Source organism: Halomonas sp. DP8Y7-1 (assembly GCF_019801685.1).
Taxonomy (GTDB): Bacteria; Pseudomonadota; Gammaproteobacteria; order Pseudomonadales; family Halomonadaceae; genus Halomonas; species Halomonas litopenaei_A.
Window position 1 is genome coordinate 228,199 of record NZ_JAHVIN010000006.1, and the last position, 114,829, is coordinate 343,027.

Here is a 114,829-nt window from a genome sequence, read left to right on the forward strand (position 1 = left end):
CACGCTCTATCGCCACCTCAAGGCTCAGTTGGATATGCAGCTGCCCGACGGCGGACTGGCCCTGCTGCGCTATTACGACCCCTGCGTCTGGCAACGCCTGATGCACCTACTGACGCCAGAACAAATCACCACGCTAATGGGTCCGGTTCACTACTGGGGTATTCGGCTGAATGACCAGCGGAAGCTCTTCGATCGTCAAGGAAGACTCGCATGCTTCAACTGACAACAGAGCAGGAACGGCGACTGCGGATTCCCGATCAAGACGTCATGGTGCAAGATGCCCTGGACACTTTCCGGCAAAAACTGCCTCGCATCTACGACAAGCTTGGCCACGACACCCTGTCATTACGACTGAGCGAGGGATATGCCCTTGCTGTTGATCTCGGACTCACCAAGAAAGCCCTTGTTTTCAAGTACATGCTTTATGGTGTTAGCGCCCCCAAGCTTCGCAATGTTGCATACATGAAAGAGCACTTTCAGACAAGCAGCGATACGCCAGACCTGGTCGCCATGGATCTTTTTGCGTTATTGGCATTTCGCCCTACCTTGAATAGAGAGAGATAATACATGGCCGCACCAGCATTCCCCATTGCTGTATGGCTGGCGGAGAAGGCGGCGGAGGTGGTAACAGCCGCCGCGGTGGCAGTATATATAGCTATCGTTATCGACGATGAGACAGATCTGGAGGATCTTGAAGATTTTGGTGATATCGCCGGGCCAACCACCGAGGGAGGGACGGAGGAGAGTCAGGACCAGTCCCAAGACGCTGAGTCTATTCCTGGCTCGACAACTGATGTTGGCACGCGTACCGAAGAGTGCGAGGATTGTAACGACTGCAAGCCAAGAGACGGTTATATTCACCAGCCACTTAATCGAAACTATCATGTAGGCGGTGGTGATTGGGTCTTCTACCAGCTGTATATTGCCAATATGGGGGGAGGTCCTTTCTTCAACATGGTCGGTGGAAGAATCCAAGAATGGAGATATAACGGAGTGGATTTTGATGGATTCTGGTCCAGCTCATGCACCTTGGTGGAAGCTAAGAAGGGGTATGAGCGATTTCTTTCCATAGATGAAAATGGAATCATACGCGAAGGCAAAGTACCTTTTATGATAACCACAATAAGAAATTTCATTACTGAAGCCCAGGCCCAAGTTGATGCAATAGCCGGAAGTAAACCTCTGGCTACACTTAGGTGGTACTTCTCAGCACAATCAGTCTATCTCTACTTTCTCGATATGTTTGAGTCAAGAGATATGAAAATCGAGTGTTACTTCCTTCCATACTCAGATCTAATGCCAAATAAAAAATAATTAGGAGAACTAATGTGATGGAGCCAATACATGTAACTCTATTTTTTTATCAGTGTATAAATCAAGCAGACCCTGACAGCGTATATGAAACATGGATGAACTTAAATAATTCAACAACAGGTATAGACCCCGTCCTCAACGAATGGTTCTATCTTGCCAAGGCCACACCAAGTGAGGTTGTGTACCTAGACCTGCCAAAGGAAAAAGAGCAGATCATAACAAGCTCAATAAGAACAATGAAGCTAGATAGAACCATTCCACGCCGAAACATCAAAGGAATTACTTTTCACGCTTGGTCTCAGAAAGTTCCGGCACAAGGACCAGCAAATGAAAGAGAAGGATCACAAACTGTTTTTAGTTCTTTATCTGGCGGCACTGAACATAGACTAGCCCGCTTTAGTCTGGAAATAGAAGCGCTCAAAAATCACGAAGGGCGTCATGAAATGATAGCGTTTACAAGAATATGCACCGCAATTTCCAATGTTCAAAAGCCTATTTGGCTTAGCGCATGTCCGCTCTCATACATGAAACATAGAGTATTCCCCCATAGGCGCCATGTTGGCTGGATGGCGGTAGTGCCGGACGTTGATATTTCAGGCCAACTGCCGTTTCTTGCTTATGATGAGTACCTTCCTGATGTTGGCACACTCATCGTCACGACGGAGGAACGCTTCGATACCACCAAGCCAGAACACGTGGAAAAAAGCCAAATGACGGAGACGACGTTACTGCAGATGGGACTGCTGCCAGAACGCCAGCGCTAGTATCACCATCTGGTCACGCGCTACACCCATCGCGATGGCCTGGCCGTCATGCTGGAGTGGGACTGGCCGGGCAAGGCCGACGGTGCCCTGCCCTCCGCCCATGACGCCCGCTGTATCCGCAATCGTCTGGAAGACGGCAGTGAAGACACCCGCTTCGAGTACCACCGGGGCCTGTGGTACACCAAGGTCACCGACGCCGACGGCATCATCACCTACTACCGCTACAACTATCACAACCAGATCGAGTCGATCACTCACCCCTTCCACCCAGAGCTTGGCAGCGAGCACTGGCGCTGGGATGAACACGGTCGCCTCAGCCGCCATATCGATGGTGAAGGCCGCACCAGCCACTATCGCTACGATGACCGCGGACGGCTGATCGAGATTACCGATCCCCAGGGCCTGACCACCCGCATCGAGTATGACGCCCAAGGGCTTCCCATCAAGGTCACCGAGCCGGATGGGCGCGCACGCCAGATGCGCTTTGATGAGCGCGGTCTGCCGCTGGAGGAGATTGCCCCCAACGGGCGCACCACCACCTTTGAACACGACGAGCGTGGCCTGTTGACGGCCATGACCGACGCCGCCGGCAACACCTACCACTATGCCTGGAACGCCCATGGGCGACTGATCAGCGCATCGGACTGCTCGCGTAAAACCACCACCTTTGCCTATGACCATCGCGGCCTGTTGACCCAGCGACGTGATGCCGCAGGCCACGAGACACGCTATACCTGCGACCCGACCGGCCTGGTGCTCAGTGCCCAGCACCCCGACGGCGCCGTGGAACACTTCAGCTACAACGGTGACGGCCGCTTGACCGAGTACCAGGACCCGACCGGCCAGCGCACCCGCTACCGCTACAATGGCAAGGGCATGCCGATCGAGCGTCTCGATCCCATGGGCCAGCGCTTTCGCTACGACTACGACCGCCTGTTGAGGCTTAGCGCGCTGACCAACCATAACGGGGATCGCTGGCAGTTTGTCTATGACGGCGGCGGCAGACTGATCGAAGAAACCGGCTTCGACGGACGCACGCTGAAGTACCGCTACGACGCCGGTGGCGCGCTGATCGAGCGCGTTGATAGCGACCAGGTGATGACCTTCAAGCGCGACAACCTGGGCCGCGTGCTGGAGCGCAAGACCCGCATCGGCCAACAGGCCGAATTCATCACCCAGTATGGCTATGACCTGCTCGGGCGGCTGGCCCGGGCCGCCAATCCGAGCAGTGAGACCCGCTTCCACTTCGACCACGCCGACAACCTGATCGCCGAAGTGCAGCGTCATCAACTGCCGACCGGTGGGGAGTATGCCAGCGTCACCCGGCATACCTACGACGTCCTCGGCCACCGCGAGACCACCAGCCTGCCCAACGGCCAGACCCTGGCCTGGCTGCGCTATGGCTCCGGCCACGTGCATGCCATGAGCCTGGATCAGCAGGAACTGATCGCCTTCGAGCGTGACGACCTGCATCGGGATATTCGCCGTCGTCAGGGGGCCCAGGAGATTCACTCGGCGTATGACCCGGTCGGACGCCTGATCGAGCAGCAGATTCGCACGCCCCGCTCTCCTCAAGGCCAGCCCGCCCAGGGCCGCACGCTCACCCGTCAGTGGCACTACAGCGCCAATGGCCTGCTTAGCCAGGTGGATGACAGCCTGCGTGGCACCACTCGCTACGGCTACGATCCGCTGGGCCGACTGCGTCAAGCCAGTGCGCCAGGGCTGGAGGAAGTATTTGCCTTTGATCCGGCAGGTAATCTGATCGACCCGGCAGACACTGCAGACACCACCAAGCAGCCTACGTCTCACCCCGCCAGCCCCAACGGTGCCACCCGCTGGTGGAGCGAGCGTCGTCGTGACCATCTGGACGGCGGCACCGAAGAGTTCGTGCGCGTCGGCTATCCCGGAAGCCCCAAGCTCTCCCCGGCCATGGGCAACCTGCTCAAGCGCTATGCAGGCACCCACTACCACTACGACCCACATGGCAACCTGACCCGGCGTATCTCGCCCAATGGCGAGACCTGGCACTACCAGTACGACGCCGAACACCGACTGATCGAGGCCAGCCACTACCGCAGCGCCCCGGCGGCAGGCGATGACACCCCGCCGATACTGCGTGCCCATTACGCCTACGACGGCCTGGGACGACGTATTTGGAAGCGGGTCGAGCGGGCCGGCAGCGCCAAGCGCAACCCGTCGGAGCCTGGCTACACCACCCTAGACCACACCACCATTGAACTAACGGTGTTCACCTGGGACGGAGACCTGCTGATCGGCGAAGAACGCTTCGAAGGCCGTGCACAGACCCCTTTTGACACCGCCCTGTGGTACGTGCCGGGACGCCAGCCGTTGGAGCTAACCTCAGAGAACCCCGAGCGGCCCTACGCCCTGCCGGTGGCCCAATGCCGCTACGATCTGGTCAACCACACCATGACCCCGGTGCATCAGGCCAGCTACCTGTTCGAGCCAGAGAGCTTTATTCCCGCGGCGAAGATCGAGCGGCACTATCACGCCGTGCCGGTCACGATACGCACGGGCACCGACGACACTCTGCTGTATCACGACACCCAACCCGGCGAGCCTACCCTTTACTACCTGCAGACTGATCACCTGGGCACCCCACTGGAGCTCACCACCCAAGACGGACAGCTCGCCTGGGTCGGCCAGTACCGCGCCTGGGGCAAGCTGCGTCACACCAGCGACGGCCAGGGCAATAAAGCCCAAACCGACAACCCCTTCCGCTTCCAGGGGCAGTATCACGACGAAGAAACCGGGCTGCACTACAACCGCCATCGGTACTATGATCCAGAGATAGGTCGCTTCACCACCCAGGACCCCATCGGCCTGGCGGGAGGTGATAACCTCTACCTCTACGCCCCCAACCCGACGGGCTGGGTGGATCCGCTGGGGTTGAGTGGGTGTTGTCGATGCCTTTATCGAGGAGTTAGTGCTAATCATCCTGCTATTGATGATGCAAAACGTGGAACTGTCAGACCGGCTAACCCTAGTGCCTCATTGACCCCTGAGCAGCATGCCGAGGGAGGTATGACAGGTGACAGCCAATATGTATCCTGGACGCCCAACAAAGAATTAGCACTGCAGCATGCTAACAAAGACGGTTCGGGAGGAGTCTTATTGAGTGTTCCGCAAGGAGCTCCCACCGATGGAGAATCCTGGTCGTGGGGATGGTCTCACATTAATGACTGGGGAGAAACAGAAATGCTTCAAGAAGGTACACGTAGAAATGTAAAAGTCACTAGAGAAGGATGTTTATAATGAGCTCTGCAGAATTCGACTTCATAAGAACGTTAATAGAAGAGGTGCCGCCGTGTGAGCTTGCAACAAAAGCTAGGGAGGTTGTAAATTCTCAGTCGGCATGTCTGTTCGGAAAGAACCCTAGGAGCTCATCAGTACGTTTTGCTAGAGAGCAAGCTCTGGCTAGAAGAGAAACAACTAAAAACAAAGGTATTTATGCTTTTGGAATGAATGAGCTGATAAACGCACTAAAAAAATACAAAGACGATGATTTTGTGTCCTACTACTATGTAAAAAACAAAAATTTTGCTGGTGAAGTGTACGTTAAAGGAAGCGCACTAGTAGGCTTTCAATTTGTTGAAAGGAAATGCGAAAAATACAGCAAAGGATATGATTCGAGTATAGTGTCATGATGATTGACTCGAATTAAAATAACTGTGTCAAACAACTGAGCCGAGTCAGTCCCTGATCAAGGTTCGTCGATCCAGAGCGATCGCTGAACACGGGTCGCCTATATAACGTTGTCTAGCATCTTGAGTGGTAAACCAATGGCCTAGTGTCTGGCTTCAACTCGAAGACCTATCTGAAGTGGCCTCCCTCCCCGCATACATAGGCCGTATCCCTACAAAGCATCGAACAAAAAAGGCACCCGAAGGTGCCTTATAGAGGTGAGCCAGTGCTGTCCGCGTTGCCGCTACAGTCGATGCCTCAAGTGCGGGTGGGAGTCCGCATGGTCACGAACTCTTCTGCGCCGGTGGGGTGAATGCCAACGGTGGCATCGAACTGGGCCTTGGTCAGTCCGGCACGCACGGCGATGGCGATGCCCTGAATGACTTCACCAGCCTCTTCGCCGACCATATGGGCGCCCACCACCACGTCGCTCTTGTCATCGACGATCAGCTTCATCAGACAGCGCTCATCGCTGCCGGACAGGGTGTGCTTCATCGGACGGAAGTCGGCTGTGTAGACACGAATATCGCCGTATATCTCACGTGCCTTTTCTTCGGACAAGCCGACGGTGCCAATATTCGGGTGACAGAACACCGCTGTCGCGATGTTGTCGTAGTTCATCGGTGCCTTGGGCGCGTCCCCATAGTGGTGAGCAACCAAGTGCATGGCCTCGGCCAGGGCCACCGGGGTGAGCTCCGGCCCGCCGGTGACGTCGCCTAGCGCCAGAATGGACGGCACCGACGTCTCGAAGCGATCGTTCACCTGGATCGAGCCATTCTCGTTGAGGGCGATATCAAGACGGTCCAGTCCCAGGCCTTCCAGGTGAGGCTTACGACCGGTGGCCGACAGCACCGCATCCACTTCCAGTACATCGCCGTTGGTCAGGGTAGCCTTGATGCCGCCCTCGACCTTCTCGAGAGACTCGATGTTGGTGTTGAAGTGAAGGTTAACGCCCTTCTTGGCCATCTCGTCCCGAGTGAATTCGCGGACCTCCTGGTCAAAGCCGCGCAGGAACAGCTCCCCGCGATACACCAGATGGGCATCCGCGCCCAGGCCGTTGAAGATGCTGGCAAACTCGACGGCGATGTAGCCACCACCGAGGACCAGAAAACGCTTAGGGAAGTGGTCCAGGTCGAAGATCTGGTTGGAGTTCATGGCCAACTCACTGCCCGGGAACGGCGGCACCCATGGCCAGCCACCCACCGCCACAAGAATCTTCTCGGCGCTGATGGTTTCACCTGCGACCTCGACACGATGCTCGTCGACCACCTTGGCGCGGCCATTGATCAGGCGCACACCTGCGTTGTCGAGCAGCTTGCCGTAGATACCGTTGAGACGCTTTATCTCCCCGATCTTGTTGTCGCGAAGCGTGTTCCAGTCGAAACTGGGGGCTTCATTGAGCTCCCAGCCGAAGCCCCTTGCATCATCGAAGGCCTCATGAAAATGGGCGGCGTAGGAATACAGCTTCTTCGGTACGCAGCCTACGTTGACGCAGGTGCCACCCAGGTAGCGATCTTCAGCGACGGCCACCTTGGCTCCTGTTGCTGCTGCGGTGCGCGCCGCGCGTACACCGCCAGAGCCGGCACCAATGACAAAGAGGTCGTAGTCGTATTGTGACACTTGCGTCTCCTGAAATCCGATTCTCGTCAGCTCGCTCCAACGTCCTCGCCTACGAATAGCCAGGTTGAGGACACCGGAGAGGACAGATGGTCCGCTCGCGGCGGCAGGCTGCCATGATACCAGCGGTACGCTTACCCCGGGAGGGTGCTTGACCACCTTGGCCGACGGGGGTAAAAACATGCACCACTTTAGTCACCATTCGCACAGACGGGGAAAGAACATGAGTGATATCGACAACCTCCTTGAAAGAAACCGGGCTTGGGCTGACAAGGTCTGCCAGGATGACCCCGACTTCTTTTCTCGTCTGGCCCAGCAGCAAAGCCCCGAGTACCTGTGGATTGGCTGTTCGGATAGCCGCGTGCCGGCCAACCAGATCATCGATCTCCCTCCGGGTGAGGTGTTCGTCCACCGTAACGTTGCCAACCTGCTCTATCACAACGACATGAATGCTCTGTCGGTCGTGCAATTTGCCGTCGACGTGCTGAAGGTACGTCACATCATGATCGTGGGTCATTACAACTGCGGCGGCGTGCGTGCGGCAGTGACCGGTGGCGAGAATGGCATGGTGGACAACTGGCTGCACAGCGTACGTGAGCTGTACAGCATGCACCGCCCTCAGCTCGAGCAGCTGCCGCTGGATGAGCAGGTCGACCGTATGTGTGAATTGAACGTCCAGTCGCAGGTCAAGACGCTCTGCCGCACCAAGATCATTCAGCGTGCCTGGCAGCGCGGACAGCAGCTGTCGGTCCACGGCTGGGTCTATGGCCTCAGCGACGGCCGGGTGACGGACCTGGAGTGCAGTGTCCACGGCCTCGATCAGGTTGCCCAACTCTATCGGATCGATCGCGTCACCCCGTCGCAGGATTGATCACCCCTCCGACCAGCTACGATGTCGTCAGCTTGGTGCACTACCCCGCCTGGCCTTCGCCGAGCGGGGTTTTCTCGTGCGTCATCAGTATGAATTCGCTGTGGAAGGTCGTGCTGCCAGGAGAACCGTGAAAGACGAACTGCGACGAGTGCAACTGCTGATAGCAGGTCGTCCATAGGCGGCTCACCCATGACTAGCGCTCTCTTTCAGCGAGCATCCCGCCCACAGGGTCTTCGGTTTCCGGTATGACGCGAAGACCCAACGGGTGAACCACAAGGCACTATAAGCGGACCCTGCGTGGCTACCGTGGCCCTTCACCCTTCCTGCCTGCATGACATGCATCGTGTTCTATTCAATCCTCGCATGGGGGTTATCAGAATTTCGATTGTGTTTAAACGGCACATCTCACTATGTTGTTGGTGGACATTGACTAGGCGGCATGTGCCAATTGCGCCAAGCGTCCGACTAGCCATTACAACAACCTCAATAACAAGCAGGACCACCTTCCATGTTCAAGAAGACCCTTCTGGCCAGCGCTCTGGGCGCGGCCATGTTGACGGCTGCCCTGCCTCAGGCGGCAGTCGCTGAGACTACCCTGCGTATGGCCTATGACGCCGATCCGGTGTCATTGGACATCCACGAGCAGCTGTCTGGCGGTATCCTGCAGCTGTCACACATGGTCTTTGACCCGCTGGTGCGCTGGACCAAGGACTTCGAGTTCGAGCCTCGCCTGGCGACCGACTGGGAACAGATCGACGACACCACCATGCGCATCACCCTGCGCGAAGGCGTCACTTTCCACTCCGGTAACCCATTCACCGCGGAAGACGTCGCCTGGACCGTTGATCGCCTGAAGCAAAGCGGCGATTTCAAGGCCATCTTCGAGCCCATCGAAACCGTCAATGTCATTGACGATCATACCGTCGAGATTGTCTCCAAGCGGCCCAACCCGCTGCTCCTCAACATGGCGACCTATATCTTCCCGATGGATAGCCAGTTCTACTCTGGTGAGACAGAGGACGGCAAGGCCAAGGATGAGATCGTCAAGAACGGTAACTCCTATGCCTCGCGCAATGTGTCGGGTACCGGCCCATTCCAGGTGACCAACCGCCAGCAGGGGGTCAGGGTCGACTTCGAGCGCTTTGATGACTACTGGGACAGCGAGTCTCCGGGTAACGTCGATAACATCACGTTGACGCCGATCAGCGAGAATGCCACCCGTGTGGCCGCCCTGCTGTCCGGCGATGTCGACTTCATCGCTCCGGTGCCGCCCAACGATCTCGAGCGCATCGAGAGTGACGAAGACACCAACCTGGTGACCATGTCCGGCACTCGCATCATCCTGTTCCACATGAACCAGGACCGGGTCGAGGCGTTCCAGGACCCCCGCGTGCGCCAGGCCTTCGTCTACGCGATCAACCAGGAAGGCATCGCCGATCGCCTGATGAAAGGCTTTGCCACCCCGGCTGCCCAGTTCTCGCCTGACGGCTATTCCGGCCACAACCCGGAGCTCGAGCCGCGCTTCGACCTGGACCGGGCCAAGGAACTGATGGCCGAAGCAGGCTATGAGGACGGTTTCTCCATCACCATGATGGCGCCCAACAACCGCTACGTGAACGATGCCAAGATCGCCCAGGCGGTTGCCGCCATGCTGGCTCGCATCAACGTCACCGTGGACCTCAAGACCCTGCCCAAAGCCCAGTACTGGGGAGAGTACGACGACCGCGCCGCCGACATGATGATGATTGGCTGGCACTCGGATACCGAGGATTCCGCCAACTTCCACCAGTACCTGACCGAATGCCCCAACGCCGACACCGGGGCGGGTCAGTACAATGCGGGCAACTACTGCAACCCGGAACTCGACCAGCTCATGGTCGACGCCAACCTGGAGCTGGATCTCGAGAAGCGTGGCGAGATGCTGCAACAGCTGGAGCAGGGATTGTACGACGATGCCGCCTTCATTCCCCTGCACTGGCAGGACCTGGCCTGGGCCTCGGCCGCCAATGTCGACATCGAGCCGGTGGTCAACGTGCTGAACTTCCCCTATCTGGGTGACCTGGTCATCAACGAAGAGTAAGCCTACGGGCACCGCACCCTGGTGCCCTTCGCTCCCATTCAGTGCGCTCAGCTTCGTGACAACCTCGCGGAGCTGAGGGCCTGTACCCTGGTAACGCCAAATGATCGCATTTTTGATCAAGCGCCTTTTTCATGCGCTGCTGGTGATGTTCGTCATCAGCGTGATTGCCTTCGCCATTCAAGACAATCTGGGTGACCCGATCCAGCAGATGGTCGGACAATCGGTACCCGAGAGCGAGCGTGAAGCGCTGCGTGAGGAACTGGGCCTCAACGATCCGTTTTTCGTGCAGTATCTGCGTTTTGCTGCCAATGCCACCCAGTTTGATTTCGGCTATTCCTACGTCTATAACGAGCCGACCACCGAGGTGATCCTGCGCCACCTTCCAGCCACGCTTGAGCTGGTCTTCGCCGCCACCCTGTTGATCATCGCCCTGTCGGTTCCCATTGGGGTCTACAGCGCCATCAAGCCTCGCGCCTGGCTGTCCCGGTTCTTTATGGGGGTGTCGATCATCGGTATCTCCATCCCGGTGTTTCTCACCGCCATTGTGCTTATTCAACTGTTTGCCATTGGCGTGAGTTTCACCCCCTTTCCGGCCGACACTGGCTGGGGCGCCTGGCTTAACGGGCTAGTGTCTACCGAAGGCGGGATGCCGGCCTATGGACGTGGTGATCCTGTCCATGTGTTCGGTACCTGGAGCACCAACTTCGCTTCCCTGGAAGGCCTGACCTACCTGGTGCTGCCGGCGATTTCCCTGGCGTCGATCATGCTGCCGCTGTTCATTCGCCTGATTCGTGCAGAAATGCTGGAAGTGCTGCAGTCCGAGTACGTCAAGTTCGCCCGTGCCAAGGGAATCTCGATGCGTCGCATCTACTTCCTGCATGCGCTCAAGAACACCATGCTGCCGGTCATCACCGTTGGTGGCGTGCAGATCGGCACCTTGGTGGCCTACACCATTCTGACCGAGACGGTGTTCCAGTGGCCCGGCATGGGCCTGATGTTCCTCGATGCCATCGAGCGCTCGGACATCCCATTGATCGTGACCTACCTGATGATCGTCGGCCTGATCTTCGTGATCACCAATACTCTGGTCGATCTGGTCTACGGCCTGGTCAACCCCACCGTCAAGCTGACAGGTAAGCCCGCATGAGCACCCACAGCACTGCGACCAGCACTCGGTGGGAGCGGTTTCGCGACTCCTACCTCTTGTACAGTTTCAAACGCGATGTGATCGCCCAGGTCAGCCTGCTGGTGTTCGTCGTCATGGTCCTCGCTGCCCTGCTGGCCCCATGGCTGGCCCCGGCCAACCCCTATGACCTTGCCCAGATCGATATTCTGGCCTCAGAACTACCGCCCTTCTGGATCGATGGGGCCGACCCCCAGTATCTGATGGGTACCGACTCCCAGGGCCGCGACATGCTGTCCACCATTCTCTATGGCATGCGGGTATCGCTGGTCATTGGTTTCGGTGCGGTGGCCTTGCAGGCAGCCCTGGGCGTGTGCTTCGGGCTATTGGCCGGCTATCTGGGCGGGCGCGTCGACGCCTTCCTGATGCGCCTGGCGGATATTCAGCTGTCCTTCTCCACGCTGATGGTGGCCATCGTGGTTGGCGCCTTGTTCAAGGCGATCTTTGGCGGAGCCACCTACTCGGACTACGCCATGTGGCTGCTGGTGCTGATCATCGGCCTCGCGGAATGGCCACAATATGCGCGTACCGTGCGTGCCTCGGTGCTGGCGGAGAAGTCCAAGGAATATGTGGATGCAGCGCGGGTCATGGGCTTGCGCAGTCGACGCATCATGTTCCGCCATATCCTGCCCAACACCCTGTCACCGATCTTTGTCATCTCAACGGTCCAGGTGGCCAATGCCATCATCTCCGAAGCTGCGCTGTCCTTTCTTGGGCTTGGCATGCCCGAGACGCAGCCTTCCCTTGGCTCGCTGATCAAGTCCGGTTTCGATTACATCCAGTCGGGATCCTGGTGGATCACCCTGATCCCAGGCCTTGTACTTGTGGTGTTGGTGCTGGTCATCAACCTGCTCGGCGATTGGCTGCGCGACGTGCTCAATCCACGACTGTACAAGGGCTAGGAGGACAACCATGGCACTACTCGACGTCAATCATCTCGACGTGCGCTTCGCCCTTCGTCAGGGCGACGTCAAGGCGCTGCGCGACGTCTGCTTCAGCCTGGACCGTGGTGAACGCCTGGGCATCGTGGGGGAATCAGGTGCTGGCAAGTCCGTTGCCGCTTTCAGCCTACTGAACCTAATTGCCAAGCCCGGCTACATTGCGGGGGGCAGCATCACCTTTGACGGGCTCGAGCTGACGGGACTCAGCGACCGCCAGCTACGCAAGGTTCGTGGCCACCGGATCTCGATGATCTTTCAGGATCCGATGATGACCCTCAATCCGGTGCTGTCGATCGGCGAGCAGATGGTGGAGTGCTTGAAGGCCCACCGCCGTATCTCCAGCCGCGAGGCTCGCGCCATTTCCCTGCGCAAGCTCGAACAGGTGCAGATCCCTTCTCCAGAGAAACGACTGGATCAATATCCCCACGAACTGTCTGGGGGCATGCGTCAGCGCATCATCATTGCCATCGCCCTGCTGCTGGACCCGGACATCATCATCGCGGATGAGCCGACGACGGCACTGGATGTCACGATCCAGGCAGAGATCATGGCGCTGCTGCTCGAGCTTTGCGAAAAGCATAACGTCGGCCTGATCCTGATTACTCATGATCTGGGGGTGGTCAGCCAGGTCACGCAGCGCATGCTGGTCATGTATGCCGGGCGTGTCATTGAGCAAGGCCCGACCCGAGAAATCATCAACGACCCCCAGCATCCCTACACCCAGGGTCTGATCAATGCCTTGCCGCAAATGGCGACGCCGGGAGAACGGCTCAACCAGATTCGCGGCAGCATGCCGTCGTTGAGCCAGCTGCCGAGCGGCTGCCCGTTTCATCCACGCTGTGACTTTGCAACCCGTCAGGACGGCAGTGAGCGCAGTCGCTGCAAGACTGAGATACCGGCCTTCGTCAGCTCCGGCAACTGTCAGGTGGCCTGCCACATGGTAGCCGAGATGCAGGATGCCGAGCGCATCGAGGTCAGGGAGGAAAACTCATGAGCCAGACGACTCAAGCCGCCATGGCGCCGATGCACCAGGATGCGTCGACTCAGCGTGAGCCCGCCCCAGGCGGTGATAGCCTGCTCGAGATCCGGGGGCTGGAGAAGCGTTTCTCGCTGTCCGGTGACTTTCTTGAACAGCTCAAGTTCCGGCGAGGGCGTATTGTGCGTGAACAGCATCACGTGCATGCCATCAACGGCGTTGACCTCGATATTCGCCGCGGTGAGTCCCTGTGCGTGGTCGGCGAGTCGGGCTGCGGCAAGTCCACCGTGGCACGCACGGTCATGGGACTGCTGACACCCAGCGCCGGTGAGATTCGCTACGCCGGAGAGCGTATCGACCATCTGGATAGCAAGGCACTGCTGCCCTACCGTCAGCGCATGCAGATGATCTTCCAGAACCCCTACGCCTCGCTGAACCCGCGCATGACCATTCAGCAGACCTTGGAAGAACCCATCCGTCTGCATCATCCCGACTGGAAGCCAGCTCAGGTGGTCGAGAAGGTCCACGAGGTCATGTCATCGGTCGGCATCGCCCCGGATTGGGGTTCCCGTTATGGGCATGAGTTTTCCGGAGGCCAACGACAGCGTATTGCCATTGCTCGGGCACTGGCGGTAGATCCTGAGTTCATCGTTGCCGATGAGCCGATCTCCGCGCTGGATGTCTCGATCCAGGCTCAGGTGCTCAATCTGTTGATGGAGGCACAGCGCGAGCATCATCTCACCTATCTGTTCATTACCCACGACCTGGCAGTGGTGGAACATTTCGGCACTCGGGTGGCCGTGATGTATCTGGGCCGGGTCTGTGAGGTAGCACCTACGGCGACGCTGTTTGCTCGCCCACGCCACCCCTACACCCAGGCCCTGATGTCGGCGATTCCACGACTGGAAGACGACCGTCCCCAGCACCTGCGGTTGCAGGGGGAAGTGCCGACGCCGGTCAATCTGCCCTCGGGGTGCGTGTTCCACGGCCGCTGTCCCCATGCCAATGATCGCTGCCGTCGGGAAATCCCGACGTTGATCGCCACGGATGACGGCGGGCAAGTGGCCTGCCATGGTGTCGAGGAAGGTCGTCTTACGTGATGCCCGCCTTTTGCTATGACGTCTGTGGCAGTCGTAGTACCTCCGTTTTCGTCATGCCGGGTACGCCCGGCATGACGTTATCTGGCACAATCGTCGCATTGCTGGACAGGTGACCCTTCCATGGAAATACGTTGGCTGGAAGATTTTCTCGCCTTGGCCCGTACGCGACACTTTTCTCGCGCCGCCGAAGAGCAAAATGTGACCCAACCTACCTTCTCTCGCCGCATCAAGTTGCTGGAAGAGGAGATGGGCACGACGCTGATCAATCGCCAGACCCTGCCGCTATCACTGACGCCCGCGGGTGAGGCCTTTCTCGGCATGTGCCACGACGTGACCCGACGCGTCGACCAGACTCGTCAGAGACTGGCACAGATGGCGGAGGAGCAGGCAGGACAGCTGCGTCTCGGTGCGCCCCAGAGCCTACTTGCCCAATTCCTGCCACAATGGCTTCAGCACTGGCGCGAACCACCGCCCATACAGCCTTATCTGCGTGCCACCGCCTGGCTGGTGGGTGACTACTTCCAGGGCTTGGCCTCCGGGGAAATCGACCTGGCGTTATGCTACTGGCCGACCACGGGCAGCCCGCTGGAACTGGCCAATGAGGATACCGACTACTGCGTCATCGGGCGTGAACGCTTCATTCCCGTCAGCCTTGCCGATGACCGAGGCCAGCCCAGGTTCGCTCTCGGAGGCGGCAACGACGCGGGTAAAGGGATCGGCAAGGAATCTGGCAAGGGGCGTTCCTTGCCATTGATCGCCTATCATCCTCGAGGCATGATCGATGCGGCGATACGCGCCCACCTTGATCGACTGGGAGATTCCCCCACCCTGACAGTGCTCAACGAGAGCATTCAGAGTGGCAATATCCGAGAACTGGTCAGCCTTGGCTATGGCCTAGGGTGGTTGCCAGAACGCAGCTTGTCCCAGGCCCTCGCGAGCGGCGAGTTGGTGCCTGCAGGAGATGAGCGCTGGGTCGTGAGCTTTGATATTCGACTCTACCGACATCTCACGACACGACGTGCAGCGGTCGATACCGCGTGGCAAGTCCTGCGCGCACGGGCGCTGGTGCCCTAGTCTTCTGATGTAGCCTTCCTGATGTAGTCTTGCTGATTCCTGGCAGGTAAATGATCGTTGGGTTACTGCCAGGACTTTAGCCACAGGACACCTTGACGTGAATGTCAGCGGTCACTGCAGCGCCGCTGGCTGACTGGAGATATTCCTTTGCCCCAACCCACAGCCGACTCTGCGTCGATCAACGCCGATGGCTCGGCAAGCCTGGTACCCTCTCGTTTTCGTGCCGCTCGATGGCTATCCAACCCCCATGTACAGACGCTATTACCCCGCCTGCTGCGACCGCAACGGGTTGAGTGGCGCCAGGAATTCTTCACGCTGCCGGACGGTGATGAAGTTGAGTTGGCATGGGTGACGCCTGAACCGCCGGATGTGCAGGCCCCTCTGTTTGTGCTGTTCCATGGCCTTGAGGGAGGCATGGGTTCTCCCTATGCCCACGATCTGCTGGCGGCGGCCAGAGACCAGGGCTATCGCCCGCTGCTGATGCATTTCAGAGGCTGTGGGAGTCGACCCAACCGCCTGCCCAGGGCGTATCACAGCGGCGACACCGGGGATGCTCGGGTTTTACTGGATAGCCTATCTCGGCGCTTTCCCGGGGCGCCCAAGGTCGTTGCCGGCGTCTCCTTGGGCGGGAACATGCTACTGCGGCTATTGGCCGAACCAGAGTGTGATGCACTGGGTCTTCATGCGGCCTTGGTCATCAGCGCGCCGCTGGACCTTGCCGCATGCGCCCAACGATTGGGCGAAGGCTTCTCGCGGGTCTACGAACGCCATCTGCTCGGATCACTGAAGCGCAAGGTATTGCCTCGACTGGAGCGCGGGGAGCTTCCCCTTGTCGCGACGGCGGAACAAGTAAGAAAGCTCAAGCGCCTGCGCGACTATGACGACCTGATCACGGCACCGCTGCACGGCTTTCGTGATGCCGAGGACTACTACACCAGGGCCTCCAGCGGTCCCGTGCTGGATCGCATTCAAGTGCCGACGCTGCTGCTCCACGCCAAGGATGATCCGTTCATGCCGGCGGATCTGATCGATCGTTTTCCGCAGCGCTCCCCCATGGTCACCATGGAGCTGGCGGAGCAAGGGGGGCATGTGGGGTTCATGGCGCCCGGAGACGGCTACCGCCCCGATTACTGGTTAGGCAAGCGACTGGAACGTTATCTGCAGGAGCTGTCCCTGACCTGAAACAGCAGAAGCCCCGACCTTGGTCGGGGCTTCTGCTGGGTTGTTGCACAGCGCTTACTGCAGCTCCGGCGGGTTGCCCGGCAGGCTCCAGGTGTAGATCAGGTCAACCGCCTGGGCAGCACCGGATACCGCCTCCAGGTACAGGCTTCGCCACAGCTGATAGGTCAGCGTGAGTTCGGCGATGGGCGAGAAGATACCCACGCCATAGCCGACCTCAAGGCGATCGGTCAGGCGACCGCTGACGACCACCTGACTGGTTTCACCACTACCGGAGGTATCCAGTGACAGGTCCTGGATGCCGAAGGCCTCACCCATGGCGCCGACGGCGCCACCTGTCTTACCCAAGGTCAAGCCGATCAGTGCCGAGGTAAGCGCACCGCTGGCGTCACCGCTGTCATCAGGGGCGCGTCCGCGAAGCACGTAGGACAGAGCACGGGACTCGTCCATGGCGGGTTCGGAGAAGATCTCCAGGTCCGGCTGGCTGGCAGTCCCGGTCACCTTGAGACCTGCCACCACGCCGTCCTCGGTGGTGGCTGGATTGCGAATGGCCTCAAAGTCCAGCGTCGGCACGCTAGGCGGTCCGGCGAAGATCACCTTACCCTGGCGGATCTGCAGATCCTGGCCGTAGGCCCGGAAGCGGCCGTCGACCAGGCTGACATCCCCGAACAGCTGCAGCGGACCGGCGTTCTGACGCACTTCCAGGTCGCCGGCCAGCTCCGTCTGCAAGCCATAGGCACTTAAACGGGCGTCAGGACCCAGCAGCAGTCTGATACGGATATCGATGGCCATACCCGCTTCCGCCATGGCCTGGGCGGTGGAGGCACCCACCGGGTCTTCTTCGGCCTGACGCTCGGCCTCTCTGGCCTGCTCGTCCATTTCGCGAGTGATGATGATCTCGTCACTGCTTGGGGACACTGCCGACGGTGGCACCTCACCGACGTCGAGGCGGGCCCAGGGGATACGCACCTCACCGCGAATACGCAGGCGGGTGGGGTTGGCCGTTATCGTCAGGTCAGGAGCCAGCTTGAGCCGGCCATAGGCAGGCATTGCGGCCAGCAACGGGTCCTGGACCGCGGACAGCGCCACATTGGCTTCCCAGCTACCGCCTGGCCAGGCGGCGTTACCGGTGATGTTGAGGCGCCCTTCTTCACCATCGACATAGCCAGAGATACGTGCGCTGTCGCCGGTCAGATCGATATTGAGGCGACCATCCGTCACCGCGACAGGGATGTCTCCTCCGTGAGCCTTGAGACCCGTCAAGCTCAGCTCCCCGCTGAGATCCGGTGCCTCGCGGCTGCCCGCAATACGAATGTTGCCGGCCAAGGTGCCTTCCAATTGATCCAGTCCCGCTGCCAGGGGGCGATACGGTGACAAGCTGACGCCGTCTATCGACAGGTTGCCGTCCAGTCCACCACGACCCACGGGATCGTCGATCGTCAGGGCCAGAGTGATGTCACCGCTCTGGGCCAGGGAAAGATCGACGTTGAGATCGACGCGGGCGTCGCTGGCGTCAGCATTCAATGACAGCCGTGTGGCAGGCACCGACCAGGGCTGGCCATAGGCATCCACACCGGTCACGCTGACTTCACTGTCGAGCTGCGCATCTGCCTGCCAGCGGCTGCCGCCCGCTGACCACCCTGCCACCACACGCGCACCGGTATCGCCATCGATGGCCCAGCCTTCGGGCAGCGCCTCATTGACCAGGTCCATGGGCAGTTCGTTGATGTCGAGGGTCAGCTTGCCGGCATCTGCCGAGGCGCTGAGCGGTTCGCTGATACAGATCGCCCCACCTTGTTGGCGGGCGAGGCAGAAAGGATCGGTGCGCACAGAGCCCTGGGCCAGATTGGCATCGAAGGCCAGTGGCCCATCCAGTGCAATATCGCCCTGGGGCAAGGTAATCTCCAGCGGCGTCAGTGTTCCCCGGTAGCGGTCGCGGGCATCGTTCATGGCACCGTCCAGGGCCAGCACAAGGCGGTTGAGCGGGCCTTCGTCACTGCCGTCGACGGTGAGCTCCAGTCGATGCTGGGACAGGCGACCATCCAGATCGAGGGCGATATCCTCGAAACGCTGGCCGCCAGCGTCTACCTGGCGTGCTGACAGCCCCACATCCAGCTGGGGGTCATCGAGGCCGCGGACACGACCGGCCAGGGCGAGCTCGCCAACACGGTTTTCCTGATAGCCGACACCGCTACCCTCGATGGCGAGCTCCAGCTGTGGTGAACGAAGACTGCCTCGTGCCTGGATATTGCCAGACAGACGCCCCGACAGCCCAGGATACAGGCTGGCCATGTCGGGTAAGGCAAGCTCTGCATCCACGTTCAGGCGGGCTTCACTGACCTGGCCCTTGGCCTCAATCTGGTTGTCCCCTTGGCGGAAATCGAGGCGATCGATATCCCAGCGCATGGCACTGTTGCCGGCAAGCGCGGCCTCCAAGGACAAGGGGCGATCATCCAGCGTTCCCTGGATATCGATATCAGGAACATCGACTTCCCAACCTTCGTCCTGCTGGGTGAAGGCGACGTCCAGGGTGCCGCTCAGATTACCCTTCAAACCCTCGACAAAAGGCTCAGGATTAAGGTTGTCCAGAGCGGCCGTGGCGGTCACGGCTACGCCATCCGACCAGTCGACATTGCCCTGCGTGCTCAGCTGCCCTGCTCCCTCCAGCGCGAGTTCAAGCGGTGCCCAGGAGAAGTGTGACAGATCGCCCTGACCATCGACGGCCAGGGTGGTTCTCGGCAGATCAGGCCCCTCGGCCGCGAGGGCCAGCTTCAGCTGATATCCGGTCAGGGAGCCGTCGACGGACAGATCGATATCCTCAGCGACCCAAGGATCGACATCGGTGGCTTCGGTCTCGTCCCCTTCGGCGTCCGCCTGGGCCGGCTGCATGCCCGGCAACGGCCATTGCAGACGTGGGCTGGAAAAGGCCGCGGTGAACGGTAGCGTCGGGTCGAGGGCATCCAGGCGGGCGACCAGCTGCGTGGAGACGGGGCCAGTCGTGGTCAAATTGAGCTCCAGCTCGGCAAGACTGCCAGTGGCGGAAAGCTCGACACGCTCGCCATCAAGAGCGGGAAACAACTCGGGCAGGAACAGGTCCGCGGCAAAGCGAACCTCTAGCGGGTAGTCGCCGCTGAGCGTGGCCTTGGCCTGGAGCTCTGCATCGGCGTCCTGGGTGGCCACGGCCAGCGGCTCAATCGTGACATCCTGTCCCCGTGCCTGCAGGCTCAGGTCCAGTCGCTCTACCTGGTAGTCAAAGGCGCCATCGATTGTAGTGTCCTCCACCACCAGCTCCGGCACTTCGATGGCCAGGGGCAGAGTGACCTCGGGCAGGACAAGCCGTTCACGCTGATCCAGAGGAATGTCATCGGCCTTGGAGGCGGCACCTTCCAGCTCTGCCGCAGCGCTGCTAGGCAACGGAGAACGAACGGCGATCGCCGCATCAATGGCGTCGGCGCTTACCTTCGGACCGTCGTGCTCCGCATCGCTGAGGGCCAGCATGGCCCCAGGCGTCAATGGCAGCGTCAGGTGCAGACCCGCCAGACGCGTGGGACTGACGGACAGCGTATCGCCTTCGGCTACTGCCGCAGTGGTAAAGCTCTCCCAGGCCAGCTGCGTCCCATCCGCCAGGTGAACCGCAACGTCGCTCACCGTCAGCTCGCGAATTTCGACCGGAAATGGCAACGATAGCGGCGCCGATGGTTCGTTGGACGGCACTGGCTCCGGTTCAGGCTCGGCGACCGGATCACTCTCGCCCAGGCGCACATCGGTGCCTGACACGCGCAAGTGGTCGAGACACAGCCGACCATTGAGCAGGCAGTCCTCCGCCCACGCCAGGGACAGGGAGTCGACGCTCACCCGTACACTGCCCGCTTCCAGTCGAAAACCCTCAAGATCAAAGCTGTCGAGCAACGCTCCCTGGACCGACGAATACTCCAGCACGCCCATGCGACTGCCCTGATCCAGGGCCATCCGTGTCCCCCACGGACTCAGCACCAGGCCGACAATCAGCAGCACCAGACCTATCAGGCTGAACGGCAGCCAGATCAATAATCGTGTCAAGGCCCAGAGGGCGCGTCCTTTTCTCATTGAAGCCTCATTGCAGGGGCTGGCGCCCTCCTGTCAGGGGGCTGGCGCCGGCTGGCCTTAAAATTCTGGTCCGATGGCGAAGTGCAGGCGGAAATTATCGTCCTCGTCATCGAAGGGATGCGCGATATCAAAACGTATCGGCCCCACCGGAGAGATCCATCTCACACCCACCCCAGCGCTCTTCTTGAGGTCATTGGGCCACCACTCCGAAAACGCATCGCCAATGTCGACAAAGGTGGCACCCCACCACTTGCCGGTGATCCGGCGCTGGGCCTCGACGCTTGCGGTAAATTCGTGCTGCCCGCCTTCCAGGTCGCCGTTCTCATCTTCCGGGGACAGGGATTCGTAGCTGTAGCCACGCACGCTGGTATCGCCACCGGTAAAGAAGCGCAGTGATGGCGGGATCTTGTCGAAATCATCGGTGTTGATCGCGCCTACGCCCAGACGGCCGATAAAGCGGTTGTCGTCACCCAGCTTGCGGATCCAGGCGGTGTCACCGGTCATACGAAAGAATTCCGCGTCCGACCCCCAGGACTCATGAGAATACTGCAGCTCCAGGTTCTGGCGGTCACCCCAGGTCGGAAACTGGGGATTGCGGGTGCGCACCCGGGACCATTTCACCCCGGGGTACAACAGCAGCACCTGATCGGACTGCTCGCCCTGGGTAAAGTCCTCATAGGTGGTACGCACGTAGATCGTCTGTTCCCAGTCGTTTTCAAAGACCCAGTGGCGCCCGAAGTCCACGGTGCTCTCGAAACTCTCGGTATCCTCGATATCCTGATTACGCAGACCGTACTGCAGCCGATAGCTGTCATTGAGGGGGTCTTCCAGGGGAATGCGATAGGTACCGCTGAACTGCTGGTCGGGTGCAGACAGATAGACCTGGTTGTCCCAGCTATGGCCGTAGCGGTTGACCCACGGTTGCTCCCAGGAGAACTGAAGCCGGGGCCCTACATCCGTGGCAAAGCCGATACCCGCCTCAAACTGATGTCGATCAGCGGGGGTAACGGTGACATCCACGGGCATTGTGGGTAGCGCAGGCGGGTAGAGGGAAAGTGCGCTGGCCAAGGCTTTGCGGCTAATCCGGGGACCAGAGAACGGTGCCGGGATCTCGGCAACATCGACCGAGTACCACCAGCCATCGTGCTCCGGCAGAGCAAGACTGCCTTTCTGGCGTTCCAACCGAGGGCGAACCGTCAGCGAGCCGAACCACTCGGTCGAGCTCAGTCGGTTGTTCAGTTCAGCCACATCGCTGGCCAGGTAGGGATCACCGTAGTCAAAGGGGACCAGATTGCGCAGGCGATCTTCGACGATGTGACTGCCTTTGATGTAGACGTTGCCGAAGCGATAGCGAGGGCCGCTGTCCATGCCCAGGTAAATGCGTGCACTATCCGCCCAGGGGCGTATCTCCATACGCTCGTCAGTAAACTGCCAGTCGAAGTACCCGCGCTCGATGGTCAGCCCCTGGAGTCGGCTTTTAAGGCTGTCATAGGGAGCATGCTCGAGAATGTCGCCGAGCTCTTGCGGGTAGGCGTCGATCGCCAGTTGGAAGGGCGCATCGTCCTTCGCGTCCCCTTCCAACGTGAAGTCGATGACCTCCAGGCGCACCGGATCTCCCTTGTCGATGGTCAGGAAGACTTCCTGTGGCTCTTCATCACGATCGAAGCGCATCTCGATGGACGGCTCATAGTAGCCGTACACCCTCATGGCTTCCTGGGTCAGGCGCGCCACTTCGTTGCGCAGGCGCTCGACGCGGTACTGGCTGCCATCCAGTCCCTCGAGGTAGACCTCGACGTTGTCAGCGATTCGTCCTTCGATACCCTGGACCTCGGCATCCATGGCGAACGTCGGCAGTGCCACCAGCAGCAGCAGGCCCGGTCCCAAGGCAACAGCACCCAGTCTCCGGCGAGCGGGAGCACGATGTTCCATCATGTTGTAGCGTTCCTGACGTGGGTACTGGATCAACGCAGCGCTTCCAGTTGTGCGCTGAAGGCGAGTTGAGCTTGGCGCAGGTCGCGCAGATCGGCGGCCAGCGACGCCATATTGTCTTCCATGGCGTCGATTCGCTGTCCGATCCTGGCCTCCAGCGCCTGCTGCTCCTCGGCCACATCTTGGCGTGATTGGCGCAAGCCTTCAACGTCACGCGTCACCTCGGACAGGCGATTTTCAGCGCTTTCTACCCGTGGCAGCATCTCGCCGAGACGAGTATCCAGTCGGCTGACCACTTCATCTACCCGGGTAGTGACGGACGCCAGCCGTCCAGCAAATGACTCGCGGGCGTCGTCGAACCTGTCCATGCGCGCCTCGAGGGCACCTCTGGCGCTGTCGCCGGCCCGTTCTACCGCTGCCAGTGACGAGCGGGCCGATGCCAGGGTGTCGCTGAGAGTGGACAGCCTCTCATCTAGATCCTGCAAAGTTTCTGCGTTCACTTCCTGGCGGTCCAGCGATGCCTGTGCCTGTTCGGCAAGTGCGTTCTCCACTCCAGCAAGGCCTTCCCCTAGCCGTTGGTCGAGAGTCGCATTGGCGCTCTCCAACCCATCCAGACGGCGCTCGAACTCTGCTATCAGGTCGCCCTCCCCTTGTTCGGCCTCGAAGCGAGCGTGAACGTTGGAGAGTTCTCCGCGCAGACGGTTCAATTCCTGATCAAGCCGCTGGCCTTCCTGCCACAGCCACCAGCTACCCGCCGCCAGGCCACCTACGACCAACAGCATCAGCAGCCACAAAGGCCACAGCCTGGGCGCTGGTGCTTGCCGATAACGGGTAGCGGACACGCTTTCGCCCGGATCCGGCACGATACTGCCCGGGCGTCCGATGTCTGGGGGGTGAGCCATAGGGGTCTCCTGATCTGCATGAGGAGCTGGCGCGAACACAACCTGTAGCGATTCGAGAACCGTACGTCACGTCGCTGGCAGCCAACAGTTGGCTGATAGTGTAAGGTTTTTTACCACCATTACGCACGGCGCTGCGCGCTTCTCTGCTGGCAACATGCTATTGACGCCGCTATCGGACCCCGTGGCAAGACCTGTTCAGGAGCTATCATGTCCTTCGAATTACCCGCACTACCCTACGACAGCCATCTATTGGAGCCTCGGCTTGCCAAGAGCTGGATCGAACACCGCTACATGGGCGATCATCTCGATCATCTGCGGGTTCTCAACCGCTGGGCGGCCGTGCAAGGGCAAGTAGCGCTGTCACTTGACGACGGGCTGCGAGCGGCCAGTGAAGAGGTGCGTCATCACGCTCAGGAGGCGTGGAACCTGACCCTGTTCTGGCACTGCCTGACACCGCGCCCGGAGCCTTTGTTGGAGCCACTGGCGACGATGATTCAGCGTCAGTACGGGAGTGTCGAGGGAATGAAGGAGGCCTGCATCAGGATATTGGGCAAGGCCGGAGAGAGCGCCGCTTGGGTGTGGGTTCTGCGTCAGGACGATGCCCTTGTCATCACCACCACAGGGACAGGTGAGCCCATGACGACAGCGGGTGAACCCCTTTTGGTACTGGACGTCCTGGGCGACAGTGAGGCGCTGGAGCGGCTCTGGCCTCTGATCAATTGGCCGTTTGCCGCTCGCAACGCTCAGGATTGAGGAACACTCAACAGACGGGGTCTGCACGCCTGCCGATGCCGCGGTAGTGGAAGCCCTGCCCCGCGACATACGCGGGGTCAAAGATGTTGCGCCCGTCGAGGATAAGCTTCTCGTTCAGGCGCTGGTGCAGGAGCTGCCAATCCGGGTTCCAGTAAGCCTTCCACTCGGTCACCAGCAACAGCGCATCTACCTGCTGACAGGCGTCGAGGGGGTCTCCATAGTGCAGTGTCAGCAGCGGATGATCACCCACCGCTGCCTGCACCTCCGGCAGCGCTGCCGGGTCGTGCAGATGCACGTGTACGCCCTGGGCCCACAGGGCACGCAGCAGCGTCAGTACGGGAGCGTGATCGATCCGCGCCGTGCCGGGCTTGAAGGCGGCGCCCCAGATCGCCACACGGCGGCCTTCCAGACGACCCTGAAAATGGGTCCACAGCTTGCGGAACAACGTCTCTTTCTTGTGCTCGTTGATCTCGAGGACCTGATCGAGCAATTCAGAGTGGCGACCGCTGGCCGACTGTACATCTGCCAGCCCCACCAGATCGCGGCTGAAATTGGGACCGCCAAAACCGCAGCCAGGGTACAGGTACTCATAGCCAATACGGGGGTCTGCCCCCATGCCCTGGCGCAAGTACTCGACGTCGACACCAAGGGTGTCCGCCAGTCCGGCCATCTCGTTCATATAGCTGATCCGCGTCGCCAACATGCCGTTGATGGCCAGCTTGGTCAGCTCGGCGGCGCGCCGAGGCATGCGCTTGAACACCTCATGCCGACGGTTGAACGCCCGCATCAGTTCACGGACCTGGCGCTCTGCACGATCATCGTCGCAGCCCAGCAGCCAGCTTCTTGCCCGAGTGAAGGTGTCCCAGGCGCGGCCTTCCTCAAGGGTGTCGGGCAACGCCACCGACATGACGTCCTTATCCGGCAGCAGCGCTTCGAAACGCTCGGTATCGCCTACCGGGAAGGTAGCATTGTTGATAATCACCGCCCCGTTGGCCAACATCTCGGCCGCATCCTTGACCAGTCGTGCCGCCTCATCACGCTGGGTGGGCGACAGCGCAAGCCATAAGACGTCCACGGCGGCGTAAGGCGGCGGGTCGTCGTGATCTACCTTGAGGTGCCCGGCCTCCATGGCCGCTGTCAGATGCGCGAGCACGGATGGCTCACGAGTGAGCCATCCGCTGTCCTTCAGCTCGTCCCAGCGGCGGTCCAGAGGACGCCAGACGACATCATGACCCACCCAGGACAAGGCAGCGGCGGCGGTGGCGGCTGACAGTTCACTTCCATGTATCACCACTTTCATGGCATCAGTCCTCGGCAGCGTAGCGTTTCAACAGCTCCGTGAAGCCCTCGCCATAGCGAGCATGTCGGCGACCGTAAGCCAGAATCGCCTCAAGATAACCGAGTTGATGACCGCAGTCATACGTCGTGCCCTGCATACGGTAGGCGTCAACGCCTTCAGCGTTGCGCAGCTCCTCGATAGCGTCTGTCAGCTGAATCTCATTGCCGGCGCCCGGCTTGGTGCGGGCCAGCATCGGAAAGATCCGTCCCGGGAGCAGGTAGCGACCGATCACAGAAAGGTTGGAAGGCGCTTCTTCCACCTTGGGCTTCTCTACCAGACCATCGAGCTGGCAGGATTCGCCCGGCTGGGGCGGTTCGCCCTTGGGTGCCACAATGCCGTACTTGTAGGTCAGCTCGCGGGGGACTTCCTCGACCATCAGCTGGGAGCGCCCGGTCTGTTCAAACGCCTCGATCATGCCGGCCAGGTCGTTGCGGCTGAGACCATCGTCATCCACCAGCACGTCCGGCAGCAGCACGGCAAAGGGTTCGTCGTCGCCGATCACTGGGCGCGCGCATAGCACGGCGTGTCCCAGACCCAGCGGTTCGGGCTGGCGCACGCTGATGATATTGACGTCGGCAGGCACGATGGCCCGCAGCTCTTCGAGCAATTCGGTCTTGCCCTTGGCCTCAAGCCCGGCTTCCAGCTCGAAGTGCTTGTCAAAGTGGTTTTCAATGGCACTCTTGGTGCCATGAGTCACCAGGACGATGTCACGAATACCTGCCGCAACGGCCTCCTGGACCACGTATTGAATCACCGGGCGATCCACGATGGTGATCATTTCCTTGGGGATGGCCTTGGACGCAGGCAGGCAGCGGGTGCCAAAACCAGCGACAGGGAGAACGGCCTTGCGGATCATGGAGACTTCCTTCTTGTCGAAAACTGGAGGTTCTAGTGTCATCCATGGCGACGTGCACCATGGGACTTGGAACAGGGAATGCGTAGAATAGCGTATCAGACGAATGTGGTCCGCTGACATTGGCGGCTTGCCTTGGAGAACCTAATGAACATGTCCGATACCCCTTCCGCCAACGTTGACCACAGCGAGATCGACAAGTTCTCTGCGCTGGCGGATCGCTGGTGGGATCCCGAAGGGGAATTCAAGCCACTGCATGCCATCAATCCGCTGCGCCTGGACTTTATCGACGCCAGGGTTGGGCTGGCTGGTCGCAAGGTCATCGATGTGGGCTGTGGCGGTGGCATCCTGGCTGAGGCCATGGCACGACGCGGTGCCCGAGTCACCGGAATTGACCTCGCCGACGCCTCGCTGGAGGTCGCTCGACAGCATGCCCGGGAGCACGACGTAGATGTCGACTACCGGCTGGTCAGCGTCGAGGATCTGGCGAGCGAAGCTCCGGCAAGTGCCGATGTCGTCACCTGCCTGGAGATGCTGGAGCATGTCCCCGATCCCGAAGCGATCATCCGGGCCTGCGCCTCACTGTTGAAGCCGGGTGGGCAACTGGTGCTGTCGACGATCAATCGCAACCCCAAGTCCTACGCTTTGGCCATCCTGGGAGCGGAATATCTGCTCAAGATGGTGCCCCGCGGCACCCATGACTATGCGCGCTTCATCCGCCCATCGGAACTGGCTCGCTGGTGCCGTGACGCTGGGCTCAAGGTCTGCGAACAGACAGGGCTGGTCTACCATCCGGTAACCCGCCGCTTCTCGCTCTCTGCCGAGGATGTCTCGGTCAACTATCTGATGCATTGCCGCAAGGAGGTGGCATGAGTCAGTCATCGCCCCAGGCCCTGCTGTTTGATCTCGATGGCACCCTGGTCGATACGGCGCCTGATCTGGCGATGGCCACCAATCGACTGCGCCAACTGCATGGTCAGGAGGCGCTGCCCTACCCACGCATCCGCGCTCAAGTCTCCAATGGCGGCAGTGCCCTGGTGACCCTCGCCCTGGGACTGGAACCGTCGCATCCTGATCACGCCGCAGCACGCAAGACATTGCTCGACTTCTATGCGGAAGCTGTCGCCGACCACAGCCAGGTGTTTCCGCCCCTCGATCGCCTGTTGTTGCACTGGCGCGATCGCTCGCGTCCCTGGGGCATCGTCACCAACAAGCCGCGCCTGTACGCCGAGCCCTTGGTCGAGGCGCTGGGACTGCAGCCTGGAGCCTTGCTGTGTGCCGATGACCTACCCCACAAGAAGCCCCATCCGGAACCACTGCTCGAGGCAGCACGGCGCCTGTCAGTGGCCCCGCAAGAGTGCTGGTATCTGGGCGACCACATGCGCGACATGCAAGCCGCCAGAGCGGCCGGCATGACCGCTATCGCAGTGGGATACGGTTATATCGCAGAGGAAGACGACATTCGGCAGTGGCCAGCGGATCGCTGGTTCGACACTGCTGAGGCGGTCGTGGAAGCGCTCAGCCTGCCCTGACACAACGGCAGTGGAGAGACCGACTACGGCCACGCCGTCGTCACTACACTCAGGTCCACGCTGCCATTGCCTTGCATCTTGCACCACCTGAGGCAGCTCAAGGCAATGGCAGTAAGTCACACTCAACGCCTTGGTGGCTGAGCGTCGAAGGCCTGACCGTTGCAGCCCCTGCTATCCGGCCCCATCAGCCACAGGTAGGTAGGCATGATGTCTTCCGGTGTGCGCAGGGTCATCGGATCTTCTCCGGGATAAGCCCCTTTGCGCATGGCCGTGCGTGTCGCACCAGGGTTCAGCGTGTTGACCCTGAGCGTCCCGAGGTGCTCAATTTCTTCGGCCAGCACCTGCGAGAACCCTTCGGTGGCGAACTTTGACACCGAATAGGCTCCCCAGTAGGCCCGCCCTTTGCGACCGACGCTGGAGGAGGTAAAGATGACGGAGGCATCCTGGGACTGGGTCAGCAGCGGCAACAGGGCCTGGGTCATCCAGATCGGCCCTTGCAGGTTGACCTGCATCACCTGCTCCCAGAGCTCAGGATTGTACTGCTCGAAGGGTGTGATTTTGCCCAGAAGCCCGGCGTTGTGCAGGATGCCGTCGAGACGGCCGAACTCCTTGTTCAACGCCTCAGCCATGTCGTGATAGTCCTTGAGCGTTGCCCCCTCGAAGTTCAGCGGGAAGATCGCCGGCTGTGGTCCTCCCGACGCTTCTATCTCGTCATACACCTTTTCAAGCTTGGACGTGGTGCGACCCAGCAGAATCACGGTGGCACCATGGCGAGCGTATTCGATCGCGGCAACTCGACCAATGCCGTCTCCGGCGCCGGTTACCAGAACGATGCGATCGTTAAGCAAGTCACTGGGCGCTTGATAGTCGATCTTGCAGGCGGTCTCATGGTCACTCATGGCGATTCCTCGATCAGGCCCCGCTCTGGCGCATGTAGTCATCGGCCAGAGATGCGGCATTGCTGTCAGGATAGTCTTCCTGCACCGACTTCAGCAGCGCATGTCCCGCATCCGTATCCCCCTGGCGCGCTTTCAGCAGTCCCAGCTTGTACATCGCATCGGGAACCTTGCTGCTGTCGGGGAATCTCTCCAGCACCGTGTCAAAGGCCTTCTCGGCATCGCCAAACGACGATTGGGCCGAATGCAACTCACCCAGCCAGTAGTAGGCATTGCCGGTCAGACTGCTGTCGGGATAGCGATCCACGAAGGTATCGAAATCACTGATGGCTTGATCGAAATTGCGTGACTGGACCTTGGAGAAAGCGGCCTGATACGCCTCGCGAGCCTGGTCGCTCGCGCCGCTTCCCCGTTCCGAGGATGCATCACTGGCCGCCTCGCCCTTCGGCGCGGAAGTGTCGGCAGCGGCCGCCGAGGATGAGGCTTGCGGCGCCTGGGCAGGCAGCTCGCTGAGGCGCTGATCCAGGTCCATGTACTGCTGGCGGCTCTGCTGCTTCAGCTGATCAAGCTGATAGCGCAACTCCTCGATCTGCCCGCGCAGCTCTCTCAGCTCCCGCTGGTGCTGTTCGACCTGGTTGAACAAGGCCAGGTTACCGCTGGCTTGGGCTTGGGTGGCCGTCTGATCATAAAAGCTGTTGCTGCCTCCAAGATCCCTGACAACCGGTTGCTGGGCCAGCGCTGGTGACATGATGGCGGGTACTATGACGGACAACGGGAGCACCAAGGCTCCCGCGCCGCACAGTCCCTTAAGACTGTGTCTCATTGACTTCTCCCACGTCCGACGTCAGTGACCTTTAGTAAGCAAAGACCACGCGGCGGTTCTGTGCAAAGGCATCCTCGTTGCTACCGCGAGCCGCCGGGCGCTCTTCACCGTAGCTGACGACTTCCACCTGGGACGGATTGACGCCTTGCAGGCGCAGGTAGCGCTCGACAGATCCGGCACGACGCTCACCCAGTGCCAGGTTGTATTCGCGGGTACCACGCTCGTCGGTGTGGCCCTGCAACACGACAGAGGCATTCGGATTGCGGCTGAGGTACTGAGCGTGGGCATTGACCACTGACTCGAACTCAGGGCGAATCGCGTCGCTGTCATAGTTGAAGTAGATGGTACGCACTTCCGGGATGCGTGCATCGGACATCTGGCCGGAGCCATCGGTGCCGTAGCCGCTTACCTGGCCGCTGCCTGCGGTGCCGGTGCCGACACCGGATCCGCCCATGGTGCCGGAACCACTTCCGGCGGCGCTGCCGTCCTGGGTGCCGCCAGTGCTGGAACAGCCAGCCAGCACGGCCAGGGAAGCGGCGATTGCCAGCGAACGGGCGTAGGGCTTCAGAAACATCGTGTCACTCTCCTTGCTTGATGCATCAAAGTCGATTCGTGGGCCGAGGCTACCAACGAATCAGTTGAGGAACGGGGACCAGGACGGCTCACGCACATCACCCTGGGCGGCTGGCAGGCGGAACTGCGCACGTCCATCGGCGGTGACCGCCCCCAGCACCCCCGTACTACCCTGCTGGGTGGCGAAGATTACCATGGTGCCATTGGGCGCGATACTGGGAGATTCAGCTTGTTGTGCATCGCTAATTTCCACCAGGCGCCCACTGTCCAGATCCTGCTTCGCCACCTGATAACCATTGTTGCCACGGTGGATCAAGAACAGCGTCTTGCCGTCCGGAGACAGGCGTCCACGAGCGTTGTAGCTACCGGTGTAGGTCAGACGCTCGGCGTTGCCGCCGTTGACGCTCTGACGATAGATCTGTGGACCTCCAGAGCGGTCAGAGGTAAAGATCAGGCTGCTGCCGTCGGGGCTCCAGGCCGGTTCGGTCTCGATGCTGCTGGAGTTGGTCACACGCTGCAGGTTACGAGAACCGATATCCATCACGTAGATTTCAGGCTGGCCATCGCGGGACAGCGCCATGGCCAGACGACGGCCATCCGGGGACCAGCTCGGCGCGCTATTGAGACCTTCAAAGTCGGTCAACTTGGCCCGCTGTCCGGTAGCCAGGTTCTGAACATAGATCGCCGGACGCTCGGTCTCGAAGGATACGTACGCCAGCTTGCCGCCGTCAGGCGACCAGGCCGGTGACATGATCGGCTCATCGGATGTCAGCACCTGCTGGCTGTTGCGACCGTCGGCATCCGCCACATAAAGACCATACTGGGTGTTATCACCCACGCCTTGGGACGTGACATAGGCAATACGGGTTGAAAACGCGCCGCGAATACCGGTGATCTCTTCGAAGATCTGGTCACTGATATAGTGGGCCGCCCCACGCAGGTCGGAGCTTGAGGCCGTCACAGTCTCTCCGAGCAGACGACTTTCGCCGCTGACGTCGAGCAGTTCGTAACGCACCTTGACCTGTCCACCTTCCTGGCTGGTGCTGCCTACGACCAGATAGCGGGAGTCCAGGCTACGCCAGTCGCCATAGGTGACGTCGTCACTGCTGGAGGGCTGGTTGAACATCGCCGAGCGAGGCAGAGGCTCGAAGTAGCCGCTGCGCTCCAGATCGTCGGAGACGACCTGGGCGATGTCCTCGGGCAAGCCACCGGCCTGATCAGCGAAGGGAACCACAGCGATGGGCGTGGCGCGCTCGTTACCCCGCGTAATATCGATGGTGAGGTCTGCAGAAGCCACGGGGCCAAGCAGCCACAGCATGGCGCCTGTCACGACCGAAGCCAGTCCTTTGCTGAGCGCACGTCGATGACCACCGGATCGACGCTCTGTTCCTGCCCACCAACTCGCGTTCAATGCTCTCATCAGCGAATGTCTCCTGGTCTGAACCGCAGATTGAATTGACGATAGTCGCGTTGCACGCCGCTGGGAAGGTCCCGCAGCTCGGAAAATGGCGCGGCCGACTCCACCGCCTGAATCGCCGAATTATCAAAGGCGGCATCGCCACTGGAGCGACGGATGCTCACCGCGAACACTTCCCCGGAGGGACCAAGCCGAACTTCAACTTCTGCCGTGGTGCCATTGCCGACATTAGGCGGGATGACCCAGGCTTGCTCTACGGCACGTCGCACCAGTTGAATGAAGCCATTGGCGGCCTCGGCGCCCTGCTCGGCATTGGAGACGGCATCGGAATCGCCTTCGATAATGCGCTGCAACTGCCGCTCAGCCTCCTCCCGTGCCTGGCGCTCAGCCTCCTCCCGGGCCTTGCGTTCGGCTTCCTCTTTGGCCCTCTGCTCGGCTTCCTCTCTGGCCTTTCGCTCGGCTTCCTCGCGGGCCTGGCGCTCAGCTTCCTCGCGGGCCTGGCGCTCAGCTTCTTCTCTGGCATTTTGCTCGGCTTCCTCGCGGGCCTGGCGCTCAGCTTCTTCTCTGGCCTTTTGCTCGGCTTCCTCACGGGCCTGACGCTCGGCTTCCTCTCTGGCCTTTCGCTCGGCTTCTTCGCGGGCTTGGCGCTCGGCTTCCTCTCTTGCTTTCTGCTCGGCCTCCTCGCGGGCCTGGCGTTCGGCTTCCTGCTGACGAGCGGCCTCTTCCTGACGTCTGCGCTCGGCTTCCGCCTGGCGCTCCTGCTCGGCCTGCTCACGTGCCGCTTCACGCTCAGCCTCCTGCTGCGCCCGCTGCTGTTCGGCAGCTTCCGCTTCAGCCGCGCGACGCTCTGCTTCAGCACGTGCTTGCTCCGCCGCTTCCGCCTGGGCCTGCCGTTCCGCTTCCTGCTGCGCTGCACGCTCAGCCTCTTCCTGGGCCTTGCGTTCAGCCTCTTGCTCGGCTTGCCGCTCGGCGTCACGCTTGGCCTCTTCCTCTGCCTGACGTTCCGCCGCACGGGTACGTGCCTCCGCAGCCTGCTGCGCCTGATCCGTCCGTGTTTCGGTGCTGATCAGCGTTGCCTGCACGATAGCGTTATTGGGCGTCTCAGGCTCGCTGGTCGGCCACTTGATCACGCTCAGGATAAGCAGCCCCAGGTGCAATGCCACGGCCAGCACTGTCGGCAGGCCGTAGCCGACGTTTCCGGCGCGCTTGCTGGTCGTTCGCCGTTGTGGTTTCGCCATGAGCTCTCCTAGCCTTCCTGGGGCGGGGGCTCGGAAATCAGCCCTACGTTGGCGACGCCAGCCACCTGCAGCGTGCTCATCAGGGTCACTATCTGGCCATATGCCACATTGCGGTCACCACGCACCATCACCGGCGTGCCGGGTTTTCGCTCCAGCAGAATAATGACGCGATCACTGAGCTCATCCAGGCTGACCTGCGTCTCGTCTCCACCAAGACTGATGAAATACTGGCCTTCCTTGTCGACCGACACGATGATCGGTTCGCTGTTCTCGACATCCTCGATCGGCTCGGACGTCACCTGTGGCAAATCGACCTTCACCCCCTGGGTCAGCATGGGTGCGGTAATCATGAAGATCACCAGCAGCACCAGCATGACGTCGATGAAGGGCACGACGTTGATTTCCCCCATGGGCTTGCTGCGCCCACGGCGATTGAAGGGTCCTAGCATGGAGGGTCTCCTTCCTCAGGCCGCACTTGCGTCGGGACGGCCCTGCAGGTTGCGGTGCAGGATGGAGTGAAACTCCTCGGCAAAGTCTTCGTACTTGCCCAGCAAGCGTGACGACTCGGCAGAAAGGCGGTTGTAGAAGATAACCGCAGGAATGGCCGCAAACAGGCCCATCGCGGTAGCGACCAGCGCTTCGGCAATCCACGGTGCCACCGTGGCCAAGGTCGCTTGCTGGGCCATGGACAGCGACTGGAAGGAGCCCATGATGCCCCACACGGTACCGAACAGACCGATATAGGGACTGGCCGAGGCGACGGTGGCCAGAAAGACCAGATGAAGGTTCAAGCGCTCTTCTTCGCGGGACCAGGCCACCCGCATGCTGCGCTGAACGCCGTCAAGGATCGCCTGTGGGCTGCGCGTCTTGGGCATCAGCCGATTGAATTCACGGAAACCCGCACGAAAGATGTGCTCAGCGCCCTGGCTATCGCCTTCGGCCGGAGCATTCTTGTACAGCTCGTTGAGGTCGACGCCGGACCAGAACCGATCTTCGAACGCGCGGTGAGCCTTGCGGGCACGCCGCATGACGAAGCTGCGCTGAAACACCACGATCCAGGACAGCACGGAACCGATCATCAGCAACAGCATGACGAACTGGACCACGCCGCTGGCGTTCATGATCAAGTGGGGAATGGACATGGAGTCGTTCACGGAAATCCTCGTCTCAAATCAGTCGTTGGAAGCGTCAAGGGCCCGGTCGTCCGGGGCCATGCCAAAATGGGTCCAGGCCTGGCGGGTAACCACCCGGCCTCTGGCGGTTCGCATCATCAGACCCTGCTGAATCAGATAGGGTTCGATGACATCTTCAATGGTGTCGCGCTCTTCTCCGATGGCAGCGGACAGAGAGTCCACGCCTACCGGACCACCCTCGAACTTTTCGATCATCGCCAGCAGCAGTCGGCGGTCCATATGATCCAGTCCATGGTGGTCCACATGCAGCATGTTCAGGGCCTGGTCGGCCACGTCGGCGGTGATATGACCTCCCGCCTTCACTTCGGCAAAGTCACGCACCCGCCGCAGCAGGCGATTGGCAATTCGGGGCGTGCCCCGAGACCGCCTCGCCACCTCTCTGGCACCGGCGAGGTCGGCTTCTACCTCGAGTAAACGCGCAGAACGCGCGACGATCTCGGTCAGCTCGTCGATGGCATAGAATTCCAGGCGCTGAACAATGCCAAAGCGATCGCGTAGTGGTGAGGTTAGCCGGCCTGCCCGGGTCGTGGCGCCGACCAGGGTAAAAGGAGGCAGATCGAGCTTGATCGAGCGTGCTGCCGGCCCTTCACCAATCACGATATCCAGCTGAAAATCTTCCATCGCCGGATAGAGGATCTCTTCGACCACAGGAGAGAGCCGGTGTATCTCATCGATGAACAGCACATCGCCGGCCTTCAGGTTGGTCAGCATGGCAGCCAGATCTCCGGCTCTCTCCAGCACCGGACCAGACGTCGAGGTCAACCCAACCCCCATCTCCGTGGCGATGATGTTCGCCAGCGTCGTCTTGCCGAGACCAGGAGGACCGAATACCAAGGTATGATCCAGGCTCTCGTCCCTGGCTCTGGCCGCATGGATAAAAATCTCGAGCTGTTCGCGCACACGCGGCTGGCCGATGTAATCGGCGAGACGCTTGGGACGAATGGCATGATCCACCCGACCCTCGCCTTCCAGGGTGTCTCCGGCGATAAGGCGATCCGTTTCAATCATGTCAGCCCGCCATGCGGCGTGTCAGTGCCGCCTTGATCATGGCTTCGGTACTGCCTTCCCCTTCGAGTCCCGACAGCATGCGGCTCGCCTCCGTAGGCTTATAGCCGAGACTGACCAATGCTGCTTCCGCATCCGCCAGCAAAGACGTGGAGGACGTGGGTGCCGCAGGTTGTCCTTCCAGCGGGAGACTGTCGGGATGCTGCCAATGGGGGAAGCGGTCTCGCATCTCGATGACCAGGCGTTCAGCGGTCTTCTTGCCCACGCCAGGTAGACGTGTCAGAGCCTTCACGTCGTCCTCCATGACGCAGCGCACGAAGGCGTCCTCCTCCATGCCCGAGAGAATCGCCAATGCCAGTTTCGGCCCGATGCCGTTGACCTTGATCAGGGCCCGAAACAACGCCCGCTCCTGCTCGCGAGCAAAGGCGTACAAAAGATGAGCGTCATCGCGTACGGTCAAATGGGTGTACAACGACACCTTCTCACCACTACCGGGCAGTGCGACCAGGGTCGTCATTGAGGCTTCCATTTCGTAGCCGACCCCTCCCACATCCACCACGAGCCAGGGGGGCTGAGTCTCGAGTAATGTGCCTGTGATGCGTCCAATCATGGCGCTATAACTTCCTTGAACATTCGGTGTAGGTGACCACCAGTGTAACCGAGACCGGGGCCGGAGTTCGCTGGTGCAACGCCGTAACATGCCACCGGACTAGCCCTTGGCTGCGCCCACTATACGGCTACCCGATAGCCATCGCTAGCGTGACAAACACTGTTCGAAAATCAAGGTGTCTGCATAAAGAGACGCTCGTCTAAGGGCACGGCTCCAGCGCTATCGTCAGGGACGGTACTGCCGCCAGGATTGTCCGCGACCACCGCCGCGACGCCCGCCATAATTGCCTTCATTGACCAGTCCTCGGGACGCGTAGAGGTGCGTCAAGGCAATCGCCAATGCATCTGCAGCGTCTGCCTGAGGAGTGCCCGACAGCCCAAGGGTGGCGGTGATCATATGCTGCACCTGGGTCTTTTCTGCGCCACCGGAACCGGTCACCGCCTGCTTGATCTGTCGTGGACCATACTCGTTGACGGTAAGACCGTGGTTGGCGGCACACACAATCGCAGCCCCTCGGGCCTGTCCCAATTTCAACGCGGAGTCGGCATTTTTCGACATGAACACCTGCTCAATGGCAAAGGCGCCTGGGCGGTAGAGGCCAATCAACTCGCTGATGCCGGCGTAGACCTGGGCGAGCCGTTGCGCCAGGGCGTCGTCTTTGAGGCGAATACAGCCACTGGCCACATAGCGTGGCTGTCGCTCGCTGGCGTCAAGTACACCGTAGCCTGTCACACGTGAACCAGGGTCAATGCCCAGCACAATCATCCCTGTCTCTCCTGTGCCGCGTACTGGACACACGTGCCACGGCCGTTGTCATCGCCCGCAAGAATGGCATGGCCTTGGCCTGAATTGGTGGAAAAATCTAGCATTTATGTCCTTAGGGTCGTGGCGCTGCCATCCTTGACCAGATCAAGATAACCGCACAATGCAGACGAAAGCGTCTGAGGCTGTGCTAGCGTAATGCACACCATTCTATCGTTCCTTCAAATGACCAGCGAATCCGACACAGGAGTCAGGTATGAAAGATGTGGCCATCGTAGGCGCGGGGCCTGTTGGCATCTGCTTGGCGCGTGCACTGGCGGGCGCTGGAATGGACGTGGCGCTAATTGAGCGCGCGCGCCAGGACCAGCTCTCCACCCCCCAACCAGATGGCCGCGAGATCGCCGTCACCCGAGCGTCTGCGGGTCTGCTGGAAACGCTAGGCGTATGGCAGCGGATTCCCCAGCAGCAGGTGTATCCACTGGCGAGCGCAAGAATTTTCAATGGTGCATCGCAGTTCTCGATGAAGGTGGATCCACACGATCCCGATCATCCCCTCGGCGTGATGGTCTCCAACCATCTGATCCGCCAGGCGGCCTACGATGAGGCAAGTCGAATCGATGGCATCGAGTGGCACTTCTCTTCACTGAAGCAGATTGACACAGATGCTCAGTGCGCGCGGCTTCGTCTTGAGAATGGTGAGGAAGTGACAGCGCGGCTGGCGGTCGCCGCCGACAGCCGCTTTTCCGAGACTCGCCGTCAAATGGGGATCGCCGCACGCATGCGGGACAATGGACGCAGTATGATGGTGTGCCGCGTTCACCACGAACGCGCTCACGACCAGTCTGCCTGGGAGTGGTTTGATCACGGCCAGACACTGGCGCTACTACCCTTGACCTCTCATCTATCTTCCGCGGTAGTCACCCTGCCCAGCCGGCAGATGGCAGAACTGTCGTCACTTCCCTCAGAAGAGCTTTCCGCTGCCTTGACACAGCGCTACGCCAACCGACTGGGAGCGATGACCGTCGACGGTGAAGCGCACGTCTACCCCTTGGTCAGTACTTATGCTGAACGCTTTGTCGGCACTCGCCTGGCGTTGGTCGGCGATGCGGCGGTGGGCATGCATCCTGTCACCGCCCATGGCTTCAACTTCGGGATACATAGCCAATACCGCCTGGCCCGACGGTTGATCGACGCCTATCAGCAGGGTAAGGATATCGCCGCCCCACCTCTGCTGGTCGGCTATGAACGGGAGCACCGTCTCGCCACTTGGCCGCTGTATCAGGCGACCCAGGCCATCGTCGGGCTATATACCGATGAACGCCCCCATGCTCGCATCCTGCGACACCTTGGTTTACGAGCGGGAGAGCGACTGTCTCCTGCCCGCCATTGGCTAGCGCAGCAGCTTGCTCAGACCGCGCCCAATCGAGCAGGGCCGACTCCACTCCCTGGGCTGCCGTCACTGCCCCTGCCACCTGCGCCCTTTCCTTCCCTGTTGTTTTCAGGGGCGCCCTCTCGCCAGCAGTAAGCAGAAATGACCGCTATATAAACGCAGAACCCCCGCCATATGGCGGGGGTTCTGCGTCATTCATGCGCCAGACGGACCTGTCGAAACAAGCCCCTGGTGCAAGCGCCCAGGTGACGGCCTGGGCGGCTTGCCTCACTCGGCGCTGTCGGCCTTGGCCTTCTGACGAAGACGAATGTTCAGCTCCTTGAGCTGATCGGCGCTGACATCGCCCGGTGCGTCCGTCATCAAGCAGGCGGCACTCTGCGTCTTCGGGAAGGCAATGACTTCCCGAATGGTGCGCGCACCGGTCATCAGCATGACCAGACGGTCGAGACCGAATGCCAGGCCACCGTGGGGCGGCGCGCCATAGTGCAGGGCGTCGAGCAGGAAGCCAAACTTCTCACGGGCCTCTTCTTCACCGATCCCGAGAATCTCGAACACCACGCTCTGCATGGCCTGATCGTGAATACGAATGGAGCCGCCACCCAGCTCGGTACCGTTCAGCACCATGTCATAGGCGCGTGAAAGGGCCCCCGCCGGATTGGCCTTGAGCTCTTCCGGGCTGCAGGCTGGTGAGGTGAACGGGTGGTGCAGCGGACTCAGACGCCCGTTGTCATCCGCCTCGAACATCGGGAAGTCGACGACCCACAGCGGTGCCCAGGCCTGGGTGTAGAGATTGAGATCCTCGCCCAGCTTGACCCGCAGCGCTCCCAGTGCCTCGTTGACGATGCGCGCCTTGTCGGCGCCGAAGAAGATGATGTCGCCATCTTCCGCACCGACACGGTCAAGCAGCGTCTCGATCACGTCTTCCATGAACTTGACGATCGGCGACTGCAGACCTTCGATACCCTTCGCACGCTCGTTGACCTTGATCCAGGCCAGACCGCGCGCTCCGTAGATACCGACGAACTTGGTGTATTCGTCAATTTCCTTGCGTGACAGCTTGGCACCGCCACTCACCTTGAGCGCTGCCACACGACCGTCTTCGGCGTTGGCAGGACCAGAGAAGACCTTGAAGTCGACGTCTTTCATCAGATCGTCGACATCGGTCAGCTCGAGCGGAATACGCAGATCAGGCTTGTCGGAGCCGAAGCGATGCATCGCCTCATGCCAGGTCATCTGCGGGAAGTCGCCAAGTTCGACATCCAGCACATCCTTGAACAGGCCCTGGATCATGGATTCGGTAATACCCATGATGTCGGACTCGTCGACAAAGGAAGCCTCGAGGTCGATCTGAGTGAATTCAGGCTGACGATCCGCCCGCAGGTCCTCGTCGCGGAAACACTTGGCAATCTGGTAGTAACGATCGAAGCCCGCCACCATCAACAGCTGCTTGAACAGCTGTGGGGACTGCGGCAACGCAAAGAAGTTGCCAGCATGGGTACGGCTAGGCACCAGGTAGTCGCGGGCACCCTCAGGGGTGGCGCGGGTCAGTACCGGGGTCTCGATATCCAGAAAGCCTTCGCCTTCGAGGAAGGCGCGTACGCTGTGGGAGATGCGAGAACGCAGACGCAGCTTCTCGATCATCTCAGGGCGACGCAGATCAATGTAGCGGTGCTTGAGGCGAATTTCCTCACCGACCTTGCCATGCTCGTCCAGCTGAAACGGCGGCGTTGCGGCGGTGTTGAGCACCTCTACTTCTTTGGCCAGCACCTCGATCAGGCCTGTCGGCATGTTCGGGTTCTGGGTGCCCTCGGGACGCATGCGCACACGGCCCTGAATGCGCAGCACGTACTCGCTGCGGGCGCGGTCGGCATTGGCGAAGGCCTCGGCAGTGTCAGGGTCGACCACAACCTGGGCGATACCATCACGATCGCGAAGGTCTAGGAAGATCACCCCACCGTGGTCACGGCGGCGATGCACCCAGCCGCACAGGCTGACCGTCTGGTCTACCAGGGTTTCGTTGAGCTGGCCGCAATAATGGCTGCGCATGTTGATTCCTGTCATGTTGCGTGAAGGTTGGACGGATCGAGACTCAGGCGGCGGCGCCGTCTCCGGAGGACGAGCTACCGGAGCCACTGCTGCCACTCGAGGCACCACTGTCGCCCGCCAAGTTTTTCTTGCTGCCGCCGGTCTTGAAATCGGTTTCGTACCAGCCACCGCCGGCAAGACGAAAGCCTGCGGCAGATACCAGACGATTCAGCTCGGGGGCTTCACAGGCTGGACAATCGCTCAAGGGAGCGGCGCTCATTCGCTGCAGCTTCTCGAGACGGTGGCCACAGGCCTTGCACTGATATTCGTAGATGGGCATGGTTTGAGGTCTCCGTTCGCATCAACCCTAAAAGTAGGAACAGAGACGCCACAGCGGCACATCTTCCGCAGCTCTCTGTCCCGACATGCGATATAGGGCCGGCCAAAAGCAATTCCAAGCCCAGATCAAGGGGCCGTATTATAGCGCGCTGAACCCCATGAGGCACAGCCCTGTGCGATCAAACCGCTCAAACTCGGCCATGCTACCCCCAATGACAAGAGGAGCCGTGATGAAAGCCGTTCTACTCGATGCCGACAGCCTGGGCGACGACATTGACCTGACCCCCCTGCGCGAGCAGCTCGACAGCCTGGACGTCCACCCCACCAGCACCACCGCCGAGGCCCGCGCGCGCCTCGACGGTGCTGATGTTGCGATCGTCAACAAGGTCGTGCTGGACGCCGATACGCTGAACGCCCTGCCCTCGCTGAAGCATATCTGCGTGCTGGCAACGGGCACCAACAACATCGATATGGAGGTCGCCCGGCAACGCGGCATTCGGGTCGACAACGTCAGCGCCTATGGTACCGCCAGCGTCGCCCAGCACACCCTGATGCTGATCCTGGCGCTGGCCACTCGCCTGCCACAGTACACCAGCGATGTTGCTGAAGGACGCTGGGGTGAGAGTCCCTTCTTCTGCATGATGGGGCATCCCACGGTACAGCTCGAAGGAAAGCATCTGGTGCTGGTCGGCCAGGGGGAGCTTGGGTCTCGCGTCGCCTCTCTGGCCGAGGCCTTCGGCATGCGGGTGACGTTCAGTGCACGTCCAGGTAATGAAGCCAACGACCATCGCCCCGCCCTGGCCGAACTGTTGCCGGAGGCCGATGTGGTCAGCCTGCACTGTCCACTGACCGAACACAGCCGCCACCTGATCAACGCTGACAACCTTGCACGCATGAAGGCCGGCGCGCTGCTGGTGAATTGCGCCCGCGGTGGTGTCATCGACGAGGAAGCCGCACTGGCGGCGCTGCGTGATGGCCGTCTGGCCGGCCTGGCCGTGGATGTCTTGCCGGTAGAGCCACCCCGCGATGGTCATGCGCTGATTGACGCGCTCAACGAGACGCCGCGGCTCAATCTACTGGTGACGCCGCACAGTGCGTGGATCACCCCGGAAGCGCGACAGAACATCGTACGGCTGACCGCGGAGAACTTGCGAAACGCCTGACGACCTAGCGTCGTGTCTTCGTGCCCTTGTCTAACGTTGATGTTATTCGAGGGCACCTCAATAAGGTGTTTGCCTATGCAGATAACGGTATAAACACGAATCTACCGTTGACTGCGCTTGCACACACCGGCCTTCACTCCGATACTTCGCGCTAACGCCGTATCACCAGGCGCAGGCACTTTTCGTACAAGCCCTAAGCCCATACCGTCATCGGACACCCTATGTTGTATAACTACGGGTCGATCAACCTCGACCATGTCTACCGCGTCTCTCATCTGGTGCGTCCTGGAGAAACCCTTGCCAGCCACGAACACCGTGTCGGCCTTGGCGGCAAGGGCGCCAATCAATCATTGGCCCTTGCCAAAGCGGGAGGCCAGGTCCAGCACTGGGGCTGCCTCAACGCACAGGATGGCTGGGCTCGCGAGTTACTGCAGGATGCCGGCGTCGACGTTACTGGCGTCAAGCAGGTACCAGGCCCTTCCGGACACGCCATCATTCAGGTGGACGACAGCGCGGAGAATGCCATTCTGCTCTTCCCCGGCGCCAATCATCACTTCAAGGCGGAGGATATCGCCGAACTGATGAAGGCTTGCTCAGCCGGTGATTGGCTGTTGCTGCAAAATGAGTGCAGCGTACTCGCCGACAGCATCCAGCTGGCACATCAGCGCGGCGTCCAGATCGCCTTCAACCCTGCGCCGATGAGCGATGACGTCAAGCGTCTGCCGCTGCATCTGGTCGATCTGCTGTTCGTCAATCGCGGCGAAGCCGCCTGGCTCGCTGAATGTGAGGATGACGCCTCTGCCGAGGCCTTGCTGGACGCCCTGGCGCAACAGCTTCCAACAACGGCAGTGGTGTTGACTCTGGGAGCCGAAGGCGCCTGGTACCAGCACGGCGATCAGCGGTACTTTCAGCCCGCCAGCAGCGTCAAGGCCGTCGACACTACAGCAGCCGGCGACACCTTCATCGGCTACTATCTGGCCGCCATGCAGGAGCAGGCAAGCGTTGCCGAGTGCCTGGCCCTCGCTTCCACCGCAGCCGCCTTGGGTGTTCAACGCCAAGGCGCTGCCACCAGCGTTCCCGCGCGCCATGAAGTGGACAGCGCCCTTTCATCCGGTCAGCACCAGATCCGCTGAGCCATTCTTCTTCAGCGTAGGCGTGGCACCACGCCACGCCTGCTGCACAGGAGCTATCGTGAAGTATCCGATCATCTTTGATACCGATCCTGGCGTTGATGACGCTCAGGCCATCGCCATCGCCCTGCGTCATCCCGACATTGACCTGCTGGGCATGACCACCACCTTTGGCAATGTCGATATCGATACCGCCACCCACAATGCGCTGTTGCTCGGTGAGTTGGCGGGCCAGCCCGTCCCAGTGGCCCAGGGCTCGGCATGCCCAATGGTCAAGCCGCGACACCCGGCACCGAAACATATTCACGGCGATAATGGGCTTGGCAACATTCCGCTGCCACCCGTCACCGGCCAGGCGGAGTCACGCAACGCGGCTCAATTCATCGTGGATACGGTGCGTGCACGTCCAGGTGAGGTGTCACTTGTCGCCGTGGGCCCCCTGGGCAATCTGGCCGCAGCACTTCAGCTGGCGCCAGAGATTGTCACTCTGGTTCGCCAAGTGGTCGTCATGGGCGGCTCCATCCGCGAAGGGGGCAATGTCACTCCGGTGGCGGAGGCCAACATCTTCAATGACGCCCACGCCGCGCAAAAGGTACTGACCGCGGGCTGGCCGCTGACCCTGGTGGGACTCGACGTCACCCATCGCTGTATCCTCACCCCCGAGCACATGTCCCGCATTGAAGCTGCCCAGGGGAATCTCGGTCGCGTCCTCGCCGGCAGCTATGACTTCTACCGCGCCTTCTACCGTGATGCCCTGGGCATCGACGGCTGCTGCCCTCACGACAGTGTGGCATTGGCCTGGCTGGTACGCCCGGAGCTGTTCAAGACCACCCGGGGCCACCTCAGCGTGGTGACCGAGGGCGCTGCGGAGGGCCAGACCATTCTTGCCGCGGAGGGTCGCCAGTTCATCGAGCCTCGCTGGTCCGGCACTCCTCTTGCGCAGGTGTGTCTCGAGGTAGACGGCGCTGCGGTCAGCCAATGGATCGCAGATACGCTCGGCTAACCCACCACGCCCGCTGGCGTCGACGCATCTTGCACTAGCTCGTTGCCCCGTTGATCTAGCAAGGGGCAACTCCGCATGGTGCCCAAGCAAAGGGGGCGGCCACCGACCGCTCGGTGACCGCCCCCTGTCGCTGTCGCCTTCTCGTCAGCCCGTCGTGAATGCCTCGGGCATCGACGAGAGTCTCACCTCTTGACGCGTCACTCGGGTCACCGTGGCCTGGGGCGGACCCTGCTCCAGCCACTCAGCGACCTGCTCGACCTCATGGCGAGGGCCGCACAGCAGTACCTCCACGCTGCCGTCAGGTTGATTATGCGCGTGCCCAACCAGCCCATGCGCCTGGGCCTGCTGCTGAGTCGACCAGCGAAAACTCACGCCTTGTACCTGCCCTTCGACAACGGCCTCCAGGCACATCATGTCACTCTCCATATTGTCCTCCCGCGCCTGATCGTGCTGCTTGGCGGTGGCTGCATGGCCTGTGCCGCTCACTTCATCCTCGGACATCCCATCGACGCGCTCAAGCGTGTCGACCTCTTGCTGACGCTGTTGCGCCTCCTGTTCGAATTCACGCTGCTCTTCAGCGCTCCACTGGGCCTTCACGCTTTGCTGATCCATCAACTCCTGCTTGACCAGCACGGCACTGTTGCGAGGAATAATCGGCTTGTGGCGGGCGACCAGGTGCACCTTGGTAAAGGCGGCGCCGAACAGCAGGATCAAGGAGGAGTAGTAGACCCACAGCAACACCACCACCACAGAGCCCGCTGCGCCGTAAGTCGATGCAGTGGCGTTGTAGGCAAGGTACAGCGCAATACCTGAGCGGCCTACCGAGAACAGCAATGCGGTGACCACGGCCCCGACAATGACATCACGCCAGCGCAACACCACGTCCGGCAAGACCTTGAAGATGGTGGCGAACAAGGCGGCAATGACCCCCACCGACACGGCAAACTCAATGCCCCTGGTCAGTAGACTGACATAGGGTAGAAGGTCATCAGCGGCCTTCAACGCCGCCCTCACAAAGACCCCAAGACCTACCGAAACCAACAGAATGAAGCCGATCGCGAGCACGATGGTCAACGACAGCATCCGGTTCTTCACGAAGATCCAGGCACTGTTACTGGTAGGACGGGCCGCTACTCCCCAGATGGTGTTCAGTGAAAACTGCATCTGACCGAACACGGTGGTGGCACCAACGATCAAGGCGCCAAAGCCCAGCAAGGTCGGCAACAGCCCGGACTCCTGAATCCGCGACTGGGCCACGGCCTGTTCGATGGCAGAGGCGGCGTCGGGTCCCATGGTGCCCTGCAGCTGGGCAAATATCTGTCCCTGGGCCGCCTCTTCACCGAGCACTACCCCAATCACCGTCACTGCAATGATCACCGTGGGGGCCAGGGAGAACAGCGTGTAAAACGCCAGGGACCCTGCATAGCTGAAAGCATTGCGCTCTAGCCAGAGCGCCACGGACCGCCGCAGTACTCCCCACCAGAAGGCGAAGAATGGAATGATCATAACGTTCCCTCGTCATTTTCTTTGCTGTCAGCATACCGAAGAGCGCGAGACAACGCAGAACCGATGTTCAACACCCTGTCTCAAGCAGGGGTTTGCGCGACCTGCCCCACCCCACCATAATGGCGGCGTCTGCGATACAGGAGTCGTTCATGCCCCCCGTCCCGGCCAGCACATCGTCCCAGGCCAGCTTCGACTGCCTTGTCTTTATTGGCCGCTTTCAGCCGCCGCACCTGGGCCATCTCGCTGTGATCCGGGCGGCGCTGAAGCAGGCGCGCCAGGTGATCGTCCTGGTAGGGTCTGCCTGGCAGGCGCGATCTCTACGCAACCCCTGGCGCTTCGACGAGCGCCGCCAGATGTTACGTAGCGCCTTCGACGACGAGGACAACGCCCGACTCGAAATCGTGCCGTTGCTCGACGCACTGTACAACGACGACGTCTGGGTCCACGACGTACAGCGCAAGGTGCGTGATCTGGCGCACCCCGAAAGCGCGAGACTGCCGCGAATCGGTCTGATCGGCGCAAGCAGAGGACAGTCAAGCTACTACCTGTCGCTGTTTCCCCAGTGGGAGTCCGTCAGCGTGCCGCTGGTAGAAGCGATCTCTGCCAGCCAGATTCGTGAGCGGCTGTTCCGCTCACAGGGCTCCGCAGTGGAATATCTCTCCACTAACGCCAGCCATGACCTTCCACCCGGTGTGGTTGAGCACGTCCATGAGTTCATGGACAGCAAACCCTACCGCCAGTTGGGAGAGGAACAACAGCTACTTGATCAATATCGCGCAGCCTGGGCCCAGGCGCCCTATCCGCCGATCTTTGTCACCGTATGCGCCGTAGTGGTGCAGTCGGGTCATGTGCTGTTGGCAAGGCGCACCTCGGCCCCGGGCAAGGGCTTGTATGCCCTGCCAGGGGGGTTTATCAGCGCCCAGGAGCGTTTGATGGATGCTTGTCTGCGAGAGTTGCGGGAGCGCATCCGCTTGAAAGTGCCGGAGCCGGTGCTGAAGGGATCACTGAGGGGACAACGCCTGTTCGACGAGCCCCATCGCAGCTGGCGTGGCAGGACCCTGGCCGAGGCCTTCTATTTTGCGCTGCGCCCTGACCAGAACCTTCCTCGGATCAAACCCGTCAAGGGCGGAGATCATGCTCGCTGGGTACCGTTGGCCGAACTGGAGCCGGAGAGTCTGTTCGAAGATCACTTCTTCATCATTCAGAACTTTCTTGGCCTGCCTGCCGACCGGCGCTCCTGACCACGAGCGCCACCTCACCCACCACCGAGGCCTGGCCAGCATCAGGCCTCCAGGAAGTCCCGTGGCAGCTTCATCATCTGACGCCACAGCTTCTCGACGCCCGGCTTGTGCACCAGTGAACAGCGGTACAGGCGAATCTCCAGCGGGACATCCCATTTCTCACCGCCAGCCCTGACCACGGTGCCGTTTTTCAGCTCCTGGCGCAGGCAGAAATCGGGAATCCATGCCATCCCTACCCCCTGCATCACCATAGCCTTCAAGCCCTCGGCCATCGCCGTCTCGTATACGGTGCGCAAGCGCAGCCGCAAGGGGTCATTCTTCAGCAGCATACGCACGCTGCGGCCAAGGAAGGCACCCTGGGTATAGGCCAGATAGGGCAGCGACGCATCGCCGTCAAGCGAGAAGCGTGGCTCGCCATTGGCGTCCGGCTGACACACCGGAATCATCTTGACGCTGCCGATCGAGAACGATGGGAAGACCTCCCCATCCAACTGCATGCTGGCATAGGGATCATAGTAGGCCAGCATCAAGTCGCAATTGCCTTCGCGCAGAACGTGAATGGCCTCCCCCACGTTCATCGCAACCAGGCGGGTGGGCAGCTCACCCAACCCCTTCTGCAGCCGGGAAATCCACTGCGGAAAGAAGCTCAGGGCCAGAGAGTGCGCGGCCACCACATCGAGCGCCTCATTGGCCATGGCCAGACCACGCAGGTGGCCCAACGACTCATTGAGCTGCTCGACGATGTTGCGCGCCGTGACCAGAAACAGCTGCCCCTGGGGGGTCAGGTCGATCGGCGTGGTAGAGCGGTCTACCAGTGTGACCCCTACCGCCTGCTCAAGAGAGCGAATCCTGCGACTGAAAGCGGGCTGCGTGACGTGGCGTTGACGCGCTGAGGCCGAGAAGCTCCGAGTGTTGGACAGGGCAACGAAGTCCTCGAGCCATTTCGTTTCTAGATTCACCGGTACTCCTTGAACTGTTGCCCCGTCCAACGTCGCCCTCTTCGACTAACGCTCTCGAGAGGGCAAATGGCTGTGATGGATGCCAAAGCGGCTCAATGTACCCGAAACCAGGCCCATGCCCAAGCATCGTCCCGGACTTTGTGTCGAGACCGCCGCACTTTCACCGCTGCCGTACCCTGAAGCCGTGCCTTTAAGCCATGCCTTGCTGCAACAAAACCGGACCCTACTGCACCGGCGCCAACAGATACGCGGCACGGGACACCAGCTTGCGCCACAGAGGACGTGCACGCATCTCCTCGAGCGTCACCTCACGGCAATTGGCGAAGTCCTGTTGCAGCATGGCTTCCACTTCACTGGCGAACCCGCGGTGAGGGACCAGTGCGGTAATCTCGAAATTCAGCCTGAAGGATCGATTATCGAGATTCACGGTGCCCACACTGGCGGCTTCGTCATCGATCAACATCACTTTCTGATGCAAAAAACCGGGTTGATAGCGGAACACTCGAATACCGGCCTTGATCATGTCCGGCAGAAAGGCAAAGGCCGACAGGAACACCAGCAGATGATCCGGACGCTCCGGCATCATGATACGTACATCGACGCCGCGCATGGCCGCCAGTCGTAGCGCCCCCTGCACCCCCTCGTCCGGCACGAAATAGGGGCTGGTCACCCACAGCCGATGATGCGCGCTGTGAATCTGATGCTGCACCATGAGGCTGGCCGTCTCCTGAGGATCGGCAGGACCAGAGGGCACGATCACCACCTGACGGTCACTGTCGTCAGTGGCGTCGTGATGATCGACAGCCGGCGCCCACGACAGGCTGAGCATGGTCCCCGTGGCCCAGTGCCAATCTTCCCAAAAGGCCTCCTGAAGACCCAGCACGCTGGGGCCGGTCAACTTGAGATGGGTATCTCGCCAGGCTCCGTGTCGCGGATTTTCTCCGAGGTACTCGACGCCGACATTGAGCCCTCCGAGCCAGCCCTCGCGGCCGTCCACCACCAGAATCTTGCGGTGATTGCGGAAATTCAGCTGGAACCGGTGACGCCAGCCTCGCGATGAATGGAAGGCGCTGACGTTGATCCCAGCGTCGCGCAAGTCCCGCAGGTAACCCTCGCTTAATTGGCGACTACCGATCTCGTCATACAGGAAGTAGACCCGTACCTGACGCTCGGCGGCACGCATCAGGTGCTGCTGCAGGCGTCGCCCAAGGGCATCATCTCGCACAATGAAAAACTGGATGAGGATGTAGGAGCGAGCGGCATCGATACCCGCGAACAGGCTATCGAAGGTTTGCTCACCATCTATCAGTAGTTCGGTGCGGTTGCCGCTGGTCAACGGCATCATGGCCAGCTTCTCGACCGCCTTGACATCGGCATGGCTTGAACTGACCAGATAGGAGTCGAACCGATCTCGGTAGCGCAGCAGCACGCGTCTCAGCAAGGTGTCGCGCTGCCCACGAGCGGATACGTAGCCGTAAAAGCGTGGACGCCCAAATACCCAGTAGGCGGGCAAGGCCAGATAGGGCATCGTCAGCAGCGAGATGATCCAGGCAATCGCGCCCTGGGAGGTACGGCTCGACATCAGCGCCATGACAGCGGAAATGGCGCCGCCGACATGTATCAAAAAGATGGCCACACCAATCAACCATGAGGTCATCGCGGGTCTCCGTCCATGTGACAAGGCACCGTATTGCATCCTCGTGCCGGCACCAGCATACCGGTAACGACGACGGCCCCGCCAGGTGGCGGAGCCGTCGTATCTCGTCAGCGCATGAGCCGCGCATCGCCAGAGGCGACGTTGGGATCACGCCACTGCCTCCCCGGCCGTCGTAGCGGCAGGGTCACACCGCTTCGGCGATGATTTCCTTCCACTTGGCCGGGCCGGTCTGATGCACCGACGTACCCTGGCTGTCCACGGCCACGGTCACTGGCATGTCTTCCACTTCAAACTCGTAGATGGCTTCCATGCCAAGGTCTTCAAAGCCCACCACGCGGGATGCCTTGATCGCCTGGGACACCAGGTAAGCGGCGCCGCCAACGGCCATCAGGTACACCGCCTGATTATCGCGAATGGCATCGATCGCAAGCTGTCCCCGCTCGGCCTTGCCGACCATGCCCAGCAGGCCAGTCTGCTCAAGCATGGTGCGGGTGAACTTGTCCATGCGGGTCGCGGTTGTCGGTCCTGCAGGTCCGACGACCTCATCACCCACCGGATCCACCGGCCCGACGTAGTAGATGAAGCGCCCCTTCAGATCCACGGGCAGGCTTTCGCCCTTGGCCAGCATATCGACCATGCGCTTGTGAGCCGCATCGCGCCCGGTCAACAGCTTGCCGTTCAGCAGCAACGTATCACCCGGCTGCCAGCTCTGGACGTCCTCGGCGGTCACCTCATCGAGATTCACGCGCTTGACGTTGGCACCCGCCTCGCGCGTGATCTCGGGCCAGTCCTCAAGCTTGGGCGCCTTCAGCGCAGCAGGCCCGGAACCATCCAGGGTGAAATGGGCATGACGAGTGGCGGCGCAGTTGGGGATGATCGCCACCGGCTTGTTGGCTGCGTGGGTCGGGTAATCCTTGACCTTGATGTCCAGCACCGTGGTCAGTCCACCCAGACCTTGGGCGCCGATACCACTCTTGTTGACCTTGTCGAACAACTCCAGACGCAGCTCCTCGGCGCGGCTGGATGCTCCGCGGGCCTGAAGATCCTGAATATCGATCGGATCCAGCAGCGCTTCCTTGGCAAGCTCCATGGCCTTTTCAGCGGTCCCACCGATACCAATACCCAGCATGCCCGGCGGGCACCAGCCAGCCCCCATCTTGGGCAACTGCTCCATTACCCAGTCCACCACGGAATCGGACGGGTTGAGCATGGCGAACTTGGACTTGGCCTCGCTGCCGCCGCCCTTGGCCGCGACGTGGACTTCTACCTTGTCACCCGGCACCAGCTTGTGGTGGATGACCGCGGGGGTGTTGTCCTTGGTGTTCTGGCGCTTGCCATCAGGATCAGCCAGAACCGAGGCGCGCAGCACGTTGTCAGGAAAGTTGTAGGCACGACGCACGCCCTCGTTGATCATGTCGTCGAGGCTCATGTCCGCTTCGAAGCGGACATTCATGCCGACGTGGACGAACACGGTCACGATCCCGGTGTCCTGGCAGATCGGGCGGTGCCCCGTGGCACACATGCGCGAGTTGATCAGGATCTGGGCGATGGCATCCTTCGCTGCCGGGTTCTCCTCACGCTCGTAGGCGGCCGCCATGGCGTCGATGAAGTCCTTCGGGTGATAGTAGGAGATGTACTGGAGGGCATCGGCGACACTCGTGATGAGGTCGTCCTGGCGAATCACGGTCATGGCAGACTCCTTGGCTGGGTCGGTACGCCCGCTCTCTTGGCCACGCGGAGGCAGCACGGCAGGCTTGCGAGGGGCGCTAGTGTAGCGCAATGCGCTGCGCTAGGCAGCCACTCCCCGACCCAGACTGGCGTGAATGACGGTTCAGCGCTGGCAGCGCGGGCAGTGATACAGCCGACGCGAGGCCATGCTGATGCGCTCTATCTCGCCGCCGCAGGCGTGGCATGGCTTGCCATCCCGCTCGAACACCGCAAACCGCCACCCCCGCCGCGTGGCTCCCTGCTGCCGGACCAGGGACACCCACTCAGCGCGGTTGGTCACGCCCGCCTGCCGGTAGGCCTGCTGCGTGATGTCAAGGATCGTGCGCGCCAGTCGCTGGCGCTCTTGAGCCGACAGATCCCGGGGGCGCCGCCCCGGAGCGACGCCGGCGAAGAACAGGATCTCTGAGCGAAGATAGTTGCCGATACCGGCCAGCAGCCCCTGGTCAAGCAGACTATTTCCCAGCGCCCGACCGCGCCACTGCGGGGCGTCGAGACGCTCTTCGATATCCTCAGGACTGACCTGGTGGGTGAGCAGATCTGGCCCCAATCGGCTAAGAAACGGGTGATCGGCTAGTGCATCGTGCTGCCACAGGGAGACATCAGATGCACTATAGAGACTGGCGGCGTGCTGCCCTGCGGCCAGCGATACCCTTAGCGAACGCCGGGTGGACGGGGGGCGATCACGCCGGTGCAGCTTCCACACACCGTACAATTGGTTGTGTGAATACAGCGTTCGTTGATCGTCAAAGTGAATCAGCAGCGCCTTGCCCCAGCAGTCCACCGAGGACACCTTGCGCCCTATCAGCGACGACGCCTGTGGCTTTAGTTCGGCGAAGGAAAACCATACATGATCGAGCCGGCGACCTTGCAATTGCTGTCCCAACCGGTCGGCGACGCGTCGAATCTCGGGACCTTCTGGCATTCTGCCTCCTGTCGGACACCGGGGGCGGCAACCATTGGCCATCAAGCGAAGCGTGAGGGGCGCTACCTGCCAACGGCAGGCGATAGCGTCGCCTCAACCCTCGCCATCATGCCGGCTCCGCAGGCTGGGACCTACATCGCCCCCAGGGCAAGCTGACGTTCGCGCAACTCGTGCAAGCGATCGCGCAAACGCGCAGCCTCCTCGAATTCGAGGTTGGCGGCGGCCTCGCTCATGGCGTCCTCGACCCGCGTCATTTCCTTGCGCAATTCATCCCCCGACAGGCTGGACACGTCGTAGGTGGCTTCCGGCTCGGCCACCTTGCGATCCTTGCCCCGCCCCTTGCTCTTGCGGCTACCGGGAGCCTGGGCAGCCTCCAGAATATCAGCCACGGAGCGCGTGACCGTCTGGGGCGTGATGCCGTGCTCCTCGTTGTGGGCCATCTGCTTGGCGCGACGACGCTCGGTCTCGTCAATGGTCTTGCGCATCGAGTCAGTGATGCGATCGCCATAGAGGATGGCCTTGCCGTTGGCGTTACGCGCGGCTCGTCCGACCGTCTGAATCAGCGAACGCTCGGCACGCAGGAAGCCTTCCTTGTCCGCATCCAGAATGGCAACCAGAGACACCTCTGGTATGTCGAGGCCTTCTCGCAGCAGGTTGATGCCCACCAGCACATCGAACTTGCCCAGTCGCAGATCACGAATGATCTCGACCCGTTCGACCGTATCGATGTCGGAATGCAGATAGCGAACCTTGACGTCATGTTCGTCCAGATACTCCGTCAGATCTTCTGCCATGCGCTTGGTCAGGGTCGTGACCAGCACCCTTTCACCGACGCCGGTACGCAACCGAATTTCGGACAGCAGATCATCCACCTGGGTCGACGCCGGCCTGACCTCGATCTGTGGATCCAGCAGTCCGGTGGGTCGCACCACCTGCTCGACGATCTGTCCGGCGTGTTCGGCCTCGTAAGGGCCGGGCGTTGCGGACACGAAGATCGTCTGAGGGCAGATCCGCTCCCACTCCTCGAAGGTCATGGGACGGTTGTCCAACGCCGAGGGCAGTCGGAAGCCATACTCCACCAGGGTTTCCTTGCGCGAGCGGTCACCCCGATACATGCCTCCTACCTGGGGCACGCTCACGTGGGACTCATCAATGAACAGCAGTGCATCGGACGGCAGATAGTCGAAGAAGGTGGGCGGCGGCTCACCGGGATTCCTTCCAGACAGGTAGCGGGAATAGTTCTCGATGCCGTTGCAGTAGCCCAACTCAAGCATCATCTCGATATCGTAGAGCGTGCGCTGCTCCAGACGCTGAGCCTCGACCAGTCGATCTTCCTTACGCAGGAAGGCCAGACGCTCCACCAGCTCTTCCTTGATCCGGTCCACCGCCGCCAGGATGGTTTCCCTGGGGGTCACGTAGTGGCTCTTGGGATAGATGGTCATGCGCGGGACCTTGCCACGCACTTCGCCGGTCAACGGATCAAACAGGCTGATCGAGTCGATCTCGTCATCGAACAGCTCGACCCGGACCGCCTCGTCTTCGGCATCCGCCGGGAAGATATCGATGACATCGCCTCTGACCCGGTAGGTACCGCGCTTGAAGTCCATGTCGTTACGGGTGTACTGAAGTTCCGCCAGACGCCGCAGAAACCCCCGCTGGTCGATCAACTCGCCACGAGTGAAGTGCAGGCGCATCTTCAGGTACTGATCCGGGTCCCCAAGGCCATAAATCGCCGAGACCGAGACGACGATCAACGCATCACGGCGCTCCAGCAGTGCCTTGGTGGCGGACAGACGCATCTGCTCGATATGGTCGTTGATCGAGGCGTCCTTCTCGATGAAGGTGTCCGACGATGGCACGTAGGCTTCAGGCTGATAATAGTCGTAGTAGGAGACGAAATACTCGACCGCGTTATCGGGGAAAAACGCCTTGAACTCGCCATAAAGCTGGGCGGCCAACGTCTTGTTGGGTGCCATGACGATCGTCGGCCGCTGGAGCCGCTCGACGATATTGGCCATGGTGAAGGTCTTGCCTGAGCCGGTAACCCCCAGCAGGGTCTGGTGGGCCAGGCCTGCATCGAGACCACCGACCAACCCGGAGATGGCGTTGGGCTGGTCGCCGGCGGGCTTGAACTTGGATGAAAGACGGAACGACTTGCTCATCGTGACTCCTGCAGAGGGATATTCATCAGGTCGGGGCGAAGCGACCATCCTTCAAGCCCCACCACCATCGCCAAGTCTCCGACACTAGCTACACACCATCGCTGCCATGACCAACGTGCCGTAAAGCGGTACACCGAAAGCCAGGGTGCGGCGGAAGCCAGGCAATAGCGGCGCCCTGACGCGCTCACTCTGCCAGGGTGCGCGTGGTGATCTCGACCGTGGAGCTGGTCATCAGCCGATGAATGGGACACTTGTGGCTGATTTCTTCCAGCCGTGCCTGCATCTGAGCGTCGGCAATTCCGTGAAACGTCATCGCCACATCGAGCCGGTAGATCCCCTTGCGTTCATCACGCTCATCGCGGGTGACCACCACGCTGACCCCCTCCAGGGGCCATTCCTTGCGGCGAGCGTACATCTGGGCGGTGATAGCCTTGCAAGCGCCTAACGACAGGTCGAAGTAGTCGTGTGGGTCCGGTGCCAGGCCGTCTCCGCCATAGGGCACTGGCACGTCGACCAGAATGTCGTCGAAGCTCTCGATGGAAACGCGCTGCCTCAGTTTGCCGTCTTTCTCGGTGGTGACATGGATGGTCATCACTTCACCTCGATGCCGAGCTTGAGGCGCTTGATCGCCTCAATCAGTGCCTCTCGACGCGCTCTCCCCTCCACCTCGGCCCCGTGCCGACCGACTTCTACGCTGTCGACACCATCGAGCATCATCAGCGCGGTGGTGATCTGGTTGACCTGCTCGGCGCTATCTACGCCCTTAAACTCAAGAGAATATTGAGCCATCGAATATCACTTCCTGAACGCTGTGGACGAACCCGAAAGCTTAGCATGGGCAGCCATGACTGACAGCGGCGCAATCGTCCGGCCTCGACCGTTCGAGTACAGGAAGGGACAAGACGGCGTCCCGACAGGCGGCGGTCGCGTGCTTGCAAAACGCTGGGTCCGCCCTCACATTGCACGCATGCGCATAACATGCATGATGCTCACATGCTGCGCCCACTTCTTACCGCCGGACAGGACGGTCTCATGACGGATTGGATCACCGCGCTAGGCGGTCATATCAGCGGCCCGGATCAGGTCGAGTTTACTACCCCCGACGCGCCTCGACAGGCCCTCGACGGCACCGTGGTCACACCGCTGGTGCACCTGAGTGCTCTGGACATCACCGGCGCCGATGCCAGCGCTTTTCTGCAAGGGCAGACCAGTGCCCAGGTCCAGCATGCCAACGGCGACTTCGCGCCATTGACCTGCTTCTGCACGCCCAAGGGACGCATGCTCGCCAATGGCCAGCTCATGCAGGTGGCGCCGGACCACTATCGCCTGCTGATGCATCGCAGCCTGATCGCCCCAATGGCCAACCATCTTGGCAAGTTTGCCGCCTTCTACAAGGTATCCCTCCAGCAACGGGATGATCTGGCCATGATCGGCCTGATCGGGCAGGAGGCCGCCGCGCTGGCAGAGGTCGACTGTGACCTTAAAGCGCCAGCCGTATGGCATCAGGCCACCCAGGACACCTTGATGATACTGGCGCACCCGGGCCAACGGGATCGCTACGTCATCATGCTTCAGGAGGAAGATGCCAGGTCCCTGCTCGAGCGCTTGGCGCAGCAATGCAGCATTGTCGGCAATGACGTCTGGCGACTGTCGGATATTCAGGCGGGGCTGCATTTCATTGACGCCAACCAGCAGGACAGCTTCTTGCCCCAGATGCTCAACTGGGAGGGGCTGGCCGGCATCAGCTTCAAGAAAGGCTGCTACACCGGACAGGAGGTCGTCGCCCGAGCGCACTTCCGTGGCCAGGTAAAGAAGCGTCTCTACCGGGCCCAGCTTGAAGGCACTCAATTACCGGCTGCAGGCTCCGACGTGCTGGATGCAGAAGGAAAGCGACAGGGTGAGGTCATCGCAAGCGCCTTGGACGCCTACGCACAGGTAGAGGTGTTGGCCGTCCTCAACACCAAGGCGGAGGAGATGGCGCTTGAGGCCGAGGGCCAGAAGTGCAAGTTGCTGCATTTGCCCTATGCGGTGGAACGGCTTGATCCGGAGACGCTGGTCTAGGTCTCAGAACGATACAGCGAGGCTGCCATCACCCAGGTGGCAGCCGAAACAACCTGCGGGCGTTACCGCTGCTGCAGTCTGCCACCCGCTCGATGGTCTGCCGTCGCAGCTCGGCTACGCAGTCGCATACCTGGGCCACCCTGGCAGGCTCGTTGCGCTGCCCCTGATGGCCGCATAGCGGCATGTCTGGACTGTCGCTCTCCAGCAGGAAACCGTCATCAGGTAGCGAGACGACGGCCCGCCTTAGCCTCGCCGCGCGCGGATAGGTCACCGCTCCCCCCAGGCCCAGCACGAAACCCAGGTCCAGGAACCGGCTCGCCTGCTGCGCGGACCCGGAAAAGGCATGAATGACGCCACCGGCCGGCAGCGCCAGCTGACGCAGCCGCTTGGCCACCTCGTCATTGGCCCGCACGCAATGCACCACCACCGGCAAGTCGCGTTCCTTGGCCAGCGCCAGCTGGGCATCGAACAGTCGCCACTGCTGCTCGAGAGTATCGCCGAAGCGGGCATCGATACCGCATTCACCCACGGCGACACACTCGGGATGCTGATCCAGGGCCCGTGCCAGCGCCGCCAGATCGTCGTCACCACCACTCAGGTGATGATGGGCAAGAAACACCGGGTGTAACCCCAGGCAGACATGCACACGATCGTGATGGCTCTGCTGCAGGGTTGCCTGCCATCCTTGGCGATGGGTGCCCGCCACCACCAGTTGATCGACGCCGGCGTGACGCGCCCTGGCCAGGACAGCGTCACGATCGGGATCAAATGCCGCGTTGTCCAGATGACAATGGGCGTCGATCAACATGTCAGTGCTCGCGGGTCTCGCGGAATCGAATGTCCGGCCAGCGCTCCTGGGTCATCTGCAGGTTGACCCGGGTCGGCGCGATATAGGTGAGATAACCACCGCCATCGATGGCCAGGTTGGCACTGGCCTTGCGCTTGAATTCCTCAAGCATCTTGGCATCGTCGCAGTAGACCCAGCGCGCAGTATTGACGTTCACGCCCTCGTAGATGCAATCGACCTTGTACTCTTCCTTCAGGCGATGGGCGACCACATCGAACTGCAAGGTACCCACCGCGCCAAGGATCAGGTCATTGTTGTCCACCGGCATGAACACCTGGGTCGCCCCCTCTTCCGACAGCTGCTGCAGGCCTTTCTGCAGGGCCTTCATCTTCAGCGGATCCTTCAACCGCACGCGCTTGAACAGCTCCGGTGCGAAGTGCGGAATCCCGGTGAAGCGCATATCCTCACCTTGCGTGAAGGTATCGCCGATCTGAATCGTGCCGTGGTTGTGCAGACCGATGATGTCACCCGGCCAGGCCTCTTCCACATGCGCACGGTCTGCCGCCATGAAGGTCAGGGCGTCGGCAATCTTGACGTCCTTCTTGATACGCACGTGGCGCATCTTCATGTTCTTCTCGTACTTGCCCGAGCATACCCGCAGGAAGGCAATGCGATCGCGGTGGTTGGGATCCATGTTGGCCTGGATCTTGAACACGAACCCAGTGAACCGCTCGTCTTCCGCGGGCACCTCTCGCACATCGGTCTCCCGCGATTGGGGCGGCGGCGCGTACTCGACAAAGCCATCGAGCATCTCGCGCACACCAAAATTACCCATCGCCGTACCAAAGTACACCGGCGTCAGCTCCCCACGGCGGTACGCCTCAAGGTCGAACGTATGAGAAGCACCGCGCACCAGCTCTACCTCCATGCGCAGTTCTTCAGCCACATCTTCCCCGAGCACGGCGTCGACCTCGGGGCTGTCCAATCCCTCGATGCGCTTGTCATCGGGGATTCGGTTGCCCTGCCCCTGGGTGTAGAGGTGAATGACATCATTGTAGAGGTGATAGACGCCCTTGAACTGGCGCCCCATCCCGATCGGCCAGGTCATGGGCGCGCATTGGATGTTCAGCACGGTCTCGACCTCGTCCATTACCTCGATGGGGTCACGGATATCGCGGTCCATCTTGTTGACGAAGGTCAGGATCGGGGTGGTACGCAGGCGGCAGACCTCCATCAGCTTGATGGTGCGATCCTCGACCCCCTTGGCGCCATCGATGACCATCAGGGCAGAGTCCACCGCGGTCAGGGTGCGATAGGTATCTTCAGAGAAGTCTTCGTGCCCGGGGGTGTCGAGCAGGTTGACCATGCGTCCGCCATAGGGGAACTGCATGACCGAGGTCGTCACCGAGATCCCCCGCTCCTGCTCCATTTTCATCCAGTCCGAGGTGGCATGACGATCATCACGCTTGCTCTTCACCGACCCCGCCATCTGGATGGCATTTCCGAACAGCAGCATTTTTTCGGTGATGGTGGTCTTACCCGCATCCGGGTGACTGATGATGGCAAAGGTACGCCGAAGCCCGGTTTCCTGGGCCTGCTTGGGGTTGGACATGAAGACTTACGCCTGCTTGCTCGTCGAGTGGGGACACGGGCACTTTGGCGCCGTGTGCAAAGTCGCCATGATACCGCGACGAGGCCCCTGCCTGCATCCACCCAGACAGGACATCCGCTGTGGTTGCCTCCTCAGCCTGGGCCCGGGACGACCTGCTGACCCGGCTCACCGTCGATGAAACCCAACGGCTCAGTCCCGTTTCTCTGAATGTTTCCTCCGAAACGTCGATAAGCCTGAATGTAAGCGATGAGTGCAGGCACTTTTCAGACGAGCCCTAGGCCAGACTCTCCTCTATATGCTCCGCCAGATAGTCAATAAACACGCGTACCTTGGGTGGTAGCCCACTACGACTGGGAAACACCGCGTGAAATTCCAGCGTCGGGCCACGCCAGGACGGCAGTACGGCCTCCAGGGCCCCTTCCGCGAGGTGGGGCCTGGCCATCAGCGAGGTCCCAAAATAGATCCCATGCCCCCCAAGAGCAGTGTTCAGCGCCGACAGCGGTTCATTGGAGACCAGCGCAGGCCTTAGCTGCACACGCAGGGCTTCATGCTCCGGCTGCCATAGCTGCCACACCACCCGCTCTCTCTCGGGATTGGGCGACTGGGCAAGCGTTACGTGGTTGACCAGTTCGTCCGGGTGACTAGGCCGTCCATGACGGTCCAGGTACGTGGGGCTTGCGTAGAGCCGCATCACTGCTTCACCCAGTTTGCGAAAGCGATAGCCCCCCTGCTCCACCGGCCCCACATGAAGCGCGATATCCGTTCCCTCGGCAAGCAGGTCCACCGCGGTATCGTTCAGGGTCAGTTGCAGGCGGATATCTGGATACTGCTGCAGAAAACCGCCCAACAGCGGCGCCAGGTACTGAGAACCAAAGGTGTAGAGCGACGCCACCTTCAGCACACCACTCGGGGTCGACTGCAGCTGGCCCACGGCCAGCTGTGCATCTTCGACTTCCCGCCGCATGGCCACACAGTGTTGATAGAACACCGCGCCGGCCTCGGTCAGGTGCATACGCCGGGTGGTGCGCTCCAGCAGCCGTATACCCAGATTGCGTTCCAGCTCCCTCAACTTGCGACTCAAGGTGCTGGAGGGTATTCCCAGCCGCTCAGAGGCTTGCCCGAAGCTTCCTAGATCCACGATGCAGGCGAACCACAGCATGCTGTTGGCATTCGGGTAGGTCATGACGCTCGCTTCCTTGTTCCATGGACACCCACGATTAGAGCCGATCCTGGCTATCGTCACCTTGCTCAGCGCCAGCAAAACCGTCGCTCAGCTGACGCCTTGTCTCCTGCGGGGCTCTCTTAAGGGCTCTCTTAAGGGCTCTCTTGAGGGCCATCTCAGGCACGACTCCAGCCACTATCCCATCGACGACATTATTTTCTCCAATATCCGCGTTTTTCTCGTGGTCGGGGCTACCTACAGTGGAGTCAGCCGTGATGCCAAGAGAGGAAACAATAATGCCAACCGCAGAGACTCGCCTCACACTGACCGTACGCCGGATTCGCCAGCTCACCCCCACCATCAAAGCCTTCGAGCTGGTATCCCCTGACGGCCAGACGCTGCCAACCTTCACTCCCGGCGCACACCTGAAAGTAGAGGTCCAGCTAGCTGACGGCAGCCGGGATGAGCGTGCCTACTCCCTGGTCAATAGCCAGGACCCCACCTCTCACTACGAGATTGCCGTGCAGCTGGAGCCAGAAAGCCGCGGTGGTTCCGCCTACATGCATGGTTTGAAGGAAGGTGTCACTGTTGGCGCATCCTGTCCACGCAACGACTTCCCTCTGGCACAGGATGGCACGCACCACGTCCTGATCGCCGGCGGCATCGGTATCACCCCCATACTCTCGATGGCCGCACAGTTGCAGGCACAGGGCGCTTCTTATGAGATGCATGTCGGCGCTCGAGCGCCGGGGCTTATGGCCTATCGAGCACATATCGAAAGCCTGTGCGGTCAGCATGCTCACCTGTGCTTCGACGGTGGAGATCCGAGCAAAGGCCTGCAGCTCGCTACCCTGATGGGTCCCCCAGCCCCCGGCAAGCACGTCTATGTCTGTGGCCCTCGCGGGCTGATCGACGCCGTCATTGCAACGGCCAAGGCCAACGGTTGGGAAGCGGAACAGGTGCATTTTGAACTGTTTGCGAGTACCGCACAGCAGACAGGTGACACCGGCTTCCAGGTTGAACTGACCGAATCCGGCATGACCCTCGAGGTGCCGCCCGACAAGACCATTCTCGAAGTGATGATCGCCGCCGGCCTGGACCCCTTGTACGACTGCAATCGCGGTGAGTGCGGGGTCTGCGCGGTGGACGTCATCGACGGCACCCCAGAGCACCGCGACTACTGCCTGAGCGAAGAAGACCACGAGTCAAATAGTTCCATGTGCATCTGCGTATCGCGATCCACGACCCCCAGTCTGTCACTCAAAGCGTAACCCCCTTGATCCATTGATAGCCCCATCGAGTAGATACCACCGAACAACACGACCGAATAACACGACCGAATAACAAGAGAGGAGAAACACCATGGCTCAATTCATTCACAATGCCTGGTACGTCGCCGCCTGGAGCGAAGAAGTGCAGCGCAAGCTACTGCCACGCACCATTCTCAATGAACCCGTGGTCATGTATCGCCGCGAGAACGGCGAACCCGCCGCCCTTCTCGACAGCTGCCCTCACAAGCTGGCGCCACTATCGTTGGGCGAGTTGAAAGGCGACGAGGTCGAATGTGGTTACCACGGCATGATGTTCGACTGCACAGGCAAGTGTTCGCGCATCCCTGGACAGCCCAATATTCCGCCCAGCGCCAAGGTGCGAGCCTTCCCGGTCGTGGAACGTTACAACGCCGTATGGATCTGGATGGGTGAACCAGAGCTTGCCGACCCCTCGCAGATTGTGGAGGTGCCCCACTACGGTGAAGACGGCTGGGGACTGGTGGATGGCCAGTATCTGCACTTCAAGTCGAACTATCTGAACATCACCGACAACCTGGTGGATCCAGCCCATACGACCTATGTGCACAAGCGCACCATCGGTGGTGCCAGCGCCAGCGACGTCAGCGTCAAGGTAGAACAGGGCGACAGCCACGTACTGGCCTACCGCTGGATCAAGGATGAGCCGCCGGTACCGCTGTTTGAAAAGATGGGTAACTTCAAGGGGAATACCGACCGCTGGCAGTACTATTACCTGCACATGCCGTCGGTGTCCTACGTCGATTTCGGCGGCATCGATACCGGCGTAGAACCTACCGAGGACAACAAGGACAAGGGACTACGCTCCTACAGCTTCAATTTCCTGACGCCTGAAACCGACTCGACCACCCACTACTTCTGGCTGCACGTGCGCAACTATCACCCCACCAACGAGGACGTCGATCGCGACGTGGAGCACTTGATGACCCTGACCTTCAACGAGGATCTCGACATTCTTGAGGAAATTCAGAAGGAACAGGATCGCACCGGCATTCGCGAGCGAGTCCGTCTGGGTATCGACAACGCCCCTGCCAGGATCCGCAAGATGGTCGAGCGCCGGGTCGCGGCAGAACAACCCACCGACTCTGCCTGATCCTTCATCGCTGCCATGGCGCCCGCTCACGGGCGCGTGCACCCACCAGCGCCACCCGGGAGCCTCGTCTGCCGGGTGGCGCCGGCCGTTAGCGCCTGCACGCAAGCCTCTTTCGGAAGCCTCCCTTGGACGCCACCGACTAACGGTACTGTCATCGCCACGGGCACCAGACACCGTAGTGACATATCTCTGCGATCAGTTTGTCACGCGCCGACACGACACTATTTCCCGTCGTCAGCGCTCGGTTTGACCCACTCCACGCTATCCAGGCCACGCTATCCACGCCTGGCTGCACGTCCAATCAGTGAGCAGCACAGAGGGGACAAAACAGAAGGGCTCTGAGCAGCAACGCTTAAGACGGGTTGCCGCCTCAGGTCGCCACCCTGATACGCAACCGATTGCCCACGCCAGGCACCTGATCTGGGAAGTCGACAACGTCTCTTGATAGTCCCTATCGGTAGTTTCTCTCGATAGCCCCTATCAATAGCCCCTGTCGAAAGCCCCCTGTCGATAGCCCCCTGTCGATAGCCCCTGTCGCGACCTTTGCCCGCTGACGACAGCATCCCCCGGACCGTATGACAAGGAGAGCCCCATGTTTACCACACGACGCCAGTTTCTCGGCCTAGGCCTCAAGGCCGGCGCGGGACTAGGATTGATGACCGCGGCACCAGGCATTGTGCTAGCCGAGGCACGCCGCCCCCTGCTGACCTCAGGGGTGATGACCGGCGATGTTACCCAGGACCGCGCCATTCTCTGGTCCCGTGTAGACCGTCCCGCCCAGATGCTGGTGGAGATCGCGGACAACCCGACATTTGCCAACGCCCGCACGTTACAGGGTCCTACCGCCCTGCCCACCAGTGGCCTGACCACGAAGCTGGATATCACCGGGCTGGGCGACATGGAAGAAGTGCATTACCGCGTGCGCTACGCAGCGCTCGGCGATGCCCGAGCCCTGAGCGAGCCCACAGTGGGCCGATTGGTCATGCCAGGCCAGCGCGCACGCTCGGTGCGCTTCGTGTGGTCCGGGGATACCGTCGGTCAAGGCTGGGGCATCGATGAGTCACGGGGCGGCATGCGCATCTACGACACCATGCTCAAGCAGTCTCCGGACTTCTTCCTGCACTCCGGGGACACTATCTACGCCGACGGCCCGCTCGAGGAAACGGTCAATCTGGAAGACGGTAGCGTCTGGCGCAATCGCATGACCGAAGCCAAGAGCAAGGTTGCCGAGACCCTGGAAGAGTACCGCGGCCAGTATGTCTACAACCTGCTGGATGACAACCTCAAGCGCTTCAATGCACGGGTGCCGATGTTTGCCCAATGGGATGATCACGAGACGGTAAACAACTGGTACCCCGGGGAAATCCTTGATGATCCCCGCTACAGCGAAAAGAACGTCTCCCTGCTGGCGGCACGAGCGCGTCGTGCCTTCCTGGAACACATGCCGATTCGTCAGCGGCCAGAAGCCCCGGAGATGATCCGCCGGCGTTTCCACTATGGGCCAGAGCTCGAGATGTTCATGCTCGACATGCGCACCCATCGCGCCGCCAACAGCACCAATCAGCAGGCCGCCACGGACCCGGCATCGGCCTTGATGGGGCAGCGCCAGGTGGATGAGCTGATCGAGGCACTGAAGGCATCGACGGCCACCTGGAAGATCATTGCCTCGGACATGCCAGTCGGCCTGGTGGTCGGTGATGGCGACAACTTTGAAGCGGTCGCCAACGCAGATGATGGGTTGCCGTCCGGCCGTGAGCATGAGATTGCGCGTTTGCTCAAGGCCATCGCCGACCACCGCATTACCAATGTGGTCTGGCTGACCGCCGACGTGCACTATACCGCCGCTCACCATTACGCACCGGAGCGCGCCAGCTTCAAGCACTTCACCCCGTTCTGGGAGTTCGTCAGCGGACCGCTTCACGCAGGCACCTTTGGTCCCAACACACTGGACGGCACCTTCGGGCCGCAAGTGGTGTTCCAGAAGGCCCCCGCCGATGGTCGCGTCAACCTGCCGCCAAGCGAGGGGTACCAGTTCTTCGGCCAGGTCGACCTGGACGGTGACAGCCTGGCCCTGACCGTTACCCTCAAGGACGTGGAAGGCGCCACCCTGCATCAGCAAGTCCTGACACCTGAGACGGCATAAGCCGCTGGATCAACCCACCTTTCAGGCGCGCAGAGCAGGCGCCTGATGAGACTGCGGGCAGGTGATGCTGGAATCGATTACCTGCCCGCTTGCTGGACGTGCACCTGCCGTCTGCTTTTCCCAGCACGCCCCTATCCCAGGACGTCCCTTTCCCAGAACGAGCCTATCGGATGCCGATGATCGCTGACCTGTCGGGCATCAAGCATCAAGGTTCCTGTGGCTGATCTGGCGATGGCTGCCCTGGCGATCTGTGGCGGCGGGCATAGAGCCACTCTCTGAGGTGCTCAAGGTAGCTGAGCAGCACTGGAATCACCGCCAGTACCAGCAAGGTCGACACCCCAAGGCCAAAGGCGATCGTGACCGCCATGGGAATCAGGAACTGGGCCTGAAGCGATGTCTCGAACAGCAGTGGCGTCAAGCCGCCGATGGTCGTCAGTGAGGTCAGGAAGACCGCGCGAACCCGCTGCACCACCGCCTCGTTCAACGCCGCGTCGATGCCAAGCCCTTTTTCTCGCTGAATGCGATAGAACGCGACCAGAATGATGGCGTTGTTGACGACAATGCCGGACAGTCCAAACAGGCCGAAGATCGACAGGATCGTCAGGTCGAGCCCCATGAACCAGTGACCGAGCAGCGCACCGGTCAGCGCCAGCGGAATCGTTGCCATCACGATCAGGGGCAGGCTCCAGGACGCGAACACCCAGGTCAGCACCACGTACATGAGGCCAAGACCGATGATCAGCCCGGTCTGCATGTCCGCAAAGGTCTCCCGCTGGTCCGCGGCCAAGCCCTCGTAGCTGTAGCGCAGGTGGTAGCGTTCAGACAGCGCCGGGAGCACCGACGCCTCAAGCGCCGCAATCACTTCCTCGGTGTTGGTGACTTCGCTGTCGAGATCGGCCCCTACCTCGATGGCCAACTGACCATCCGCATGCCTCAGCGCCTCGAAACCCTGCCGGTGCTTCAGCGTCATGACCTGGTCCAGGGGCACCAGACGTCCATCATCAACCCGAATCATCAGCCGCGGTAGCGTTGCCAGGTGATCACGCTGCCGCTTCGGCAACAGCACCCTGACTTCGATTTCATCGGCACCGTCCTGATAGGTCTGAACCAGCACCCCGTCGAAGGCAGCCCGCAGCTGATCCCCCAGCTCCCGTGTCGAAAGGCCCAAGGCCTGGCCATAGTCGTTGACGGAGTAGATCAGCTGCTCGCGCCCCCAGGGCATGTCATCCTCGGGCTCCAGCACGCCGGGTATCTGTTCCAGGCTCAGCGCCAGCGACTCGGCCGCGCGCTTGAGCTCCTCGGCAGATTCACCGGTCAGGCGAACGTTGACGTCCTTGCCGGGCGGACCACTGGTCTGCTCGACGATGGTCAGGGTATCCAGCCCAGGACGTTCTGTCAGCCGTTCACGCCAGGCACGAATGAAGGCCAGGTTGCGCACATCCCGCTGATCCGATGGCACAAGCTCCACCAGGATGCTGCCGACGTTATCCCCCGTACGACCGCTACCGTCCACCGCGAGGGTGCTGCCGATGCGCACTACGGCGTGTTTGACCAGATCCCCGCCGAGCGCTTGCTCGGTGTCGTCGAGGGCGTCGACCATGTCCTCCAGATATTCCTCCACCTGATCCCTGGCGGTACCCGTCACAAAGCTGAGGTTGGCATACAGCACACTGGGTTCCGGGGCGGGAAAGAAGTTGAAGGCGAGGCGTCCCCCTGCCAGCAGACCAATGGTGAGTATCACCAGGGCGATGGCGGCAGAGAGGGTCACGGCCCGATGGCGCAGCGTCGTCTGGGAGAAGCGCCGAAACGGCCCCTCTCGAAAACGGTCGAAGCCACGATCGAACCGAGCCCTAAGGCGGTTAAGCCACCCCCCGCCAGCCTTCTCGGCAGTCACGCCAAAGGCATTTCGAAGATGGGCCGGGAGCACCACGAAACACTCCAGCAGCGAGGCCACCAGAACGCAGATCATGACCACCGGGATATCGCGCAGGATATTGCCGATGATGCCCCCCACCATCAGCAGTGGCATGAAGGCTGCGACGGTGGTCAGGGACGAGGCCACCACCGGCCACAGCATGCGGTTAGCGGCTCCCGATGAGGCCAGGCGCGCGGGTTCACCGGCCCGGAAGTGGGCATCAGCGTCCTCACCGACGACGATGGCATCATCCACGATCACCCCCAGCGCCATGATCAACGCAAACAGTGACATCATGTTGACGGATCCACCGATCAGCCAGAACACGGCCATGGCGCCAAGAAACGCCGTCGGAATGCCAATGGCGACCCACAGGGCCACCCTGGCGGGAAGAAATAGATAGAGCAGGCCCAGGACCAGTACCAGGCCGCCCAGACCATTGTTGATCAACAGCCCAATACGTTCGGAGAGAAACTGCCAGCTCTCATCGTAGACATCCAGCTTGATGCTCTGGGGCAGATTGGGCCGAGTGGTGTCCAGCCACTGCTGCAGCGTGGTGGCGGCCTCCAGCGAGTTGCCGCTCTCGGAGCGCTGCAGCACCAGCTCGATCGCAGGTCGCCCTGCATACTGCATGGCCATCTGCCGGGGACGATCTTCCTGACGGATAAAGGCGATATCTCCCAGTGCCAGGCGCACGCGTTGTCCGCCACGCACCGCGATATCGGCAAACTCCTGGGCATCACGGCGCTGCTGCACCGCACGTAATTCCCGCTCGCCGTCCTGGCTGCCGAGAAGTCCCGCCGGCAGGTCAACGGACATGCCATCAAGGCGCTGGGCCACCTCCGGCAGCGTCAAGTCAAGCTGCCCTAGACGCTCCACAGGCACCTGCACACTGATCTGCTGCTCAGGCATGCCATCGAGGACCACCCGATCGATACCCGCCGCCAGCAGCTCGTCCTCGAAGCGCCTTGCCAGGCTCCGCAGCGCCTGCGCATCCACGTCGCCAGACACCAGCAGGCGGGCGACCGGTTCATACTCCTTGGCCCGGGCCACACGCGGCTCTTCTGCGGCACTCGGCAAGTTATCGAAGCCATCGACCTGCTCGCGTACATCGTCCAGCGCCAGCACCGGGTCGGTCCCCTCGTAGAACTCCAGGGTGATGCTCGACACCCCCTGGGCGGAGGTCGACGTCATCCGCTTGAGTCCATCAAGGTTGCGCAGCCGCTGTTCTAGCGGGATCGTGATGCCCTGCTCGACGTCCTCGGCCGAGGCACCGGTGTAGACCGTCTGTACCGACACGATGTCCAGGGCAAAGTCCGGAAAGAACTGGATGTTCATCCGGCTCAGCCCAAGCACCCCACCCATCAGCATGACCACCATCACCAGGTTGGCGGCGACCCGATGACGTGTGAAGAAACCGATGACACCCGAGGACCGTGGGTCGTTGCTCACGGCGCGTCCTCCTCGATGGATGCGGTGTCGGCGACCGTGGCCGTGTCGGTGGTACTCTGCTCCTGTGACGGAGTCTGGGTCTGAGATGGACGCTGGTCTGGCGGCTGGGAGGTTGATTCGGACTCACGGGAAGACAGATCCGTCACCCGCAGCCCTTCGATGGCATTGGGCAGGTGAGTCGTGGCCAAGCGTTGCCCATCGGCCAGGCCCTCACCGCTGATGATCATCCAGGAGCCACCGCCTGGCCCCGGCGCTTCACCGTGCCTGGTCACGCTGATGGGGACCAGGCGGCCTTGCTCGATCACATAGACACGGTCCGCCCCATACACGGCGCTGAACGGGATCAAGGCGCTGTCAGCAACCGCCGGACGCTCGACGAACAGCGACACCAATGCCCCAGGACGCAGACGTGGCGTCGACGGCAGCGCCTCGAAGATGGCTTCGGTACCGGCAGGATCTCCCTGACCGGACAAGGCCCTTAGCCGATAGCGCCCCCCTTCGTCGTCGAAGGCGTAGACGTCGACGCCCTGGTCGAGACCTGTCATCAACTCCGCCTGCACACCACGGGGCACCCTCGCCCTCACCTCGAGGCCAGCAAGGGGTATCAATTCCAGCAACGGGTCTCCATCGCGGACACGGTCCCCAGGGGCAATCTGGACCTGACTGACTATCCCCGCAAAGGGTGCCTGGACCCTGGCCCGCCTGGCGTCTCGTCGCGCCTCTGACAAGGCAGCCTGTGCCTGGCGTCGCTGTGCTTCCAGGCTGGCAAGCCTAGCCGGATGACCGTCAAGCTCGCCTTGACGACTCACCAGAGTGACCTGAGCGCGGGCAATGTCATTTTCATCGGCGTCCAGCTCAGCACGGGAGGCCAGGTTTCGGTTGACCAGGGATCGCATGCGTTCAAGCTGGCTTCTGGCATTGTTCAGCAGCTCCTGCTCCCGAGCCAGCGCCTTGCCGTCGCTGTCGAAGCGAACCTGCTCGGCCTCCACCTCCGCGTCCAGTCGCGCCACCTCAGACTCCGCCCGCGCCACCACCGGGTCGATATCCTCGTCAGCCAGCGCCACCAGCAGATCACCCTCGGCCACGTGTTCGCCCTCGCGCACAGGGCGCTCGGCAATATGCCCATCCAGGGAAGCCATCAGCTCGACCCGGTCGGGCGCGACCACTTCCCCATACAGCGCCAGTCTGGGCGTGTGGCGCCCCAGAGAAAGCGTCATTGCCGATACTGGCCATTCCCGCTCTGCAACCGTCACCGGCGGCGGCGTCGGCCGGGTCGCCTTGAGCAGCAGAAATCCTCCGATCCCGAGCCCTAGAATCAACAGCGGTAACAGTCGCTTCAACATGTACATCCAGTCCCTTGTTCTAGCATCAACGGCCGCTGGCTTGGCCAAGCGTGAGTTCCGTCGATGTCCGCACCAGCGCGATGTCTGCGCTACCGAAAATCCTGCAAGCGCTGTCATGGCGTTGCCGACATTGCGCTACCAGTGGTGTTGCGCCTGCCCAGGCCTGCGACGCGGCCTCAGCGCTGGCTGCCACATCAGCTTGCCACTGTTGCTCAGCTGGGCTGACAACGCAATCGCCAGGCTCCAAAGCTCTTGATCTGGGCAAGCAAGCTCGCGACATACGACGGTCCATTGCGCGATGCGGTATCATGCCGCCACTTAATGAGGGAGACATCATGCAAGCCGCACTTCCGCTACCCCTATCGACGCCAAACCGCAATCTGGTTCGCCTGACCTTCGTGCGGGGAATCACCTGGACCGGCTTCCTGGTGGCCATCATCGTGGGTATCGAGCTGCTGGACTTCGCCCTGGATGTCCCTGCCGTCATCGCCGTGATTGTGGCCATGGGCGTCATCAACATCGCCACCTGGTGGCGACTCGGCCGCCCGCGGGATGTCAGCCACCACGAGTATCTACTCCACCTGCTGCTGGACGTCGCCGGCCTGACGCTGTTGTTCTATTTCACTGGTGGGGCCACCAATCCCTTTATCACCTACTATCTCGTGCCGGTAACCATCGCCGCCGCCACCTTGCCCTGGCGTCATGCCTGGATTCTGGCCATCACTGCCATGGCCTGCTATAGCGCGCTGATGGTGGTCTATCACCCCGTACCGCAGCTGGGCTCTCACTATGCCTCGAGCGTGAACCTGCACGTGCTCGGCATGTGGCTCAATTTCTTCCTGTCTGCCGGTCTGGTCACCTTCTTCATCTACAAGATGGCCCACGCACTGCGCCATCGTGAGCAGGCCCTGGCCCGAACTCGGGAGGCCGCGCTGCGCTCCGAACAGGTGCTGGCCGTGGCAACACAGGCCGCCGGCACCGCCCACGAGCTGGGTACCCCACTGTCGACCATGGCGGTCGTGCTGTCCGAATTGAAGAGTGAACATGCCGACCATCCACGCCTGGTGGAGGATATTGACCTGCTGCGCCAGCAGGTCGATACCTGCAAGGCCCGCCTGCGCCATCTCGTCGACAGCGCCGACCTGCAACGCAAGGATGAGCCCAAACGACTCGATGCCAGGACCTGGCTTGAAGGGGTGATCGATCGCTGGCGTGTCCTGCGGCCGGATGTCACCCATGAAGTCAGTGTCTCGCGACGCCGGGGACAACCGATGATTGCCGTCGATACCACCCTGGACCAGGCGCTGACCAACCTGCTGAACAATGCGGCTGATGCACGACCGGACGACATCGCGATCCAGCTCGACTGGACGGCGGATCAGGTCGTCATCGACATTCGCGACCACGGTCCGGGCATTCCCATGTCGATTGCCGATCAGCTGGGCGACACCTTCGTCTCTACCAAGAGCAAGGGACTTGGTATTGGACTCTTTCTTACCCATGCCACCATCAATCGCTTCGGCGGTGGCGTCAGTCTGTATAATCACCCCGAAGGCGGCACCTTGACCGAGGTGTCACTGCCCCGCGTCAGCTGAGTCTCCCCGATAGAGGACATCATGCAAGACACCGCACACAGGCTACTGATCATTGATGATGATGACGTCTTCTGCCACGTCCTCGAACGCGCCATGCAGCGCCGAGGACATGACGTCAAGGTGGCGCTGGACGCCACCCAGGCGCTGGAACTGGCCCGCAGTCATCAGCCCGACGTCGCCACCCTGGACCTGAAACTCGACCAGGAGTCCGGGCTGAAACTGCTGCCCGAACTGCTGGAGGTCGTTCCCCAGTGTCGCGTCGTGGTACTGACCGGCTACTCCAGCATCGCGACGGCGGTGGAGGCGATCAAGCTGGGTGCCGTCAACTACCTGTGCAAGCCGGTAGACGCCGACGAGGTGCTGGCCGCGCTAGAGCAGCGTGAAGGCAACCCCGAGACGGAAGTGGCGGACAACCCTCCCTCGATCAACCGGCTTACCTGGGAGCATATTCAAAAGGTTCTGCAGGAGCACGATGGCAATATCTCAGCCACCGCCAGAGCGCTAGGCATGCACCGCAGAACCCTGCAACGCAAGCTGCAGAAGCGCCCGGTCAGGCGCTGACGCGCTGGTGCGACGTGTCAGACGCCGGTCGACTGTCGGCGTCTGACCCATGTGGCGTCGCCGCGATGACTACTGTGCTGTCCAGCCCAGGTCGATATTCCAACTGGCACCGGTAACCGCGCCAGCCGCATCCGAGGCCAGGTACGCTACCAGAGAAGCGACCTCGCTGGGCTCGATCAACCGCTTCACCGCAGCGTTCTTGAGCATGATTTGCTCGATGACCTGCTGTTCTTCCATGCCATGCAGCTTGGCCTGATCGCTGATCTGGTTATCCACCAACGGTGTCTTCACATAGGCAGGACACAGCGCATTGGCCGTAATCCCCTGCGCGCCGCCTTCCAATGCAGCGGTCTTGGTCAACCCGATCATGCCGTGCTTGGCGCTGATATAGGCCGACTTACCGGGCGACGCCACCTGAGCGTGCACCGAGGCAATGTTGATGATCCGCCCCCAGCCATTGTCACGCATCGACGGCCACACGGCCTGGGTCAGCAGGAAGGGGGCGGTCAGCATGAGATCGATGATCCGGCGCCACTGCTCTTCGGGAAAATCGACAATCGGTGCGACATGCTGAATGCCCGCATTGTTGACCAGAATATCCACGCGACCGAAACGTGCCAGCGCCTCATCCACTGCACCGCGACACGCCTCGCCCTGGGTCAGGTCAGCCTGATAGAAGGCGGCGCCCTCGGCCTCTGCAGTCTGGCGCCCTTCCGGGTTGAAGTCGACGGCCAGCACCTCATGTCCCTGGGCTCGTAGCTCGGCCACTACCGCGGCTCCGATGCCACTGCTGGTGCCGGTCACCAGTGCGACCCTGGTCGGGGAATTGGCACTCATCTCTCTCTCCTTGCGCGAGGCGTCTGCAGGTTATCGCCCGTACGGTTCGCCACTAACGGCGCCGTACATTAGGGCACCAGCATAGATAGTGCTGCAGTGCAGCGCCAGCCATCCCATAGTCGAAACAAGGGATCGTTCAGCCTGGGGAAGCTTCCGTCATGACGCGGTCCATCAGCCGCTGAGCCAGGCGACAGGCCTCGCCCATATCATCGACATCGTCCAGATCCGACAGCAACTCACATCGCCACAGCCAGCTGTCGCCTAGCGCCTCCCGATAAAATGCGAACTCACCACGTGGCAGGGTCACATACCATGGAGAACGGGACGTCTCATCGGTGGGAACGCTGGCGGGACGGTCGGCCGGGCCTGGCGCCTGCGACACATCTCTGACCAGCGCAAGGGACAGATGACATGGCGTCAGCCAGGCGCCCAGCAGCCAGCCTGGATGACCGGGACAGACCCCGAAACACAGCGCATCGACCTTCAACCCCCGGCGCGAGCCCGCGCATACGTCCAATGCCTGCTGGTGGGCAACGCGATAGGCGTCCGCCAGGGCCTCGAGACGACGGTATTGTTCGCGGGTCAGGGCGCTCATGATGTTTCCTCTACTGACGCGGCACGGGGTGCGAGATATCGGCGTGAGATCGTGGCGATGGTAGACTCTACACCATTGTCCCCTGCAAGGAGTGCCCCATGAACCTCGAGGAGCGCCTGGCCGTTACCATCGAGATCGCGAAAGCCGCGGGTCAGATGATCGCTGACGCCCGCGACAATGACGATCTACAGCACCACTACAAGGACGGACAGGAGCTGGTCACGGATACCGACGTCGCCGTCGACACCATGATCAGCCAGCGACTGGAGTCGGCTTTCCCCGGCGAAGAGCGCCTGAGCGAGGAACTCTCGCCCGATAAGGATGCCTTGGAGCAAGGTGGCGACCTGTGGGTGGTCGACCCCATTGATGGCACCGTCAATTTTGCCCACGGGCTGTGTCATGTGGCGGTGTCGATTGCCTACGTCAAGGATGGGGTCACCCAACTCGGCGTGGTGCATGCCCCGTTCCTGGGAGAGACCTACACCGCCGTTCGCGGCAAGGGTGCCTGGTGCAACGACCAGCCGATCAAGGCGAGCCAGGCGAAGAGCCTGGACGCCAGCCTGGTCGGTACCGGTTTTCCCTATCGGCGTGACAGCCGTCCCCCGCTGATGCGTCGACTCGGCGCGGTGCTTCATCGCTGCCGCGACATCCGCCGCAATGGCTCCGCCGCGCTGGACCTGTGTGACGTGGCTCGCGGTCGGCTGGATGCCTATTACGAAACCGTATCCCCCTGGGATTTCGCCGCCGGTTGGCTGATTGCCGCCGAGGCTGGCGCTACCACCGGACACCTCTACCCCTGTCCTGGTGGTCTGCCGGAGGACCTGTACGGTGAAAACCTGCTGGTCAGCGCACCGAGTATCCACGCCGAATTGGCCGATCTACTGCGCCGTGCCGACGCCGGCGAGCTGCGTGAGGACAGCGCCGACCAGGCGTGATAGCGATGGCCGATAGGGAGAGATATGTTCCACCTATTGGCCTTCGACAGCACAATCCGTCACAATGCGCGCCACTTTCTTCGTCGACCTGCTCGCTTCGCTGTGCTGTTCTCACCAACGACCAACCGATAGGGCTGAACCAACGCCTTTGAAGGTCGTCTTCGAAGCGACTTCACGCGGGTCACAGATACCACTCGTCAATGCATTGCGTATGCAAGGAGATGTCATGTTTGTTGTTATTTTCGGTCGTCCTGGATGCCCCTTCTGCGTGCGCGCCAAGGAGCTTGCCAACACCCTGAGCGATGCCGGCAGCATCGAAGGCTACCGCTACGTCGATATCCATGAAGAAGGCATCACTAAAGCCGACATGGAAAAGACCATTGGCAAGCCTGTGACCACCGTGCCGCAGATTTTCGTGGACCAGACCCACGTCGGTGGTTTCACGGAATTCGATCAGTACGTCCGTGACAACGCCATGTTGCCTGCCTGACCACCACCGAGAGTCGGCTGGACACCTGGCCAGGCACCACCGTGAACGGCTACGCGGTAAAGACACCGCGGTAGGCGGCGATCGAAACGCCTGATGTGCTGAACGACGCGAAGGACGCGTGGAAGACATCTGAAAGACACGTGAAAAAACACGTCGAGAAAGCTCTTGGTAAAAGCACGGCGAGGGATCCATCGGACCCCTCGCCGTTTTTTTATGCGCAGGCTTTTATGCTCAAGCGAGCAAAAACGACGTCATCCAAGATCCAAGCAGACAAACGTTCTCGCGTCGTTGAATGGTCCTGACGACGCCACGCCTATACTCATGGCACAGGTATCGGGCAGGCAAGGAACGGCAATGACAGAGCAGCAGCGCCTCGTTCAGCAACTCAGGCTGGACTACATTCACCAGCATCCGGATGTCAGTGCCTTGCGCCTGTGGCCAGTGGATGCGCCGATCGAGAGCTTTACCTTGGTGACCTTGAGCCAGTCGCCATGGAACCTCGCGTCACTGCTGCCGATGCTGGAAGCCCATGACTACCGCCCGCTGCACCGCTATGCCCTGCCCGAGCGAGGCCTGCTGGCCTGCTTGCTAGGGGGGCTTGGCGATGGCCCGCGTATCATCATCGTGGAGCTGCAGACCACCCGCCTCTCGCGAGCGCCTCGGGACGCGCTGCTCTCGCTGGTCAAGCAGGGCCACCCTTCGGCCCTGCCCCTTCCCGGCGCTTGCCGCCCCTGGCCCATGCCTGACTGGTCGCTGTATGAACGCCTGCATGCAGCCCACCCGTTGGCTGCCTGGCTGTCAGTGATGGGCCCCAGGGTCCATCACGTGACGCTGGACTGCCAGCACTTGGGCCGTCCCCTGTCACAGCTGGATAACGCGGTGCGCCAGCAAGGACTTGCCCTCGGCGACGACGATGACCTCCCGTTGCCGATGTCGGCCATGGTCGATCATCGCTTCTACCCTACCTGTTCACGCCGACTGGCCTTCGCCCATGGTGATGAGCATCGGGTGCAGCTGGGTGGACTGCTGCTGCTGGAAAAACAGGCCAGTGCCGGCCAGGAGCGCACCGCCGACGTGATGCTGCCACCCCACAGTCGCTGCGAAATCCTCTAGCGCACATAGCGTCAACGCCTGCGCGCTCATCCAAGACTACACGCACTCGGCCTGGCGTACCGGCTGTCAGCTCGGGGTCGACTCAGCCTCAAGATCCAATTCCAGCTGCTGCGGTTCGTGGCGTGGATCGACCTCGGCGAAATGCGGTGTCTCCATGACCGGCTGAGCCACGAAGGGCTCCTGCTCCACGTGGCGATCTCGTTCACCATGCAGTCGCACCATCACAAACATCGCCAGCGAAAACGCCGCCATGCCCAGGAACAGCCACAGGCCATCAGGGCCTGCCGCCTGCATCACCAGCGACGCACTGAAGGGGCCAATGACCGAGCCGATGCCGTACCACATCATCAGCTTGGCGTTGGCGGCTACCACTTCTTCCGGCTCCAGCCAGTCGTTGGTGTGGGCAAGGCTCAATGAATACAGCGTATGCAACATGGCGGTATGACCACAGGCGATCGCCAGCAACCACCAGAAGCTGCCGCCCGCCACTACCGAAATCAGCGCCCCGGTGACGGTCATGACGATGGCCATCCACAGGATGACGCGCCGCCTGTCCAGCCGATCCGATACGCGACCTAGGCCCCACTGGGCCACCAGCGCCACCAGTGTGGTCACCGCCATAAATTTGGCGGTCTGGGCCGTTGTCAGACCGATTTCCTGTCCATAGTAGGGGGTCATGGCAAAGAAGGCCTGGACCATGAGACCGCCAGTGAAGGCGCCGACCAGCCCGACCGGAGCACGACGATAGAGCGTCTTCAGCTTGATCTTGCGAGGGGTAATATCGCCATGGCGGCTGGGCCCGTGGATACGATGAATCGATAGCGGCACCAGGGACAGGGCAAACAGCATACCGACCACCGAGAACAATACTGGCCCGGCCGGGTCGGCGATGTTCAGCATCCATTGCCCACCCGCCAGTGAGGTCGTCGAGATCACCATGTACCAGCCGAGTACCTTGCCCCGATTGTCATTGCTGGACTCACCCGATACCCATGATTCCATCACCATCAGCAGGCCCGCGGTGGCACCACCGCCAATCAGCCGCCACACCAGCCAAGCCCAGGGATTTACCCATAAACCATGCAGCATGGCCGTGACTGCCAGGGAGGCGGCGCAGGCCGCAAACACGCGAATATGGCCGACGCTGCGGATGCGCTTCTCGAGCCAATAGCTTCCCGCCACGAACCCCAGCGAAAAGCTCGACATCAATAGGCCTGCCATCTGCGAAGGAAACCCTTCCAGTGACATCCTGACCCCCAGCAAGGTCATAATCAGGCCGTGACCTAGCAGAAAGCACATCTCACACAGAAAAAGCACAGGTAGCGTGGCGGGCAGCGCGCGCAAGGGGAACCTCCGTGGGTATGGGACGTGGACGATCGACCTGTCTGTCGTCCGCTCTGCGTGGGTGGGCTACAGGGACAGGACAGGGACGATACGGGGGCAACGGCGCCGCATTGTACCGATCCGTTGAGAGGAGACCATCCCTCGCAGGAGGTTCATCCACAAAATCTGTGGATAAGGCTGTGCATCAAGGCGTTTGAATGGCCCAGGGGCCCGGCCACAGGGGGGGCATGCTCAAGATGGTCACAAAATCGACAACCCCTTGAAGCACTTCAACGAAAGCGGCCCGGCAAGAGCCGGGCCGCGATAATGCGTGTTCAAGCTGACACGTCAATCAGTCGAATATCATCTCCGGTACGTGCTCTGGAACGATCAGCTTGCCGGCGGTCTTCTCCTTGATCTCCTCGACGCTCACACCAGGCGCGCGCTCCTTGAGGATAAAGGCGCCGTCATCGATCTCGAGATAGGCAAGATCAGTCAGCACCCTTTTGATGCAACCCGCACCGGTCAGGGGCAAGGTGCACGACTCCAGCAATTTCGACGATCCATCCTTGGAGGCGTGGGTCATGGTGCAGATGATGTTCTCTGCCCCGGCCACCAGGTCCATGGCCCCGCCCATGCCCTTGATCAACTTGCCGGGCACCATCCACGAGGCAATGTTTCCGTTCTGGTCTACCTCAAAGGCGCCCAGTACGGTCAGGTCAACGTGACCGCCGCGAATCATGGCGAAAGATTCTGCAGACGAGAAAATGGCCGCACCAGGGCGCGCCGTCACGGTCTGCTTACCCGCATTGATCATGTCCGGATCGACCTCTTCTTCCGTCGGGAAGCGGCCCATGCCGAGGAGCCCGTTCTCGGACTGCAGCATGACGTCCATGCCTTCCGGCACATAGTTGGCGACCAGGGTGGGAATACCGATGCCCAGGTTCACGTAGAAACCGTCTTCGAGTTCACGGGCGACACGCTGTGCCATCTGTTCACGAGTAAGTGCCATCTTGATGCCTCTTGTCTATGTCATGGAGCTGGTTGCCCGTTGGCGCTTGTCTTGGCAAGCACCCTCAACGGGTCTGAATCTAGCGGCCTGTCAGCCCTGATGCACCGTGCGCTTCTCGATGCGCTTCTCGAAGGTGCCTTGGATCAGGCGGTCCACATAGATACCCGGCGTATGAATTTCGGCCGGATCCAGCTCGCCAGGCTCGACGATCTCTTCCACTTCGACCACGGTGATCTTGCCTGCGGTGGCCGCCATCGGGTTGAAGTTCTGGGCAGTCTTGCGATACACGACATTGCCGTAGCGATCCGCCTTCCAGCCCTTGACGATGGCAAAGTCGCCGACAATCGCTTCCTCAAGAATGTAGTGACGTCCATTGAACTCGCGGACTTCCTTGCCCTCGCCGATAGGTGTCCCGTACCCAGTGGCGGTATAGAACGCGGGAATCCCGGCGCCACCAGCGCGCATCTTCTCCGCCAGGGTGCCCTGCGGGGTCAGCTGCACATCGATTTCACCGTCAAGCATCTGACGTTCAAACAGCGCGTTCTCACCCACATAGGACGCCAGAATCTTGCTGATCTGACGATCTTCCAGCAGCACACCAAGGCCGAAGCCATCCACGCCGCAGTTGTTGGATACGACGGTAAGGTCCTTGACCCCGCGACGCTTGATCTCGGCAATCAGATTTTCAGGGATACCACAGAGGCCGAAGCCTCCGGCCAGTACCGTCATTCCGCTTTCGATGCCGTCCATCGCCTCTTCATAGGAATACACGCGCTTGTCGAATCCGGCCATGTGGGCGCCTCGTCTGTCGATGATCAGTGAAGGAAATGCCTGGCAGCCGTCAATGGGCAGCAGGACACTGCTACAAGGTAGCACTGATGGCAGTGTTGCCCGGGATAATATATTTGTTAAGTTTGTTTTATTTATTGATTGTTTTACCATCCTTATAAATTTGACCTTGGTAGCACGCCATGACCGTGAAGCAACTCCGCGCCTTTCTCGCCGTCGCAAGGACGCTGAGTTTCACCCAGGCCTGCGAGCAGCTGCACCTGTCTCAGCCTGCCCTTAGCCTGGCCATCAAGGGGCTTGAAGACAGCCTGGGCGGGCGCCTGCTGATCCGCACCACCCGTAGCGTGCGACTGACACCGGAAGGCGAGTCGCTGGTGCCCCTGGCCAAGCGCCTGCTGGTGGAGTGGGATAACACTGAGGACGCCTTGCGCCAGCGCTTTACCTTGCAATTGGGTCGCCTCTCGCTGGCGGCCATGCCCGCCTTTGCGGGCAATCTGCTGGCGCCGTCCCTGGCGGTCTTTCACCGCCGTCACCCACGTATCAACGTGACCGTGCACGATGTGGTCAACGAGCAGGTCATCGACATGGTCCGCCAACGCCAGGTCGAGATGGGCATTGCCTTTGAGCCGGAAGCCACAGGCAGCCTGCACTTTACCCCGCTGTTCAGCGATCGCTTCATCGCGGTGCTGCCCCCCCGCTCTCCCTTGGTACAGCACTCATCGTTGTCCTGGGACACCCTGATGAACTGGGACTTTGTTGCCCTTCAGCGTCCCTCCATGGTCAGGCGCCTGCTGGAACAACAGCTGGGCAGCCGCCATGGCGCGCTCAAGGTCGCCTTCGAGACCCATCAGCTGGCAAGTGTGGGGCGCATGGTCGCCAACGGGCTTGGGGTCAGTGCCGTGCCAGCACTGTGCATGTCGCAGATGCAAGAAGCCGGAGCCGTCTGTCGGCCACTCTCCGACCCGGCGATCGAGCGCAGGGTCGGTATCGTGACCTGGAATCCCCATGAACTGTCTGTCGCCGCCCGCGCCATGGTCGATATCCTGGAGGGTGCCACGCCGCCCCCACAGCTACCTTCCCGTGCAGCGCAGCAAGAGGCGCAACAGTGAGTGGCCAACGCCGAGGATGCGCCTTCGGCTGGGCAGCCAGCGGCATATCCATTAGGATTGGCGAGCTCCCCGCTGCCCCCCTGCAGCGAACCAAGCGACACAATTCTGAGATGAGGTATGTAACTTGATGTCTAGCCTCAAGGGACTGGTCAGCATTCTGCTGCTCGTGGCCAACACCCTGTTCTGGACCCTGCCCCTGGTGTGCTTGACCCTGCTCAAGCTGATCACCCCAGGACGCCATCTGCAGCGTCGTGTGCTGGGCGGCCTAAACGCGATCGCTCTGAACTGGATAGGCTTCAACCTGTGGTGGATACGCCACTGGGTACGCCCTGACGTCAGGATAACGGTGCCTGACGATCTGTCTCCGGAGTCCTGGTACCTGATCCTGTCGAATCACCGCAGCTGGACCGATATCTTCCTGTTGATGATGGCGATGCATCGCAAGGTTCCCATGCCTCGCTTTTTCCTTAAACAGCAGCTGATCTGGATTCCGGTAGTCGGCATGGCCTGGTGGGCCCTAGAATTTCCCTTTATGCGGCGCTACAGCAAGGAACAGCTGGCGGCCAATCCGGCCCTGGCGGAACGTGACCGCAAGGCCACCGAGCGCATGTGCGAGCGTGCGCGGGATGTCCCCATCGCCATCATCAACTTTGTCGAGGGTACCCGCTTTACGCCGGCCAAGCGTGATGCGCGCCAGAGTCCGTTCACCCATCTGCTGCGGCCAAAGGCGGGGGGCATCGCGCAGGTGCTGGCGCTGCTGGGAGATCGCCTGGATGCGATCCTCGACGTCACGATCGACTACCAGTCGAGCGCGCCGAGTTTCTGGCGCTTTTTGTGTGGCAAGGAAAAGGCCATTCGGCTTGATGCGCGTCGCCTGGACGTCGCTGACTGGATGCTGGATGGCCGCTACCACGACGACCCGATCTACAAGGAACGCTTCCATTCATGGCTCAATGCCCTTTGGCAAGACAAGGACGCTTCGCTCGCCTCGCACCGCTGGTGATCGCCGGCATGGCGCTGCTGATCACCGGGTGCGCTGGTTCCGGTGCCAACAGCGGTCCCAGCGCGAGATCCAGCCATGTGGCGAGCGCCTCCATCGCAGGAGACTGGATCAGCGTTCAACGCGGCGACACCCTCGGCACGATCGCCCGCAGGGCTGGCATTCCGCTGCTGCGTCTTCAGCGCTTTAACCCGGGTGTCGATTCTCGTCACCTGGCGGTGGGGCAACGCCTGCTGGTGCCGTCACGACAGGAACGCGCGCCCTCCGGCGGCCCCTACCGTTATCAGGTGAGGCCCGGCGATACCTACAGCGCCGTCGCCAGACGCTTCGGCACGACCACGGCGCGCATTCAAAGCGCGAACCCCGGTGTCCGCGCTACTGATCTCAAGGTCGGGCAACTGATTCAGGTTCCACTGCGCGCCAGCAGCGCATCGTCCAGCCGTGCGACCGCTGCGTCGAGCGCGCCTTCCAGCAGCGCCCGCCTGCCGGACCCTGGCCCGGTGACATCGCGGGCACGTGGCTGGCCATGGCCGCTGGACGACTATCGTGTAGTACGCCGCTACGGCAATGACAGTCGCGGCAGGCTGCAGCCGATGCTGCTGGCCACCGACGAGGGTGCCAATGCCAAGGCGGTCGCCGATGGGGAAGTCAGTTTCGCTGACAGCATGCGCCAGCTTGGCAAGGTGGTCATCGTGCACCATGCCGATAACCTGCAGAGCGTCTATGCGCTGTGCGGCGACATTGTGGTATCCAAGGGCGATCAGGTCACCCGCGGTACGCCGCTGTGCTCGGTCGGCAAGCACTCGTCGACCGGCCGCTATGACCTGCTGTTCGATATGCGCCATGGGGGCAAACCCATCGATCCTGGCACCATCCTGCGTTAAACGCCTCGGCCGTCGCCCTCTGCCGTCGCTCTCACCCCCAGAGCGACGGCTCACCCCTTGGCCCTGCGCCGCGTCTTTCCGTCGATTCTCTCTGCAGCGGCTTTTTCCTGCTCGCGCCACCCGCTCCGTCCGCCTGTAGTAACAGGCTATTCACGTGGCTGACCCAGAGCTGTCATGGACGCATTGCATGCTCGTCCTCGAGCGGGCCAAGTGGGGCCCGACGGGCACGAGGAACGCCATGCGCATCTGTCTGGTCAGCGAAACCTGGTCTCCCGACATCAACGGAGTCGCCCACACACTCGGACGTATCAGCCGGGAGCTGCTTGCCCTCGGCGTCACCTTGCAGCTGGTGCGCCCGGAGCCGGTCGATGCCAGCGCCGCCAAGGCGGAGGGCATGGAGCACGAGCTACGTGTGCGCGGGATGTCGATGCCACGCTACAAGGAAGTTCGAATTGGCTGGGCCAGCGTCGGCACGCTGAAGCGCCTGTGGCAGACGACCAAGCCAGATGCCATCTATGTGGCCACCGAAGGCCCGCTAGGCTGGTCGGCCTTGCGTGCCGCCGAGAAACTGGACATACCAGTGGTCAGTGGATGGCACACCAACTTCGACCACTATTGCCAGGATTACGGTGTGCCCTGGCTAGCTCCGCTGGTCCGCCAGCGCCTGCGCCACTTCCACAACCGCTGCGCCGCCACGCTGGTGCCGACACATCAGCAGGCGCGTGAACTGGCGACGGCAGGATTCGAGCGCGTGTCTGTGATGGCGCGTGGTATCGAAGGTGACCGCTTCACTCCTGACAAGCGGAGCCAGGAGCTCCGGGACTCCTGGGGAGTCGGTCAGCACCAGCCGGTAGCCCTGTACGTCGGTCGGTTGGCGCCAGAAAAGAACCTCGATCTGCTCAGAGACACCTTCCTCGACATGCTGGAGGCTCGTCCTGACATGCGCCTGGTCGTGGTGGGCGATGGTCCTGGACGAGCGAGCCTCGAGAAGGCGCTGCCTGACGCCATCTTCACGGGGTTCATCGACTCAGCCCAGATGCAGACACACTACGCCAGCGCCGACATCTTCGTCTTTCCCTCCCTGTCGGAAACCTGGGGCAACGTAATACTCGAGGCCATGGCCAGCGGGCTCGCCGTCGTCGCCTTTCGCCATGCCGCAGGAGCAGAGCTGATCAGCACCGATCACGATGGAGTCAGTATCCCGCCGGGAGATAACCAGACCTTCCGCCAAGAGGCTGTGGCGCTATGCCAACAGCAGGCCCGCTACGCGCGGCTGGGCAGAGCGGCTCGGGAACGAGCACTGGCCTACCGCTGGCCCACTATCGCTCAGACCTTCCTGGACGCCCACGAACACGCACGCCATGCACGCGGACAGCTCTCGAACCCTGCCGAAGCCTGAGAGTGGCATGACCCACGCCACGCCGGGCCGGGCGCTGATTGATGTAACGGAGAGGAGACACGAGATGACCAACAAGATTCCTCAGTGGTTCGACCGACTCGACATGCTCGAGTGGCAGCTCTGCCAGCGCACCGCCGGATTCAGCATCTATCGGCCCTGGCTGTCTACCCTGAAAATCGCCAGCAAGCTTGGCGATTGGCCGGTGTGGGTGGCGCTGATCATCGCCCTACCGGCCTTGCATGGCCGTGATATCGGACTGCGCTTGATGTTCGAATACATCGCTACTGCGCTTGTCGCCATCGCGGTCTACAAGCTGCTGAAGACGCGCCTGTGTCGTGAGCGTCCCTTCATTACCTTCGGCGGCAGCATCCAATGCAACGAGCCCGCCAGAGACCGCTACAGCTTTCCCAGCGGGCATACCATGCACGCCGTGATGTTCTGCACCCTTGCAGCAGTACATAGTCCCGCCCTGTTGCCTTGGCTATTGCCTCTGGCCGGGTTGATTGCCATCTCCCGGGTTGGCCTGGGGTTGCACTACTACAGCGATGTCGTCGCCGGTGCCGCGCTGGGATATGCCATGGCGTTGGTCAGCCTGGGGCTCTCGACCACCTCCGTGCTGATGGTAGCAACCACGTCGTGAACCGAATGCGGACCCTGTACTGCCTGCCAGCGGGTCCGCCCTAATCTGACACAGCGCCCAGCGCTTTCACAGCGTCCCTTCCTAAGAGCCACAGCTTTTCATATCAAGAGCCTGGCCCTCATGCCATGGCCCTGCAGGGCTGTTATGCTGACGCCATGCCCAACCCTGATGCCCATCACATTCTTACGTCGCCCCCGCTGGAGTATGTCTCACGCTTTCTGCCGAGCGACGTCGCCGCTGACACCCTCGAAGGACTGCTGAGGGACCTGGATTGGCAGCGCCCCGCTATCCGCCTCTACGGCAAGACCCATCTAATCCCGCGCCAGCAGGTATGGATGGGCGACCACGCTTATCGCTTCTCCGGCAACGACTTTCTGCCATGCCCCTGGCACCCGCTGGTCGCTGATCTGCGGGACCGGCTGAATGCTCAGCTTCCTCCCGCAACGCCTCTCTTCAACAGCGTACTGATCAACCGCTATCGTAGCGGAGACGATCGCATGGGCTGGCACTGCGACAATGAGCGAGAGCTTGGCCCCCTGCCCGTCATCGCCTCCATTAGCCTCGGCGCCAGCCGACCCATGCGCTTTCGCTGGAAGGACCGTCGATCACCGGCGTTCAATGTCTGGCTCGACCATGGCAGCCTGCTGTGGATGGGACCTGGCTGTCAGGAGCAGCTGGAGCATGCGCTGCTGCCCCGCAGCAGCGTCGGCCAGCGGGTCAACTTGACCTTTCGCCATCTCGACACGGCCTCCTGACACGTCACAGCTGACGTAGAGGCCGGACAACGAAGGCGCACCGAGATCGCAATAGTGTCGTGCTGACACAAAAAACGGCGCCGATGGGCGCCGTTTCGTAGAGATGCTTGCGTTCAGCTGAGGCTTTGTGGCTGTTGCAGCCGAATGTCAAACTAAAGATAACGGTATAACATTCACTACGCTGACAGCTCAGGCCTGCAGTGACGAACGCTCGCTGGCGGCCTATCCCCGATAGTAGCCAGGCGTGATGACCGGCATCCGTGTCACCGTCATCGGCAGCCGCTTGCCACGCACCTCGGCGTAGACCGTGGTGCCCAACTCCGCGTGGTCGAGCGTGACGTAGCCCATGGCCACGGGCTTGCCCACGCTGGGCCCAAAGCCTCCGGAGGTCACGCTGCCCAAGAGCTGGTTGTCTTCACTGTACAGCTCGGCACCCTCACGCACCGGCGCCCGGCCCTCGGCCAGTAGCCCGACCCGCTTGCGCTGATGGTCCTTGACCTCAATCTGATGCAGCACCATGTCCGCCCCCGGAAAACCGCCGGCACGCTCGCCACCGCGACGCCTTGGCTTGCCGATCGCCCAGATCAACCCTGCCTCGACCGGAGTCGTGGTGGTATCGATATCGTGACCGTACAGGCAAAGCCCCGCTTCCAGGCGCAACGAGTCCCGCGCGCCGAGACCGATCGCCTCGACCTCATCTTCTGCCAGCAGCTTGCGGGCAAGCGCATCCGTCTGTTCTGCCGGCACAGAAATCTCGAAGCCGTCCTCGCCGGTGTAACCGCTGCGACTCACCCACACAGGAATACCATCGATGTCGAACCGGCCATGCTGCATGAACACCATGTCACAAGCCGCCGGGCACAGGCGCTGCATGACACTGGCAGCCTTTGGGCCCTGAAGGGCGAGCAGGCCACGGTCTATCACTTCAATCTCATGATCCGGCAGCCCGCGGCGAAGGTGCGCAATATCCTGCTCCCGGCAAGCCGCATTCACCACCAGATAGAGATGGTCCCCGGCATTGACCGTCATCAAGTCATCGAGAATGCCACCCTCCTCGCTGGTGAACAGACCATAGCGCTGCATGCCTTCCGGCAGTCCCACCAGGTCCGCCGGTACCAGCGATTCCAGGGCGACCAATGCGTCATCGCCGCGAATCAGGATCTGTGCCATGTGCGACACGTCGAACAGGCCACAGGCGGCCCGAGTGTGCTCATGCTCCTTCTTCACCCCCAGGGGGTACTGAACAGGCATGTCATAGCCAGCGAAGGGCACCATCTTGGCCCCCAGCTCGCGGTGAAGGGCATTCAGCGGTGTGGTCTTGAGGTCACTCATGGCGTCTCATCTCGTGGTTCATGAAAGAACCCCCGAACGACAGGAGGTGCCCTTGAGGCACCTCCTGCCGACGGCCTGGGTTCAGGACTTGTGATGGTCGAGGTCTTCGCCCGGCAGGATGTCCTTGCCGTCGAAGTAGTCTTTGGTCAGCTTGAACACCACCGGCGACAACAGGGCCAGGGCAATCAAGTTGGGAATCGCCATCATGGCGTTGAAGGTGTCTGCCATCAGCCAGATGAAGCCAAGCTGCGCCAGTGCACCTACCGGAATGGCAGCCACGAACAGAATGCGATACAGCATGATGGAGCGCGTGCCGAACAGGAACTGGAAGCACTTCTCGCCGTAGAAGGACCAGCCCAGAATCGTGGTGAAGGCAAACACCGCCAGGGCAATGGAGACGATGATGTCACCCCATCCACCAGGCAAGGCGTTTTCAAAGGACATCGCGGTCAGCGAGGCACCCTGTTCACCGGTTTCCCAGATGGGGGCGGTCAAGATGACCAACGCCGTCACGGTGCACACCATGATGGTGTCGATAAAGGTACCCAGCATGGCGATCAGGCCCTGACGCACCGGATTCTTGGTTTGCGCCGCGGCGTGAGCAATGGGGGCACTACCGAGGCCCGCCTCGTTGGAGAAGATACCGCGTGCCACACCAAAACGAATGGCCGCCATCACCGCTGCACCAGCAAAGCCACCCACTGCTGCATGGGGGTTGAAGGCGTAATAGAAGATGTCGGAGAAGGCGTTACCAATCTGGTCGGCATTCACGGACAGCGCGCAGACGCCGGCAATGATGTAGGCGATGCCCATGACCGGCACCAGCTTGCCCGCCACCTTGGCGATGCGCTTGATCCCCCCCAGGATAACGGCACCCGCCAGCACCATGATCACCAGACCGGTGACCCAGTGCGGGATACCAAAGCTGGAATCCAGCGCATCGGCGACGGAGTTCGACTGCACCGTGTTACCGATACCAAAGGCGGCCACGGCGCCGAAGAAGGCGAAAGCGCCACCCAGCCACAGCCATTTGCGGCCAAGACCGTTCTTGATGTAGTACATCGGCCCGCCGATGTGGAAGCCGTTCTCGTCAGTCTCGCGATAACGCACCGCCAGCACGGCCTCGGCAAACTTGGTGGCCATACCGACCAGTGCGGTGATCCACATCCAGAACACCGCGCCTGGACCACCAAGCGCAATCGCCGTCGCCACGCCGGCGATATTACCGGTACCGATCGTCGCGGACAGCGCCGTCATCAGGGCGTTGAAGGGAGAAATTTCCCCCTCGTCCTGGGAGGACGCCTTGCTGTCTCGTCCCCCCCACATCAACTTGAAGCCCATACCCAGCTTGCGAATAGGCATGATCTTCAGACCGATCTGCAGATAGATGCCTACCCCCAGCAGCAGGACCAGCATGACTGGCCCCCACACCACGCCATTAATGGCGGAGAAGATGTTGTTGAGTGCGTCCACGGAAGTCTCCCTTTGACTCGGCACTTGTTATTATGCGCCACGTATTGATGCGCTACCCGCTGCTGCCCTGCCGCATTCCGATAAAACTCTATCGAAACAACGGATCTGCCAGCGGATTAGGTAGCACGGACCCGCCTAAGATAGCGGATATTGCTACACGCGCACCAGTCACGCTGTTTCACGCAAGCCTCTGTTCGCAAACGCTGGCCCAAGCTGCATAAGACAGGCCCGTCGACACCGGCATAAGCCAACCACCGAATAAAGACCTACGCCGACGATGTGCTGCGTTTCGGGCTCGCGACACCTCCATCAAAGTTTCTTATTGGAAACTTTTGACACCATATCCAAGACAGCGCTTCCTGGCAAACATTGCCCGCAGCACAGGGCGCAGGCCTCCGTTCTGTAATATCAGCATAGTCCCCTGGCATGTCTGCTGCCCACCGCCCGCCTGACCCGCCACCCTCAAGCGCCAAGCAGCCCCGGCCAGCGCTACGTCGGGTGAGGAAGAGGCGTGACCTGCCAGCGAATGGCATCACGAACTTTCCCGCCGGGCTGGACGCGACGAGCGCTTCGATCCACCCTATGTCGTGAGGATACGTCAACCGACTCGGTATTCTCTTGTCATGGACTCGCCAAATGCCTTGAATGGCGTTAGCATGCGCGAAACCGGAAAACCTTTTTCGTATAGGAAATCGAGATGAGCTCAATCCCCGCCAACCTGCGCTACGTCGACAGCCACGAATGGATTCAGGACAACGGCGACGGAACTGTCACCATCGGTATTACCGACCACGCGCAGGAGTCCCTGGGCGACGTGGTGTTCGTTGACCTGCCTGACGTCGGCAGCAGCCTGTCCAAAGGTGACGAGTTTGGCGTCATCGAATCGGTCAAGGCGGCTTCCGACCTGTACGCGCCGGTGGACGGCGAGGTCATCGAGGTCAACGAATCTCTGGAAGACTCGCCGGAGACCGTTAACGAAGCTCCCTACGAAGATGGCTGGATCATGAAGGTGCGCCTGGACGACAAGAGCGCTCTTGACGATCTGCTGGATGCAGAGGCTTATCAGGCAGTGGTCGACGCCGAAGGCTGATCCGGCTTGGTGGCGAGCCACGCCACCACCACCGGGGCCTACCAGGGCCCCGGTTACCGCCCAGGAAGAGCTGAGGGCTGAGGGCTGAGGGTACAGGTTAGAGGGAAAGCAGCAGATAGCGCCCTCCCCGACCCCACTGCCGTATCGCTGAGGACGTTGGCAGCCTGTGACGCACAGGCGCATCAGCTCAGGCACTTCTGTCATCTTTTCTAACGCTTCACTCACACTGGATCTCGTCGATCCACCACATTCAAGGTGTTCCATGGCTTTCGATACACGTCGCCTGGCCGAACTGGCCGATCATGATGCCTTTCTTCGTCGTCACAACGGTCCCGGCTCCGCTGACAGAGCCAAGATGCTTGCAGCGCTTGACGTCGATAGCATGGATGCCCTGATCGACAAGACAGTCCCCGCGAATATCCGTCTGGGTCGTGAGCTCGACCTGGACCCGCCCAAGGCCGAGGCCGAGGCACTTGACTATCTGTACCGGCTGGCGCGCCAGAACAAGGTGGCAAAGAGCTACATCGGTCAGGGCTACTACGACACTCACCTGCCCGCCGTCATTCAACGCAACGTGCTGGAAAACCCAGGCTGGTACACCGCCTACACCCCTTACCAACCAGAAATTTCCCAGGGCCGCCTGGAAGGCCTGCTGAACTTCCAGCAGATGGTCATGGACCTGACCGGCATGGAGCTGGCCAATGCCTCCCTGCTGGATGAAGCTACCGCCGCCGCCGAAGCCATGGCGCTGTGTCGTCGCTCCAACAAGAAGGCCAAGACCAACGCCTTCTTCGTCGCCGACGACGTCTTCCCTCAGACCCTGGACGTGCTCAAGACCCGGGCCTCGTGGTTCGGCTACGACATCGTTACCGCTCCGGCAGCAGAGCTCGGCCAGCACGATGTGTTCGGCGCGCTACTGCAATACCCGGGCAACGACGGCCGCGTGCATGACCTGGCGCCGCTGATCGCCGAGGCCAAGGACCGCGGCATCATGACCTGCGTGGCCACCGACCTGATGGCCCTGGTACTGCTCAAGGAGCCTGGTGCGATGGGTGCCGACATCGTGGTCGGTTCCAGCCAGCGCTTTGGTGTCCCCATGGGCTTCGGTGGGCCTCACGCCGCCTTCTTCGCCACCACCGACAAGCTCAAGCGCTCGATCCCCGGGCGTATCATCGGTGTGTCAAAGGATGCCCGCGGCAACACCGCGCTGCGCATGGCGATGCAGACCCGCGAACAGCATATTCGCCGCGAGAAGGCCACCTCGAACATCTGTACGGCCCAGGCGCTGCTGGCCAATATCGCCGGCTTCTATGCGGTGTACCACGGTGCAGAGGGACTGCGCACCATTGCCGGCCGTATTCATCGCCTGACCACCATTCTGGCCACGGGCCTGGAACAGAAAGGCGTCTCCCTCGCCAACGACAGCTACTTTGACACGCTTCGCCTGACCGGCGTTGATCGTGGCAAGATCCTGGGTCGCGCCATGACCCACGAGGTCAACCTGCGCTACTTCGACAACGGCGACGTCGGCGTCAGCCTGGACGAGACCACCACCGCCCACGACCTGGACGTGCTGTTCGACGTCCTGCTGGGCGAAGAACACGGACTTGGCGTGCGCGAACTGGACGATGGCGTGCTCGACAGCAAGGCCAGCGGCATCCCCAGCGCCTGCCGCCGCGAGAGTCGCTTCCTCGAGCACCCGACGTTCCAGCGCTATCGCAGCGAAACCGAGATGCTGCGCTACCTGAAGCGCCTCGAAAACAAGGATTTGTCGCTGGCCCACGCCATGATTCCGCTGGGCTCCTGCACCATGAAGCTCAACGCGACCACCGAGATGATGCCGATCACCTGGCCGGAGTTCGCCCGCATCCACCCCTTCGCGCCGAAGGACCAGGTAGCGGGCTATCGCCAGATGATCGACGAGCTGTCGGCCTTCCTGGTCGAAATCACTGGCTACGACCACATTTCCATGCAGCCTAACTCAGGCGCACAGGGCGAATACGCAGGGCTGGTGGCCATCCGTCGCTACCAGGCGGCGCAGGGCGAAGGCCATCGTGACGTCTGCCTGATCCCAAGCTCTGCCCATGGCACCAACCCCGCTTCCGCTGCCATGTGCAGCATGAAGGTCGTGGTGGTGGAATGCGACGAGCGCGGCAACATCGACCTTGCCGATCTCAAGGCCAAGGCTGAGCAGCACGCCGACACCCTGTCCGCCATCATGCTGACCTACCCGTCGACCCACGGAGTGTTCGAGCAGGGAGTGCGCGACGCCTGCGATATCGTTCACGCCAATGGTGGCCAGGTCTATATCGACGGAGCCAACATGAATGCTCAGGTGGGTCTCGCCCGTCCGGGCGACTTTGGCGGCGACGTCAGCCACCTCAATCTGCACAAGACCTTCTGCATTCCCCACGGCGGCGGCGGCCCCGGCATGGGCCCCATCGGGGTCAAGGCGCACCTCGCCCCCCATGTCGCCAATCACAGCGTCACCCCCCTCGACGGCGTCGAGGCGGACTCAGGCGCGGTATCGGCAGCGGCCTTTGGCTCCGCATCGATCCTGCCGATCTCCTGGGCCTACATCAAGATGATGGGCGCACGGGGCCTGCGCGAGGCCACCGAACTGGCGATCCTCGGCGCGAACTACATCGCCCAGCGCCTCGACGGACACTATCCGGTGCTCTATAAGGGCGAAAGCGGCACAGTGGCACACGAGTGCATCATCGACATTCGTCCGCTCAAGGCGGCCTCCGGCATCAGCGAGGAAGACATTGCCAAGCGCCTGATGGACTATGGCTTCCATGCACCGACAATGTCGTTCCCGGTGGCAGGCACCCTGATGATCGAGCCAACCGAGTCCGAGTCTCTTTACGAGCTCGACCGCTTCTGTGACGCCATGATCGGCATTCGTGAGGAAATCGCTCGGGTCGAGAAGGGTGAATGGGCGCTCGACGACAACCCGCTGGTGCATGCGCCGCATACCATGGCGGACCTGATGGACCCCGACTGGAGCCGCGGCTACTCCAGGGAAATCGGGGCCTTCCCGTCCGAGGCGGTCAAGGGGGCCAAGTACTGGCCCGCCGCCAACCGGGTGGACAACGTGCTGGGCGATCGACAGCTGATCTGCTCCTGCCCGAGCATCGACGAGTATCGCGACTAAGCGGACCTCGCTAGACCACGAACCCCGCCAGTTGGCGGGGTTCGTGCGTTGAAGCTAGCCTTCCAGCGCTCGCCCATCAGGATGACCGAAGCGTTCCAGGTGGCGCTGCTCACGGAAGGCTTCCAGTAAATGGTGGTAACGACTCGGCACCTGAGCACCGCGACGACTCACCAGATAGAGCGTCTCATCCAACGGCTGGCTGAGCGTCATTTCGCGCACCTGGCGCTGCCACGGCGACGTCTCAAGCACCAGCCGAGACACCACGCTGAAACCCAGCCCTCGAGCCACCGCATCCAGCACCATGCCTACCTCGTTGGTGAAGCCCTGGCGGGGAAAGTGGCTCATCGAGCGAAAGTCATCGGGAAAATTGGCTCGCAGCAGGCTCACCGCCTTGTCCAGGCCGTCGGTATAGCTGATGAAGCCCAGTCCGAGAAGATCGTTGAGGGTGGTACCGGTAAAGTCTGCCGGCACCACAAGGCTCAGGGGTTCGTCGTGCCATGGCTCGCAGACCAGGTCCGGATGCCGGGTTGCCTCCGTCACGATCCCAAGGTCATGTCGCCCGGCCAGTACATCGGCCAGGATCTCCTGATGAAAGGCAAAGCAGTAGGAGACGGTAAGCCCGGGATGGCGCTGCTGCTGGCCGAGAATAAACGGATACAGCATCAGGCCGATGCTGCCCGGCGACGCCAGCCGGCACTCACCGCTGTCCAGGCTCTCGTCGTCGAGAGAATGTCGGAACTGCTCGTGCTCCGAAAACAGCTTCACCGCGTAGTCGTAGACACGGCGCCCTGCCTCGGTCAGCCGGAAACGTCGCCCCTGGCGCTCCAGCAGCGGCTTGTCCAGGTACCGCTCAAGCTTACGAATATGCTGACTGACCCCAGGCTGGGTCATCTCGAGACGCTGAGCGGTACGGGTAAAACTACCGGTTTCCACCAGCGTGATGAAGGTACGAAAATACAGGGCATTGAACATGGAATGACGCCAGGATGATTCGCCGGCGTCCTGGGCCATCAGGCGACGGGGCCAGGCACAATCCGGGTGACGCGGCATAGTCTACCACTTCCACCCGGGGGCCGCAGCGGTGCGCCTGAACGCACGGCCGTGATAGCATCACACCATGATCAAGAGTTCGATGTCAGCCACAGCACCTTCCACCACAGCACAAGAGTCACTTTCCATGCATGACCCCATCGCCGCACGTGCCGACGCCATTCATGATGCCCTGCTGGACATGGAGCGTGAGGCCAGTGCCGACGACTTGTTTCCCCTCGGGTATCTGATTCCGCAGATCCCCCTGGTGGTGGACCAGCTTGACTACAACCCCAGCGAGGTAAGCAGCGACGACTTCGACGCCGTCTTCCATGAATGGCTGGATGGCGCCTTTGCCCAGGATGGCATGAGCGACGCGGACCAAACAGCCGTGCGCGAACTCTTCAACCAGGCGTGCGACAAGGCACCGATGCCTTGAATCGCCTCTGACAAGGAAGCCCAAAAATGGCCGAGACCATTTCCACCACGATTTCCCCTGAGGGCAGCCTCGAAATCCTGTCCCAGCATGAAGTCAACCGCCTCCGCGACAGCTCTCAAACCGGGCTGCATGAAATGTTGCGTCGCTGCACGCTGGCGGTACTGAATTCCGGCAACCCCATGGATGACGGCCTGGCACTGCTGGAAACCTACCCCAACTTTGACATTGAGCTGCTCCAGCAAGACCGCGGCGTGCGCCTCAAGCTGACCGACGCCCCCGCCGAAGCCTTTGTCGACGGCCGCATGATCCGCGGCATCCGCGAGCACATCTCCAGCGTGCTGCGGGATATCGTCTACGTCTACAACGAGATCCAGAACCAGTCGCGCTTCGACCTGTCCACGGGAGAAGGCACCACCAACGCCGTCTTCCACATTCTGCGCAAGGCCGGCACGCTCAAGCCGAGCCGCGACCCCAGCTTGGTCGTCTGCTGGGGGGGGCATTCCATCTCTCGAGAGGAATACGAATACACCAAGGACGTGGGATACCACCTCGGCCTGCGTGACCTGGACATCTGCACCGGTTGCGGTCCCGGTGCCATGAAAGGCCCCATGAAGGGGGCCAACGTTGCCCACGCCAAGCAGCGGCGCTATCCAGGACGCTACCTCGGCGTGTCCGAGCCCGGCATCATTGCTGCCGAAGCGCCCAATCCCATCGTCAACGAGCTGGTGGTGATGCCGGACATCGAGAAGCGCCTCGAAGCCTTCGTCCGCCTGGGCCACGGCATCATTGTCTTCCCCGGCGGCGTGGGCACGGCGGAAGAGATTCTGTATCTGCTCGGCATCCTGCTGCATCCCGACAATGTCGACATGGAGCTGCCGGTGGTCTTCACCGGGCCGGCGAGTGCCGCGGAGTACTTTCAGCGTATCGATGAGTTTCTGGTCTATACCTTGGGTGAGTCCGTGCGCGAGCTCTACCAAATCATCATCGACGACCCCACCCAGGTCGCCCGCACCATGCGCGCCAACATCGACAAGGTCACGGAGTATCGGCGCGCCCGTCAGGATGCCTTCTACTACAACTGGCGCCTGACCATTGCCCGAAACTTCCAGGAGCCGTTCGTCCCCACCCACGAGGCCATGGCCGGGCTCGAGCTCAATCGTGAACTGCCCAAGCATGAGTTGGCCGCCAACCTGCGCCGCGCGTTCTCGGGCATCGTGGCCGGTAACGTCAAGGAGCAAGGGATTCGCGCCATCGAAGCACACGGCCCCTTCCGCTTGCACGCCGAAGCGGACCTGATGGAGAAGCTGGACGCCCTGCTGACCTCCTTCGTTGCCCAAGGACGCATGAAGCTGGCCGGCGACTACGTGCCGTGCTACACCCTTGGAGGTAGATCCGGCTGACGGATATCGCCTTCTTGGCAGGTAAAAAAACGCCCTGGATCCATGATCCAGGGCGTTTTGTCATCGCGTCGGCCGCGCCAGGACCTCGCCCTGGCTGGCGTCAGCTGAACTCAGCTCAATCTCGCTTGGAAAACACCAGTACTACAGCATGCAACAAAAGGCCTGCGGTCGCTCCCTGGGATAACGTGATGACGCCCAAGGCCACGCCGCCCACCACCAGCTTGTAGATCACCATGGCGACCAGCGCCACGACCATGCAGCCAAGCAGCGTGAACAACATGCGCAGAAAGCGAGAGCGCCCGGCGCCATCGAGCAGGCGCCACTGAAACAGGGAAGCCAGGGCGAGCACACCCAGCACGATGTAGACCAGCGTCTCGCGGGTCGCCAGGCCGGCCATTTGATAACGTGGCAGGGTCAGCGCCAATACCAGCATCAGACCCACCATCAGGCTGAGGCGAGCAGGGCTCGCGATTGCCCGTGCCATCATGCCACCTTGAGATCTTGGCGAGAAATCCAGCCCTCGACCCAGGGCAAGGCTTCATCGTCAGCCATGAAGGTTTCCATGGCGTCGATCTCCAGTCGGTCATCAAGGCGGGTCGCGCCTTGCTCCTCGAGCAGCTGATCCAGACGGCGGCCGGCACCACAGAAGGTGTCGCCGTAGGAGCTGTCACCCAGGGCGATCAGTCCATAGCGCAGGTGGCCCAGCCCCGGGCTCTTGTCCTGCAATTCGCGTACGAAACTGACGAAATTGCCGGGGAAATCACCGCTACCTGTCGTCGACACGCAGAACAGGGCGAGGTCCGGCGCATCGTCGGTGACATCAGCCAGAGAGGGATTTTCGAGAACCGAGACGTCGTACCCGGCCTCCTCGAACAGCGGCTTGACCTGCTCCGCCACGTCGAGTGCACCACCATACATGGTGCCAACCAGTATCTTGAGTGTAGGCATGTAAAGGAATTACCTGAGAATTCTGGTCGGATTCTAGCATGCTGGCCGAGACCGACGCATCCCCGGCGACCTGCAATCTGCCCGGCAAGGCGCTACCATGGCAGGCGCAAGCCAGACGCCTCCCCAGACAGCGAGACCTCTATGCAAGACACCTTCGAGACATGGATCACCCCCATCATGATCGGCGGACTCATGCTGTTCATGTGCTTCATCATCTGGGATCTGGCCAAGCAATCCAAGGCGGGGCGCTTTGGCACCCTGATGCTGTTCATCGTACTCGGGGCCGGAATGCTCGGCTATGTGGCCAAGGTGGCGATCACCTGGTACCTCGAAAGCCACGGCGTCTAGACCCTCCAAGGTCGGTCTATCCCCCTGCTGCGCCCCGCCCAGGTCCACGCCAGCAGGTGGTGGAGCGCCATGTGCCATATCTCCCATCAGCATCCATACGGCCCTCAGCGTGCGAACCACTTGCACGGACCACTCAATCAGCACAGCGCAGCCATTCAGCACAGCCGATCCGCACAGCGCAGCCATTCAGCACAGAATTGTCTGCCGCCAGGCCCTCTCCCACCAACAAAGACATACGCGGCTGGGTGCCCTGCCCACGCGGCGCTCTCCCATCGAGTTGAACCAGAACCTCAACTCGAGTCGTCTTTCTCCTCGCCTCTGTGTGATATCGATCAAATCATGACGCACCATCGCGCACTTATCCTGTATACACACGCGACATTGTCGTGAATACACTAGCCTAGAGCCAGGTAGGCAACAGCAACCGCCTCGCCATCAGGATCAGGAGCAGCGCCCACGCCCTGCCCCTACGTCTGGCCAACAGTTCGTCCCGGCCGATCTTGTTGGCACAACAACAACGATGACAATGGCCGAGAACATGCACACTCCTCCCAAGACACTGTTTGATTTCCACGGGCGTCCAGGCCTGGCCAAGGCGCTTCCCATCTCGTTACAGCACGTGCTGGCAATGATTGCGGGAGTCATCACTCCTCCGCTTATCGTGGCGGGCGTGGTGGGGGTGAGCCCTGCCGAGAAACTGCAGCTCATCCAGGTCGCTATCCTGGCCTCCGGCGCTTGTACCCTGTTCCACCTGTACGGACTCTGGAAGTTTGGCGCTCGCCTGCCGGCCATATTCGGTGTCGGCTTTGCCTACGTTCCGACGCTGATCGCCGTTGGCAGCCAATATGGCATCGAAGGTATTCTCGGCGCCCAACTTATCGGCGGCATTACCATGGTGATAGTGGGCTACTTCATACAGTTCATTCGTCACCTGTTTCCACCGGTCGTGGCGGGCACCGTGGTACTGGTCATCGGCCTGTCGCTGTATGACATCGCGATCCGCTACATTGCAGGAAGCGGCAACGTCAATGCAGAGGGTTTCGGGAATCTCTCCAACTGGGGGCTCGGACTGCTGACCTTGATTGCCGTGCTACTAGCATCACAGTTTGGTCGCGGGATCATCAAGCTGTCCGCCATCATCATCGGCATGCTGGTGGGATATCTGGCTGCCATCCCGCTGGGCATGATCGACCTTAGCCCGATCCATAACGCGCCCTGGCTGGCAGTGCCCAAGGCCATGCCTTTTGCCATGGAGTTTCACTCTGCTGCGATCATCTCCATGGTGGTCATCTGTGTGATCAACTCAGTGCAGACCATTGGGGATCTATCTGCGACCAGCGTCGCCGGCATGAACCGGGAGCTCTCCACCAGGGAGCTTACCGGAGGCCTTCTCGGCAATGGCCTGACAACCACCATCAGCACCCTTTTCGGTGCCCTGCCGACCTCCACCTACAGCCAGAACGTCGGGATTGTCGCCATTACCAAGGTGGTCAGCCGCACGGTTTTCTTGCTTGCCGGCATTATCGTCCTGGTGGCGGGGTTCAGTCCTAAATTCAGCGCCCTGATGACGACCATCCCCTACCCTGTCATCGGCGGCGCCACCATCACGGTCTTTGGCATGATCACCGTGACCGGCATTCAGCTGTTGATCAAAGACGAGATGACGGCCCGCAACATGACCATCGTTGGCCTGTCACTGGCACTGAGCCTTGGCATCGCCTCGGAGCCAGCCGCCATCGAGCAATTCCCGGAAACCTTCAAGAATGTCGTGAGCGGTGCGCCCATCGTCATCGCGGCCCTCAGCGCCTTTCTGCTCAACCTGCTGCTGCCGCGCAAGACGCTGGCCGAAGAAGCCGCCGAGAGAGACGAGCCACCGACGACAGCGACACCCAGCGCGGCGGCCACCGGCTCTGACAACGGCTAAGCGGTCGACAACCCGCATCGGGCTACCGACATGACCAGCCCATCGATACAGCGGGACCAGCACCAAAAAAAGCGCCGCCTGGTATCAGGCGGCGCTTCAGCTTTACAGCGGATCATTCCTCGTCATCTGGATGACCTACCTGGCTCTTTAATTTCTGGCCAGGCCGGAAGGTCACCACACGCCGCGCCGAGATGGGGATCTCTTCCCCGGTCTTGGGGTTACGGCCAGGACGTTCGCGCTTATCGCGCAGATCAAAGTTGCCGAACCCCGACAACTTGACCTGCTCATTCTCTCGCAGACAGGCACGGATCTCTTCGAAGAAGGCTTCCACCATGGTTTTCGCCTCCCGCTTGGACAGGCCAAGTTCCGTGTGCAGATGCTCGGCCAGTTCTGCCTTGGTCAACGCTCCCATGTCGTCATCCTCATGGTGATGGTCACGCCAACCGTCCGCGCCCGTCAGGCTAAAGCGTCAAGCACGCAGCTCAGCATTGACTCCCTGCCGAGCCGTTGCCACGATGGCATCGACCAACTGATTGATTTCTTCGTCATTTAGCGTGCGCGATGGATGCTGCCAGGTCAAGCCCAAGGCCACACTCTTACGACCTTCGGCTACACCTTTGCCCTGATAGACGTCGAAAAGCGCCAGATCCGTCAACCATTCACCCGCCTCGGCCCTGACCCTGTCGAGCAGTGCCTGTACCGGTTGGTCCTCATCGATGACGAAGGCCAAGTCACGCCGCACCTCGGGGTAGCGCGACAGCGGTGCGAAGGCCGGGATACGGCCCTGGCTGAGTGCATCCAGGCGAACCTCGAACAACACGGCGTCAGTCTTGAGGCCCAGCTTGCCCTTGACCGCGGGGTGCAGCGTGCCAATCCAGCCGGCTTCTTCACCGCGATGCAGGATCCGCGCGCACTGCCCCGGGTGGAGCGAGGGATGCTCGCCTGGTTCGAAACGCCAGGCGTCGGCGTCACCGCTGACCTCCAACAGACTTTCCAGATCTCCCTTGAGATCAAAGAAGTCGACCTTGTCACGGCCACCGGTCCAACCTTCGGGCAGACGCGAACCGCAAACGACAGCGCCTAGCATCGGCACCTGTTCCAGGTCATCGAGCTCACCCCGGAAGACCAGGCCGCTCTCGAACAGGCGCACACGGGTCTGCTGGCGATTGAGGTTGTGTTCCAGCGCCCTCACCAGCCCCGGAAACAGACTGGCACGCATCACCGACAGGTCCGCGGAGATGGGGTTGGCGAGAACCGGCGATACCGCTTCAGGCAGCAAGGTCCGCTGCAGCTCAGGCGCGACAAAACTATAGGTAATCGCTTCCTGGTAGCCACGGGCCGTCATCTGCCTGCGCAATCTGCCCAGCGGGCTTTGCGCCTCATGGTCAGCCTTCAAGCCCAGGCGTACTGCGGGACGGCGTACCGGCAGACGATTGTAGCCATGGATGCGGGCCACTTCCTCGATCAGGTCTTCCTCGATCGTGATATCAAAGCGCCAACTCGGCACCTTGACCGTCCAACCACGATCATGGGCGTCAACCGCCATGCCGAGCCGCTCAAGGATTTCGCTGACCTCAGCGTCGTCCAGGCGCTTTGACAGTGCCTTCGCCAACCGCTCAGCGCGGAGCGTGACGTCTCGCTGACCGGGCAGATGAGCGTCATCCGCCTGCTCGTTGAGCGGGCCCGGCTCGCCGCCACAGATCTCGACCAGCAGCGCAGTCGCACGTTCCACGGCACGTCGCGTCAGCTCGGGGTCAACGCCCCGTTCGAAACGATGGGACGCGTCAGTGTGAAGCCCGTAGGAGCGCGCCTGGCCTGCGACCGCCAGAGGAGTAAAGAACGCGCCTTCCAGGAAGATATCTCGCGTCTCGGCCCCCACACCGGAGTGCTCGCCGCCCATGACGCCCGCCAAGGCCAGAGGGCCCTTGTCGTCAGCAATGATCAGGGTGCTCGGATCGAGGGACACGGTCTGGCCGTCAAGCAGCACCAGCTCCTCACCCTGGCGCGCCAGGCGCACCACGACGGCACCCTCAAGATTGGCACGATCAAAGGCATGTAACGGCTGCCCCAACTCGAGCATGACATAGTTGGTGACATCAACGGCGGGGTCGATCGCACGCACGCCGCTGCGGCGCAGACGCTCAATCATCCACATTGGCGTCGGACGGCTGATGTCGACACCCTTGATCAGGCGACCGATATAACGCGGGCAACGCTGAGCATCCTCGACGCGTACCGGGAAGGTCTCGTCGTGACGTGCAGCAACCGGGTCAATGGTTGGCTCAGTCAGGCCGAGACGATTCAGCACGCCCACTTCCCGAGCCAGACCCTGCACGCTCAAGCAGTCGCCACGGTTGGGTGTCAGGTCCACTTCAATGGTGTGATCATCCAGCGCGAGGTACTCACGTAGGGCCATCCCCACCGGTGCGTCTTCGGGGAGCACCAGGATGCCTTCGGAAGTGCCTTCCTCAAGGCCCAGCTCCGATGCGGAGCAGATCATGCCGCGAGATTCGACACCACGCAGCTTGGCCTTCTTGATCTTGAAATCGCCGGGTAGCACGGCGCCGACGCGAGCAAAGGGAATCCGCTGTCCCACCGCCACATTCGGGGCGCCACACACCACTTGAACCGGCTCACCGCTGCCATCGTCAACCTGGCAGACGTTCAGCTTGTCAGCGTCGGGATGCTGGACCTTGTCGGTCACCTGTGCCACCACGACGTCGCTGAATGACGCCGCAACGGGCTCGACGGCATCTACCTCGAGCCCCGCCATGGTGATCTGGTCGGCCAGCCCCTGGGTAGACAGCTGAGGGGAAACCCACTCCCTCAGCCACTGTTCAGATACTTTCATGAGGACTCCTTGACGTCCTGTTCACGTAGTCAATGTTCTTCGCAGGGCCGCTGTGCGGGCCTCTGATCAATGGAACTGGCGCAGGAAGCGCAGATCGTTCTCGAAGAACAGGCGCAGGTCATTGACGCCGTAGCGCAACATCGCCAGGCGCTCGGCCCCCATGCCGAAGGCAAAGCCTGTGTAGCGTTCGGGGTCGATACCACCGTGGCGGAACACCTCCGGATGCACCATGCCGCAGCCCATCACCTCCAGCCAGCCGGTGTGGGAGCAGACCCTACAGCCTTCTCCGGCGCACATCACACAGGCAATGTCGACCTCGGCAGACGGCTCGGTGAACGGGAAGTAGGACGGACGGAAGCGCACGGACAGGTCGTCACGCTCGAAGAACGCCTGCAGGAAGTCTTCGATGGTGCCCTTGAGGTCCGCAAAGCTGACGTCTTCCTCGATCAGCAGGCCTTCGACCTGGTGGAACATTGGCGTGTGAGTCAGATCCGAGTCGCTGCGATACACCCGGCCCGGGCACACGATGCGGATCGGGGGTTCCTCCGCCTTCATGGTGCGCACCTGTACGGGAGAGGTGTGCGTTCTCAGCAGTCGCGTGGCGTCGAAATAGAAGGTGTCGGCCATGCCGCGGGCTGGATGGTGGGCAGGAATGTTCAGCGCTTCGAAGTTGTGGTGGTCATCTTCAAGCTCAGGCCCTACCGCCACATCGTAGCCAATCCGCTTGAACAGTCCCTCGATCCGCTCCAGCGTTCGAGTCACCGGGTGCAAGCCACCAGCGGGCTGGCCGCGACCGGGCAGCGTGACGTCAAGACGCTCCGCAGCGAGCCTGGCATCCAGTTCTGCCTTGGCCAGGGTGTCACGACGTGCCTCAAGCTCCTTGGCCAGCTCCTGCTTGGCCTGGTTGATGCGTTCACCTGCGGCCGGACGCTCTTCCGGCGGCAGCTTGCCAAGCCCCTTGAGCAGCGCCGTCAGCTCGCCTTTCTTGCCCAGATACCTGACACGAATATCGTCTAGCCCGGCCATGCCCTCGGCGGACTGGATGGCGTCGCGAGCTTGTTGAACCAGATCGGGAAGGTGGTCCATACGTTGAGCTCCGGTAGCGTTGATCTTTCTTTAGTGGAGAGTAGCGATGATAAAAGGGTCGCCAAAAAAACAGGGGAAGAGCGGCTGCTCTTCCCCTGGGGCGATCATGCACTGACCCTCCTTCAAGAGGGTCAGGTCATCCATCGAACGCGCTTACTGGGCAGCCTTGGCCTTTTCCACGATGGCAGCAAATGCCGCCTTCTCGTGAACAGCCAGGTCAGCCAGGACCTTACGGTCGATTTCGATGCCAGCCTTCTTCAGACCGCCAACAAAGCGGCTGTAGGACAGACCGTGCTGACGAGCACCAGCGTTGATACGCTGGATCCACAGGGCACGGAACTGACGCTTACGCTGACGACGGTCGCGATAGGCGTACTGACCGGCCTTGATGACGGCCTGCTTGGCTACGCGGAAAACACGCGAACGGGCACCGTAGTAACCCTTGGCCTGCTTCATGATCTTCTTGTGACGACGACGGGCGACGACACCACGCTTGACACGAGTCATAGCACTCTCCTGACGTTAAAGGGGGTTCACCAAGGATTAGACGTACGGCAGCATGCGACGCACGAGTGCCTTGTCGGCATCGTGGATCTGCTGCATGCCGCGCAGCTGACGCTTACGCTTGGTGGACTTCTTGGTCAGAATGTGACTACGGAAGGACTGCTTGTGCTTGAAGCCGTTAGCAGTCTTCTTGAAGCGCTTGGCAGCGCCACTGTTGCTCTTGATCTTCGGCATGAGAATAACTCCGCTCGAGTTTCTTTAGAAAATTCGGGGCCAATGGCCAGCTCTGGAGCTGGCCATTCGTTGGACGGGCCGTCGAATCACTTCTTCTTGGGGGCAATGATCATGATCATCTGGCGGCCTTCCATCTTGGGGAAGGACTCCACGGTACCGATCTCTTCGAGATCGGCCGCGATCCGCTCCATCAGCTTGCGGCCGATGTCCTGGTGCGCCATTTCACGCCCGCGGAAACGCAGGGTGACCTTGCCCTTGTCGCCACCTTCGAGGAACCGGATCAGATTCTTCATCTTGACCTGGTAGTCACCCTCGTCGGTGCCAGGCCGGAACTTGACTTCCTTGACCTGGATCTGCTTCTGCTTCTTCTTCTGAGCAGCTTTCTGCTTCTTCTGCTCGAAGACGAACTTGCCGTAATCCATGATCTTACAGACGATGGGATCGGCATTTGAAATCTGCACGAGGTCAAGGCCTTCAGCCTCGGCGCGCTCAAGAGCATCGCGGGTATCCACGATACCAAGCTGTTCGCCGTCAGCAGCGATCAGGCGGACCTGATCTTCGGTGATACGCTCGTTCATTGGCGGACGCTTGTCCTGGGGGCGTCCTCTGGGGTTGCTTCGCTTGATGGTTCCGTCTCCACTATAGCTTTGGAAGGTGCGAGAGCTGGGAAGGTGCGTGCCTTTACGAGCTTCGCACGAGGGGGCGGCCCATGCCGCCTACCCGTTAGTACCGCTCGGCCTGAACTCGCTCGATGAAGGCATCCACCGTCATGGTGCCTAGATTTTCGCCGCTGCGCGTACGCACAGCCACCGAGTCGGCCTCTACTTCCTTATCTCCGACCACCAGGAGATAGGGTACCTTCTGCAACGTATGCTCGCGAATTTTAAAGCCGATCTTCTCGTTCCTCAAGTCCGACTTGACGCGTAAACCGATTTTTTGCAGACGAGAGGTCAAAGCTTCGGCATATTCCTTCTGCGCGTCGGTGATAATCATCACCACCGCCTGCTCAGGAGCCAGCCACAAAGGCATGGCACCGGCATAGTGCTCGATCAGGATGCCGATGAAGCGCTCCATGGAGCCGACAATGGCACGGTGCAGCATGACGGGTGGCTTACGCTCGCCCTCTTCTGTCACGTACTGGGCACCCAGGCGAGTCGGCATCATGAAGTCGACCTGCATGGTCCCGACCTGCCATTCGCGGCCCAGGCAGTCCTTCATATGGTACTCGATCTTGGGACCATAGAAGGCACCTTCGCCAGGCAGTTCCTGCCATTCGACGTCGCAGGCCTCAAGCGCACCGCGCAGTGCGTTCTCGGCACGATCCCACGTCTCGTCATCACCGATACGCTTCTCAGGGCGCAGCGCGATCTTGATCGCGATGTCTTCGAAGCCGAAGTCACTGTAGACCTTCAGTGCCTGACGGTGGAAGCTGGTCACTTCAGGCTGGACCTGCTCTTCGGTACAGAAGATGTGCCCGTCGTCCTGGGTGAACGCACGCACGCGCATGATGCCGTGCAGCGCACCAGAGGGCTCGTTACGATGACACCCGCCAAACTCGCCAAAGCGCACCGGCAGTTCGCGGTAGCTGCGCAGTCCGGAATTGAAGACCTGAACATGCCCCGGGCAGTTCATCGGCTTCAGCGCGTATTCACGCTTCTCGGACTCGGTGAAGAACATGCCGTCGGCGTAGTTGTCCCAGTGGCCAGACTTCTTCCACAGCGACACGTCCATGATCTGCGGGCAGCGGATCTCCTGATAGCCGCCCTCCTTGTAGACACCGCGCATGTACTGCTCGACACGCTGCCACAGCGTCCACCCATTGGGGTGCCAGAACACCATGCCCGGAGCTTCTTCCTGCATGTGAAACAGGTCAAGACGACGCGCCAGCTTGCGATGGTCACGCTTCTCGGCCTCTTCCAGCCGGTGCAGATAGGCCTTGAGCTGCTTCTTGTCGCCCCAGGCGGTGCCGTAGATACGGGTCAACATGGCGTTGTCCGCATTGCCGCGCCAGTAGGCGCCCGCCAGCTTGGTCAGCTTGAACGCCTTCAGGTGACGGGTGTTGGGCACGTGAGGCCCGCGGCACATGTCGGTGTATTCCTGATGCCGGTACAGCCGGATGGTATCGCCCTCGGGAATGCCGCGAACGATTTCCTGCTTGTAGGGCTCGTCACGATGCAGGAACTCGAGCATCGCCTTATCGCGATCCACGTACTCGCGGACCACATCGTATTCTTCATCGATCAGCTGCTTCATGCGCTTCTCGATGGTCTCGAGGTCTTCCGGGGTGATCGACTGGCCGAAATCGATGTCGTAATAGAAGCCGTCGGTGATCACCGGGCCGATGGCCATCTTGGCCTCGGGATAGAGCTGCTTGACCGCGTGCCCGATCAGGTGGGCGCAGGAATGCCGGATGATCTCCAACCCTTCCTCGTCTCTTGCGGTCAGGATCGCCACCTCGGCGTCCGTCTCGATCAGGTCCGCGGCGTCCACCAATACGCCGTCGATCTTGCCAGCCACGCAGGCCTTGGCAAGTCCCGGGCCGATGCTTTCGGCCAACTCCATGACGCTAAGGGGGGAATCAAAGGTTCTCTGACTGCCGTCAGGCAGTGTCACGATGGGCATGCAAGCTGTCCTTGTGCGCAGTGGTGATCCATACCAGGGATCACGTGTCGCCAAAATGGATTCAATGGATGAAACAGCGACATAGCCTACCAGAAGCAGCGTCGTCGATGCCACGCTCTACCTTCGCGGCGGGCGAATGTCGCAACAATCTTGCGCGACCAAACGCAGCGAGGCGCCCGAAGGCGCCTCGCTGATGTCGTCGCGCTCGATCAGATGATCGAGACAGACTCGGTCAGGGCAAACTTACTGCCATTCACCCAGCTCGACACGACGGTTTTCCGCACGACCTGCATCAGTGTCGTTGGTAGCGATCGGCTGCTCTTCACCGTAGCCGATAGCACGCATGCGGTTCGGCTGCACGCCCTGGCTGGCCAGGAAGCGAGCAACAGAAGCGGCACGCTCCTGAGACAGCTGCTTGTTGTAGGTGTCGGAACCGACGCTGTCAGTGTGGCCTTCGATGCGCACGCCGACGTTCGGGTTGGCACGCAGACGCTCAGCGATGCCGACCAGTACCTGCTCAGCCTGAGCTGTCAGGGTGGCGGAGTCGAACTCGAAGTTCACGTCACGCAGGACCAGGTCCTTTTCGCAGCCCAGGGAGTTGACCTGGACGCCAGCCGGAGTACCCGGGCACTGGTCCTGGAAGTCCGGCACGCCGTCGTTGTCGGAATCCAGCGGGCAGCCCACGGCGTCAACCGCGACACCGGCCGGAGTACCCGGGCACTGGTCGTTGGCGTCATAAACGCCGTCACCGTCGGAATCCTTCGGAGCGTCCATCGGCTCTTTGTTCGGCTCAGCACACAGCAGAGCGCCAGCCACGGTGCCGACAGTAGCGCCAACAGCTGCGCCGGTTTCTTCGTCGTCGTCGCTGGTGGTGCCGTAGCCGATGCCGCCGCCGATCAGGCCGCCAGCAATACCACACACCATCGGGTGCTGGTACCACGGCTTAGCGTCGCTCATGCCGGAGGAAGACTGTGAAGCGGAGCTGGCGCAGCCAGAGAGGCCGACAACCAGAGCAGAACCGAGCAGCAAGCCAGTCGTTGATTTTTTCATTTAAGACTCCTTCTTCTTTCTGACACTCAATGCTGAATACGGGTAACCCTGTTCTTCAGCGGGTCCAATGTTGTGCCGATCGAGAAACAGGATAGGTACCCTACTTCCTCATAGGCAAGAAAAGCATGAAATATCGCGACTAGCCAGTCTGATAGCCTTCGATATCTCAACGTCTTCCGCCGACGGCCCATCGTGCAAGAAATGCGCTGCACGACCAATCCCTTGCAGGCGACATCATGACGTATCGCTTCTGTACAATCAAATTAGCACAGCCGATAGACGCCCGTCATTCACTTCATCGAACAGTGTTCGAGATCGCTCAATTGAGACTGTCGGGGTAACGGGCCTGAAAATCCAGCGCAGCCTGTGCCGCAGCCAGCACATCCTCACGATTTGCCTCTTCCACGGCCAACCTCTGCTTGTCCTCGGCAAACCGTTCTTTCGGTGTAAGTGCCTGACGAGCCTGGTGCGTGTGCAGATGCCGGGTCTGCTCGTACACCTCTGCAACAACGCGAAACTCGCGCCGCTCAAGCAGCGCAGGGTCGATCAGTTCAAACAGGACTTTCAGGCGCCAGCAGCCCTCTGTCACATCGACTTGTCGCTGCACCAGGGCCGACGCAACCAGTCCGAGATTTTCCAGGCCGTTTTCCCGCGCGCGACGTTCCTCGTCTTGACGGAAGGCCTCGCGGCGACGCACTTCCTTGCGCAGTGACCAGGCGTACCCGCCCATGCCTGCAATCACGGCACAGCCAATTCCCAGCAGGACAAGTGCAAGCGTCGTGGACATAGAAGCCCCCTTTGCGATGGTCAAAGGGCGCATTCTACACATCCTGACAATGGGCGGAACCGCTTTCGCCGAGGGCGGACGTCCCCATCCGCGCCAACAGACCTGCACAGCGGCAGTCGGTCTCGGCTCCGTTTCGGGGAAGCGTAGCGGCTATCAGTGACGATCAGATGAACCCATGCCCCAGACCTACCACCAAGCCCTAACATTGAAGGCCAAAACCGAGGCATGAAATTGACGTCTAAGCCCGAGACCTAACACCCGGGCCTAAATGCCGGGAATAGCTAAGAGCCCATCTGCAAGGGCGAACCTGAAAGAGAGCATCAGGCCGAGAGTGTCAGCACCAGAGACAGGTAGTGGTCGCTCAGCAACGCCAGAAACACGCCCAACAGATAGCGTATCGAGAACCAGAATGCCTGCAGCGGCACCTGTTCATCGCGACCACGCCAGACCCGCAGGTTCCAATGCATAAACCGGATGTTCAGCAGCAGGATGCAGCACAGGTACCACCATCCACTCATGCCAATGACAAATGGCAACAGCGTCGCCGCGACCGTGAGCCAGCCGTAAAGCCACACCTGCAAACGCGCAAAGTCCAGGCCATGGGTCACCGGCAGCATGGGAATTCCGGCCTCGGCGTACTCGTCTCGCTTATAGATCGCCAGGGCCCAGAAGTGCGGAGGTGTCCAGGCAAAGATAATCAGCACCAGCAGCAGTGGCTCGGGCGCCATGGCGCCCGTCACCGAGGTCCAGCCCAGCAGCGGTGGCGCGGCCCCGGCCACCCCACCAATGACGATATTCTGCGGTGTGGCGCGCTTGAGAAAGACGGTGTACACCAGCGCGTAGCCCACCAGCGAGGCCAAGGTCAACCAGGCCGTCAGGTCATTGACGGCGATGGCCAGCACCCCTACCCCCACCACGCACAGCGACAGCGCCCACCCTAATGCCAGGGGCGTTGATAGCCGACCTGAGGCCAGCGGCCGGCGAGCGGTGCGCCCCATTCTGGCATCAAGCTTGCGATCCACCACATGATTGATCGCTGCGGCTCCGGCCGCAGACAGGCCAATCCCCATTAGACCGAGCACCACCGTATCGAGCGGCGGCAAGGGCACCGCCAGCAGCATGCCCACCAGGACACAGACCAGCATCACCGCCACGACACGCCACTTGCACAGCACCAACAGGTCACGCCATACGGACACAGGCGCCATGCCGGGAACTACCGCTTGGCCATCACGCATGTAGCCACCCCCGCTTCTTGCGCTGGGGCTCACTACCGACATCTTGCCCAGAGCGTGAAGTTATCAAAGAGCCTGCGCTGCCGACTCGCCGCCGGTCGGCGTCCAGGTCATCCACAGCCAGCACCAGCGACGTTGGTCGACGTTGGCGGACCACCACGGCCGTGCTATAGCGCTGTTTCCAGACCACCAGCGTGAACGTGAACACCAGCAAAACAGCCCCCGCTGTATGCAGCAACGCCAGGCCAAGGGGTAGCCACCACAGTACATTGGCCACGCCCAGAGCGACTTGTAGCAGTAGTGCGGCAGCAAGGCTCACCAGCCAGGGCCGCATCTCGCGACGCCGCCAGTAACAGACCACGACGACCATCAAGGCGATGCCCAGCAACCCTGCCCCGAGGCGATGGGCAAGGTGGATGGTGGTTCGCGCCTCAGCATGCAAAGCCCCATGCAGGTAAGTGGGCCCCACTGCCTGGGTGAGATGAAAACCTTCCCCCCAATCGGTCTCCGGCCACCATTGTGTGTTGCAGGTAGGAAACCCCTGGCAGGCCAGTCCGGCGTAATTGCTCGACGTCCAGCCACCCAATGCCAGCTGCATCACCAGTAGCAACAACGCGATGGTCAGCACACGACCGGGCCGGCGCGCTGCGCCAACACCTTGGCCGCGAGCCAGGCGTCTCAGGCGAAGATGCAGCCAGACGAAAAGGCTCATCACAGACAGTCCACCCAGCAAATGCAAGGTGACGACCTGAGGCCACAGCTTGAGGGTAACGGTATAAGCGCCAAAGGCGCCCTGCACCATCAACACCGCAAACAGCAACAGCATCTGGCGCCAGGGCATGCCTGGCCGTCGACGGTGAGGCCAGGCGATCACCAGCAGGCTGACCACCAGCAATCCCAGCCCGCTGGCCAGATAGCGATGGATCATCTCCATCCAGGCCTTGGTGGCATCAAGCGGACTGTCGGGACTGTGTCGCAGCGCTTGGTCAGCATCCGGCACCATGAAGTTGCCATAACAGCCCGGCCAATCCGGGCAGCCAAGCCCCGCATCAAGCAGCCGCGTCCATGCGCCTGCCAGTATCACCACCGCCGTGAAAGCGGCCCCCGCCAGGCTCAACACTCGCAACCAGAACAGCCGCCGATCACTCATGGGCCACCTCCCTGCTGACCAGCGACGTAAAAGCCTGTGCACTAGACAAGGCCATTGGCCGCGTCTCCGCCCAGGCCTCAGCGCCAGCTATAGCGACTGCATCAACGCGACCACCGAGAAAAGACATTGATCCGGACATCGAAGGAGCCCCATCAAGTGCGCCGGCAACCCCAGGCGTAGCCTGCTGATGCCTTGCCGCGGCTGGCCACTCTGGATTGCGTTTGAACAGGTGCTCGATGTCATCCATCACTGCCCTGGTCTCTGTGCCATCGGCATAGGCCACTGCCACATTCCCAACGGGATCCAGCAACCAGGCTCTGCCTTGGCCACTCCACTCTGGCACCGTCGACCAACGCCAGAGGGATTCGCCGGGTAACGCAGGCGGCGTTCCGCCAATGCGAAGCCTGGTCAGCCGATGCGCTTCCTTACCCAATGCACGGTGCAACCGCCACCAACGGTCAGCATCTGCTTGGCAGCCACTACCGCAATCAAACACCAGCCGCCACGCCCGTGAACTCGCCATGTGTTCGCCGCTGGCCTGGCTGTCCTCATCAGCAGACCCTGTCACCCCCTGCCCCGTCTCCAGAGCTTCGATGGGCCACTCCGACAACACCGGCACCTGACTGTCGAGCGAGCCGTGTGCCGTTCGCTCAACGGGGATGCCGATACGCCATTCGGCCATGATCCACGCTACCAACATCGGTGCCACGAAGATCGATATCAGAGCGATCAGTTTCGTGCGCTGCCATGCCAATGCCGTCATGGGCCCTCCCGTCTTTTCGGTCGCTACCGTGCATCAAGGTCTGTCTTGATCAGCTGGTCCTGTCGCATCCGCCTGGCACCCACCACCAAAGCGATCGTCGCGACCCCTGCCAAGGCCCACCACTGCACCGCATAGGCAAGATGGCGCTCGGGGGGCATGACGCTGGGCACCCACCAATCAAGCAGATGGCCCTCGCCTTGCCGCTGGTGCAGCCAGCCGGGGTAGGTGAAAGGCTGCTGCCAGCTGGCCAGCTCGATTCGCTGCAACCGAGTGCCCTCGAGATTGTCACCAAAGCGTGGCGCACGGCGGCTGTCGATCTGCCATTCGCCGCTGATCGTGACCGTACCCTCTGGCGTATCAGCGCTCGGTGCCATCCTTGAAACGCCGGTCTCCATAAACCCGCGCTCCACCAACCAACGCCGTCCCTCCAGGTCAACAAAGGGTGTGAGCACCGCCACACCCAGTTGCTGACCAAGGGTGCGATTATCCAGAAACAGGGTTTCGGCACCCATAAACCGCCCTTGTAACGACACTCTTGCGCCGTCTGGCGGTACTGTCTCTGGCATGTGCACCGTCAGTGCCGTATCGCGATGTTCCAGATAGAGGCGCTTGTCGGCAGCCCGCTCCCACTGCCATAGTCCCAGGCACACTCCTAGCACGATCAGCGCTGCGCAGAGCACGCACCACACCACCAATCGGGGCGACCACCGCCACTCACTGTCACCGGAACGGACGCTTGCCATGCTGCTCAAATCCCTGATCCTGATCGTCTTCATTGCCATGCTGACCAGCCTGGCCGCAGGCGTCGGATTCTTGCTCAAGGACGACAGTCAATCTCGCCGCCTGCTGATCTCACTCAAGATCCGCGTTGGCTTGGCTGCCCTGCTCCTGGGCTTGTTGATCTATGGTTTTGCCAGCGGCACGCTTGGCTGAACCGATCAGTCCCTGACCCGCCCGGGTCGTTTTCTGTCTTGAGCATGTCTGTCTCAGTCAGCCCTGTTTCAGTCAGCCCTATCCCAGCAAGCCCTGTCTCAGTCCACTTCTTCTCGACCGCTTCAGCCCTGTTGGTCTCGCCCCCCCCCTGTGCCTTGACGCGAGGGACGCGGGCTTGCCATCACCCGGTGCCTGTCAGCGTCAGAAGACGTAGACGAAGATGAAAAGCCCAAGCCATACCACGTCGACAAAGTGCCAATACCAGGCTGCGGCCTCGAAGCCGAAGTGGTTGGCGCCACTGAAGTGTCCCTTGCGTATGCGCAGCAGGATGCTGGCGAGGATGATGGTGCCGATGATGACGTGCAGGCCGTGAAAGCCTGTCAGCATGAAGAAGGTTGAACCGTAGATGCCGGCTTCAAGGGTCAGCCCAAGGTGATGATAGGCCTCGTAGTACTCCACTCCTTGAATAATGATGAAGCAGGTCCCCAGCAGTACGGTGCCGAACAGCCAGTTATGCGTTGCCTGTCGCTCCCCCATCTTCAGCGCTTCATGAGCCACGGTAAGAGTGATGCTGGATGACACCAGCAACAGCGTGTTGACCAGCGGCAGCTGCCACGGTCTGAGAGTCTCCGCGGGTCCTGAAATGCGGCTATCCGGCGGATCGAGCAGTGGCCAGCTGGCCGAGAAATCAGGCCAAAGCAGTGCCGTCACGCCCTTGGCGCCTTCGCCATCCAGCCAGGGCAGTGCCAAGGTTCTCACGTAGAAAAGTGCGCCAAAGAAGGCCGCAAAGAACATGACCTCAGAGAAGATGAACCAGCCCATGCCCCAGCGGAACGAGCGATCCATCTGCGCGTCGTACAGGCCTGCCATCGACTCTCGAATCACATCGCGAAACCACAGCACCATGACGGCGAGAATCCCCACCAACCCTGCCAGCATCAGCGGCGACCCCACGGCTCCATGTACCAACCAGGTGCCGCCTCCGACCATCATCACGCCCATCGCCAGAGAGCCCAGAATTGGCCACTTGCTGGTTGCGGGAACATAGTAGCTGCCACCACTCATGTTTCACCTCCTGAGGACCTGTCCGCCCAGCGCCGCGTGGCCACAGCGTCAATGTGCTTGCCATCGTCCGGCATCGCGGCTGTTACGGTGTCGTTTTCCTGGGGATATAGGGTGTACACCAACGTCACGGTCTTGATCTCGGGCGGCAAGTCCCTCGTCAGCTGAAACACCAGCGGCGCCGTAAAGCTTTCGCCCGCCGCCAGACGCTGGTTCTCGAAGCAGAAGCACACCAGCTTGCGGAGATGTAGCGATGCCGGCGACGGCGTCACACTTGGCACAGCTCGGGCCACCAGCGAGCGCTCACCAAGATTGCGAAAGGTGAAGTGCACCTCTGCGCTCTGCCCTGGATGCACCCGGATCTGTCGCTCCTCCACCTCTAGCCGCCATGGCAGGCCAGCCGCACCACGTGTCACGAACTGCATGGTCACGGTACGTTCGGCATCCACCTCCTGGTGCACCAGAGACTGAGCGCTGGACGCCGTCTTGCCGTTCAGCCCCGTCACCTGACAGAAGACGTCGTAGAGGGGCACCAGCGCGAAGGCAAAGACGCACATACCCGCCAGCACCACCAGGGTCTTGATGACGGTGCGTCGTACCTGCGGCCTGCGATCCTCGACGACATTCACCATGGGCGATCTCCCGCACGTCAGTGTTCGACCGGTCGATACTGGGGCGGGTGCTCGAAGGTATGCAGCGGAGCCGGGCTTGGCACGGTCCACTCCAGGTCCTCAGCCCCGTCCCACGCCTTGGCGGGCGCGGTCTTGCCACCTCTTACACACATGATGACGATCACCACGAACAGCAGCTGCGAAAGGCCGAACATGAAGGCACCGATGCTCGACACCATGTTGAAGTCAGCGAACTGCAGCGAATAGTCGGGAATACGCCGTGGCATGCCAGCGAGACCAGAAAAGTGCATCGGGAAGAACGTCAGGTTCACGCCAATGACCGACAGCCAGAAATGCCACTGAGACAACCGCAGGTGCGGATAATGGCCGGTCCACTTCGGCAGCCAGTAATAGACCGCCGCCATGATTGAGAACACCGCCCCTGGCACCAGTACATAGTGGAAATGAGCCACCACAAAGTAGGTGTCGTGATACTGAAAATCTGCTGGTGAGATCGCCAGCATCAAGCCCGAAAAACCTCCGATGGTAAACAGTACGACAAAGGCAATGGCAAACAGCATCGCCGGCTCAAAGCTGATGGAGCCGCGAAACAGTGTCGTGATCCAGTTAAACACTTTCACCCCGGTGGGTACCGCGATAAGCATCGTGCTGTACATGAAAAACAGCTCTGCGACCAATGGCAGCCCGACGACAAACATATGGTGCGCCCAAACCAAAAAGGACAGGATGGCAATAGACGCCGTGGCGTAGACCATTGAGGCGTACCCGAACAACCGCTTGCGCGCAAAGGTCGGGATGATCACCGACACGATGCCGAACGCCGGCAAGATCATGATGTATACCTCGGGATGCCCGAAGAACCAGAAAAGATGCTGGAACAGCACCGGATCGCCGCCGCCCCCCGCGTTGAAGAAGCTGGTGCCGAAATTAATGTCCATAAGCATCATGGTGACAACGCCCGCGAGGACCGGCATCACGGCGATCAACAGGAAGGCGGTGATCAGCCACGTCCAAACGAACAAGGTCATGTCCATCATGCGCATCCCAGGGGCACGCAGGTTGAGAATGGTCGCAATGATGTTGATGGCGCCGAGGATCGAACTGATTCCAGCAATATGCAGCGATAAGATAAAGAAGGTGGTGGACGGAGGTGCGTAGGTCGTGGACAGCGGGGCATAGAATGTCCAGCCGAAGTTCGGCGCACCGCCAGGCATGAACAATGTGCTCAGCATCAGCGTAAAGGCAATCGGCAACAGCCAGAAGCTGAAATTGTTAAGCCGCGGGAGCGCCATGTCCGGAGCCCCTATCTGGAGCGGCACCATCCAGTTGGCAAGACCTACGAAGGCAGGCATGACCGCGCCAAACACCATGATGAGCCCGTGCATGGTGGTCATCTGATTGAAGAATTCAGGCTGAACCAGCTGAAGTCCTGGCTGAAACAGCTCGGCCCGCACCACCAGGGCGAAGACACCGCCGATCAAGAACATGGTCAAGGAGAAGATTAGGTACAGCGTACCGATCTCCTTATGGTTGGTCGTCAGCACCCACCGCATCAGGCCGCGGGGTCGATGATGCTCGTGCTGGCCTGTCGCAGCGCTATCCGCTGCGGAGGATTGCAGACGATGCTTGGGAGGCAGTGACGCCATGGCGAAGTTCTCCCCGGTTGGCAGTCCGTCCGACACGGACCAGGTGTCAGCGTGTCACGTCAATCTGTGTATCGAGGCTGGGTGACGCACGGGGCGTCACTCGGCCAGCATTGCGGCGATCTCGGCGGGCTGGGTGACCTCGCCCGAGTCATTGCCCCAGGCATTACGTTCATAGGTGATGACAGCGGCTATCTCGACAGGATTCAGCGTGGTGCGAAACGCCGGCATGGCCGACCCCGACACACCGTTGACGACAGTGTCGACATGTCGGCCGGGATCATCCAGCAGCGCCTGGTTACCCGCCAGGGCGGGGAAAGCCGGCGGCAGTCCGCTGCCATCAGCCTGATGGCAAGACGCACAGATCGAGCCATACACCTGCTCGCCCCTGGCCATCAGCTCATCCATGCTCCACTCGCGGTCGACGCCCTGCGCCTCCTGGGCGGCGGCCTCCTTGCGCTGTGCCAGCCAGGTGTCGAACTGCTCCTGCTCCACCGCCTCGACCACCACGGGCATAAAACCGTGATCCTTGCCACATAGCTCGGCGCACTGGCCGCGATAGATGCCCGGCTCGTTGATCCTTACCCAGTTCTCATTGACGAATCCCGGCACCGCATCCTGCTTAACCGCCAGCTCCGGTACCCACCAGGAGTGGATGACGTCATCTGCCGTCAGCAGCAGTCGCACCTTCTTGCCCACCGGCAATACCAAGGGTTCATCGACTTCCAACAGGTAATGGTCCCCCTTGGCGCTGTCACCGGTGATCTGTTCACGCGGGGTCGCAAGATTGGAGGTAAAGTCGACATCCTCACCCAGATAGCTGTAATGCCAGCGCCATTGCTGGCCCGTGACCATGACATCGAGATCAGCGTCAGAGGCGTCATACATCTTCTTCAGCGTCGCCGTGGCCGGCACCGCCATGCCGACCAGAATCAGCAAGGGCAGCGCGGTCCAGATGACCTCTACCGTGGTGTGTTCATGAAACGTGGCGGCCTTGGCCCCCTGGGAATGGCGGTAGCGAAACAGCGAATAGAACATGGCGCCGAAGACCACCACGCCAATCACTACGCAGATCCAGAAAATCGTCATGTGCAAGGAGTGCACTTCACGACTCACGTCAGTGACACCGACCGGCATGTTCCAGTCAGCCGCGAGGAGAGGACCGCTCACTCCGGTCATCAGCGCTGCAACCAGCATTCCTGCAGTCATCCATACGTGGCGTATGCGCATCGATGCCTCCTGGAGCCTGTGTGATACGTCGGTTGTTATTCGTCTGTCGTGTTAC

102 protein-coding genes and 1 pseudogene (1 of these 103 cut by a window edge) are annotated in these 114,829 nt (G+C 61.1%); 44 read left to right on the forward strand and 59 right to left on the reverse strand.

Annotated features, from left to right (window positions below):
* The 6 genes in view from KUV41_RS10250 to KUV41_RS10275 are tightly spaced (at most 48 nt apart) and all read left to right on the forward strand, a layout consistent with a single transcriptional unit that may run on beyond the window.
* Window positions 1–223, forward strand: the final stretch of a protein-coding gene (locus KUV41_RS10250) for a DUF4123 domain-containing protein (protein ID WP_222485960.1). Its footprint begins 314 nt before the window's first position; the window shows 223 of its 537 coding nt (coding positions 315–537); the start codon falls outside the window, past its left edge; it ends in the stop codon at window positions 221–223.
* Window positions 211–564 carry a hypothetical protein gene (locus KUV41_RS10255; protein WP_222485961.1) on the forward strand — a complete coding sequence of 118 codons (354 nt, stop codon included), beginning with the start codon at window positions 211–213 and terminating at the stop codon, window positions 562–564. The genes KUV41_RS10250 and KUV41_RS10255 overlap by 13 nt, the downstream gene beginning before the upstream one ends.
* A gap of 3 nt (window positions 565–567) precedes the next feature.
* On the forward strand, window positions 568–1,314 hold the full coding sequence (locus tag KUV41_RS10260; RefSeq protein WP_222485962.1) for a Tox-REase-5 domain-containing protein: 747 nt from the start codon (window positions 568–570) through the stop codon (window positions 1,312–1,314).
* Between the two features lie 17 nt (window positions 1,315–1,331).
* The gene (locus tag KUV41_RS10265) at window positions 1,332–2,078 is read left to right on the forward strand and encodes an immunity 52 family protein (RefSeq protein WP_261396011.1); all 747 of its coding nucleotides are present in this window, start codon (window positions 1,332–1,334) and stop codon (window positions 2,076–2,078) included.
* A 48-nt stretch (window positions 2,079–2,126) separates the two neighbouring features.
* On the forward strand, window positions 2,127–5,354 hold the full coding sequence (locus tag KUV41_RS10270; protein ID WP_222485966.1) for an RHS repeat domain-containing protein: 3,228 nt from the start codon (window positions 2,127–2,129) through the stop codon (window positions 5,352–5,354).
* Window positions 5,354–5,746, forward strand: coding sequence for a hypothetical protein (locus tag KUV41_RS10275; protein WP_222485968.1), 393 nt, complete (start codon window positions 5,354–5,356; stop codon window positions 5,744–5,746). The genes KUV41_RS10270 and KUV41_RS10275 overlap by 1 nt, the downstream gene beginning before the upstream one ends.
* Window positions 5,747–6,041: 295 nt before the next feature.
* Here the strand turns inward: KUV41_RS10275 and gorA are convergent, their stop codons facing one another.
* The gene (gene gorA, locus KUV41_RS10280) at window positions 6,042–7,403 is read right to left on the reverse strand and encodes a glutathione-disulfide reductase (RefSeq protein WP_206938705.1); all 1,362 of its coding nucleotides are present in this window, start codon (window positions 7,401–7,403) and stop codon (window positions 6,042–6,044) included.
* 220 nt (window positions 7,404–7,623) lie between these two features.
* Here gorA and can point away from each other — a divergent pair, with 220 nt between their 5' ends.
* The 8 genes from can to KUV41_RS10320 all read left to right on the forward strand — a co-directional run bounded on the left by can (window position 7,624) and on the right by KUV41_RS10320 (window position 16,807).
* Window positions 7,624–8,271 carry a carbonate dehydratase gene (can, locus tag KUV41_RS10285; RefSeq protein ID WP_206938703.1) on the forward strand — a complete coding sequence of 216 codons (648 nt, stop codon included), beginning with the start codon at window positions 7,624–7,626 and terminating at the stop codon, window positions 8,269–8,271.
* A 508-nt stretch (window positions 8,272–8,779) separates the two neighbouring features.
* Entirely contained in the window at window positions 8,780–10,351 is a 1,572-nt protein-coding gene (locus tag KUV41_RS10290; protein WP_206938699.1) for an ABC transporter substrate-binding protein, read from the forward strand.
* Window positions 10,352–10,451: 100 nt separating this feature from the next.
* Entirely contained in the window at window positions 10,452–11,498 is a 1,047-nt protein-coding gene (locus KUV41_RS10295; RefSeq protein WP_206938698.1) for an ABC transporter permease, read from the forward strand.
* Window positions 11,495–12,436 (forward strand): ABC transporter permease, encoded by a 942-nt coding sequence (locus KUV41_RS10300; RefSeq protein WP_206938697.1) that lies wholly within the window; start codon window positions 11,495–11,497, stop codon window positions 12,434–12,436. The genes KUV41_RS10295 and KUV41_RS10300 overlap by 4 nt, the downstream gene beginning before the upstream one ends.
* Window positions 12,437–12,446: 10 nt before the next feature.
* A complete protein-coding gene (locus tag KUV41_RS10305) occupies window positions 12,447–13,469 on the forward strand; it encodes an ABC transporter ATP-binding protein (protein ID WP_222485970.1) in 1,023 nt (340 codons plus the stop codon).
* 20 nt (window positions 13,470–13,489) lie between these two features.
* On the forward strand, window positions 13,490–14,551 hold the full coding sequence (locus KUV41_RS10310) for an ABC transporter ATP-binding protein (protein WP_206939265.1): 1,062 nt from the start codon (window positions 13,490–13,492) through the stop codon (window positions 14,549–14,551).
* A 120-nt stretch (window positions 14,552–14,671) separates the two neighbouring features.
* Window positions 14,672–15,625: a LysR family transcriptional regulator gene (locus KUV41_RS10315; protein WP_206938692.1), complete on the forward strand. Its 954-nt coding sequence runs from the start codon at window positions 14,672–14,674 to the stop codon at window positions 15,623–15,625.
* A 147-nt stretch (window positions 15,626–15,772) separates the two neighbouring features.
* Window positions 15,773–16,807 carry a hydrolase gene (locus KUV41_RS10320; RefSeq protein ID WP_261395997.1) on the forward strand — a complete coding sequence of 345 codons (1,035 nt, stop codon included), beginning with the start codon at window positions 15,773–15,775 and terminating at the stop codon, window positions 16,805–16,807.
* Between the two features lie 54 nt (window positions 16,808–16,861).
* Here KUV41_RS10320 and KUV41_RS10325 read toward each other — a convergent pair whose 3' ends face one another.
* From KUV41_RS10325 to KUV41_RS10335, 3 genes are all read right to left on the reverse strand, one after another.
* Complete coding sequence (locus tag KUV41_RS10325; protein WP_261395998.1) at window positions 16,862–20,863, reverse strand: translocation/assembly module TamB domain-containing protein; 4,002 nt, start codon at window positions 20,861–20,863, stop codon at window positions 16,862–16,864.
* An 84-nt stretch (window positions 20,864–20,947) separates the two neighbouring features.
* Window positions 20,948–22,822, reverse strand: a complete 1,875-nt coding sequence (locus tag KUV41_RS10330; RefSeq protein WP_315900575.1) for an autotransporter assembly complex family protein — start codon at window positions 22,820–22,822, stop codon at window positions 20,948–20,950.
* A gap of 29 nt (window positions 22,823–22,851) precedes the next feature.
* Window positions 22,852–23,721 carry a hypothetical protein gene (locus tag KUV41_RS10335; RefSeq protein ID WP_222485974.1) on the reverse strand — a complete coding sequence of 290 codons (870 nt, stop codon included), beginning with the start codon at window positions 23,719–23,721 and terminating at the stop codon, window positions 22,852–22,854.
* Window positions 23,722–23,928: 207 nt separating this feature from the next.
* On the opposite strand from KUV41_RS10335, the gene KUV41_RS10340 reads away from it, so the two are divergent.
* Window positions 23,929–24,474, forward strand: coding sequence for a Fe-Mn family superoxide dismutase (locus KUV41_RS10340; RefSeq protein ID WP_222485976.1), 546 nt, complete (start codon window positions 23,929–23,931; stop codon window positions 24,472–24,474).
* Between the two features lie 7 nt (window positions 24,475–24,481).
* Here the strand turns inward: KUV41_RS10340 and KUV41_RS10345 are convergent, their stop codons facing one another.
* Both KUV41_RS10345 and galU read right to left on the reverse strand, forming a co-directional pair.
* Complete coding sequence (locus KUV41_RS10345) at window positions 24,482–25,774, reverse strand: nucleotide sugar dehydrogenase (protein WP_222485978.1); 1,293 nt, start codon at window positions 25,772–25,774, stop codon at window positions 24,482–24,484.
* A 4-nt stretch (window positions 25,775–25,778) separates the two neighbouring features.
* Window positions 25,779–26,669, reverse strand: coding sequence for a UTP--glucose-1-phosphate uridylyltransferase GalU (gene galU, locus KUV41_RS10350; RefSeq protein WP_206938682.1), 891 nt, complete (start codon window positions 26,667–26,669; stop codon window positions 25,779–25,781).
* Window positions 26,670–26,819: 150 nt separating this feature from the next.
* Here galU and ubiG point away from each other — a divergent pair, with 150 nt between their 5' ends.
* Together ubiG and KUV41_RS10360 are read left to right on the forward strand one after the other, a co-directional pair.
* Window positions 26,820–27,539: a bifunctional 2-polyprenyl-6-hydroxyphenol methylase/3-demethylubiquinol 3-O-methyltransferase UbiG gene (gene ubiG, locus KUV41_RS10355; RefSeq protein WP_374107020.1), complete on the forward strand. Its 720-nt coding sequence runs from the start codon at window positions 26,820–26,822 to the stop codon at window positions 27,537–27,539.
* Complete coding sequence (locus KUV41_RS10360; protein ID WP_222485980.1) at window positions 27,536–28,198, forward strand: HAD-IA family hydrolase; 663 nt, start codon at window positions 27,536–27,538, stop codon at window positions 28,196–28,198. Before ubiG ends, KUV41_RS10360 begins: the two co-directional genes overlap by 4 nt.
* Window positions 28,199–28,320: 122 nt before the next feature.
* Here KUV41_RS10360 and KUV41_RS10365 read toward each other — a convergent pair whose 3' ends face one another.
* The 10 genes from KUV41_RS10365 to ruvC all read right to left on the reverse strand — a co-directional run bounded on the left by KUV41_RS10365 (window position 28,321) and on the right by ruvC (window position 36,718).
* Entirely contained in the window at window positions 28,321–29,097 is a 777-nt protein-coding gene (locus tag KUV41_RS10365) for a YciK family oxidoreductase (RefSeq protein WP_222485982.1), read from the reverse strand.
* Window positions 29,098–29,110: 13 nt separating this feature from the next.
* Window positions 29,111–29,917 (reverse strand): tol-pal system protein YbgF, encoded by an 807-nt coding sequence (gene ybgF, locus KUV41_RS10370; RefSeq protein ID WP_222485984.1) that lies wholly within the window; start codon window positions 29,915–29,917, stop codon window positions 29,111–29,113.
* Between the two features lie 31 nt (window positions 29,918–29,948).
* Window positions 29,949–30,491, reverse strand: a complete 543-nt coding sequence (gene pal / locus KUV41_RS10375) for a peptidoglycan-associated lipoprotein Pal (protein WP_206938672.1) — start codon at window positions 30,489–30,491, stop codon at window positions 29,949–29,951.
* 60 nt (window positions 30,492–30,551) lie between these two features.
* Window positions 30,552–31,808 carry a Tol-Pal system beta propeller repeat protein TolB gene (gene tolB / locus KUV41_RS10380; RefSeq protein ID WP_222486068.1) on the reverse strand — a complete coding sequence of 419 codons (1,257 nt, stop codon included), beginning with the start codon at window positions 31,806–31,808 and terminating at the stop codon, window positions 30,552–30,554.
* A gap of 101 nt (window positions 31,809–31,909) precedes the next feature.
* Complete coding sequence (gene tolA / locus KUV41_RS10385; RefSeq protein WP_222485986.1) at window positions 31,910–33,145, reverse strand: cell envelope integrity protein TolA; 1,236 nt, start codon at window positions 33,143–33,145, stop codon at window positions 31,910–31,912.
* Between the two features lie 8 nt (window positions 33,146–33,153).
* Complete coding sequence (gene tolR, locus KUV41_RS10390; RefSeq protein ID WP_206938666.1) at window positions 33,154–33,594, reverse strand: protein TolR; 441 nt, start codon at window positions 33,592–33,594, stop codon at window positions 33,154–33,156.
* Between the two features lie 15 nt (window positions 33,595–33,609).
* Entirely contained in the window at window positions 33,610–34,299 is a 690-nt protein-coding gene (gene tolQ, locus KUV41_RS10395) for a protein TolQ (protein WP_224852098.1), read from the reverse strand.
* An 18-nt stretch (window positions 34,300–34,317) separates the two neighbouring features.
* A complete protein-coding gene (gene ruvB, locus KUV41_RS10400) occupies window positions 34,318–35,346 on the reverse strand; it encodes a Holliday junction branch migration DNA helicase RuvB (protein WP_206938665.1) in 1,029 nt (342 codons plus the stop codon).
* Between the two features lies 1 nt (window position 35,347).
* Window positions 35,348–35,953, reverse strand: coding sequence for a Holliday junction branch migration protein RuvA (gene ruvA / locus KUV41_RS10405; RefSeq protein WP_206938656.1), 606 nt, complete (start codon window positions 35,951–35,953; stop codon window positions 35,348–35,350).
* A 225-nt stretch (window positions 35,954–36,178) separates the two neighbouring features.
* Window positions 36,179–36,718, reverse strand: coding sequence for a crossover junction endodeoxyribonuclease RuvC (gene ruvC / locus KUV41_RS10410; protein WP_206938654.1), 540 nt, complete (start codon window positions 36,716–36,718; stop codon window positions 36,179–36,181).
* A 253-nt stretch (window positions 36,719–36,971) separates the two neighbouring features.
* Between ruvC and ubiM the strand changes: the two genes are divergently transcribed.
* Window positions 36,972–38,240 (forward strand): 5-demethoxyubiquinol-8 5-hydroxylase UbiM, encoded by a 1,269-nt coding sequence (ubiM, locus tag KUV41_RS10415; RefSeq protein ID WP_222485988.1) that lies wholly within the window; start codon window positions 36,972–36,974, stop codon window positions 38,238–38,240.
* Between the two features lie 132 nt (window positions 38,241–38,372).
* Here the strand turns inward: ubiM and aspS are convergent, their stop codons facing one another.
* Together aspS and KUV41_RS10425 are read right to left on the reverse strand one after the other, a co-directional pair.
* Window positions 38,373–40,151, reverse strand: a complete 1,779-nt coding sequence (gene aspS, locus KUV41_RS10420; RefSeq protein ID WP_222485990.1) for an aspartate--tRNA ligase — start codon at window positions 40,149–40,151, stop codon at window positions 38,373–38,375.
* 43 nt (window positions 40,152–40,194) lie between these two features.
* A complete protein-coding gene (locus tag KUV41_RS10425; RefSeq protein ID WP_222163836.1) occupies window positions 40,195–40,470 on the reverse strand; it encodes an FmdB family zinc ribbon protein in 276 nt (91 codons plus the stop codon).
* Window positions 40,471–40,699: 229 nt separating this feature from the next.
* Here KUV41_RS10425 and KUV41_RS10430 point away from each other — a divergent pair, with 229 nt between their 5' ends.
* The 3 genes from KUV41_RS10430 to KUV41_RS10440 all read left to right on the forward strand — a co-directional run bounded on the left by KUV41_RS10430 (window position 40,700) and on the right by KUV41_RS10440 (window position 43,765).
* Window positions 40,700–41,632 carry a D-2-hydroxyacid dehydrogenase gene (locus KUV41_RS10430; protein ID WP_206938641.1) on the forward strand — a complete coding sequence of 311 codons (933 nt, stop codon included), beginning with the start codon at window positions 40,700–40,702 and terminating at the stop codon, window positions 41,630–41,632.
* A 221-nt stretch (window positions 41,633–41,853) separates the two neighbouring features.
* The gene (locus tag KUV41_RS10435) at window positions 41,854–42,765 is read left to right on the forward strand and encodes a ribokinase (RefSeq protein WP_222485992.1); all 912 of its coding nucleotides are present in this window, start codon (window positions 41,854–41,856) and stop codon (window positions 42,763–42,765) included.
* 58 nt (window positions 42,766–42,823) lie between these two features.
* Window positions 42,824–43,765, forward strand: coding sequence for a nucleoside hydrolase (locus KUV41_RS10440; RefSeq protein ID WP_222483242.1), 942 nt, complete (start codon window positions 42,824–42,826; stop codon window positions 43,763–43,765).
* 144 nt (window positions 43,766–43,909) lie between these two features.
* Here the strand turns inward: KUV41_RS10440 and yccX are convergent, their stop codons facing one another.
* Both yccX and KUV41_RS10450 read right to left on the reverse strand, forming a co-directional pair.
* Window positions 43,910–44,377, reverse strand: coding sequence for an acylphosphatase (gene yccX, locus KUV41_RS19645; protein ID WP_315900576.1), 468 nt, complete (start codon window positions 44,375–44,377; stop codon window positions 43,910–43,912).
* A pseudogene (locus tag KUV41_RS10450) lies at window positions 44,375–45,271 on the reverse strand (YihY/virulence factor BrkB family protein); the annotation flags it as partial. The gene yccX and the pseudogene KUV41_RS10450, both read right to left, overlap by 3 nt.
* A gap of 149 nt (window positions 45,272–45,420) precedes the next feature.
* On the opposite strand from KUV41_RS10450, the gene KUV41_RS10455 reads away from it, so the two are divergent.
* A complete protein-coding gene (locus KUV41_RS10455; protein ID WP_222485994.1) occupies window positions 45,421–46,512 on the forward strand; it encodes a bifunctional nicotinamide-nucleotide adenylyltransferase/Nudix hydroxylase in 1,092 nt (363 codons plus the stop codon).
* A gap of 41 nt (window positions 46,513–46,553) precedes the next feature.
* Here KUV41_RS10455 and KUV41_RS10460 read toward each other — a convergent pair whose 3' ends face one another.
* The 7 genes from KUV41_RS10460 to KUV41_RS10490 form a co-directional block, all read right to left on the reverse strand.
* Complete coding sequence (locus tag KUV41_RS10460; RefSeq protein ID WP_206938627.1) at window positions 46,554–47,471, reverse strand: LysR substrate-binding domain-containing protein; 918 nt, start codon at window positions 47,469–47,471, stop codon at window positions 46,554–46,556.
* Window positions 47,472–47,694: 223 nt separating this feature from the next.
* Window positions 47,695–49,128, reverse strand: coding sequence for a cardiolipin synthase (cls, locus tag KUV41_RS10465; RefSeq protein ID WP_206938625.1), 1,434 nt, complete (start codon window positions 49,126–49,128; stop codon window positions 47,695–47,697).
* 184 nt (window positions 49,129–49,312) lie between these two features.
* Window positions 49,313–50,818 (reverse strand): fumarate hydratase, encoded by a 1,506-nt coding sequence (locus KUV41_RS10470; protein WP_206938623.1) that lies wholly within the window; start codon window positions 50,816–50,818, stop codon window positions 49,313–49,315.
* Window positions 50,819–50,959: 141 nt separating this feature from the next.
* Window positions 50,960–51,778: an endonuclease VIII gene (gene nei, locus KUV41_RS10475; protein WP_222485996.1), complete on the reverse strand. Its 819-nt coding sequence runs from the start codon at window positions 51,776–51,778 to the stop codon at window positions 50,960–50,962.
* A 131-nt stretch (window positions 51,779–51,909) separates the two neighbouring features.
* Entirely contained in the window at window positions 51,910–53,940 is a 2,031-nt protein-coding gene (gene uvrB, locus KUV41_RS10480; RefSeq protein ID WP_222485998.1) for an excinuclease ABC subunit UvrB, read from the reverse strand.
* A gap of 184 nt (window positions 53,941–54,124) precedes the next feature.
* Window positions 54,125–54,532, reverse strand: a complete 408-nt coding sequence (locus tag KUV41_RS10485) for an OsmC family protein (RefSeq protein WP_206938617.1) — start codon at window positions 54,530–54,532, stop codon at window positions 54,125–54,127.
* On the reverse strand, window positions 54,532–54,729 hold the full coding sequence (locus tag KUV41_RS10490; RefSeq protein ID WP_206938615.1) for a hypothetical protein: 198 nt from the start codon (window positions 54,727–54,729) through the stop codon (window positions 54,532–54,534). Before KUV41_RS10490 ends, KUV41_RS10485 begins: the two co-directional genes overlap by 1 nt.
* 243 nt (window positions 54,730–54,972) lie before the next feature.
* Here KUV41_RS10490 and KUV41_RS10495 point away from each other — a divergent pair, with 243 nt between their 5' ends.
* Window positions 54,973–56,001 (forward strand): YgfZ/GcvT domain-containing protein, encoded by a 1,029-nt coding sequence (locus KUV41_RS10495; protein ID WP_222486000.1) that lies wholly within the window; start codon window positions 54,973–54,975, stop codon window positions 55,999–56,001.
* Window positions 56,002–56,029: 28 nt separating this feature from the next.
* Here KUV41_RS10495 and KUV41_RS10500 read toward each other — a convergent pair whose 3' ends face one another.
* The 3 genes from KUV41_RS10500 to KUV41_RS10510 form a co-directional block, all read right to left on the reverse strand.
* Window positions 56,030–56,809: a TatD family hydrolase gene (locus KUV41_RS10500; RefSeq protein WP_222486002.1), complete on the reverse strand. Its 780-nt coding sequence runs from the start codon at window positions 56,807–56,809 to the stop codon at window positions 56,030–56,032.
* A gap of 1 nt (window position 56,810) precedes the next feature.
* Window positions 56,811–58,400: a peptide chain release factor 3 gene (locus tag KUV41_RS10505; RefSeq protein ID WP_206938603.1), complete on the reverse strand. Its 1,590-nt coding sequence runs from the start codon at window positions 58,398–58,400 to the stop codon at window positions 56,811–56,813.
* A gap of 274 nt (window positions 58,401–58,674) precedes the next feature.
* Window positions 58,675–59,583: a LysR substrate-binding domain-containing protein gene (locus KUV41_RS10510; RefSeq protein ID WP_222486004.1), complete on the reverse strand. Its 909-nt coding sequence runs from the start codon at window positions 59,581–59,583 to the stop codon at window positions 58,675–58,677.
* Between the two features lie 275 nt (window positions 59,584–59,858).
* On the opposite strand from KUV41_RS10510, the gene KUV41_RS10515 reads away from it, so the two are divergent.
* From KUV41_RS10515 to KUV41_RS10525, 3 genes are all read left to right on the forward strand, one after another.
* A complete protein-coding gene (locus tag KUV41_RS10515) occupies window positions 59,859–60,833 on the forward strand; it encodes a PDR/VanB family oxidoreductase (RefSeq protein ID WP_222486006.1) in 975 nt (324 codons plus the stop codon).
* Window positions 60,834–60,924: 91 nt separating this feature from the next.
* Window positions 60,925–61,962 (forward strand): aromatic ring-hydroxylating dioxygenase subunit alpha, encoded by a 1,038-nt coding sequence (locus KUV41_RS10520; RefSeq protein WP_222486008.1) that lies wholly within the window; start codon window positions 60,925–60,927, stop codon window positions 61,960–61,962.
* A gap of 592 nt (window positions 61,963–62,554) precedes the next feature.
* The gene (locus KUV41_RS10525; RefSeq protein WP_222486010.1) at window positions 62,555–64,105 is read left to right on the forward strand and encodes an alkaline phosphatase D family protein; all 1,551 of its coding nucleotides are present in this window, start codon (window positions 62,555–62,557) and stop codon (window positions 64,103–64,105) included.
* Window positions 64,106–64,310: 205 nt separating this feature from the next.
* On the opposite strand, the gene KUV41_RS10530 is transcribed toward KUV41_RS10525, so the two are convergent.
* The gene (locus tag KUV41_RS10530) at window positions 64,311–67,472 is read right to left on the reverse strand and encodes an efflux RND transporter permease subunit (protein WP_315899978.1); all 3,162 of its coding nucleotides are present in this window, start codon (window positions 67,470–67,472) and stop codon (window positions 64,311–64,313) included.
* A complete protein-coding gene (locus KUV41_RS10535) occupies window positions 67,469–68,815 on the reverse strand; it encodes an efflux RND transporter periplasmic adaptor subunit (RefSeq protein WP_222486012.1) in 1,347 nt (448 codons plus the stop codon). Before KUV41_RS10535 ends, KUV41_RS10530 begins: the two co-directional genes overlap by 4 nt.
* Before the next feature lie 335 nt (window positions 68,816–69,150).
* Here KUV41_RS10535 and KUV41_RS10540 point away from each other — a divergent pair, with 335 nt between their 5' ends.
* Window positions 69,151–70,410, forward strand: a complete 1,260-nt coding sequence (locus KUV41_RS10540) for an ATP-binding protein (RefSeq protein ID WP_206938594.1) — start codon at window positions 69,151–69,153, stop codon at window positions 70,408–70,410.
* A gap of 21 nt (window positions 70,411–70,431) precedes the next feature.
* Window positions 70,432–70,971: a response regulator transcription factor gene (locus tag KUV41_RS10545; protein WP_206938592.1), complete on the forward strand. Its 540-nt coding sequence runs from the start codon at window positions 70,432–70,434 to the stop codon at window positions 70,969–70,971.
* 69 nt (window positions 70,972–71,040) lie between these two features.
* Here KUV41_RS10545 and KUV41_RS10550 read toward each other — a convergent pair whose 3' ends face one another.
* Both KUV41_RS10550 and hybE read right to left on the reverse strand, forming a co-directional pair.
* Window positions 71,041–71,808: a 3-hydroxybutyrate dehydrogenase gene (locus KUV41_RS10550; protein ID WP_222163853.1), complete on the reverse strand. Its 768-nt coding sequence runs from the start codon at window positions 71,806–71,808 to the stop codon at window positions 71,041–71,043.
* A gap of 136 nt (window positions 71,809–71,944) precedes the next feature.
* On the reverse strand, window positions 71,945–72,403 hold the full coding sequence (hybE, locus tag KUV41_RS10555) for a [NiFe]-hydrogenase assembly chaperone HybE (protein WP_222486014.1): 459 nt from the start codon (window positions 72,401–72,403) through the stop codon (window positions 71,945–71,947).
* Between the two features lie 98 nt (window positions 72,404–72,501).
* On the opposite strand from hybE, the gene KUV41_RS10560 reads away from it, so the two are divergent.
* The 3 genes from KUV41_RS10560 (at window position 72,502) to KUV41_RS10570 (ending at window position 74,941) form a co-directional block, all read left to right on the forward strand.
* Window positions 72,502–73,338, forward strand: coding sequence for an inositol monophosphatase family protein (locus KUV41_RS10560; protein ID WP_206938579.1), 837 nt, complete (start codon window positions 72,502–72,504; stop codon window positions 73,336–73,338).
* Between the two features lie 226 nt (window positions 73,339–73,564).
* Window positions 73,565–73,828 carry a GrxA family glutaredoxin gene (locus KUV41_RS10565; RefSeq protein ID WP_206938577.1) on the forward strand — a complete coding sequence of 88 codons (264 nt, stop codon included), beginning with the start codon at window positions 73,565–73,567 and terminating at the stop codon, window positions 73,826–73,828.
* A 354-nt stretch (window positions 73,829–74,182) separates the two neighbouring features.
* The gene (locus KUV41_RS10570; protein WP_222486016.1) at window positions 74,183–74,941 is read left to right on the forward strand and encodes a DUF1338 family protein; all 759 of its coding nucleotides are present in this window, start codon (window positions 74,183–74,185) and stop codon (window positions 74,939–74,941) included.
* 66 nt (window positions 74,942–75,007) lie between these two features.
* Here the strand turns inward: KUV41_RS10570 and KUV41_RS10575 are convergent, their stop codons facing one another.
* The 3 genes from KUV41_RS10575 to KUV41_RS10585 all read right to left on the reverse strand — a co-directional run bounded on the left by KUV41_RS10575 (window position 75,008) and on the right by KUV41_RS10585 (window position 78,068).
* On the reverse strand, window positions 75,008–76,258 hold the full coding sequence (locus KUV41_RS10575; protein ID WP_315900577.1) for an MFS transporter: 1,251 nt from the start codon (window positions 76,256–76,258) through the stop codon (window positions 75,008–75,010).
* A 358-nt stretch (window positions 76,259–76,616) separates the two neighbouring features.
* Window positions 76,617–77,276: a CoA transferase subunit B gene (locus KUV41_RS10580; protein ID WP_222486018.1), complete on the reverse strand. Its 660-nt coding sequence runs from the start codon at window positions 77,274–77,276 to the stop codon at window positions 76,617–76,619.
* Between the two features lie 90 nt (window positions 77,277–77,366).
* Window positions 77,367–78,068 carry a CoA transferase subunit A gene (locus tag KUV41_RS10585; protein ID WP_206938569.1) on the reverse strand — a complete coding sequence of 234 codons (702 nt, stop codon included), beginning with the start codon at window positions 78,066–78,068 and terminating at the stop codon, window positions 77,367–77,369.
* Between the two features lie 179 nt (window positions 78,069–78,247).
* Here KUV41_RS10585 and KUV41_RS10590 point away from each other — a divergent pair, with 179 nt between their 5' ends.
* From KUV41_RS10590 to KUV41_RS10615, 6 genes are all read left to right on the forward strand, one after another.
* Entirely contained in the window at window positions 78,248–79,174 is a 927-nt protein-coding gene (locus KUV41_RS10590; RefSeq protein ID WP_222163857.1) for a LysR family transcriptional regulator, read from the forward strand.
* A gap of 127 nt (window positions 79,175–79,301) precedes the next feature.
* Window positions 79,302–80,177, forward strand: a complete 876-nt coding sequence (locus tag KUV41_RS10595) for an acyltransferase (protein ID WP_206938559.1) — start codon at window positions 79,302–79,304, stop codon at window positions 80,175–80,177.
* A complete protein-coding gene (locus tag KUV41_RS10600) occupies window positions 80,120–81,058 on the forward strand; it encodes a LysM peptidoglycan-binding domain-containing protein (RefSeq protein ID WP_206938557.1) in 939 nt (312 codons plus the stop codon). Before KUV41_RS10595 ends, KUV41_RS10600 begins: the two co-directional genes overlap by 58 nt.
* A 238-nt stretch (window positions 81,059–81,296) precedes the next feature.
* A complete protein-coding gene (locus tag KUV41_RS10605) occupies window positions 81,297–82,457 on the forward strand; it encodes a glycosyltransferase family 4 protein (RefSeq protein ID WP_222163859.1) in 1,161 nt (386 codons plus the stop codon).
* A gap of 64 nt (window positions 82,458–82,521) precedes the next feature.
* Window positions 82,522–83,097 carry a phosphatase PAP2 family protein gene (locus KUV41_RS10610; protein ID WP_222486020.1) on the forward strand — a complete coding sequence of 192 codons (576 nt, stop codon included), beginning with the start codon at window positions 82,522–82,524 and terminating at the stop codon, window positions 83,095–83,097.
* Window positions 83,098–83,252: 155 nt separating this feature from the next.
* Window positions 83,253–83,852, forward strand: a complete 600-nt coding sequence (locus KUV41_RS10615) for an alpha-ketoglutarate-dependent dioxygenase AlkB family protein (RefSeq protein ID WP_222486022.1) — start codon at window positions 83,253–83,255, stop codon at window positions 83,850–83,852.
* Between the two features lie 222 nt (window positions 83,853–84,074).
* On the opposite strand, the gene gcvT is transcribed toward KUV41_RS10615, so the two are convergent.
* Both gcvT and KUV41_RS10625 read right to left on the reverse strand, forming a co-directional pair.
* Entirely contained in the window at window positions 84,075–85,184 is a 1,110-nt protein-coding gene (gcvT, locus tag KUV41_RS10620) for a glycine cleavage system aminomethyltransferase GcvT (protein ID WP_222483229.1), read from the reverse strand.
* Window positions 85,185–85,265: 81 nt separating this feature from the next.
* Window positions 85,266–86,600: an alanine/glycine:cation symporter family protein gene (locus KUV41_RS10625; protein WP_261389732.1), complete on the reverse strand. Its 1,335-nt coding sequence runs from the start codon at window positions 86,598–86,600 to the stop codon at window positions 85,266–85,268.
* A 754-nt stretch (window positions 86,601–87,354) separates the two neighbouring features.
* Here KUV41_RS10625 and gcvH point away from each other — a divergent pair.
* Window positions 87,355–87,747: a glycine cleavage system protein GcvH gene (gene gcvH / locus KUV41_RS10630; RefSeq protein WP_206938536.1), complete on the forward strand. Its 393-nt coding sequence runs from the start codon at window positions 87,355–87,357 to the stop codon at window positions 87,745–87,747.
* Window positions 87,748–88,009: 262 nt separating this feature from the next.
* Window positions 88,010–90,904: an aminomethyl-transferring glycine dehydrogenase gene (gcvP, locus tag KUV41_RS10635; RefSeq protein ID WP_222238402.1), complete on the forward strand. Its 2,895-nt coding sequence runs from the start codon at window positions 88,010–88,012 to the stop codon at window positions 90,902–90,904.
* A gap of 54 nt (window positions 90,905–90,958) precedes the next feature.
* Here gcvP and KUV41_RS10640 read toward each other — a convergent pair whose 3' ends face one another.
* Window positions 90,959–91,876 (reverse strand): LysR family transcriptional regulator, encoded by a 918-nt coding sequence (locus tag KUV41_RS10640; protein WP_206939245.1) that lies wholly within the window; start codon window positions 91,874–91,876, stop codon window positions 90,959–90,961.
* A gap of 205 nt (window positions 91,877–92,081) precedes the next feature.
* Between KUV41_RS10640 and KUV41_RS10645 the strand changes: the two genes are divergently transcribed.
* The gene (locus KUV41_RS10645; protein WP_222163865.1) at window positions 92,082–92,372 is read left to right on the forward strand and encodes a YfcL family protein; all 291 of its coding nucleotides are present in this window, start codon (window positions 92,082–92,084) and stop codon (window positions 92,370–92,372) included.
* A gap of 26 nt (window positions 92,373–92,398) precedes the next feature.
* Window positions 92,399–93,772, forward strand: a complete 1,374-nt coding sequence (gene ppnN, locus KUV41_RS10650; RefSeq protein WP_242520577.1) for a nucleotide 5'-monophosphate nucleosidase PpnN — start codon at window positions 92,399–92,401, stop codon at window positions 93,770–93,772.
* 115 nt (window positions 93,773–93,887) lie between these two features.
* On the opposite strand, the gene KUV41_RS10655 is transcribed toward ppnN, so the two are convergent.
* Window positions 93,888–94,256 (reverse strand): hypothetical protein, encoded by a 369-nt coding sequence (locus tag KUV41_RS10655; protein WP_206938530.1) that lies wholly within the window; start codon window positions 94,254–94,256, stop codon window positions 93,888–93,890.
* Window positions 94,256–94,720, reverse strand: coding sequence for a flavodoxin domain-containing protein (locus KUV41_RS10660; RefSeq protein ID WP_222163866.1), 465 nt, complete (start codon window positions 94,718–94,720; stop codon window positions 94,256–94,258). The genes KUV41_RS10655 and KUV41_RS10660 overlap by 1 nt, the downstream gene beginning before the upstream one ends.
* A 141-nt stretch (window positions 94,721–94,861) precedes the next feature.
* On the opposite strand from KUV41_RS10660, the gene KUV41_RS10665 reads away from it, so the two are divergent.
* Both KUV41_RS10665 and KUV41_RS10670 read left to right on the forward strand, forming a co-directional pair.
* Window positions 94,862–95,068, forward strand: a complete 207-nt coding sequence (locus KUV41_RS10665; protein ID WP_206938526.1) for a DUF2788 domain-containing protein — start codon at window positions 94,862–94,864, stop codon at window positions 95,066–95,068.
* Window positions 95,069–95,606: 538 nt separating this feature from the next.
* A complete protein-coding gene (locus tag KUV41_RS10670) occupies window positions 95,607–96,992 on the forward strand; it encodes a uracil-xanthine permease family protein (RefSeq protein WP_224907694.1) in 1,386 nt (461 codons plus the stop codon).
* A gap of 112 nt (window positions 96,993–97,104) precedes the next feature.
* Here KUV41_RS10670 and ihfA read toward each other — a convergent pair whose 3' ends face one another.
* From ihfA to KUV41_RS10735, 13 genes are all read right to left on the reverse strand, one after another.
* Window positions 97,105–97,404, reverse strand: coding sequence for an integration host factor subunit alpha (gene ihfA / locus KUV41_RS10675; protein WP_206938522.1), 300 nt, complete (start codon window positions 97,402–97,404; stop codon window positions 97,105–97,107).
* A gap of 57 nt (window positions 97,405–97,461) precedes the next feature.
* Entirely contained in the window at window positions 97,462–99,843 is a 2,382-nt protein-coding gene (gene pheT, locus KUV41_RS10680) for a phenylalanine--tRNA ligase subunit beta (protein ID WP_222486024.1), read from the reverse strand.
* A gap of 66 nt (window positions 99,844–99,909) precedes the next feature.
* On the reverse strand, window positions 99,910–100,929 hold the full coding sequence (gene pheS, locus KUV41_RS10685) for a phenylalanine--tRNA ligase subunit alpha (RefSeq protein WP_206938518.1): 1,020 nt from the start codon (window positions 100,927–100,929) through the stop codon (window positions 99,910–99,912).
* A gap of 153 nt (window positions 100,930–101,082) precedes the next feature.
* Window positions 101,083–101,436: a 50S ribosomal protein L20 gene (gene rplT / locus KUV41_RS10690; protein WP_045991494.1), complete on the reverse strand. Its 354-nt coding sequence runs from the start codon at window positions 101,434–101,436 to the stop codon at window positions 101,083–101,085.
* 36 nt (window positions 101,437–101,472) lie between these two features.
* Window positions 101,473–101,667 (reverse strand): 50S ribosomal protein L35, encoded by a 195-nt coding sequence (gene rpmI, locus KUV41_RS10695; RefSeq protein WP_045991495.1) that lies wholly within the window; start codon window positions 101,665–101,667, stop codon window positions 101,473–101,475.
* Window positions 101,668–101,753: 86 nt separating this feature from the next.
* Window positions 101,754–102,293, reverse strand: a complete 540-nt coding sequence (gene infC / locus KUV41_RS10700; protein ID WP_315857894.1) for a translation initiation factor IF-3 — start codon at window positions 102,291–102,293, stop codon at window positions 101,754–101,756.
* A 97-nt stretch (window positions 102,294–102,390) separates the two neighbouring features.
* The gene (gene thrS, locus KUV41_RS10705; protein ID WP_222238398.1) at window positions 102,391–104,289 is read right to left on the reverse strand and encodes a threonine--tRNA ligase; all 1,899 of its coding nucleotides are present in this window, start codon (window positions 104,287–104,289) and stop codon (window positions 102,391–102,393) included.
* A gap of 243 nt (window positions 104,290–104,532) precedes the next feature.
* Entirely contained in the window at window positions 104,533–105,339 is an 807-nt protein-coding gene (locus KUV41_RS10710; RefSeq protein WP_206938504.1) for an OmpA family protein, read from the reverse strand.
* A 319-nt stretch (window positions 105,340–105,658) separates the two neighbouring features.
* Window positions 105,659–106,126 carry a DUF2489 domain-containing protein gene (locus tag KUV41_RS10715; RefSeq protein ID WP_206938501.1) on the reverse strand — a complete coding sequence of 156 codons (468 nt, stop codon included), beginning with the start codon at window positions 106,124–106,126 and terminating at the stop codon, window positions 105,659–105,661.
* A 320-nt stretch (window positions 106,127–106,446) separates the two neighbouring features.
* The gene (cyoE, locus tag KUV41_RS10720) at window positions 106,447–107,364 is read right to left on the reverse strand and encodes a heme o synthase (RefSeq protein WP_222486026.1); all 918 of its coding nucleotides are present in this window, start codon (window positions 107,362–107,364) and stop codon (window positions 106,447–106,449) included.
* Window positions 107,357–108,511, reverse strand: coding sequence for a COX15/CtaA family protein (locus KUV41_RS10725; RefSeq protein WP_222486028.1), 1,155 nt, complete (start codon window positions 108,509–108,511; stop codon window positions 107,357–107,359). Before KUV41_RS10725 ends, cyoE begins: the two co-directional genes overlap by 8 nt.
* Window positions 108,504–109,274 carry a hypothetical protein gene (locus KUV41_RS10730; protein ID WP_222486029.1) on the reverse strand — a complete coding sequence of 257 codons (771 nt, stop codon included), beginning with the start codon at window positions 109,272–109,274 and terminating at the stop codon, window positions 108,504–108,506. Before KUV41_RS10730 ends, KUV41_RS10725 begins: the two co-directional genes overlap by 8 nt.
* A 23-nt stretch (window positions 109,275–109,297) precedes the next feature.
* A complete protein-coding gene (locus tag KUV41_RS10735) occupies window positions 109,298–110,017 on the reverse strand; it encodes an SURF1 family protein (RefSeq protein WP_222486031.1) in 720 nt (239 codons plus the stop codon).
* Between KUV41_RS10735 and KUV41_RS10740 the strand changes: the two genes are divergently transcribed.
* A complete protein-coding gene (locus KUV41_RS10740) occupies window positions 110,016–110,207 on the forward strand; it encodes a DUF2909 family protein (protein WP_206938492.1) in 192 nt (63 codons plus the stop codon). The two genes, KUV41_RS10735 and KUV41_RS10740, sit on opposite strands and share 2 nt — an antisense overlap.
* A 201-nt stretch (window positions 110,208–110,408) precedes the next feature.
* Here the strand turns inward: KUV41_RS10740 and KUV41_RS10745 are convergent, their stop codons facing one another.
* The 4 genes from KUV41_RS10745 to coxB all read right to left on the reverse strand — a co-directional run bounded on the left by KUV41_RS10745 (window position 110,409) and on the right by coxB (window position 114,774).
* Window positions 110,409–111,272, reverse strand: coding sequence for a cytochrome c oxidase subunit 3 (locus KUV41_RS10745; RefSeq protein WP_222486033.1), 864 nt, complete (start codon window positions 111,270–111,272; stop codon window positions 110,409–110,411).
* On the reverse strand, window positions 111,269–111,901 hold the full coding sequence (locus tag KUV41_RS10750; protein WP_222486035.1) for a cytochrome c oxidase assembly protein: 633 nt from the start codon (window positions 111,899–111,901) through the stop codon (window positions 111,269–111,271). Before KUV41_RS10750 ends, KUV41_RS10745 begins: the two co-directional genes overlap by 4 nt.
* A gap of 17 nt (window positions 111,902–111,918) precedes the next feature.
* The gene (gene ctaD / locus KUV41_RS10755; RefSeq protein ID WP_206938486.1) at window positions 111,919–113,547 is read right to left on the reverse strand and encodes a cytochrome c oxidase subunit I; all 1,629 of its coding nucleotides are present in this window, start codon (window positions 113,545–113,547) and stop codon (window positions 111,919–111,921) included.
* Between the two features lie 96 nt (window positions 113,548–113,643).
* Window positions 113,644–114,774 (reverse strand): cytochrome c oxidase subunit II, encoded by a 1,131-nt coding sequence (coxB, locus tag KUV41_RS10760; protein WP_222483220.1) that lies wholly within the window; start codon window positions 114,772–114,774, stop codon window positions 113,644–113,646.
* Window positions 114,775–114,829: the final 55 nt, after the last annotated feature.

What these genes read in the sequence shown, in the direction of transcription:
- KUV41_RS10255 (WP_222485961.1), top strand. Translation starts at nt 211, where the DNA reads ATGCTTCAACTGACAACAGAGCAGGAACGGCGACTGCGGATTCCCGAT.
- KUV41_RS10260 (WP_222485962.1), top strand. Translation starts at nt 568, where the DNA reads ATGGCCGCACCAGCATTCCCCATTGCTGTATGGCTGGCGGAGAAGGCG.
- KUV41_RS10265 (WP_261396011.1), top strand. Translation starts at nt 1,332, where the DNA reads ATGGAGCCAATACATGTAACTCTATTTTTTTATCAGTGTATAAATCAA.
- KUV41_RS10270 (WP_222485966.1), top strand. Translation starts at nt 2,127, where the DNA reads ATGCTGGAGTGGGACTGGCCGGGCAAGGCCGACGGTGCCCTGCCCTCC.
- KUV41_RS10275 (WP_222485968.1), top strand. Translation starts at nt 5,354, where the DNA reads ATGAGCTCTGCAGAATTCGACTTCATAAGAACGTTAATAGAAGAGGTG.
- can (WP_206938703.1), top strand. Translation starts at nt 7,624, where the DNA reads ATGAGTGATATCGACAACCTCCTTGAAAGAAACCGGGCTTGGGCTGAC.
- KUV41_RS10290 (WP_206938699.1), top strand. Translation starts at nt 8,780, where the DNA reads ATGTTCAAGAAGACCCTTCTGGCCAGCGCTCTGGGCGCGGCCATGTTG.
- KUV41_RS10295 (WP_206938698.1), top strand. Translation starts at nt 10,452, where the DNA reads ATGATCGCATTTTTGATCAAGCGCCTTTTTCATGCGCTGCTGGTGATG.
- KUV41_RS10300 (WP_206938697.1), top strand. Translation starts at nt 11,495, where the DNA reads ATGAGCACCCACAGCACTGCGACCAGCACTCGGTGGGAGCGGTTTCGC.
- KUV41_RS10305 (WP_222485970.1), top strand. Translation starts at nt 12,447, where the DNA reads ATGGCACTACTCGACGTCAATCATCTCGACGTGCGCTTCGCCCTTCGT.
- KUV41_RS10310 (WP_206939265.1), top strand. Translation starts at nt 13,490, where the DNA reads ATGGCGCCGATGCACCAGGATGCGTCGACTCAGCGTGAGCCCGCCCCA.
- KUV41_RS10315 (WP_206938692.1), top strand. Translation starts at nt 14,672, where the DNA reads ATGGAAATACGTTGGCTGGAAGATTTTCTCGCCTTGGCCCGTACGCGA.
- KUV41_RS10330 (WP_315900575.1), bottom strand. Translation starts at nt 22,822, where the DNA reads ATGATGGAACATCGTGCTCCCGCTCGCCGGAGACTGGGTGCTGTTGCC.
- KUV41_RS10335 (WP_222485974.1), bottom strand. Translation starts at nt 23,721, where the DNA reads ATGGCTCACCCCCCAGACATCGGACGCCCGGGCAGTATCGTGCCGGAT.
- KUV41_RS10340 (WP_222485976.1), top strand. Translation starts at nt 23,929, where the DNA reads ATGTCCTTCGAATTACCCGCACTACCCTACGACAGCCATCTATTGGAG.
- KUV41_RS10345 (WP_222485978.1), bottom strand. Translation starts at nt 25,774, where the DNA reads ATGAAAGTGGTGATACATGGAAGTGAACTGTCAGCCGCCACCGCCGCC.
- galU (WP_206938682.1), bottom strand. Translation starts at nt 26,669, where the DNA reads ATGATCCGCAAGGCCGTTCTCCCTGTCGCTGGTTTTGGCACCCGCTGC.
- ubiG (WP_374107020.1), top strand. Translation starts at nt 26,820, where the DNA reads ATGTCCGATACCCCTTCCGCCAACGTTGACCACAGCGAGATCGACAAG.
- KUV41_RS10360 (WP_222485980.1), top strand. Translation starts at nt 27,536, where the DNA reads ATGAGTCAGTCATCGCCCCAGGCCCTGCTGTTTGATCTCGATGGCACC.
- KUV41_RS10365 (WP_222485982.1), bottom strand. Translation starts at nt 29,097, where the DNA reads ATGAGTGACCATGAGACCGCCTGCAAGATCGACTATCAAGCGCCCAGT.
- ybgF (WP_222485984.1), bottom strand. Translation starts at nt 29,917, where the DNA reads ATGAGACACAGTCTTAAGGGACTGTGCGGCGCGGGAGCCTTGGTGCTC.
- pal (WP_206938672.1), bottom strand. Translation starts at nt 30,491, where the DNA reads ATGTTTCTGAAGCCCTACGCCCGTTCGCTGGCAATCGCCGCTTCCCTG.
- tolB (WP_222486068.1), bottom strand. Translation starts at nt 31,808, where the DNA reads ATGCTGTGGCTGCTTGGCCCCGTGGCTTCTGCAGACCTCACCATCGAT.
- tolA (WP_222485986.1), bottom strand. Translation starts at nt 33,145, where the DNA reads ATGGCGAAACCACAACGGCGAACGACCAGCAAGCGCGCCGGAAACGTC.
- tolR (WP_206938666.1), bottom strand. Translation starts at nt 33,594, where the DNA reads ATGCTAGGACCCTTCAATCGCCGTGGGCGCAGCAAGCCCATGGGGGAA.
- ruvB (WP_206938665.1), bottom strand. Translation starts at nt 35,346, where the DNA reads ATGATTGAAACGGATCGCCTTATCGCCGGAGACACCCTGGAAGGCGAG.
- ruvA (WP_206938656.1), bottom strand. Translation starts at nt 35,953, where the DNA reads ATGATTGGACGCATCACAGGCACATTACTCGAGACTCAGCCCCCCTGG.
- ruvC (WP_206938654.1), bottom strand. Translation starts at nt 36,718, where the DNA reads ATGATTGTGCTGGGCATTGACCCTGGTTCACGTGTGACAGGCTACGGT.
- ubiM (WP_222485988.1), top strand. Translation starts at nt 36,972, where the DNA reads ATGAAAGATGTGGCCATCGTAGGCGCGGGGCCTGTTGGCATCTGCTTG.
- aspS (WP_222485990.1), bottom strand. Translation starts at nt 40,151, where the DNA reads ATGCGCAGCCATTATTGCGGCCAGCTCAACGAAACCCTGGTAGACCAG.
- KUV41_RS10425 (WP_222163836.1), bottom strand. Translation starts at nt 40,470, where the DNA reads ATGCCCATCTACGAATATCAGTGCAAGGCCTGTGGCCACCGTCTCGAG.
- KUV41_RS10430 (WP_206938641.1), top strand. Translation starts at nt 40,700, where the DNA reads ATGAAAGCCGTTCTACTCGATGCCGACAGCCTGGGCGACGACATTGAC.
- KUV41_RS10435 (WP_222485992.1), top strand. Translation starts at nt 41,854, where the DNA reads ATGTTGTATAACTACGGGTCGATCAACCTCGACCATGTCTACCGCGTC.
- yccX (WP_315900576.1), bottom strand. Translation starts at nt 44,377, where the DNA reads ATGGATCAGCAAAGCGTGAAGGCCCAGTGGAGCGCTGAAGAGCAGCGT.
- KUV41_RS10455 (WP_222485994.1), top strand. Translation starts at nt 45,421, where the DNA reads ATGCCCCCCGTCCCGGCCAGCACATCGTCCCAGGCCAGCTTCGACTGC.
- cls (WP_206938625.1), bottom strand. Translation starts at nt 49,128, where the DNA reads ATGACCTCATGGTTGATTGGTGTGGCCATCTTTTTGATACATGTCGGC.
- KUV41_RS10470 (WP_206938623.1), bottom strand. Translation starts at nt 50,818, where the DNA reads ATGACCGTGATTCGCCAGGACGACCTCATCACGAGTGTCGCCGATGCC.
- nei (WP_222485996.1), bottom strand. Translation starts at nt 51,778, where the DNA reads ATGCCAGAAGGTCCCGAGATTCGACGCGTCGCCGACCGGTTGGGACAG.
- uvrB (WP_222485998.1), bottom strand. Translation starts at nt 53,940, where the DNA reads ATGAGCAAGTCGTTCCGTCTTTCATCCAAGTTCAAGCCCGCCGGCGAC.
- KUV41_RS10485 (WP_206938617.1), bottom strand. Translation starts at nt 54,532, where the DNA reads ATGACCATCCATGTCACCACCGAGAAAGACGGCAAACTGAGGCAGCGC.
- KUV41_RS10490 (WP_206938615.1), bottom strand. Translation starts at nt 54,729, where the DNA reads ATGGCTCAATATTCTCTTGAGTTTAAGGGCGTAGATAGCGCCGAGCAG.
- KUV41_RS10495 (WP_222486000.1), top strand. Translation starts at nt 54,973, where the DNA reads ATGACGGATTGGATCACCGCGCTAGGCGGTCATATCAGCGGCCCGGAT.
- KUV41_RS10500 (WP_222486002.1), bottom strand. Translation starts at nt 56,809, where the DNA reads ATGTTGATCGACGCCCATTGTCATCTGGACAACGCGGCATTTGATCCC.
- KUV41_RS10505 (WP_206938603.1), bottom strand. Translation starts at nt 58,400, where the DNA reads ATGTCCAACCCCAAGCAGGCCCAGGAAACCGGGCTTCGGCGTACCTTT.
- KUV41_RS10510 (WP_222486004.1), bottom strand. Translation starts at nt 59,583, where the DNA reads ATGACCTACCCGAATGCCAACAGCATGCTGTGGTTCGCCTGCATCGTG.
- KUV41_RS10515 (WP_222486006.1), top strand. Translation starts at nt 59,859, where the DNA reads ATGCCAACCGCAGAGACTCGCCTCACACTGACCGTACGCCGGATTCGC.
- KUV41_RS10520 (WP_222486008.1), top strand. Translation starts at nt 60,925, where the DNA reads ATGGCTCAATTCATTCACAATGCCTGGTACGTCGCCGCCTGGAGCGAA.
- KUV41_RS10525 (WP_222486010.1), top strand. Translation starts at nt 62,555, where the DNA reads ATGTTTACCACACGACGCCAGTTTCTCGGCCTAGGCCTCAAGGCCGGC.
- KUV41_RS10535 (WP_222486012.1), bottom strand. Translation starts at nt 68,815, where the DNA reads ATGTTGAAGCGACTGTTACCGCTGTTGATTCTAGGGCTCGGGATCGGA.
- KUV41_RS10540 (WP_206938594.1), top strand. Translation starts at nt 69,151, where the DNA reads ATGCAAGCCGCACTTCCGCTACCCCTATCGACGCCAAACCGCAATCTG.
- KUV41_RS10545 (WP_206938592.1), top strand. Translation starts at nt 70,432, where the DNA reads ATGCAAGACACCGCACACAGGCTACTGATCATTGATGATGATGACGTC.
- KUV41_RS10550 (WP_222163853.1), bottom strand. Translation starts at nt 71,808, where the DNA reads ATGAGTGCCAATTCCCCGACCAGGGTCGCACTGGTGACCGGCACCAGC.
- hybE (WP_222486014.1), bottom strand. Translation starts at nt 72,403, where the DNA reads ATGAGCGCCCTGACCCGCGAACAATACCGTCGTCTCGAGGCCCTGGCG.
- KUV41_RS10560 (WP_206938579.1), top strand. Translation starts at nt 72,502, where the DNA reads ATGAACCTCGAGGAGCGCCTGGCCGTTACCATCGAGATCGCGAAAGCC.
- KUV41_RS10565 (WP_206938577.1), top strand. Translation starts at nt 73,565, where the DNA reads ATGTTTGTTGTTATTTTCGGTCGTCCTGGATGCCCCTTCTGCGTGCGC.
- KUV41_RS10570 (WP_222486016.1), top strand. Translation starts at nt 74,183, where the DNA reads ATGACAGAGCAGCAGCGCCTCGTTCAGCAACTCAGGCTGGACTACATT.
- KUV41_RS10580 (WP_222486018.1), bottom strand. Translation starts at nt 77,276, where the DNA reads ATGGCACTTACTCGTGAACAGATGGCACAGCGTGTCGCCCGTGAACTC.
- KUV41_RS10585 (WP_206938569.1), bottom strand. Translation starts at nt 78,068, where the DNA reads ATGGCCGGATTCGACAAGCGCGTGTATTCCTATGAAGAGGCGATGGAC.
- KUV41_RS10590 (WP_222163857.1), top strand. Translation starts at nt 78,248, where the DNA reads ATGACCGTGAAGCAACTCCGCGCCTTTCTCGCCGTCGCAAGGACGCTG.
- KUV41_RS10595 (WP_206938559.1), top strand. Translation starts at nt 79,302, where the DNA reads ATGTCTAGCCTCAAGGGACTGGTCAGCATTCTGCTGCTCGTGGCCAAC.
- KUV41_RS10600 (WP_206938557.1), top strand. Translation starts at nt 80,120, where the DNA reads ATGGCTCAATGCCCTTTGGCAAGACAAGGACGCTTCGCTCGCCTCGCA.
- KUV41_RS10605 (WP_222163859.1), top strand. Translation starts at nt 81,297, where the DNA reads ATGCGCATCTGTCTGGTCAGCGAAACCTGGTCTCCCGACATCAACGGA.
- KUV41_RS10610 (WP_222486020.1), top strand. Translation starts at nt 82,522, where the DNA reads ATGACCAACAAGATTCCTCAGTGGTTCGACCGACTCGACATGCTCGAG.
- KUV41_RS10615 (WP_222486022.1), top strand. Translation starts at nt 83,253, where the DNA reads ATGCCCAACCCTGATGCCCATCACATTCTTACGTCGCCCCCGCTGGAG.
- gcvT (WP_222483229.1), bottom strand. Translation starts at nt 85,184, where the DNA reads ATGAGTGACCTCAAGACCACACCGCTGAATGCCCTTCACCGCGAGCTG.
- KUV41_RS10625 (WP_261389732.1), bottom strand. Translation starts at nt 86,600, where the DNA reads ATGCTGGTCCTGCTGCTGGGGGTAGGCATCTATCTGCAGATCGGTCTG.
- gcvH (WP_206938536.1), top strand. Translation starts at nt 87,355, where the DNA reads ATGAGCTCAATCCCCGCCAACCTGCGCTACGTCGACAGCCACGAATGG.
- gcvP (WP_222238402.1), top strand. Translation starts at nt 88,010, where the DNA reads ATGGCTTTCGATACACGTCGCCTGGCCGAACTGGCCGATCATGATGCC.
- KUV41_RS10640 (WP_206939245.1), bottom strand. Translation starts at nt 91,876, where the DNA reads ATGTTCAATGCCCTGTATTTTCGTACCTTCATCACGCTGGTGGAAACC.
- KUV41_RS10645 (WP_222163865.1), top strand. Translation starts at nt 92,082, where the DNA reads ATGCATGACCCCATCGCCGCACGTGCCGACGCCATTCATGATGCCCTG.
- ppnN (WP_242520577.1), top strand. Translation starts at nt 92,399, where the DNA reads ATGGCCGAGACCATTTCCACCACGATTTCCCCTGAGGGCAGCCTCGAA.
- KUV41_RS10655 (WP_206938530.1), bottom strand. Translation starts at nt 94,256, where the DNA reads ATGGCACGGGCAATCGCGAGCCCTGCTCGCCTCAGCCTGATGGTGGGT.
- KUV41_RS10660 (WP_222163866.1), bottom strand. Translation starts at nt 94,720, where the DNA reads ATGCCTACACTCAAGATACTGGTTGGCACCATGTATGGTGGTGCACTC.
- KUV41_RS10665 (WP_206938526.1), top strand. Translation starts at nt 94,862, where the DNA reads ATGCAAGACACCTTCGAGACATGGATCACCCCCATCATGATCGGCGGA.
- KUV41_RS10670 (WP_224907694.1), top strand. Translation starts at nt 95,607, where the DNA reads ATGCACACTCCTCCCAAGACACTGTTTGATTTCCACGGGCGTCCAGGC.
- ihfA (WP_206938522.1), bottom strand. Translation starts at nt 97,404, where the DNA reads ATGGGAGCGTTGACCAAGGCAGAACTGGCCGAGCATCTGCACACGGAA.
- pheT (WP_222486024.1), bottom strand. Translation starts at nt 99,843, where the DNA reads ATGAAAGTATCTGAACAGTGGCTGAGGGAGTGGGTTTCCCCTCAGCTG.
- pheS (WP_206938518.1), bottom strand. Translation starts at nt 100,929, where the DNA reads ATGGACCACCTTCCCGATCTGGTTCAACAAGCTCGCGACGCCATCCAG.
- rplT (WP_045991494.1), bottom strand. Translation starts at nt 101,436, where the DNA reads ATGACTCGTGTCAAGCGTGGTGTCGTCGCCCGTCGTCGTCACAAGAAG.
- rpmI (WP_045991495.1), bottom strand. Translation starts at nt 101,667, where the DNA reads ATGCCGAAGATCAAGAGCAACAGTGGCGCTGCCAAGCGCTTCAAGAAG.
- thrS (WP_222238398.1), bottom strand. Translation starts at nt 104,289, where the DNA reads ATGCCCATCGTGACACTGCCTGACGGCAGTCAGAGAACCTTTGATTCC.
- KUV41_RS10710 (WP_206938504.1), bottom strand. Translation starts at nt 105,339, where the DNA reads ATGAAAAAATCAACGACTGGCTTGCTGCTCGGTTCTGCTCTGGTTGTC.
- KUV41_RS10715 (WP_206938501.1), bottom strand. Translation starts at nt 106,126, where the DNA reads ATGTCCACGACGCTTGCACTTGTCCTGCTGGGAATTGGCTGTGCCGTG.
- cyoE (WP_222486026.1), bottom strand. Translation starts at nt 107,364, where the DNA reads ATGCGTGATGGCCAAGCGGTAGTTCCCGGCATGGCGCCTGTGTCCGTA.
- KUV41_RS10725 (WP_222486028.1), bottom strand. Translation starts at nt 108,511, where the DNA reads ATGAGTGATCGGCGGCTGTTCTGGTTGCGAGTGTTGAGCCTGGCGGGG.
- KUV41_RS10730 (WP_222486029.1), bottom strand. Translation starts at nt 109,274, where the DNA reads ATGACGGCATTGGCATGGCAGCGCACGAAACTGATCGCTCTGATATCG.
- KUV41_RS10740 (WP_206938492.1), top strand. Translation starts at nt 110,016, where the DNA reads ATGCTGCTCAAATCCCTGATCCTGATCGTCTTCATTGCCATGCTGACC.
- KUV41_RS10735 (WP_222486031.1), bottom strand. Translation starts at nt 110,017, where the DNA reads ATGGCAAGCGTCCGTTCCGGTGACAGTGAGTGGCGGTGGTCGCCCCGA.
- KUV41_RS10745 (WP_222486033.1), bottom strand. Translation starts at nt 111,272, where the DNA reads ATGAGTGGTGGCAGCTACTATGTTCCCGCAACCAGCAAGTGGCCAATT.
- KUV41_RS10750 (WP_222486035.1), bottom strand. Translation starts at nt 111,901, where the DNA reads ATGGTGAATGTCGTCGAGGATCGCAGGCCGCAGGTACGACGCACCGTC.
- ctaD (WP_206938486.1), bottom strand. Translation starts at nt 113,547, where the DNA reads ATGGCGTCACTGCCTCCCAAGCATCGTCTGCAATCCTCCGCAGCGGAT.
- coxB (WP_222483220.1), bottom strand. Translation starts at nt 114,774, where the DNA reads ATGCGCATACGCCACGTATGGATGACTGCAGGAATGCTGGTTGCAGCG.